The sequence below is a fragment of the Sphingomonas sp. GM_Shp_1 genome, assembly GCF_026540895.1.
Lineage (GTDB): Bacteria > Pseudomonadota > Alphaproteobacteria > Sphingomonadales > Sphingomonadaceae > Sphingomonas.
In genome coordinates, this window is sequence record NZ_JALNUR010000004.1 from 1 (window position 1) to 113,950 (window position 113,950).

The window sequence follows — 113,950 nt, forward strand, 5'->3', positions numbered from 1 at the left end:
CACTGGTCAGAGCGGTGGCGGTGGCGAGGATCGCGAAGGTCTTCAACATGAAAGTCATACTCCCGTTCTTCTGGCGGCGGAGCGGGATCGCATCGCGCCGCATGGTGAAGGGCAGACCGGCGATGCGTGAGCGAAACGACCGGTCTGCGGGGGGTAACGCACTTAATCCAGTTTCGGCACCAAAACGCCGTTGACGATGTGGATGACCCCGTTCGCCTGGGCCAGATCGCCCGCCTCGATATAGCTTTTGTTGCCGCCCGCATCGGTCAGGGTGATGACCGACTGGGTCATGGTGACGGTCAGGGGCTCGCCCTGCACGGTCATGATCGTCGCGGTGCCGCCGCCCGCCGCGATCCGCCGCTGCAACTCGGCGACGCCGACCGTCCCGGGCAGCATATGGAAGCGAAGCAGCCGGACGAGCGAATCGCGATTGGCGGGTTGCAGCAACTGCTCCTGCACGCCGGGGGCGAGGCGTCCGAACGCCTCGTTGGACGGTGCGAACAGCGTATAGGGTCCCGGTCCCGCCAGCGTGGTCGCCAGACCCGACGCACGGACTGCGGCGACCAGCGAGGATAGCGAGGGCGTGGCGGCGGCATTGTCCAGGATCGTCCGGGTCGGCGCCATCGCCTGATCCGGCATCATCGGCGCTTCGGCGGGTGCGGGCGCCGCGGTCGAGGGGGTGGCGGGCGCGGCCTTCTGGTCTGCGCCTCGTCCGCAGGCCCCAAGCCCGATCAGGGCGACGAGCGGCAGCGCGGCCCGCAGGCGTCGTGCGGTAAGGGTCATGGGACACATCTCCTGAAGCAATGGGGTCGGGAGCAAAGACGCGTGCGATACGCTCCGGTTGCGGATGGGTGGGCGACGGGCGATCAGGCAGCCTCGCCCAGGACCTGCGCCAACAGGCGGAAATCCTTCTCGCGTGGGCTGGCCCGCCGCCAGACGAGCGCGATCTTGCGCATGGCGTTCTCCGCATCCAGCGGGCGGGCGGTGATGTTGGTATTCTCCAAAATCCCCGCACGCAGCGCCATTTCGGGCAGCATCGTCATGCCCAGCCCGTTATCGACCATCTGCACGATGGTGTGGAGCGACGTGCCCAGCATCGTCGCCTCCGCCCGCAATTCGGGCCGGTTGCAAGCGGCCAGGGCATGATCCTTCAGGCAATGCCCGTCCTCCAGCAGCAGCAGTCGGGCCTCGTCGATCGCAGAGGCGGGAAACGCGGCGGGCGGGGACCGGTCCTCGTCGGTCGGGAAGGCGACGAACAGCCGGTCGTCGAACAGCGGCTCCGCCGTCACTTCGCCGCAAGCGAAGGGCAGAGCGAGCAGCACGCAATCGGTGCGCCCGTTGTGGAGGCGCTCGCAGGCCGGGCCGCTCGGCTCCTCGCGCAGGAACAGCTTCAGATCGGGATAGTCGCGGCGCAGGCGCGGCAGGATGCGGGGCAGCATGAAGGGCGCGATGGTCGGGATGACCGACATGCGCATCTCCCCCGACAACGGCCGCCCGGCGGCGCGCGCCATGTCGCCCAGCTCGTCCGCCTCGCGCAGCACGCGTCGCGCCTTGTCGGCGATCCGCTCGCCCAGCGGCGTGAAGCGCACGACGCGCCGGGTCCGCTCGACCAGCGTCACGCCGATCAGCGTCTCCAACTCGCGCAGGCCCGCCGACAGGGTCGATTGCGTGACGAAGCACGCATCGGCCGCCCGTCCGAAATGGCCGTGGTCCTGCAAGGCCACCAGATATTGCAGCTGTTTCAACGTAGGTAGATAGGTCGCGGCCATTGATCGTCTCAGTCGATTGCGATTTGACAAATAGCTTGTTGGATCGAACGCGCCAGTCCCCATATCCGTCGCTGCAACGAATACAGGCGGCCCACCGCCGATCGTGCGAGAGGATGGCTGAAGCCGAATTTTTGGGAAGAAATGGAGGCTATTGCCATGTTGACCGTTGGAGACAAGCTCCCCGCATTCACCGTCCCCGTCCAGCAGGGCACCAACGCGCTGCCCGCCGGCGAGACGATCAGCGACACCTCCTATGAGGGCAAGTGGAAGGTCCTGTTCTACTGGCCGAAGGACTTCACCTTCGTGTGCCCGACCGAGATCGTCGGCTATGCGCAGCTGAAGGACGATTTCGCCGATCGTGACGCCGTGCTGATCGGCGCGTCGACCGACACCGCGCATGTCCACCTGGCATGGCGCAAGTCGGACCCGGATCTGGCCGCGGCCGATTTCCCCTGGATCGCGGACAATGGCCGCGTCCTGGCCGACGCGCTGGGCATCGTCGACAAGAATGAGCATGTCGCCTACCGCGCGACCTTCATCATCGACCCCGACAATGTCATCCAGCACGTCACGATCAACGGCCTGAACGTCGGTCGCAACCCGCAGGAAACCCTGCGTGTTCTCGACGCGCTGCAGACCGACGAGCTGTGCCCGTGCAACTGGAACAAGGGTGACGACGTCCTCCAGCTCGCGGCCGAGTAATCCTGTCGTCCGGGGGCGGTAGCGTCCCCGGACCCCATATTCCCGACGCCCCGGCGAGGGTTGCCGATCCGCAATGGTCGGCGGCCCGGACTGGGGCGTCGTTTATCCGGAGCATATCCCATGTCGCTCAAGGAATTTGCCGGGCAGTTGCCCGACTTCGCCAAGGACATTCGGCTGAATGTCGGATCGCTGCTCAACGAGACGGTGCTGAACGATCAGCGCAAATATGGCCTGCTGCTCGCCTGCGCGCACGGCACCGGCCACAAGCCGCTGGTCGAGGCCGCCGAGGCCGAATGCGCGCCCAAGCTTTCGCCCGAGGCCGCCAATGCGGCGCGCGCGGCGGCGGCGGTGATGGCGATGAACAACGTCTATTACCGCTTCACCCACCTGGCCGGGAACCAAGAATATCGCAACATGCCGGCCAAGCTGCGCATGAACGTGATCGGCGCGCCCGGGATCGACAAGATCGACTTCGAGTTGTTCAGCCTCGCGGTCTCGGCGATCAACGGCTGCGGGATGTGCATCGACGCGCATGAGGCGGTGCTGAAGAAGGCGGGTGCCTCGGCGGAGATCATCCAGACCGCCGTCCGTATCGCTGCAGTGATGCAGGCGGTGGCGACCGTCCACTCGGCCATCGCCTAAAACTCCTCCCCGGTACGGGGAGGGGGACCGCCGCGAAGCGGTGGTGGAGGGGGTTTCCCGCCGGATACCCCCTCCGTCAGGCCCATGGCCTGCCGAGAATTTACCCGGCAATCGCCTGATACAATCCCCAGAAGCTGGTCAGCGTCAGGATGATGCCCACCAGCGTCAGCAGAATGCGCGGCGGCACCCGCTTGGCGAGCATCGCCCCGAATGGCGCGGCGAAGATACCGCCGATCAGCAGGCCGACCGTCGCCATGGTGAACGCGCCCCAGCCGAGCTGGCTGATGAAGGTCGCCGAGATGGTCGCGGTCAGGAAGAACTCCGCCGTGTTGACCGTCCCGATGGTGGTTCGCGGCGCGGCCCCCTGCGCCAGCAGGTTGGAGGTCACGACCGGACCCCAGCCTCCGCCACCCGCCGCGTCGAGGAAACCGCCCAGAAAGCCCAGCGGCTCGACGACTTTCGGCTCCCGCGTATGCGCCTTGTGCCGCCAGGCGCGGATCAGCAGGTAGAGGCCGATGGCGGTCAGATAGGCGAGGACGAACGGCTTCACCACTGCCGCGTCGATATTCGACAGGACATAGGCGCCCAGCGCCCCGCCGATCACGCCTGGGATCATCAGGCGCAAGAACAGCCGCCAGTTGACGTTGCGATGGACCGCATGGCTGATCCCCGAGACCGCCGTGGTGAAGGTCTCGACGCTATGCACGCCTGCGGACGCGGCGGCGGGCGGCACGCCCAGGCTGATGAGCAGGGTGTTCGAGATCACGCCGAACGCCATGCCCAGAGCGCCATCGACCACCTGCGCGGCAAAGCCGACCGCCACGAAGGGCAGGATATGGATCAGCTCGGTACTGGTCGGGTCCATCATGTCTCCTTGGGTCGTCCGGCCAGGGCCATGCCGTGTCGGCACCAACGCTGCAACAAAGATAGAGTTTGTCGCGCGGGCCCGCTTTGTCCCGCTATCTGGATTTCGAGGACCTCCGTGCTTAAATGCACCTATCGCATCTGGGGACATGCTCATGCCGAGCCGTTTGGCCGCTTATCTCGATTCGATCCGGGCCCGCGACCCCGCGCCGCATTCGCGGGCGGAGATATTGCTGTATCCGGGCGTCTGGGCCCTGGCCGGTCACCGGATCGCGCATCGCCTCTATCGTGCGCGTGCCTTTTTCCTGGCGCGGCTGGTCAATCACTTCACCCGCTTCCTGACCGCGATCGACATCCATCCGGGTGCCGAGATCGGGCGTAATTTCTTCATCGACCATGGCTTTGTCGTGATCGGCGAGACGGCGGTGATCGGTGACGACGTCACCATCTATCAATGCGTGACGCTGGGCGGGACCAGCCCGGACAATGGCGTGGCGGGCAAGCGTCACCCGACGCTGATGGACGGGGCGATCATCGGTTCGGGCGCGCAGGTGCTGGGCCCGATCACCGTCGGCCCACGCGCTCGGGTCGGGGCCAATGCGGTGGTGACCCGCGACGTGCCCGAGGGCGCGGTGATGGTCGGCATCCCGGCGCGCCCGACAGTGGTGGAGGGCGGTGCCGCGCCCGAACGGCGTTTCGTCCCCTATGGCACGCCCTGTTCGGATGTGTTCGATCCGCAGACGCAGAAGATCGAGTTGCTGCGATGCGAGCTCGACACGATGCGGCGGCGGCTGGACGCGGTGTTGGCCGAGCAGGAAGAGAAGCGCGACCGCGCCTGATGGGGGTCCTGCCGTTTCCCAAGTCTCCGGGGCAGGTCGGGTTCGAGCGGACCGAACTCAACCGCATCCTGGACCTGTATGGCCGGATGGTGGCGGCGGGGCATTGGCGCGATTATGCGATGGATCTGGGGCGGGACGCGGCGATTTTCTCCGCTTTTCGCCGAACCGCCGAGCGGCCCGAATACCGGATCGAGAAGCGCCCCGCCTTGCGCAACCGCCAAGGCATGTGGGCGCTGATCGGCGAGGGGGGTGCGGTCCTCAAGCGCGGGCATGAATTGGGCCCGGTGCTGGCGCCAGTCGAACGCCGCCTGATGAAGCTGGTGGAGGAATAAGAAAAGCGCCGGTCCCCTGGGGAACCGGCGCTTTTTCTACAGCCGGGTGAAGGGCCGCTTACTTGCCGCCACGCTGGCGGCACTGGTCATACTGACCCTTTTTGCAGATCGGGTAGCTCTTGAGGGGAGCCGGGGCCGGATAGGCCTGCGACGGGCTCGGAGCCTGTTGGAACACGACTGGCGCGCCCGGGGGCGGGGCCGATGCCATCGGCGGCTGGGCGGGCTGATAGCCGCCGGCGGTCATCGTCGCGGCGGACGCGGCGGCATTGGCCTGGGTATCGCCGGTCATGGTGTCGGTCGAGGCACCCGCCTGCATCCCGGCCTGGGCCGTGGTGTCCGTGGTCCCGGTCTGGGCCCCCGCTTGGGCGGTGGTGTCGGTCTGGGTCGTGGTCTGAGCCACGGCGGGCATGGCCATCAGCGCGGTGGCGGCCAGAAAAACGAGCTTCATGCGAATCTCCTGTTCAGAAGCGCAAGTGCGTTAGCGCGTGGGCAGAACGTCCCATGCCGCACTTGGCTCCCTCGTTTCGCTTGCGACCCGATCCTGACGCTTTTTTCAGCCTCCCGCGTCGAGCGAATAGCCCGCCGAGCGCACGGTGCGGATGATGTCGGGCCGGTCGCCGATATTGATCGCCTTGCGCAACCGGCGGATATGCACGTCGACCGTCCGGCTCTCGATATCGGAGTCGTGGCCCCAGACCGCGTCGAGCAGCCGCTCGCGCGAGAAGACCCAGCCTGGATGTTCGAGGAAATGCTTGAGGAGACGGAACTCCGTCGGCCCGAGCGAGACGACTTCGCCCGCCCGGCGGACCTTGTGGCCGACCGTGTCCATCTCGATATCGGCATAGGTCAGCGCCTCGCCCGCCAGCGCAGGGCGGACACGGCGCAGCACCGCGCCGACGCGCGCGACCAGTTCGCGCGGCGAGAAGGGCTTGGTGACATAGTCGTCCGCGCCCGTCTCCAACCCGCGTACCCGGTCCTCTTCCTCGCCGCGCGCGGTCAGCATGATGATCGGGACGTTCGCCGTCTCGGGCGAGCGGCGCAGGCGGCGGCAGACCTCGATCCCCGAAATCCCCTCGACCATCCAATCGAGCAGGACGATGTCCGGCGTGCTCTCGCGCGCCAGCAGCAGCGCCTCCTCGCCGTCGGGCGTATGATTGACCTCGAAATCCTCGCGCTTGAAATGGAAGACGAGCAGTTCCGCGAGCGCGGCGTCGTCCTCGACCAGCAACATCTTTACGCGTGCCATGGTGCCTGTTCCCTCAAGAAGGCCAAGTGCCGCCGCGGTCCCGCTCACCCATCTGGGTGCCGGTGGCGGCGAAATAGACCATCTCCGCGACGTTGGTCGCATGGTCCCCAATCCGTTCGAGATTCTTGGCGATGAACAGCAGGTGCGCGACCTGTCCGATCGTCTTGGGATTCTCGACCATATGGGTGACGAGCGTGCGGAAGATGGAATCGTAGAAATCGTCCAGCGCATTGTCGCTGTCGCGGACCCGCACCGCCGCCTCGGCATCACGCGCGGCGAAGGCGTCGAGCACGTCATGCACCATCGCCGATGCGATCCGCGCCATGGCAGGCAGGATCGAGATCGGTTCGATCCGGTCCTCGCTCTCGATCATCGGCACGCGCTTGGCGATGTTCTTGGCATAGTCGCCGATCCGCTCGACGACGCTGGCGATCTTCAGCGCGGCGACGACCTCGCGCAGATCGTTGGCCATGGGCGCGCGCAGGGCGATGGTGCGTACGGCCAGCCGCTCGACCTCGGCCTCGATCAGGTCGATCGCCTTGTCGTCGTCGCGAACCTTGCGCGCGAGTTCCAAGTCGGAGCGTTGCAGCGCCTTGATCGCGTTGGCGATCGCCTCCTCGGCCAATCCGCCCATCTGGCTGATCAGCGCGCGCAACCGGCCGATATCGTTGTCGAAGGCTTTTACGGTGTGGTCCATGATCCTCGTCCTCAGCCGTACCGGCCGGTAATATAGTCCTTCGTCCGCTCTTCCCTGGGGTTGGTGAAGATGTCAGACGTCTTTCCGTACTCGACCAAAGTGCCGAGGTGGAAAAAGGCGGTACGCTGGGAGACGCGGGCTGCCTGTTGCATGTTGTGGGTGACGATCGCGATGGCGTAGCGGCCGCGAAGGTCGTGGATCAGCTCCTCGATCCGCGCGGTGGCGATCGGGTCGAGCGCGCTGCACGGCTCGTCCATCAGGATGACTTCGGGGTCGACGGCGATGGCGCGCGCGATGCACAGCCGCTGCTGCTGGCCGCCCGACAGCGCGGTGCCGCTTTCCGATAGCCGATCCTTGACCTCGTTCCACAGCCCGGCGCGGTTGAGCGAACGCTCGACGATCGCGTCTAGCTCAGTCCGCGACGACGCCAGGCCATGAATGCGCGGGCCATAGGCGACGTTTTCGTAGATCGACTTGGGGAAGGGGTTCGGCTTCTGGAACACCATGCCGACGCGGGCGCGAAGCTGCACCACGTCCATCTCGGGCGCATAGATGTCCTCCCCGTCCAGCCGGATGTCCCCCGACACCTTGGCCGACGGGATGGTGTCGTTCATCCGGTTGAGTGTGCGCAGGAAGGTCGACTTGCCGCAGCCTGAGGGGCCGATGAACGCGATCACATGATCCATGTCGACATCGATCGAGATGTCGTGGATCGCCTGCTTGGCGCCATAGGACACGCTGACGTTGCGCGCGCTTATCTTGGGGGTGCTCACCAGCGTGTCTCGAACCGATTGCGGAGGTAGATGGCCAGCCCGTTCATCGCGAGCAGGAAGACGAGAAGGACGATGATCGCGGCCGAGGTCTTTTCGATGAAGCCCCGGTCCACTTGGTCCGACCAAAGGAAGATTTGCACCGGCAGCACGGTCGCCGGATCGGTCAGCCCGCGCGGCGGTGCTGCGATGAAGGCGCGCATGCCGATCATGAGGAGCGGCGCGGTTTCGCCCAGCGCGCGGGCCATGCCGATGATCGTGCCGGTCAATATGCCGGGCAGGGCCAGCGGCAGCACATGGTGAAAGATCACCTGCACCCGCGACGCGCCGACCGCCAGCGCGGCGTCGCGGATCGAGGGCGGCACCGCCTTGATCGCGTTGCGCCCGGCGATGACGATCACCGGCATGGTCATCAGCGCCAGGGTCAGGCCGCCGACCAAGGGGGCCGACCGGGGAAGCCCGAAGCTCCCCAGGAACACCGCCAGCCCCAGCAGGCCGAAGATGATCGAGGGCACCGCCGCCAGATTGTTGATCGACACCTCGATCATGTCGGTCCAGCGGTTCTTCGGCGCATACTCCTCGAGGTATAGCGCGGCCAGAACACCGATGGGGAAGGCCAGCGCCAGCGTGACCAGCATGGTCAGCAGCGACCCCTTGGCCGCGCCCCATATACCGACCCGCGTCGGGTCGGTCGCATCGGCGTCGCGCAGGAAGCCGATATTCCATCCGGTCGACACCAGCCCGCGCGCGCGCAACCGGGCGACGACCCGCTCGGCCTCCGGCGTACCCTCACCCTTGGCGGCGACGTCATAGACGCTGGCGACGGGCAGGCTGAAATCACTGGTTCGACGGAGGAGCGAAGGGTCGGCCTTCACCGCATCGCGGACCACGATCCACGCGCCGGGCGACAGCAGGTCGACCCCGTCCGGCCCGAAGGCGTTGGTCGCCGCGCGGTCGACCGCGTCCTCCAGCCCCGCACCCGCCAGTGCCAGATCGGCCCCGCGCCCCTTCAGCCGGACGGGCTCGATGGGAAGCTCCGCCGCCGCCAGATCGATCGGCAAGGTGACGCGCGTCTCGGTGAAGCCGCGAAAGCCCTGGGCGATCATCGTAATGAGGAGGAACGCCAGGAACGCCGCCGACAGCGCGACCGCCGCCGCGCCCATCCGGCGGAACCGGCGCTCGGCGGCATAGCGGCGACGCAAGCGCCGCGCCATCGCCGGGCTGCCCCAGCGGTCTGTGGACGAGGGCGGCCTATTCATAGCTTTCCCGATACCGCTTCACCACGCTCAGTGCGACGATGTTGAGGAGCAGGGTGATGACGAACAGCGTCAGGCCCAGTGCGAAGGCGGCAAGCGTCTTGGGGCTGTCGAACTCCGCCTCGCCGGTCAGCAGGTCGACGATCTGGCGCGTGACGGTGGTCGTGCTGGCGAAGGGGTTCGCGGTCAGCGTGGCGACGCCGCTCGCCGCCATGACGACGATCATCGTCTCGCCGATCGCGCGGCTGACCGCGAGCAGGACACCGCCGACGACGCCGGGCAGGGCGGCGGGCAGCATGACGCGGGTGATCGTCTCGGACGGGGTCGCGCCCATCGCCAGGCTGCCGTCGCGCATCGAACTGGGGACTGCGGCCAGGCTGTCATCGGCCATGGACGAGACGAAGGGGATGATCATCACCCCCATGACCAGCCCGGCGGCCAGCGCGCTTTCGGACGAGGCCCAGTCGATGCCGATCGCGACCGCGAATTGCCGCACGGCGGGGGCGACGGTCAACGCGGCGAAATAGCCATAGACGACGGTCGGGATGCCCGCGAGCACCTCCAGCACAGGCTTCATGATTCGGCGCACGCGCGGCGCGGCATATTGGGTCAGATAGATGGCGCTCATCAGGCCGAAGGGGATGGCGACCGCCATGGCGATCACCGCGCCGATGAAGAAGGTCCCCCAGAACAACGGCACCGCCCCCAGCGACGCGCCGGGATCGCGCGGGTCGATGACCTGCGGGCTCCAATGGGTGCCGAACAGGAAGTCGGTGATCGGCACGACCGAGAAGAAGCGTCCGGCCTCGTACAATAGGGAAGCCACGATTCCGGCGGTGGTCAGGATCGCGATGAGTGAAGCGGCGAGGAGGAGGCCCAGCACCACCCGCTCGATCCGGGTGCGCGCCGAGAAACCGGGCTTCACCTGCAGATAGGCATAGGCCCCCCCGGCCAGCGCCAGCAGCAGGACGATCGCGGTGGCGATCCAGTCGATCCGCGTCTGCGCCCGGTCATAGGCGGGGGCGAGCGTCCTCGACAGCGCGTGGAAGGCGCCATGCGCACGCCCCGCCGCCAGCGCGCGCGCCTCGGACAGGATCGCCGCCCGCTCGAAACCCGGCGCGGGCAGTTGCGCGGCGGCGGGGACGTGCAGCACCATGTCGGTGACGAGCGCGGGCGAGGTCGCCGACCAGATGGCGAGGAAGATCATCGGCGGCACCGTGGTCCACAGTGCGACATACCAGCCGTGATGATGGGGCAGCGAACTGACCCGCGCGCTGGACCGCCGCCGAAAGCCGAGCGCGCGCATCCGCGTCGAGGCCCAGGCGATGATGCCCAGCCCCAGGATCAGGATGAGGAGGATCACGCCGCTCATGACGGCAGATGTGCCGGATCGAGCGGAATTTCCCTGGTGATGATCGTGCGGGCCTGCGCCTGGACCGCAGCGGGCGACGCGATCAGGCCGCGCCGCGTCAGGGGGCCGTTCGCGCCCCAATTCGCGGCATAGAGCGTCAGGAAGCGCCGCAAGCCCGGAATGGCGTCGAGATGCGCCTTCTTCACATAGATATAGAGCGGGCGAGACCCCGGATAACGATCGGCGGCGATCGCGTCATAGGTCGGTGCGACCCCGTCGATGGTGACGCCGTTCACCGTCTGGCGGTTCTCCTCCAGATAGGAATAGCCGAACACGCCCAGCGCATCCGGATTGGCCTGGAGCTTCTGGACGATCAGATTGTCGTTCTCGCCCGCGTCGATATAGGCGCCGTCATCGCGGACGCGCGTGCAGAGCAGATGGTGCGCCAGCGGATCGCGCTCGGCCAGCGCCCGCGCCTGCGGCTCGACCGCGTCGCATCCGCGCATCAGGATCAGTTCGGCCAGGGCGTCGCGGGTGCCGCTGGTCGCCGGTGGGCCATAGACCTGGATCGGAATGGCGGGCAGCGCCGGGTTCACGTCGCGCCAGGTCCGTGCGCGATTGGGCTTGCCGCCCGGATGCGCGCCGATCGCGCGATAAATGTCGGCGGTGGTCAGCGCCATGCGCGGCCCGCGCTTCGACTCGGCGAAGGCGATGCCGTCGATCCCGATGGGGATTTCCAGCACCTCCCCCGCGCCATGCGCCGCGCAGTCGCGATATTCGCCCGCCTTCATCCGGCGCGAGGCGTTCTCGATGTCCGGATGTCCCGCCCCGATCCCGGCGCAGAACAATTTCATGCCAGCACCCGTGCCGGTCGACTCGATGACCGGCGCCTTGGCCTCGGGATCGGCGGCGACGAAGCGCTCGGCGATGATGGTGGTGAAGGGATAGACGGTCGAGGACCCGACCGCCGTGATCTGCTCGCGCACGCCCGCGCCGCCGCCATTGGCCTGATCGTGACAGGCCGCCAGCGCGAACATCGCGGCGAGAAGGCAGGGCAGGCGCATCGAAATCCTCAGGCCACCGGAACGGGTGCGAACTGGCCGCTGCCACGTTCACCATACCCCCGTGTGACATTTCTATTGCGCTTTTGTGACAGCGTCCTCGGAAACCCCTTTCGCGGCGGTCTTCGCGATGGGGAGGCGCACGGAAATGGTCGTGCCCACGCCGACCTCGCTGGCGATTTCCAGCCGACCGCGATGGCGCTCGACGATATGCTTGACGATCGCCAGGCCCAGGCCGGTGCCGCCGATACTGCGGCTGCGTCCCGAATCGACGCGGTAGAAGCGCTCGGTCAGGCGGGGCAGGTGATTGGCGGCGATCCCTTCGCCCTGATCGGCGACGGTCAGCCGCAGCTTGATATCGTCCTGTTCCAGCGTCACGCGGACCGGCGTGTCGGCGCGACCATATTTCATCGCATTGCCGATCAGGTTGTGGAGCATCTGCGACAATTGCGCCCGGTCGCCCACGACCGGCGGCAGATCCTCTCCGAGGTCGCACACGATATCCGCCGCGCGGGGCGAGCCGGAGTCCAGAAATTCCTCGTGAACATCCTCGACCAGATCGACCAGATCGACCGGCTGGGCGGGCTGGCGGTATTTGTCCGCCTCGATCCGGCTGAGCGAGATCAGGTCCTCGACCAGCCGCTGCATCCGCCGGGCCTCGTCGAACATCACCTTCAGGAAACGGGCGCGAATTTCGGGGTCGTCGCCCGCTTCGTCGCCCAGCGTCTCGATGAAACCGAGAATGGAGGCCAGCGGCGTGCGCAGCTCGTGGCTGGCATTGGCGACGAAATCGACGCGCATCCGCTCGGCGGCGTCATGCGCGGTCTGGTCGATCAGATGGACGATACGCTGACCCCCGGTCGTATCCGCGACCCGCATTTCCCAGCGTTGTTCCAGCGAGCCCAGTCCGACCAGCGAGATCGGCTGACCCGGCTCGGTCACGCCGCCCTGGGCCAGCAGGCGATCGGCGGCGGCGGGGTGGCGGATTGCGATGCGGGCATCCTCCCCGACGATATGCGCGCCCAGCAAGGCGCGGGCGGACCGGTTGGCGAGGACGACCTGTCCCTTCTCGATCAGCAGCACCGGCTCGACGATCGCGTCCAGCGCTTCCTCCAGCAGAGGCGACAGCGGTCCCCGCCCGTCCTCGGGCGAGGCTTGCTCCTCATCCTTGTGCGGCACGCCTTCGCTCGCCACGAGAGCAGCCGCGATGCCGCCGACCAGGGTGATGATCGCCGGGGCGGGGCCGCTGGTCATGAACACCACGATCGCGGCGACGACGATGACGACGATGGCCCATAAGGTGCGAATGCCGAATCCCATGGCATGCCGATGTAGCGGGCGGCGTGCGGCCTGTCTTCCTCCCAGCTTGGGTCAGCCTCCGTTCGCGTGGGTGCTTGTCGGGCGGGCGCGAATATGGAACACCGCGCCGTCATGGATGACATGACCCCATCCCCCGAAAATCCGGCCCCCGACAATGGGGTGGAGCCCGTCGCCGGCACGTCGCCCGTCACCAGCCGGCGGATGCTGATGCTCGGTGCCGTCGGGGCGAGCGCGGTGGTCGCGATCCGCCCGGCGCTGGCGCAGACGGCGGGATCGGTGCTGAACTGCCAGATCCCCGTGCCCGATCCGGGGCGCGCGGGCAGCTATATCGCGCTCGACGGAACGACGGTCCCGGCGCGTACCCTGGGCGCCTTCGCGCCGCCGAGCCGCCCCTATACGGGCGAGGAGGTTCGTCAGGCGCTGCAAGGCGGGATGCTGCCCAACTCGAATTTCCTCAGCAACCGGGCCTATCTCAACTATATTCGGCGATTGCAGCGCGGGCAGGGCGGCTTCACCTGCTATGCCTCGTTGCAGATGCCGGGCAATTGAGGCCATGAGCGGCCCGCGCTACCGCGCGGCGGCGGCGGAATTGCTGATCGTCGAGCCGCTCGATCTGTTCACCGCCGTCTTCCATCGGCCCTCGGGCATGACGCATCTGCTGACCGAACCCGCGCCACAGATATTGGAGGTGCTCGCCGGGGAGACTCTGACCGCCGAGGCGCTGCTGGCCCGGCTGTCGCAGGATTACGAACTGGGCGACGCGGCGGGTGAGGGGGCCGCGATGTTGCAAGCCCGGCTGGAGGAATTGGAAGCGGCGGGGCTGATCGACGCGCGGTGAGGCATCATGTCACCTTGCGGGTCGGGCCGGTCGGCTTTCGGATCGGGTCGGACTGGCGCGATCCCATCGACGCGGTGACGGCGCTCTATCGCGATTATCCGCGCGCCGACTTCGCCGATTACACGGTTCGTCTGGAGGCGGCGTCGCCCATGCGTCGCTGGTTTCGGCCATCCATCCATATCGCGGGCGATTACCGCCTACCCGAAGCGGCACCTCTTCCGCTGGCGCAAGGGCTGTTGGCGGCGGAACTGGGGATGAACCTTCAGATGGCGCTGGGTCATCGCCGTCATCTGCTGCTGCACGCGGCGGTGGTCGCGCGGGACGACCGGGCGATGCTGATGAGCGGCATTTCGGGTGCGGGCAAGTCGACGCTGTCGCTGCTGCTGGCCCGGCGCGGCTGGCGCTTCCTGGGCGACGAATTTGCGCTGATCGACCCGCTGACGGGGCTGGCCTGTCCCTTTCCGCGCCCCATCAGCCTGAAGAATGAAAGCCTGTCGGTCATCCCGCCGGACAGCCACACCGGCCCTTTGCTCACCGGCACGCCCAAGGGCGATATCCGCCATGTCGCCCCCGACGCGCCGGCGATCGCCGCGATGGATCGTCCGGCGCGACCGGCGCTGCTGGTCTTTCCTCGCTTCGGCTTTCCCTCCGCCAGCCGGGTGCTGCCCCCAGCCGAAGCCTTTGTCCGCCTGACCCAGGCGTCGACGAACTATGTCGCGATGGGCGAGGCGGGGTTTCGCGCGCTCACCCGTTTGCGCAGCCAGGTGCCCGCCGTCGCGCTCGACTATCCGGACGGTGCGGCGGGTGTAGCGGCGGTGGAGGCGTTGTGGGACGCGCTGTGACGCCGGTCGAGCGGCTGGTGGGGCTGCTTCGCGAGCCGACCGGGGCGGTGGCTCTGTCACTGACCGAATGGACCGATGTGCTGACCGTGGCGCGCGCGGAGCTGCTGTTGGGAACGCTCGCCCACCGTGTCGACGGATTGGCACTGCCAGCACCGGTGGCACGGGTTCTGGCCGATGCGCGTGCCGAGGCGGAGGAGACACGCCGCGCGGCGCTATGGGAAGCGAACCGGGTGGCGCGGGCGCTGACGCCGCTGGGGATTCCCACCATTCTATTGAAGGGCACCGCGTTCGTCGCGGCGGGACTGGCGGCGGGACGGGGGCGGTCGATCGGCGACTGCGATATCCTGGTCCCGCGCGCGACCTTGCCCGAGGCAGAGGCGCTGTTGGCGCAGGCCGGCTGGGAATGGGTGAAGGCCGATCCCTATGACGATCATTATTATCGGGAGTGGATGCACGAACTCCCGCCGCTGATCCACCGCGAGCGGGACCGGATGCTCGATGTTCACCATACCATCCTGCCGCCGACCGCACCGCCCAAGCCGGATGCGGCGGCGCTGATCGCCCGGGCCGAAAAGCTGGACGGTGGGCTGGCCGTGCTGTCGCATGCCGACATGATCGTCCACGCCGCCGCGCATCTGTTCGCGGATGGCGATCTGACCGGCGGGCTTCGCAACCTATGGGATATCCACGCCCTGATCGAGGAGCGCGGATGCGACAGCGTCGAAAGCCAGGCGGCGCGCCATGATCTTGCGGACGCCGTTGCCCGCGCCCTGCGCCTGGCCCATGCCATCTATGCCACGCCGGTACCGCCCGCCTATCGGCGATCGACCGTGATCGACCATCTCTATCGCCGTCGGATGCTGGCGCGGGACGGTTGGGGGCGGGGGCGGCACCCGGTGACACGGGGCGCCTTCTATCTTCGCTCCCATGCCATCCGAATGCCGCTGCCGCTGCTCGCCCGACATTTGTGGATCAAATGGCGGAAGGGGAAAGCCGCGCCAGCGTCGGAATGAGATCGCCATAGCCGTCGATGATCGCATCGCCCCCCAGCGTCTCGACGGGCTGGCTCAGAAAGCCGAAGGAACAGGCGATCACTGGCAGCCCGGCGGCCTTGGCGGCCTGCACGTCGAAGATCGAATCGCCGACAAAGGCCGCCGTCCCGCCCCCGCATCGCTCGACCAGCGCCTGGATCGGCACCGGCGAGGGTTTGGCGACCCCCAGCGTGTCGCCGCCGATGATCGCCGCGAACCGATCGGTCAGCCCCAGTGCATCGAGGATAGCGCGGGCGAAATGCTCCAGCTTGTTGGTCATGATCCCCATGGTCACGCCGCGCGCCGCCAGTTGGTCGAGCGCGGCCAGCGCACCGGGAAAGGGCGCGGTGTGGATGGCGAGATGGCCTTCATAATAGTCGAGCAACCGGCGATGCAGCAGGTCCAGCGTCTCCGGATCATAGCCCCCCGTGGCGTCGAGCCCATGGCGAAGCATCGCCCGTGCGCCGCCGCCGATCATCGGCTTCACCGCCTCGACGCTCAGCAGCGGCCGTCCGATCGACGCCAGCGCATGGTTGACCGCCGCCGCCAGATCGCCGCTGGTATCCAGCAGCGTGCCGTCCAGGTCGAAGCCGACGATGGAAAAGGGAAAACCGTCCGGTGAATTCGCGTCCATGATCCTATCCGTCGCCGTTCTGTGACTGGCCTTGGCCGGAAAAGCATGGCAGGCGCAACCATCATGACAAGACCGGTCGCTGCCATCATTCTCGCCGCGGGCAAGGGCACCCGCATGAAGTCGGACCTGCACAAGGTCCTCCACCCGATCGCCGGGCGGCCGATGCTGCTCCACCTGATCGACAGCGTGGACCAGTTGTCGCCCGAGCGGGTCGTCGTCGTGACCGGCGCGGGGCGCGAACAGGTGGAGGCGGCGGTCGCGCCACTGGGGATCGCGACCGCGCTCCAGGCCGAGCAGCTTGGTACCGCGCATGCCGTCGCGCAGGCGCGCGAGGCGCTGGCGGGCTTCGATGGCGATGTGCTGATCCTCTATGGCGATGTGCCGCTGGTCGAGGTCGCGACGATGCGGCGGATGATCGATCGGCTGCGGGAAGAGGATCGGCCGGCGGCGGTCGTGCTCGCCTTCCGTCCCGCCGATCCCGCCGCTTATGGCCGGGTGGTGGCCGACGATAGCGGACGGCTCGACCGGATCGTGGAGTATAAGGACGCGAACGCCGAAGAGCGTGCGATAACCCTCTGTAATTCCGGGCTGATGGCGGTCCATTCCGCGGATCTGTTCGGCCTGCTCGACCGGGTGGGCAACGACAATGCGGCGGGCGAATATTATCTGCCCGACGTCATCGCGCTGGCGGCGGCGGACGGGCGTCACTCGGCGGTCATCGAAACCGATGCGGGCGAGGTGGCGGGCGTCAACAGCCGTGGCGAACTCGCGCAGGTCGAGGGCGAGTGGCAGCGCCGCGCCCGCGCCCGTGCCATGGCGGAGGGGGCGACGCTGATCGCGCCGGAGACGGTGTGGTTCTCGCACGACACCCGCATCGGCCGCGACGTGGTGGTCGAGCCCCATGTCGTGTTCGGCCCCGGCGTCCAGGTCGCCGATGGGGTGACGATCCATGCCTTCAGCCATTTGGAGGGCGCGACCGTCGCGACGGGCGCGGATATCGGTCCCTATGCCCGCCTGCGCCCCGGCGCGGATGTGCGAGAGGGGGCGCGGGTCGGCAATTTCGTCGAGATGAAGAAGGCGGTGCTCGGGCCCGGCGCCAAGGCGAACCACCTGACCTATCTGGGCGACGCCGAGGTCGGCGCGGGTGCCAATATCGGCGCGGGCACGATCACCTGCAATTATGACGGCTTCCTGAAATATCGCACGGAAATCGGGGAGGGGGCGTTCATCGGCTCCAACTCCGCGCTCGTCGCGCCGGTCAAGGTCGGTGCGGGCGCGATCGTCGGCGCGGGCTCGGTCGTCACCAGCGATGTCGAGGCGGACGCCCTGGCCCTTGTCCGGGCCGAGCGTCGGAGCAAGCCCGGCTGGGCGAAGCGGTTTCGAGAGATGATGATGGCCAAGAAGGCCGCGAAAAAGGCTGGGGAGTAAGCGTATGTGCGGTATCGTGGGAATCCTCGGCGGTGAGGATGTGGCCGAGCGGCTGCTCGACGGTCTGCGTCGCCTGGAATATCGCGGCTATGACAGCGCGGGCATCGCGACGATCGATCGTGGCGGGATCGATCGTCGGCGCGCCTCGGGCAAGCTGATCAACCTGGCCAAGGAACTGGCGGCGCATCCGCTGCCCGGCTCGATCGGCATCGCGCATACCCGCTGGGCGACGCATGGTGGCCCGACCACCAACAACGCTCACCCGCATGCCACCGATCATGTCGCGGTCGTCCACAACGGCATCATCGAGAACTTCAAGGCGCTGCGCGACGAACTCATCGGGCGGGGCCGGGTGTTCACCAGCGAGACCGATACCGAAGTCGTCGCGCATCTGGTCAGCGAGAGGGTCGAACAGGGGCTGGACCCCGTCGCCGCAGTCCGGGAAGTGCTCCCCCGCCTGCACGGCGCCTTCGCGCTCGCCATCCTGTTCCGCGACCAGCCCGACCTGCTGATCGGCGCGCGGCTCGGCTCACCGCTGGTCGTCGGGTATGGCGATGACGAGACCTATCTGGGGTCGGACGCGCTGGCGCTGGCCCCGCTGACCCAGCGTATCGCCTATCTGGACGAAGGCGACTGGGTCGTCTGCACCCGCGAGGGCGCGCAGGTCTATGATCGTGACAACAACCCTGTCGATCGGCCCGTCACCCTGTCGGGCGTCACCGGCGCGCTGATCGACAAGGGCAATCACCGCCACTTCATGCAGAAGGAAATCTACGAGCAGCCGATCGTCGTCGCCCAGACGCTGCGCTCGTATCTCCATCGGCTGGAGGGCAGGATCGCCTTGCCCATTCCCGACTTCGACCTGTCGGGGATCAAGCGCGTCACCATCGTCGCCTGCGGCACCAGCTTCTATGCGGGCATGGTCGCCAAATATTGGTTCGAGCAGTTTGCGCGGGTGCCCGTCGACCTCGATGTCGCGTCCGAGTTCCGCTACCGCGCGCCGGTGATGGAGCCGGGCGGGCTGATGATCGTCATCAGCCAGTCGGGGGAAACCGCCGACACGCTGGCCGCGCTGCGCCACGCCAAGTCCGAGGGGCAGACGATCGCGGCTGTGGTCAATGTGCCCACCAGCTCGATGGCGCGAGAGGCCGACCTGCTGCTCCCCACCCATGCCGGGCCGGAGATCGGCGTCGCCTCGACCAAGGCCTTCACCTGCCAGTTGAGCGTGCTGGCCGCGCTCGCCGCCAATCTCGCCAAGGCCAAGGGGCGGCTGTCGGCCGATGAGGAGAAGCAGATCGTCCGCCATCTGGCGGAGGCCCCCGCCGCGATCAATGGCGCGCTCGCCTATGACGAGGCGATCGAGGGCATGGCGGGTGCCATCGCGGGCGCGCGCGACGTCCTGTATCTGGGGCGCGGAACCGATTACCCGCTGGCCCTGGAAGGCGCGCTGAAGCTGAAGGAGATCAGCTATATCCATGCCGAGGGCTATGCCGCCGGCGAGATGAAGCATGGCCCCATCGCCCTGATCGACGAATCCGTGCCGGTCATCGTCATCGCCCCTTCCGGCCCCCTGTTCGAAAAGACCGTGTCGAACATGCAGGAGGTTCAGGCGCGCGGTGGCCGGGTTGTGCTCATTTCGGACTATGACGGGATCGAGGCGGCGGGCGAGGGCTGTATCGCGACGATCACCATGCCGAAGGTACATCCCCTGATCGCCCCGATCGTCTATGCGGTGCCGGTCCAGCTGCTCGCCTATCATGTCGCGGTGGCGAAGGGCACCGATGTCGACCAGCCGCGCAACCTGGCGAAGAGCGTGACGGTCGAATAACTGCCCGTTTACGTCAGATTAAGCATGATCGGTTACCATTAGTCCCCGTGTCGAGTGACGAGGGACTGATGGTAACCGAATGCGCATTCTGATCGTCGACGACGAACCAGCGGTTCACGACAGCTACGCCTTCTGCTTTTCGGGCGGGGGCGGCGTTCCGGCGGAAACCCGCGACGCGCTGGACGCGATGGCGACGGACCTGTTCGGCGCGCCCGATCATGACGATGCACAGGCCGACGACGAGGCCTCCGTCACGTTCGAGCCGCTTCATTGTCATCAGGGGCTGGAAGCCGTCGCGGCGGTCGAGCAGGCGGTGGCGGAGGATCGCCCCTTCGCGGTCGCCTTCATCGACATCCGCATGCCGCCGGGCATCGACGGGCGGGAGACGGCACGGCGGATCCGAGCACTCGATCCCGACATTCATCTGGTGATCGTCACCGGCTATTCCGATTTCTCCCCGGTCGAGATCAGCAAGGTGGCCGGGCCCGCCGACAAAATCTTCTACATCCCCAAGCCCTTCGAGGTCGCCGAGATATCGCAGATGGCGCTGGCCTTGTCCCGCCGCTGGCACATCGATCGCGAACTGGCGGCCGCGCGGGGACTGTTGGCCGCGCAGGTCGCGGCGCTGGAGGAAAAGAGCGCCGAGCTGGAAGCCAATGAAAGCCGCGCCATGCATATCGCGATGCACGACGCGCTGACCGATGCCCCGAACCGCGTCGCCTTTCTGCGTGCCTTGACCGAGCGCGGCCGGCAGGCGCGCAATTTCGCCACCGCGATGCTCGATCTCGACCGGTTCAAGATGGTCAACGACACGCTCGGTCACCTCGCCGGGGACGAACTGATCCGCGAGGTCTTCGCCGCGATCCAGCATGCGGTGCCGTCGGGCACGATGGTCGCCCGGCTGGGCGGCGACGAATTCGGGCTGTTCTTCGATGCGGCGGATGAGGCGGAGGCGATCGCAGCCTGCGAACGGATCGTGGCGGCCTGTGCGACCAGCTTCAACATCCTGGGCCATGCCGTGCGCTGCGGTGCGTCCTGCGGTCTGGTGATGAGCGGCGCGCGGGGGGACCGCGATCCGACCGATCTGGTGCGGCAGGCGGACATGGCGTTGAACGATGCGAAGCGCTCCGGGCGGGGCGTGGTGCGGGTGTTCGACACACATATGGACGAGAGCATCCGCATCCGCCGCGAGATCGAGGCGGGGCTGACCCAGGCGATCGCGCGCGACGAGCTCAGCCTGTCCTTTCAGCCGATCGTCGGACGCGGGGCGCTGGACGTCGTCGGGTTCGAGGCGCTGGTCCGGTGGAACACGCCGGACCACGGCACGGTCAGCCCGGCGATCTTCATCCCGATCGCCGAGGAAAGCCATTTGATCCACGATCTGGGCGACTGGGTCCTCGACCATGCGCTGGCGGAGTTGCGCCACTGGCCGGGGCAATATGTCTCGGTGAATTTCAGTCCGATCCAGTTCCGCCGCTCGCACTTCGTCGGCCATATCATGGACAGCGTCCGGCGTGCGGGCGTCGATCCGGGACGGGTGCAGATCGAGATCACCGAAACCGCAATCTTCGACGATGCCGAGCGCGCCTCCAAGACCCTCTGCGAACTGCGCAGCCTGGGCTTTCGCATCGCCCTCGACGATTTCGGGACCGGCTATTCCAGCCTGTACAATATCCGCAAATTCGCGCTCGACTGTCTGAAGATCGACCGCAGTTTCATCGACGGGATGGGGCGCGAGCGGGAGTCGGCGGCGATCGTCCATTCGATCATCCATCTGGGCCGCGCGCTGGGACTGGGCGTGGTCGCCGAAGGCGTCGAGACCGAGGCGCAGGCCCAGGCGCTGCGCGTCGCGGGGGCGAGCCATTTGCAGGGCTTTCTCTTCTCTCGTCCGGTTCCGGCGGAGGAGGCACGCGTGCTGGCGGCCCAACAATGGCTGACCTTTTCGTCGGGCACCGGGGGCGAGGCCATGGTCGAAGGCGCGCTGAGCTGATCCGGATGGATCATGTGCGGCGATGGCTGGGCGCGAGGGTCCGGCCGCGATCGCTGCGCGATACCATGGTGTCGGTCCTGACCCTGGCCGGGATCGGTGGCGCGGTGGCGCTGACGGCGATGCTCGCCTTCGTCATCTCGCCCGGATTCGCCGAGCTGGAAGAGCGGGCGACGGTTGGATATCGCAACCGGTTGCGAGCCGTCCTCGCCGAATTTCCCGAGACGATGAAAGGGATTGCGCGCGAGCATGCCCAAAGCGCGGCGTCGGATCGCGCGCGCGATTCCTGGGCCTGGTCGGTCTTTGCGGTCGATGCGGTCGCCTATCGGCCGGTATCCGCGAAAGACTGGACGGTGCGTCCCGGGACAGGAGCGGACGAGCACGGCCAAGCTGGCACGGCGGTCGGGCTGGCGGAGGCACTGAACCGGATCGACCTTGCCCGAACGGGATCGAGAGCGGGCTTCTATCTGCCGGTTGGAGGGCAGGTGATGGCCGTTGGACTGGCAGCGGTCATGGGCAGGAATGGCCGGACCATCGGCCATGTCGCGATGGCGCGGCGATTGACCGCCGCGCATCTCTCGGGCGTGCTCGGCCGGGCGACGCGGATAGACCGACCGGCAATGGCCGGGACCGATATCGTCCGACCTCACGCACGCGTCATCGAGATCGCCTCGCCGATCCGCAGCGCAGACGGGCGGCCTATCGCGACGGCGACCCTGCGGGTTTCGCGCGAGGTCGTGCTCCTTGGGCGCCGGGTGTTGCTGCTGGCGGTGGCGGGATCGATCCTGTTGCTGGTCTTCATGCTGCTGATGCTGCGACGGGCACTGGGATCGCTCGTCCTCGCCCCGCTTGGGCGGGTGGAGCGGCATATGCGGCGCGTCCAGGCATCGGGCGCGCTCCTGCCCTTCGAGGATGGCGGGCGGGGCGATGACGAGTTCGGAGCGCTCGGCCGCAGCTTCAACGCGATGCTCAGCCAGTTGAAGGATTTGCGCGAACAGAATGAAATCCAGAGCTTCGCGCTCGGGCGATCCGAAAGCGCGGTCGCGGTGCTTCACAATGTCCGCAACGCGCTGGCCCCGCTCGGCACCATATTGAGCGTAGGGCTGGCACCGGAGGATCGGGGTGACCGGATCTTGATGGCCAGGGCGCTGGCCGAACTGGCGCGGGACGATATCGCGCCGGAACGGCGGGCGAAGCTGGTGTCCTTCATCCGAACGGCGCTGGACGCCGAGTCCATGGCGCGAGACTCCGTTCGCGGGCAGTTGGAGTTGGGGCGCGACGCGATGCGCCAGACGCTGGAAATCATCGGCGCGCAACAGGCGCGGGCCCATGAGCGGCCCGGACGGGAGCGCTGCGACATCACCGACATCATCGCGCGCAACGCGACGATCGCCCGCTATGCCCAGTCGGTGTCGATCGGCTTCACCTTTCCGGCCCATTCCGCCTATGTCCTGGCCAATCGGGTGATCCTGAGCCAGGTGATCGGCAATCTGCTGTCCAACGCGGTCGAGGCGATCGTGGCGACCGGGCGGGGCCATGGCTCGATCCTGGTCGAGATACTGCCCCCCGTCGATGGGCGGATCGCGACTCGGATCATCGATGACGGCGAGGGGTTCGAGCCGGGCATGGTGACGCAGCTTTTCCTGCCCGGATTCTCGACCCGTACCGACAAGTCGGGCGGCCTCGGCCTGCATTGGTGCGCCAATTCCATGGCGGCGATGGGCGGCGCGCTGGAGCTTCGCAGCGCCGGGCGCGGCACGGGGGCGGTGGCGATCCTGACGCTCGACCTGGATGGACGCGACCGGGAAAAGACCGGGCTGGCCGCCTGATTAAAGAGGCAGTTCGGGTTGGATCGGCGGCGTCGTGTCGTCCTCCTCCCTATGATGAAGCCCCGACAGGGTCAGCCCGAGAAGCCGGACGCCGCCCGCTACCGGCAATTGCTGATCCAGCAATTCGCGACCCATGGCGGCGAAGAGCGCACGGTCCATGATCGGCTGTCCCGGCGAGCGGGCGCGGGTGATGGTGCGGAAATCGCTATGCCGGAGCTTCAGCGTGACGGTCCGCCCCGCGGCGCCGCTCCGCTCGATCCGGGTCCAGGCGGCGTCCACCACCCGGTCGAGCGCGGCGTGAAGGGCGTCGCGGTCGCTCAGATCGTTCTCGAACGTCCGCTCCGCTCCGACCGATTTGGCGATGCGATGGGCACGGACGGGGCGATGATCGATCCCGCGCGCGGCGCCGAACAGATAATCGGCATAGCTGCCGAAATGGCGTTGCAGGAATTCCAGCGGCCTGTCGCGCAGGTCCTGGCCGGTCAGTATGCCCAGGGCCTCCATCTTGCGCGCCGTGACCGGCCCGACCCCGTGGAAGCGTTTGACCGGCAGCCCCGCGACGAAGGACTCGCCATGCGATGGCGGGATGACGCAGATGCCGTTCGGCTTGTTCTGGTCCGAGGCGAGCTTGGCGATGAACTTGTTGTAGCTGACCCCCGCTGATGCGGTCAGCCCGGTTTCGGCCAGGATCGCGGCGCGGATCGCATTGGCGATTGCCGTTGCCGAGCCCAGTCCGGCGCGATCCTCGGTCACGTCCAGATAGGCCTCGTCCAGCGATAGCGGCTCGATCCATTCGGTATAGCGCGCGAAGATCGCCCGGATCTGGCCGGAGACCTCTCGATAGACCTCGAACCGGGGCGGCACGAACACCAATTCCGGGCACCGCCGCAACGCCGTGACCGAGGGCATGGCGGAGCGCACGCCAAAGGCCCGCGCCTCGTAACTCGCCGCCGCGACCACGCCCCGCGCCCGCGATCCGCCCACCGCCACGGGCCTGCCCCGTAGTGCCGGATCGTCACGCTGTTCGACCGAGGCATAGAAGGCGTCCATGTCGACATGGATGATCTTGCGTCCGTGCCCGATCGCCGGCGGATCGGTGTCGGGGGAATGAGATGGCACCGGGGAGCCCATATCGTCCTGCTGCTCGCCTCCTGCGCGCCGGGAAACGAAACAGGAACAATGCGTATAGGTCAAGACCCCGAACAGGGCCAATAGGTTAAATTCATTGCGGACGGCGGCAACAGGGTTAACGTCCTTTCAACTTGTCATATGTCAAAAAAAGACCCGGACTATCCCCTTGAACCCCGTTCGATCTTTCGGTGCCGCCGCCCTGCTTCTCCTGGCCCTTCTGCCATCGCTGGCGGGCGCGGTCGGAGCGGATCCGTGGGAAAAGTGGCAATGGGCCGCCTTCACGCGGCTGGGCGGCGATACCGGGCTTCCGCACATCACGGCGACCGCGATCGCGCGTGCGGCGGACGGCACGATGTGGATCGGCACGCGTGGCGGGCTGGTCCGCTATGACGGCCAGCGGGTACGCAATTTTAAGCAGCGCTTGTCCGATCCCTATTCGCTGCCGGACAATTATGTCCGCTCGCTCCTCGCGCTTCCCGACGGCAGTATGCTGGTCGGGACCAATGTCGGGGGGACGGCGCGATATGACCCGCACACCGGTCGGTTCATCCGCCTGAAGGCGATGCGGGGACGGATCGGCAGCCGAGTCTACGGCTTTACGCCGGACGGGCAGGGGGGCGCCTATCTGAGTTCGGATGGCGGCGCGCATCATTATGTCCGGGGTGCCGATGCCATCGACCCGATGGCAGACCAGACGATCCATGCGGCGGACGGTCGTCCGCTGGGGTCCTTTTCCATCCTTCGCGATCCGGATGGGACCCTATGGGTCGGATGCGAGGAGGGCCTGTGGGTCCGCCGCCGCGCTACGGGCCGTTTCACGCTGGTCGAACTGGGCGGCGATCACGGCCGCAGCGACGTCTGGTCGATCCTGCGCGATCGAGAGGGGCGGCTGTGGATCGGGACGGGTGCGGACGGGCTTTACCTAGCGAACGGGCAGGAGCCGTTTCACGCGGTATCCGGTCTGGATGGCGCGTCCGCGCTGATCGGCCACCGGACCATTCGGGCGCTGATACAGGATGCGCGGGGGCGGATATGGTTGGGCACCGACGGGCTGGGGATCGTCCTCATCGACCCCGCGCGCGGCTTTGCGGCTTGGCCGATCCGTCATCTGGCGGCCAATCCGCTGTCGTTGGTGGGGGATACGGTCCGCGCGCTGGCGCTGGACGGAGCGGGCGGGATCTGGGCCGCGACCGAATTGGGTGCCGCGCGCACGTCGGGGCCGGGCGGCGGGGTCCTGCGCATCGGATCGGCGATGCCCGATCCGCGCATGTCGCTGTCGGACGACAATGTTCGCGGGATCATGGTCGATCGCCGGGAACGGATCTGGCTGGGGCTGAGCAAGGGCGCGGTCGACCGGCTCGACCGCGCGGCGGGGCAGGTGCGCCGGGTCAATCTGGAAGGCCGCCACGCCGGTCAGGATATCAAGGCGCTGCTGGAATCGGATGACGGGACGATCCTGGTCGGCGCGCGCGGCGTGGTGGCGATCGATCCCGAGAGCCTGAGGCAACGCCCCGTCACGGTGTCGGGGTTGGGCGACCTGCCCGTCATCTCGCTGGCGGAGACGCCGGACGCCCTCCTGATCGGCACCTACAAGGGGCTGTTCGTCCGCCGTCGTGCCGATGGCGCGGTTCGGCATTTCCAGCACGACATTGTCGACCCCCACAGCCTGCCGAACAACGAAGTGATCAACATCGTCGTCCAGCCGGATGGGACGGCACTGGTCGCGACGCCGGGGGGCATCGGTCGGCTCGACCTGCGGACCGGGCGCTTCACCAATTTCGCGAGCCGGGCGGGGGACTCGAACAGCCTGCCGCAGGATTATGCGGGCTCGATCGTCCCGTCCGGTCGCGACATCTGGGTCGGGACCTATGGCGGCGTGGGATATGGCCAGGCAGCGCCCGGCGGCTGGCGGTTCCGGGCGATCGCCGAGGCGCAGGGTCTGGCGGGGGACAATGTCGCCTCTCTCGTCATGGATAACCGCCATCGCTTGTGGGCCGCGAGCACCGGTGGGATTTCGCTGATCGATCCGACCGGCGGCCGGGTCCGCGTGATGAGCCGTCGCGACGGCCTGACCATGAGTGCCTTCAACCAGCGGGCCGCGGCGCGCACGGCGGACGGGTCGCTGCTGTTCGGATCGCCCGAGGGATTGCTGGTGCTCCAGCCCGATCTTTTGCTGGAGCAGAAGGCCCATGCCGATACCGCGCAACTGATCGTCGGCGGGGCCGAGGTAGACGGGCGTCCGCTGCCGGTCGATCCGGTCTCGTCGGATTTCACCCTGCGTTTGAACGGCGACGAGCGGACGGTGCGCATCGGCTTCGCGCTGACCGATTATGCCGCGCCGGAGGAAATCCGATACGGCTATCGCCTGCACGGGTTCGACCGGCAATGGATGAACGTGCCCTCCGGTACCCCCGCCAGCGCGACCTACACCAATCTGCCCGCCGGCCGTTATGATCTGGAGTTGCGGGCGTCTGTGCCGGGCTTGAACGCGCGGACCGTGACCCGTCGCATCCGTGTGATCGTGAAGCCCGAATGGTATGAGGCCTGGCCCGCGCGCGCCGGGCTTGCCCTTCTGGTGATCCTGTCGCTGGGCGTGGTCATCTGGTTCGTGACCGCCGTGATCCGACGCCGGGCCCGCATGCTGGAGACGATGGTCGAGGAGCGGACCGGCGCGCTGCGTGCGGCCAACGCGCAACTCGACCGGCTGGCGAGCACCGATCCGCTGACCGGGCTGGCCAACCGGCGAACCCTGATGACCGCGATCGATGCCGAGCGGGAGCGTGCGGTTCGGGAGGGCGGCGACTTCGCCTTCGCGCTGCTCGACCTCGACCATTTCAAGCGGATCAACGACGAATATGGACATGGTGCGGGGGACGAGGTGCTGATCGAGATCGCGACCCGCCTGCGTCACGGCGTTCGGAGCGCGGACCGCATCGCGCGTTATGGCGGAGAGGAGATCGCGATCCTCTTCCCCGCCGCCTCGCTCGACGCGGCGGCGGCGATTGTCGAGCGGTTGCGCAGGGACGTGGCGGAGCGGCCCGTCAGGGTCGACGATCGCGCGATCCCCGTCACCTTCAGCGCGGGCGTGGCGCAGTGGCGGAACGGCGAGGATGTCGAGACGATGATCCGCCGCGCCGACCACGCGCTCTACCGTGCCAAGGGCGAGGGTCGCGATCGGGTAGGACAGGCGTCATGATGGCGCGGGAACCGGGCGCGGGGGTCGGCGATTGCATGAGGGTGATGGATAACGACCTCTTCCCGTCAGAGCGAACCGTCACCGGTCGTCTGCTTCGCCGCCACGGCGCCTTCATCCTGCAATGTGATGGCGGCGGGGAACTGGAACTGCGATTGCCGCGTGTGCCGGTCGATCATGTCGGCAAACCGGTTTGCATCGTCGGACGGATGCTGGCTCCCGGCTTGATGGAGGCGGAAGGAGTGCGCGGTGCCTGACCGGACCGGGGCCAATGCACCTTCGCCCACTTCCTCCCCGGAAGGGGAGGAATGAAGCCCTTCCGCTCGAATATCGATCGGTTCTAGGGCCGATCGACATTCACTCTATTCCTCCCCTGGAAGGGGAGGTGGCAGGCCGAAGGCCTGACGGAGGGGTGTCCCGGTTGGCGAGGTAGGTAAAACTCACGGCTGGCTACACCCCTCCACCATGCTTCGCATGGTCCCCCTCCCCTTGCAGGGGAGGAATAAGGATCGTGCAGTGGTCCTAGTGTGCGGCCTTGCGGGGGATCAGGTGGAGCACGCCCACGATCATCCCGCCGACGATCAAGCCGACGATCGCCGACCCGATCGCGCCGACGACCCAGGCGACAGCCGATCCGGCGACGGGCACGCCCTCGCCGACATGGTGCGCCGTGTTGTGGATCAGGTGGGGAAGGGTGGTGAAGCCGAACTCCTCCATGCCATGCACGATGATCCCGCCGCCGACCCAGACCATCGCGGCGGTGCCGACGACCGCCAGCACGCGAAGCACCACCGGCATCGCCTTGACCAGTCCGCGACCGATCGACTGCGCGGCGGGGCTCTGCCGCTGTGCCAGGTGAAGGCCGATATCGTCCATCTTCACGATCGCGGCGACCAGGCCGTAGACGCCGACCGTGATCGCGATCCCGACCAAGGCCAGCGCGATCGCCTGCGTCCCGATCGACAGGTCGGGCAGTTCTGACAGCGCGATCGCCATGATCTCCGCCGACAGGATCAGGTCGGTGCGGATCGCACCAGAGACTTGGCGATCCTCCAGCGTCTTGGCATCGACGGTGGCGGCCTCTTCGGCTTCGGCATGGTCGCCCATCAGGCTTTCGAAGATCTTCTCGCTCGCCTCGAAGCACAGGAATGCGCCACCCGCCATCAGGATCGGGGTGATCGCCCATGGCGCGAAGGCGCTGAGCAGCAAGGCGGCGGGCAGCAGGAACAGCAGCTTGTTGCGCAGCGACCCGAGCGCGATCTTGCCGATGATCGGCAATTCCCGCTGGGGCGCCAGCCCGACGACATAGCGCGGCGTGACGGCGGTATCGTCGATGACGACGCCCGCCGCCTTGGCACCGGCGCGCGCGGAGGCACCCGCCACGTCGTCCAGCGATGCCGCCGCCAGCTTGGCGATCGCCGCCACGTCGTCCAGCAATGCGACCAGACCCCCTGCCATCGATCCTTTACTCCCTATCGATCCTTTCGCCCTGCCTAGAGGCGGATGCGGGGCGATGCACGGAAAAATGACGTGGGCGTCATGTCATCCACGCGGTGTCCCGCCAGCATTCGGTCAGGTGCGCGATCAATGCGGGCACGGCGGCGGGCGTGCCCGCATTCGCATGCAGTGCCCATAAGGCCACCGACGCCGCGCCCTCGTGCCGGGGAAGGACTCGGACCAGCCGCCCATCGGCCAAGGCATCGGACACGTCCCACAAGGACCGCAGCGCGATCCCGGCCCCCGCCAGCGCCAGTTCGCGCACGACTTCGCTGGAGTTCGTCTCGATCCAGCTTTCCCCCGTCACGGTCACGCCCGCCAACCGCCAAGGGAGTTGTCCGGAGGCGGCGAGCAGCCGATGCGCGGCCAGATCCTCGATGGTTTCGGGCGCTCCGGCGCGGTCCAGATAGGTTGGGCTGGCGCACAGGATGCGGCGGTTGACGGTCAACCGGTGCGTCGCGACCCCAGTGGGCGGCGTCGCGGTGATACGAAAGGCGATGTCGATCCCCCCGCCGATCACGTCGACGAAATCATCGGTCAGGTCGATCCGCAACCGCACGGCGGGATGTCGCTCCAGGAACGCGGGCAGATAGGGGGCGATCCAGAGGCGACCGAAGGAGGTCGGCGCTGTGACATGAAGCGGCCCCGCCGGTTCGGATGCGGCCTGCGCCATGCGATCCTGCGCGGCGCGAAGCCCGGCGATCAGGGGCGCGACCTCGGCATGGAAGGCGGCTCCGCTCTGCGTCAGCGCCAGCCGGCGTGTCGTGCGGTGGAGCAGGCGGACTCCAAACCGCGCCTCAAGTCGTGCGATCCGCTTCGATACCATGGCGGGCGACAGCCGCCAGACCCGTGCCGCCGCCGCAAGGCTGCCCTCACGCACCACATCCACGAACAGCGCGATGTCCGGGTCCATTCGTTCCTCCTGCGATCGACAGCGCTTCGATTATGCCGACTACCGGGAGGAATGGCGACACCCTATCATGACCCCATCGCAACGGAGTTGGCACATGGTTGAGGAAAGCAGCATGATCGATCGCCACGGCCTGTCCGTCGCTCCCGCGCTCGTCCGGTTTCTGGAAGAGCGTGCGCTGCCGGGGAGCGGCGTCGATCCGCAACGCTTCTGGACCGGGCTTGCCGATATCCTGAACCGTTTCGCGCCGGAAAATGCCGCGCTTTTGCATCGCCGGGACGCGTTGCAGGCGAAGATCGATGACTGGTACCGCCAGGGCGGCTCGGTCGATGGCGCAGAACAGCGGCGCTTCCTGAGCGAGATCGGCTATCTCGCGCCCGAACCCGAACCTTTCGCCATTTCACCGGAGGGTGTCGATGAGGAGGTCGCCAGCTTGGCGGGGCCACAACTCGTCGTGCCGATGCTGAACGCCCGTTTTCTGCTCAATGCGGCCAATGCGCGGTGGGGCAGCCTATACGATGCCCTCTATGGCACGGACGCCCTTGCGCCACCCTCGGATGCGGCGGGCTATGACCCGGAACGCGGCGCGGCCGTCATCGGCTGGGCGCGCGCCTTTCTGGACGAGGCGCTTCCGATCGAGGGCGGATGGGACAGCGTGACCGACTTGGAGACGGCGACCGCCCGGCTTCGCGACCCCACCCAATATCGGGGTCGCGGCGAGAAGGGTTGGCTGTTCCGCCATCATGGTCTGCATATCGAGATCATCGTAGACCCGTCGCATCCCATCGGTCACACCGATCTGGCGGGGATCGCCGATATCGTGCTGGAGTCCGCACTGACCACCATTTGCGATCTGGAGGATTCGGTCGCGGCGGTCGATGCGGCGGACAAGGTCGCTGGCTATGCCAACTGGCTCGGGCTGATCGACGGCAGCCTGACCGCACAAGTCGACAAGGGCGGCCGGATGCTGACCCGAACGCTGAACGCCGATCGGTCCTATCGGGCGCCCGACGGATCGTCCTTCACGCTGCCGGGGCGAAGCCTATTGTTCGTCCGCAATGTCGGTCACCTGATGACGACCCCCGCCATCCGCCTGCCGGACGGCAGCGAGGCGCCGGAGGGGATCATCGACGCCGTCGTCACCAGCCTGATCGCGATGCGCGACGGCCTGAACGGAGAGCGTCGGCGCAACGGTCGCTTCGGTTCGATCTATATCGTGAAGCCCAAGATGCACGGACCGGACGAGACCGCCTTCGCCGACCGGCTGTTCGACGCGGTCGAGGACATGCTGGGCCTGGCGCGGCATCGGATCAAGATCGGCGTGATGGACGAGGAGCGCCGGACCTCGGCCAACCTCGCGGCCTGTATCCATGCCGTGCGGCACCGGATCGTCTTCATCAACACGGGCTTTCTCGACCGGACCGGGGATGAGATCCACACCGCGATGCACGCCGGGCCGATGCTCCGCAAGGGTGCGATGAAGGAGACGCCGTGGATCGCGGCCTATGAGGATCGCAATGTCCAGGTCGGGCTGGGGTGCGGCTTTGCGGGGCGGGCGCAGATCGGCAAGGGCATGTGGGCCGCGCCCGACCGGATGGCGGACATGCTGGCGCAGAAGATCGCGCATCCACGCTCGGGGGCGACCACCGCATGGGTGCCGTCCCCCACCGCCGCGACGCTGCATGCGACCCATTACCACCGCGTCGACGTCGCCGCTCGCCAGGCCGAGCGCGCGAACGAGCCCGTGGCGGCGCTCGAACGCCTGCTGACCCCGCCGGTCGCGGTCCAGCCGGACTGGACGGCGGAGGAAATCGCCGGCGAACTGGACAATAATACCCAAGGGCTGCTCGGCTATGTCGTCCGCTGGATCGATCAGGGGGTGGGCTGTTCCAAGGTGCCCGACCTGCACGATATCGGCCTGATGGAAGACCGGGCGACATTGCGCATCTCGTCCCAGCATATCGCCAACTGGCTGCTTCACGCTATCGTGAGCGCCGAGCAGGTGGAGGCGGCACTGCGGCGCATGGCGTCGAAGGTCGATGCCCAGAACCGGGGCGATCCGGCCTATCGCCCGATGACCGGGTCGGGCCGCGAAGGGCTGGCCCTGCAGGCGGCCCGCGCGCTGATCTTCGAGGGGATCGCGCAACCCAATGGCTATACCGAGCCGCTGCTCCACCTTTATCGTCGGCGCGCCAAACAGCAGGAGAATGGCTGAATGCCGCTTTATGCCATGGGCGAGCATCGCCCGGTCGTTCATCCCTCCGCCTGGATCGCCCCGTCCGCCGATGTCGTCGGACAGGCGATCCTGGAGGAACAGGTCAGCCTGTGGTTCGGTGCGGTGCTGCGCGCCGATAACGGCCCGATCCGCGTCGGGGCGCGCAGCAATGTGCAGGACGGGGCGGTGCTTCATTCCGATCCCGGCAGCCCGCTGACCATCGGGGCGGACTGCACCATCGGGCATAAGGCGATCCTGCATGGCTGTACCGTCGAGGACGGATGCCTGATCGGCATGGGCGCGACGATCCTGAACGATGCGGTGATCGGTGCCGGATCGCTGGTGGGGGCGGGGGCGCTGGTGACCGAGGGGAAGGTGTTTCCGCCTGACAGCCTGATCGTCGGCGCGCCCGCCCGCGCCGTCCGCGCGCTGGAGCCGGAGCAGGTCGCCAGGCTGCGCCTGTCCGCCGAGGGCTATGCGGCGCGCGCGGCACGATATGCCACGCATTTGCAGCGTCTTGACGGGGATCAGGCCGATGCGGTCGTTGACGTGGGCGGCACACCTGCCTAGCCAAGCTGGGTGACACCGCCCACCATCCTGATCGTCGAGGACGATCCCGCCCTCCGTACCCTGACCGCCCGTGCGCTTCAGGAAAATGGTTTCGCCGTGAAGCTGGCCAATGCCGCGCCCGAAATGTGGCAGGCGCTGGAGGTCGGGCAGATCGACCTGATCCTGCTCGACATCATGTTGCCCGGCACCAGCGGGATCGATCTGTGTCGCCAGATCCGCCAGAAGAACGCGGTCCCGATCATCTTCATCAGCGCCAAGGGCAGCGAGGTCGACCGGGTCGTCGGGCTGGAACTGGGCGCGGACGATTACCTCGCCAAGCCGTTCGGCACGCGCGAGCTGGTGGCGCGGATCCGCGCCGTGCTGCGTCGCGGCGGGCTGGAGAACGCGCCGGGCGAACGGGAAGCGGGCATATTGGGTTTCGACGGCTGGACCGCCAATCTGCCGCGTCGCGAGCTGATGTCGCCATCGGGTGCGCAGGTGGAGTTGACCGGCGCGGAGTTCGATCTGCTCGTCGCCTTTCTCGACAATGCGCAGCGGGTCGTCGCGCGTGAGCGCCTGATCGAGTTGTCGCGGGCGCGGATCGGCGACAGCTCGGACCGCAGCATCGACGTGCTGGTCAGCCGCCTGCGCCGCAAATTGTCGGGGGCCGGGGGCGCCGCGCCGATCGTCACCGTGCGCGGCGTCGGCTATATGCTGAACGTGCCGGTGGAACGGCGGTGATCCGCCCCTCGGTCGGCCTGCTCGGCCGGATCGTCGCGATCCTGCTGCTGGCGGTGACGATCGAGTTCGCGGTCTCCACCTATCTCTACGAGCGGGCCAGCCATGTCTCGGTCCGCGATGACGAGGCGCGGCGGCTGGCCGAGCATCTGATCGTCGCGCGCCGCGTCCTGAACGAGCGGCCCGCCTTCGAGCGGCCCGAGGTGGCGGAGGAACTGACCACCGACCGGTATATCGTCAGCTGGTCCTCGGTGGCACCACCCCGACCCACCATCGCGCCCGCGATGGACAGCATGCGTCGCCAGATCGTCGATTGGGAGCCTTCGCTGGCGGCGACGGACATTCATCTTCGGCTGACCTCGCCGGGGCGGACTTCAGTGGTGTCGGGGGATTTGCGGCTGGACGACGGGTCGCTCTTGAGCTTCCGGATGCGCGAAGGGGTCCGGACGCTCGACCTGGCCTTCGGGCGCGTGCTGCTCGCGTTGATCCCGGCGATCGCGCTGATGCTGCTGAGCGGTGCGCTGATCGGGCGCATCCTGCATCCGCTGAGGACACTCGCCCGCGCCGCCGATACGTTGGGACGCGGGCAGGGCGGCGGAAAGGGGGCCGCGTTGCTCGTCCCCGAACGCGGGCCGGGCGAGGTGCGCCATGTGACCCGCGCCTTCAACCGGATGCAGGCGCGGATCGGTCGCTTGATAGACGAGCGGACGCGGGCGCTGGCGGCGGTCGGCCACGACCTGCGCACTCCGCTCGCCCGGCTCAGGCTGCGCGCCGATGCCATTCGCGACGATGACGTGCGCGAGGCGATCGGCAGGGATATCGAGGAGATGGAGGCGATGGTCTCCTCCCTCATGGCGTTTCTGGGGGGCGAGGGCGATGCCGAGCAACCCGAACTGACCGACCTGGCGATCCTGTGCGCCAATCTGGCCGACGATGCCACCGATCACGGTCGCGACGTCCGCTATGTCGGGCCGGACCATTTCGATTGCCGCCTGCGCCGCTTCGGCATGAAGCGCGCGCTTACCAATCTGGTCGAGAATGCGCTGCATTACGGCGAACATGCGATCATCACGCTGCGGACCGATCCGGGCGACGATGTGCGTATCCGGGTCGAGGATGACGGGCCGGGTATCCCGGAGGAATCACTGGAGCTGGTGCTGGAGCCGTTCGTCCGGCTGGATACCGCGCGGCGGCGCGATACGGTGGGTTTCGGCCTGGGCCTGTCGATCGTCGCGCGGGTGGTCGCGGCGGAAGGCGGCGTGCTGACCCTGGCCAACCGCGCGGAAGGCGGGCTTTGCGCTGAAATTCGCCTTCCGCATTGTCGGACATGATTTGTCACGTTTTCGCTGCACGACAGCAAAACTCAAAGCGTATTTACTGATCGAAGAGGTAGGATGCCGCCGCGACCCAGCGTCGGATCATCCTGCTCGCCGAATTGGTGTGCGTTCGTGCTCTCCCTTGGGGAGAGCCATCCGGACACTGGGGTTTGGACATCACTCGGGAGATAGCCGATGACGATGGAGTTCGATTTGACCGCACTGGAATTGCAGGGTGCTCTGCTGGTGTTGGCGGTGATCATCACCTTCGCCGCTATCGAGGGCTGGAAGGCCCGTTAACCGACACACGGTTTCGCAAGGGTTCCTCTGCCGCCCCCCTCCGGCATGAGCCCGACCGAAAAGGGGTAGGCGGCCCGGATCAAGCCCGGGTCGCCTGCTCCATAATTTCCAGCTGACCACGGATCGCGGCGATCAGCCGATCCGCGGTATAGGGCTTGGTCAGCAGCGCGGCGTTCATGTCCGCCGCCTCCGCCGCCATACCGCCATCCCCCGTCGCGAAGACGACCGACAGGGTTGGACGAAGCTGCCGTGAGCGCTTGGCGAGTTCGATACCCGACTCGCCCGGCAGGTTCAGGTCGGTGACCAGCACGTCGATCTGCGCGGTTTGCAGCGCCGTCATCGCCTCTTCCGCCGTCACCGCATGGACCACGACGAAGCCCGCTTCCTGCAATGTTTCCGCGGTATTGGCGCGGATCAGATCGTCATCCTCCACCAGCAGGATCGTCCGCCCGTCATGCAGCGGTCGCGGCGTCGGTTCCTCCGTCGCCTTGGCATCCCGCGCGACCGCATCCTGTGCCGTACCCTGTAGGGCCATGCGCCGCTGCCGCTGATTGGCGAGCACATGGCGGAATTTCCGCGCCAGCGCCTCACGGGTATAGGGCTTGGACAGAAGCTCGACGCCCTTGTCGAGCCGCCCGCCATGGACGATCGAATTCTCGGTATAGCCCGAGGTGAACAGGACCGCGATATCGGGCAGCCGCTCGCGCGCCTTGCGGGCGAGTTCGGGGCTTTTCAGCGTGCCGGGCATGACGACATCGGTGAACAGGATGTCGATCGGAATGCCGCTCTCGATGACGTTGAGCGCGCTTTGCGCATCCACCGCCTTCAGCACGCGGTAACCCAGGTCCGACAGCAACTCGACCACGGTCCCGCGCACCTCGGCATCGTCCTCGACCACCAGCACCGTTTCGGAGCCGCCGGTGATTGGCCCGGTATCGACCGCGACCTCGACATCCTCGGTCTCCATCGCACGGGGCAGATAGAGCTTGATCGTCGTGCCATGGCCGATCTCGGAATAGATCTTCACATGGCCGCCCGACTGTTTGACGAAGCCATAGACCATCGACAGCCCCAGGCCCGATCCCTTGCCTTCGCTCTTGGTCGAGAAGAAGGGCTCGAAGACCTTCTGGATGATCTCCTCCGACATGCCGCTGCCGGTGTCGGACACGGCCAGCATCACATATTGGCCCGGCGTCACCTCGTCATGGGTGCGCGCGTATTCGTCGTCGAGATGGGCGTTGCTCAACTCGATGGTCAGCTTGCCCTGGCCATTCATCGCGTCGCGCGCGTTGATCGCGAGGTTCAGCAGCGCATTCTCGATCTGATTGGGATCGATGAAGGTGTTCCACAGACCGCCGCCGACGATCGTCTCGATCTCCACGCCCTCGCCGATCGCACGGCGGAGCATGTCGTCCATGCCCTGCACGAAGCGGGTGACGTTGACGACCTTGGGCTCCAGCGCCTGCCGCCGTCCGAAGGCGAGCAGCTGCGCCGCCAGCTTCGACCCGCGCGAGACGCCCGCCATGGCATTGGCGACGCGCTGTTCGGCGCGGTCGTTGCCCGCCACGTCCTTGCCCAGCAACTGGAGATTGCCCGACACGACCTGAAGCAAGTTGTTGAAATCGTGGGCGACGCCGCCGGTCAGCTTGCCGATCGTCTCCATCTTCTGCGCCTGGGCGAGCTTCATCTCGGCCTGACGGCGCTCGGTGATCTCTTCGATGACGCGGCTTTCCAGCGTCTCGTTGAGCTGGCGGAGTTGTGCCTCGGCGCGTTCGCGGTGATGGACCTGGCGCGCCAGCACATTCGCCTGATCGCGCAGGGCGTGCTCGGCGGCGCGCTGTTCGGTGATGTCGGTATGAACCCCGACCCACTCGATCAGTTCGCCGTCGGCGCCGATGATGGGCAGGGCACGGATGGCATAGGTGCGCCAGACGCCGTCGTGACGGCGGACGCGATGTTCGTGGATGAACTGGCCCTTGGCGGCGACCGCCTCGTTCCAGGCGGCGACGGTGGCGGCGGCATCGTCGGGATGCACCGCGTTCGCCCAGCCGAAGCCCTGATACTCCTCCGGCGTCTGGCCGGTGATCGCCGCCCAGCCGGGCTGCTCGCCGATCATCCGGCCATCCGCGCTGTTGGTCCACAGCACGCCGTGCACCGCGTCCATCGCGGCGCGGAAGCGGCGATTGCTCCGCTCGATCGCGTCGGCATGGCGCATCCGCTCATCGACGTCGAACACCAGGATATGGAAGCCGACCACGCTGCCATCTGCGTCGCGCCGGGGGAGATAGCGGGTTTCCGCCCGGCGACGGCTGCCGTCCCGGTGGTGGATATGGACATCGGCCACCACCTCTTCGCCCGCCAGCGCACGCTCGATCAGGGGCAGGCGCTCGGCATAATCCTCTTCGGTCAGGACATCGCTGATCCGGGTCCCGATCATCGCGTGGGGATCGACCCCCAGGAAATCGCGGTAATAGTCGTTGGCGAAGCGATAGCACTGATCCCGGTCGACGAAGGCGACCAGCATCGGCAGCGAATCGGTGATGACCCGCAACTCCGCCTCGCTCTCGGCCAGGCGGCGCTCCGCCGCGACCCGCCCGGTATTCTCGACGACGGTGCACATCACGCCGCCGACCGAATTTCGCTCGACGTAGACCGGGGTGTAATAAAGGTCGAACACCACCTCTTCCTGGACGCCCGCACGCGTGACGATCAGGGTCTGGTCCCGATAAGCGACGTCCTCACCCTGAAAGCCGCGGTCCAGAATGGACTGGTTCCAGTCCCAGATTTCTGGCCAGACGTCCGGCACCAGCCCGCCAAAGGCCGCGGGATGGCGCGGGCCGACGATCGCGCGATACGCGTCGTTGTAGATCATGACATGGGCATCGCCCCACATCAGAACCTTGGCGATCGGCGAATGGACGATGTTGGCGACGGTGGTTCGCAACTCGCCCGGCCAGCCGCAGATCGGGCCGAGCGGCGTCGCCGACCAGTCATGGTCGCGCACTCGCTGCCCACATTCGCCGCCGCCGATCAGCCAGCCCTTGGGGTCGACGGGGCCGCTTTCCATGCGCAGCCGCTCGATCGCGGCGCGCAGCAGGGCCTGCTCATCGGGAAAGTCGCCCGCATCCAGGGCCTGGGCAACATATCGGTCGAGCTGCGGCGGGAGCGACAGCATGCGCGACAGGGGAGTGGTCATGGGTTCGGGCATGAAAAAGCTACATCCGCAAGTCAATCGGCAGGAGCATCATTCACGTTGATCTCCATCAGCTTTCCGCCGACACGTCATGATGGCTCCGCCGGCGGCTGGGGATGATGGGGCTCCAGGATCAGGGTCGAGCCCTCGACGCGCCAACTCTTCAGGCGGGACAGGAAGTTCATGCCCAGCACATCGGTCTCGCCGAATGCCGCCGACACGACGACGGGGACATTGTCCGCCCGGATCGTACCGATGCGCAGCGACTGGACACGTGCCGTCTGCGCTCTGATCATTCCGTTCGCGGTGTTCAGCACCACCGGAAAGACCGGCGCGGCGGGACGGATCCCCGCCGCATGGGCGGTGTCGGTCGAAAGCGCGGTCAGGGTCGCGCCGCTATCGACCAGCATCCGACGGGTGACGCCGTCGATCGTCACCCGTGCCCAGAAATGCCCGTCGGGTGCCATGCGGATGCGCACCGTGTCGCCGACGACGCTTTGATCCTGGAGATTCAGGATCTGCATCGCGCGCTGGATATAGGGATCGAACTGCTCGCGCTGTTGCAGCACGACGAACAACAGCCCTGCCAGCAACACCCAGCTGACCAGACTGATCGCCACCCGTAAGATCGGCACCCGCCGTGCCAGAATACCGGCGGCGACGACCGCAATGACGATGATGACCAGGGGCAGGGGAACGCCCGGATTGGCAAACATGAAGGCCGAAGTCCTCGATCGACCCGAAGATCGGGCCGCAAAGACCATCCCCTAACCCGGCGGATGTGTACAGTAGCTGACCGGCGGTCAATCAGCCCTGATCGGGCATTCCGACTTCCGAAGCGGTAAAGCGCCGACCGCCATACCAGCGACGGAAACTACCATCTGGCTGACGGAAATAACGGGCGCCGTCATGGCGAACAGGAGCGCCCAGCGAACGATAGGCCGCCCAAATGCCATAGACCATGGCGACAACCGCCAGGACCTTGATCCACTCCATCGACTCGCCCTTTTCTTGTTATGACGGGAGGCTGTGTCGAAATAGGGCCAAGATCAAGGAAATTAGTTTGTGCACTGCGGTCGGACATCGCGCTTATCTATGCTGCGATGCGGCACTTTCGTTCGGAAAGGGACGGCTGAGCCAGGGCGAATGCCTCTCACCATAGCGTCGTTCCCGGTCCGCCGCCTGCGAAATGCCGATGCGGGGGCCGCTGACCATATCGCGCTGCCCGGACGCTTGGGTCAGAAGGAAAGGCGGCGACGTCAGCGACACGCCGTCGAGATCGCGGTCGATCGCCAGGGCGGAGCATAGCCGCCCCGGTCCCGCGCAAAGCAGCCGGGGCGCAATCCGCGCACCCCGCCGCGCCTGCATCGCGTCCATGCCCTGACGCGGTTCGATCGCACGGATCAGCACGGCGCTGCCCGGTGTGCCACAGACGATGTTCAGGCAGTGGTGAAGGCCGTAGATGCGATAGACATAGGCATGCCCTGGTGGGCCGAACATCGTCGCGTTGCGAGCGGTCCGACCGATGAAGCTGTGCGAGGCGGGGTCGGCCATGTCATAGGCCTCGGTCTCCACGATCGGGCCGCCGACTCCCCCGACCGTCAACGTGACCCCGATCAGCGCGCGCGCCACCTCATCGACGTCACGCGCATAGAAATCCGGGGGCAGTTCGTCCATCGTCAGGCCGGACGCAATTGATACCAGACCGGCGCGTCGTTCAGCAACTCCGCCAGACGCCGAGTTCCCTCGGGCAGCGCGACCTCTGTATCGCGCCAGTCGATCCGGCCATCCGCGTCCATCAAGGCCGCCAACCGCAGGCCGAAGACGCAGAGCAGGCTGGTACCGCCCTGCCGCCGCTCGAAGGCGATCGCCCGGTCACGTCCATGTCCGGTGATCGACAGCGGATGATAGGAGCCAGTCGTGAACAGGTCGGGATCGGCCCGGCGCAGGCGAAGCAGGTCGGCGATCAGCGCCTGCTTGGCAGCGCCCCCGCTTTCCAGCGCCAATTCGCGCGCGGCATAGTCGACGGGACGACGATTGTCGGGATCGACCAGGCTCAGATCGGCGAACTCGGTGCCCTGATAGCAATCGGGAATGCCGGGCATCGTGTAGCGCAAGGCGACCTGCACCAGGCTATTGGCCTGCGCCGCCGGTGCGATATCGGCCAGCAATCGCGTCATCCCGTCGCGAAATTCCGCCCCGGCCTCCTCGTCGATCAGCGCTTTGGCCAGCGCGTTGCACCGGGCTTCATAGTCGCTGTCGGGCGCTTCCCAGGACGAACGAAGCTTCGCCTCGCGCAGCGACTTTTCCTGCCATGCGGCGATACGCTCGGCGAAGTCGGCCGTGTCGTCGGGCTCGGGCCAGGCACCGACCAGCGTCTGGATCAGCATATACCAGTCCGCCGGGTCGACACCCTCGGACAGCGCCATGGTCTGTCGCTCCCAGAGCTTGACCTGCTCGCGCCATCGGTCGGGTATCGCGCTGAGCACCGCGAGCCGCGCGCGGACATCCTCACCGCGCTTGTGGTCGTGCGTCGCCGTGGTCAGCATGGCATGAGGAAAGCGCTCGGCCCGACCCGCCATGCGTTCGTGAAACGCGGCGACGGACAGGCTCAACCGGCCCGCATCGAAGCCGACATCGTTGCGCGAGAGCAGGATGGCATGGCGATAAAAGGCCGTGTCCTCGACCGCCTTCGCCGCGATGGGGGCGGACAATTGCTGAAAGCGCCGCACCGCTTCGCCCAAAAGGATTTCGTCGCCCGGTCCTTCGCCGGAAAGCCAGTCCAGTATCCGGTCCACGACGAAAGCTTCTCCGGGCGGCACGAAGCGGGCGACCCGCTGGCGCACTCCGGCACGGATCGGTTCGTCGGTTGCGGGGGCGTCGGGGCCATAGGTGCGATAGACGGGAAAGACCCAGAGCAGACGCTCGATCGCGCGCCGCAGCATCGCGTTGGTGATCGCCCCTTCGAGGTCCGGCGCCGAGGCGAGGAGCTTTGCGAAGGCGGCAACGCACTGTTCCAACTGCCCCGCGAACTGCCATGACAACAGGTCCTGGCGGGCCTGCAATTCCTCCGGCGCGAATTCCACCGAACGAGCGCTCAACTGGGCCCATAGCTCGCCCAGCGGACGGGTCCCCTCAGGCGCGTGGAGAAGCGCGGCAACCTCTTCCATGAAGTCATAGCCGCTGGTGCCGTCGACGCCCCAGTCGCTGCCCATCGCTTCATCGGCGGCGAGGATCTTCTCCACCACGATATAGGCGCGGTTGCCGTCATCGCGGGCGATGGCGTCGAAACGCGCGCGGAGCTTGCGGCAATAGCCGATGGGATCGGTCAGCCCGTCGACATGGTCGATCCGCACGCCGTCTATCAGCCCTTCCTCATACAGGCGGAAATACAGCGCATGCGTTTCCTCGAAGACCGCATCGTCCTCGACGCGCAGCCCGGCGAGATCGTTGATGGTGAAGAAGCGCCGCCAGTTCAGCTCGTCGTTGGACACGCGCCATGACGCAAGGCGGTAATGCTGCCGGTCGAGCAATTCGGGCAGGGCGATGGTCTCGGCCGCGTCCTGATCCTCGTCGCGGATCGGCAGGCGGTGTTCGCCATAAGCGACGACCTCCGCACGTCCCTCCCGGCGCTCGACGGCGATCTGGCCGTCCGCGATCACCTTGGTCAGCGGCTCGCCCAGGATCGGCAGGACCAGCTTGCGCGACCAGTCGATGTCGAAGAAGCGCGCATGGCGGCTGGCCTGGCCATGGGTCAGCACATCGTTCCACCAGCGATTGCCGCCGCCCGCCACGCCCATATGGTTGGGGACGATATCGATGATGACGCCCATGCCGTGCCGACGCGCCGCTTCGGCCAGGCTGCGGAATGCCGCTTCGCCGCCCAGTTCGGGGTTGATCCGGGTCGGGTCGATCACGTCATAGCCATGCATCGATCCCGCCGCCGCCGTGGTGATCGGCGAGGCATAGACATGGCTGATCCCCAGCCGGTCGAGATAGGGGATCAGTGTCTCTGCCTCGGCAAAGGGGAAGCCCTTGTGAAACTGAAAGCGGTATGTGGCGCGCGGGGTCATGGGCGCAGTCCTTTTGAGCGAGAGGCCGGTCAGCGGGCGTTGAGGATCGCGATCCGACGCGACACGGCGGGATCGCGGAGAGCGGAGGCCAGTTCACTTGGCAGGCGGCGGCGCCAATTGGGATGCTCGTCCGTGGTGCCGGGCAGATTGGGTTGCTCGTCCAGGCCCAACAGGTCCTCGATCGGAACGATGGCGAGCGGGCAGGGCGTCGAAGCCACGCCGCGCACGGCTGCCTCCACGACCGGAACGGGGTCCATCGGTTCGGGTTCGCCCTTGCCGAGGCTCTGCCAAAGCGCCGTCCGTTCCTCCGCACGGGTCTGGCGATCCTCGGGCGCGACGGGATGCCCGGCGATTTGCGCGCGCCATTCCAGATCGCGCCCCTGCCACCATCCCGCGACGGTCGGGATGTCGTGCGTCGCGGTCATCGCGATTGCCTGTTCGTTCCAGCGGTCGGGCGGCGTGAAGGCGCCATCCTCGTCCCGCTCGAACGGCAGGACGCGCATCCCCAGCATCCCGGCGTCCGCCATCACATCGCGAAAGCCCGGAGGTACGGTGCCGAGATCCTCGCCGATCACGATCGCCCCGCGCCCGTCATTGGCCCGGTGCGCCTCGATCTTCAGGATGCGCAGCATGTCGGCGAAGGGCATTGCCAGATAGGCGCCCTGATCGGCGGGGGCGCCATCCGGCACCACCCACAGGCGGCACAGCCCCAGCGCGTGATCGATCCGCACCCCGCCCGCATGGGCGAAGACGGCACGAAGCGTCTGGATGAACGGAGCGAAACCCTGTCGGCGCAGCGCGAAGGGGGAGAGGGCGGTGATCCCCCAATTCTGTCCGTTCGGGCCCAGCGGGTCGGGCGGCGCGCCGATCGACAGGCCGGTCAGCAGATCCTGCGGTCGGCTCCAGCCATCGGCCCCGTTGCCCGCCACGCCGATGGCGAGGTCGGCGATCAGGCCGATCGCCATGCCGCTCGCCCGCGCAGCATCCGAAGCGGCCTGCAACGCACGGTCGGCATGCCACTGTGCGAAGGCATGGAAGCGGATCGCGTCCTGATGCTCGGCGGCAAACCGTGCAACCGCGCCGCTGGCGGGATCATGATAGGCGCTCGGCCAATCGGGCCATCCGGCGGCGCGGTCCCGCTGGTGGAAATAGGCGTGGAGCGCGTCATAGCGGGCCTGGGCCTCAAGCCTTTCTCCGGCCCGCTCGCGCCAGTCGGCGAACGCCTGCTGCTCGACTTCGGGAAGCCGGTCATAGGTCAGCCGCAAATCCCGCATCCGATCGGGCGCGGCGCTGGCCCAGTCGATCAGTTCATCCTCCTGAACCACCGGCTCCCCCGCCGGGGCGAGCCAGATGTTGCGGAACAGGCGGCTGGAAGGGGCATAGGGGCTGAAGCGGGTTGCGTCCGCCGGGAACAGCGCATGGACCGGACTGATCGCCAGCGCGGCCGCTCCGGCCTGTCTCAAGGCCGAGGCGGCGGTGGCGAGGCTGGCGAAATCGCCATAAGCACCGCCGCCTTCGCGCAAGGACGGTATCTGAACCGCGCTGCCCCAATGGCGCCCGGCTGGCGGCGCTGGGCATCGCGGCGGGGCAATGGCGAGCGTCACCTGCCGCCCTTCCTGCTCCAGCCGATGATAGCCCGATAGGGTCTGGGCAGGCAGGCGAACGTCCTCGCCGTCCCCGGTCAAGGTGACCGACAGAGTTTCGCCGGTTTCCAGCGTCAGTCGCGCGGGGCGAGCCGTCCAGCCATGGGGAAGGATCAGTGGCTGCCCGACATCCCCGGACAGGAAGGTCGGCTTGCCCGTATTGATATCCAGCCGTTCGAGAATGGCCGTCAGCACTTCGTCGGATACCGTCTGCGTCTTTCCCTTGGCATCCTGCCATTGCAGCGACAGTCCGGCGACTTCGGCGCGGGCGTGGAGATCGCTCATGTCGCGATCCAGGCGGCGAACCGATCGCTCTCACGGTAGATCAGGTTGCCCTCTTCGCCCTCAGGCAGCGTCGGCACATCGCTCAGGTCAATCGCGACGGTCAGCGTCGCACCATCGGCCATCCACCAGCGTGCCTTGACGCCCGCATCGCCCCGCACCTCCGCCGACAGCCCGACCGCGCCCTTCAGGCGGGGGATGATGTGCGTCCGGCGCAGGCTCAGCAACTCGCGATACAGCGCGCGCCATTCCCCGGCGGCGGGGCCGGGCTTGGGGATCGAAGCCTCGAAGGTCGCGGCGGCATTGGGATCGGGAATACGCTTACGCGCTTCCTCGTCGGCGAAGGCGGCGAATTTGGCGAATTCGCGGCGGCGGCCTTCGCGCGCCGCATCGGCCAGCTCATCGTGAAAGTCGGTGAAGAACAGGAAGGGGCTCTCGCTGCCCTCATCCTCACCCATGAACAACAGCGGGATTTGCGGGCCGAGCAGCAGCAACGCGGTCGCGGCGCGCAGCTTGTCGCGACCGGTCAGGTGGATCAGTCGCTCACCCATGGCGCGGTTGCCGACCTGATCGTGATTTTGCAGGAAGGCGACGAAGGCCGCGCTCGGCAGATGGCCGGACGGCTTGCCGCGGGTCGCGCCGTCATGATTGGGCGACCCTTCGCCCTGATAGATGAACCCTTCCTTCAAACAGCGCGCGAGCCGTTCGGCGGGGCGTTCGGCGAAGTCGCCATAATAGGCGCTTGTCTCGCCGGTCAGCAGGACATGCAGGACATTGTGGAAATCATCGTTCCACTGCGCGTCATAGCGGCCCGGCCCCAATCGTTCGGCATCGTTCTTCTCGTTCTCCAGGACGAGATGGACGCAGCGTTCGGGAAGGGCGGCGCGGATTTCGCTCGCCATCCGGTCGAGAAAGCCGTCATTGGCGATGGCATGGACCGCGTCGAAGCGCAGCCCGTCGATCCGATAGTCGCGCAGCCACATCAGGGCATTGTCGACGAAGAACCGGTGCACCGGATCGGCATCCACCGCCACCGCGCCGCCCCAGGGGGTGTCGACCTCGGCATGGAAGAAGGCTCCAGCATAGGCGTTCAGGTAATTCCCGTCCGGGCCGAAATGGTTATACACCACGTCGAGGAAGACGGAGAGCCCCAGGCCATGGGCGGTATCGACCAGCGTCTTCAGTTCCGCCGGCGAGCCATAGGATTCCGCCACGGCATAGGGCAGGACGCCGTCATAGCCCCAGTTGCGGGTCCCCCCGAAGGCGTTGATCGGCATCAGTTCGATCGCGGTGATCCCCGACGCGGCGATCGCGGGGAGCTGCTCGCGGATACCGGCAAAGCCACCCAGCGTGCCCGCATGAACCTCCAGCAGCACGGTCTCTTCCCACGGCCGCCCGCGCCATTCGGTCCCGCTCCAGGCGAAGCCGGGGTCCACCACCACGCTCCAGCCATGGACGCCGCCCGACTGGAGGCGTGAAGCCGGATCGGGCACCGCCAGATCGGCATCCAGCCGAAAGCGGTATCGGCTGCCCGGTCCGGCGGGGGCCTCGGCGGTGAACCAGCCTTCGCCGTCGCGGGTCATCGGCACCGATGGCGCGCCGTCGATCTCCAACGTCACCGCGTCCCGATCCGGCGCCCAGAGGCGGAACCGGGTATCAGCGCCGTCGCGCAACTCGGGGCCCCAATGCGTCATGCCGACACCATGTCCCGCCAGGTGATCAGGACCGCGCTCTGCGGCCCGACCTCATAGCTGTCCTCGATCTCGACCTCGCCCTGTTCGGGCTTGGCGCTGTCGATCAGGACGGTGCGCGAGACATGGGGCGGGGGCAGGGTGAAGGTGATCGGATCGGGCGAGGCATTAAGGAGCAACGATACCGCCTCCACCGCGCCGTCCTCGGTCGCGGCGGCGCGGCGCATCATCAGCGCGCGCCCCTCGGGATTGTCCCAGTCCTCGGCGCTCAACTGCTCGCCGCGCTCGTCCCACCATTCGATATCGTTGATGCCATGACCCGGCGTATCCTGCCCGTACAGGAATTGCGGTGCGCGCAGCACCTGATAGCGGCGGCGCAGGTCGGCCAGCCGCGCGGTGAAGGCGATCATCGCCTCCCCCTCTTCGGACGCGGCGGCCTTCCAATCGAGCCAGCTGATCTCATTGTCCTGGCAATAGGCGTTGTTGTTGCCCTGCTGCGTCCGGCCGAACTCGTCGCCCGCCACGATCATCGGCGTGCCCAGCGAGGCGAAGAGGGTCGTCATCATCGATCGCATCACGCGACCGCGCGCGGCGTTGATGCTCTCGTCCTCGGTCGGCCCTTCCGCGCCCCAGTTGCGCGAGTAATTTTCCGAATGGCCGTCGCGATTGTCTTCCTTGTTCGCCTCGTTATGCCGTTCCTCGTACATGACGGTGTCCGCAAGCGTGAAACCATCATGTGCGGCGAGCATGTTGAGGCTGGCCCAGGGACGTCGCGCCCGCCGGTCGAACAGGTCGCCCGAACCCGACAGACGCGCCGCCAGTTCGCCCCGCTGGCCGGGGTCGCCACGCCAGAATTTGCGCACCGTGTCGCGATATTTGTCGTTCCACTCGGAGAAGCCCGGCGGGAAATTGCCGAGCTGATAGCCGCCGGGGCCCACGTCCCACGGCTCGGTCAGCAGCTTCAGCCGACCGAGCACCGGATCCTGGCGCAGCACGTCGAAAAAGGCCGAACCCGGATCGAAGCCGTCGGCCTCGCGCCCGAGCGTCAGTCCCAGGTCGAAGCGGAAGCCATCCACGCCGAAGCTGGTCGCCCAATAGCGCAGCGAGTCCGCCACCATCTGGATCACCCGCGCCTTGGACAGGTTCAGCGTGTTGCCGGTGCCAGTGTCGTTGATCGTATAGCGCGGCTGATCCTGGACCAGCCGGTAATAGCTGGCATTGTCCAGCCCGCGCCAGGACAGGGTCGGGCCCTTTTCCGATCCCTCGCAGGTATGGTTGTAGACGACGTCGAGGATTACTTCGATCCCAGCCTTGTGCAGCTTGTGCACCGCGCGGCGCAGCTCGTCCTGGGTATCGGTCGCGAAATAGGCCTGTTCGGGCGCGAAGAAACCGAGGGTGTTGTAGCCCCAGTAATTGCGCAGCCCCTTTTCTTGAAGGAACCGGTCCTGGGTAAAGCTGTGGATCGGGAGGAGTTCGATCGCGGTCACGCCGATCCGCTTCAGATGCTTGATCACCGCCGGATGGCCGAGCCCCGCATAGGTGCCGCGCTCGCGCGGGGGGACCAGCTCCATCAGCTTGGTCAGGCCCTTCACATGGGCCTCGTAGATGACGGTTTCCGACCAGGGCGTGTTGGGCTTCACGTCGCGCGACCAGTCGAAATGGTCGTCCACCACCACCGCCTTGGGCATGGCGGCGGCGCTGTCGCGCTTGTCGAAGCTCAGATCCTCTTTCTTGGAGCGGATCTGATAGCCGTGCAGCGCATCGGTCCATTTGATCTCGCCATGCAGCTTGCGCGCATAGGGGTCGAGCAACAGCTTGTTGGGATTGAAGCGATGCCCGGCCTCGGGCTCGTAGGGGCCGTGCGCGCGGTAGCCGTAGAGCAGGCCCGGCCCGACATCGGGCAGATAGCCATGCCATATCTCATCGGTGCATTCGGGCAGCGTATAGCGCTTCAACTCGCGCTTGCCTTGCGGGTCGAATACGCAAAGCTCGATCCGGTCGGCATTGGCCGAGAAGACGGCGAAATTGACGCCCTCACCATCGAAGGTGGCGCCCAGCGGGTGCGGCGAGCCGGGAAGAATCTGGTCGGGCAATGCGGTCAAGGAAGGTCTCCGGCAAAAGTCGAACGACTATGCGACAGGTCAACACGGCAGGATTGCGGGAAACATGGGGGAGTGCCCCGATGGCCGATCAGATCGCCATCGGGGCATCCGGTCAGCCCGTCTTGGTGGCGCGGGGCTTGCGCGCTTTCGGCTTGGCGGCGGGCTCCGCCTCGGCAGAGGGTTCGGATATGGCGGCGGCCTCCGCCTTCTTACGACGCGACGGGGCCGGCTTTTGGGCGGGCTTCGGTGCGTCCTCCGTCACCTCCTCGGGCGTGTCGGACGTTCCGGACGGGGCGGGAGTAAGGTCGCGTTCGGCCATTTCCCAATGCTCGCGATCGCGCCCATGGGGCTCACCTTCGGCCTGCCAGATGCCATAGGCCCGCTGGCGAAGCTGCTCTTCCCGATCTTCCACCGTCATCTCCCTAGCCCGACACACCATGTGTCATCGCGAGCGTAACGATTGATATCGCCGTTCCGCTCCGCCGAAATCGGCTTGATTCCGATCAATTCGAGCCGGTTGGAGATTTGGCCTTGACCGGATCGGGGGCGCTGACCGCCGACAGGGTCTGGCGCTGGCTGGCCGTGTCGATGCGGCGGGTGCGGGTGAAGGGGGGCAGCTCGACGCGCTGGCCGGTCTGCATCGCCTTCACGATCCCCTCGATGACCCGCAGGTCCGACAGGCCTTCTTCCGCATCGGGCTCGGGATCGCGATCGTTCAGGATACAGTCGGAGAAATAGCGCATCTCGCCGCCGAAATGGTCGGTGTGCTTGAACGTCTCATGGCTCTGCTTGTCGCCGATGGTAACGTCGTGCTCGATCGGGGCCTGAAAGCCATAAGCCGGGCTCATATGGATCGAACCCTTCATCCCCGCGACGATCAGGCTGTCGACATTGTTCATCGCATAGCTGACGGTGAAGCTGGCCAGCTTGTCGCCGGGCATGCGCAGCACGACGGCGAAGGTGTCGTCCAGATCGCCCAGCCCGGCGCTCGGCTGGCGCGTGGCGACGGCGCTTTCCACCGCGACCGGCTCGGCACCGAACAGATAGCGGATGGCGTTGATCGGATAGGGGGCCATGTCGAACAGCGGCCCGGCCTCCAGCCCATGCTTGGCGCGGTGATTGTCGGGGTCCAGCTTCTGTCCGAAGCAGGAGGTGAAGGCGACCAGTTCGCCCAGTTCGCCGTTACGGATCTTGTCGATCGCATCCAGCGTGCCGGGTTCGAAATGCAGGCGATAGGCGGTCATCAGCTTCGCCTTCGACCGACGTTCCGCATCCTGGATGGTGCGGGCCTTCTCGACCGAAATCTCCAGCGGCTTTTCGCACAGGACATGGATACCGGCGTCGAGCGCGGGGATGGCGAATTCGGCGTGACGCCAATTGGGCGTCGCCAGATAGATCGCGTCGCAGACATTGGCGGTCAGCAGCTTGTCGAACTCGGCATAGGAATAGACATGCTCGACGCCATATTTCTTGGCGAGCAGGCGGCCCTTCTCGGCGTCGCCGGTGACGATCGCGGTCAGCTCCGAATTGCCGGTGTGGCTGATGCCGGGCATCATCGCCGACTGGGTGATGTCACCCGCACCCACCATGGCGTAGCGAATTTTCTTGGTGCCGAATCCCAGTGCCGATGCCAGGCTCATGCCGATACTCCCAAATGACGGTTCGGGTGCTGCAACGCGCCAATGCCGGGAAGGTCCCACGGAGATTTAACGCGTCTGACGAGTTTCCACGACCTAACCTGCATCATTCCCGACATTTGCGGAGCTTGCGCCGACGTGACCCTGCCCGATCAGCATGCCGATCCGCTCCGCGACGCCGACGGGTTTCTGGATCTCGAAAACTACGCCGCGATGGGGGACGGGCGCAGCGTCGCGCTGAGCGGGGCGGATGGATCGATCGACTGGTGGTGCGTGCCCAATATGGATTCCGCGCCGCTGTTCGACCGGCTTGTCGATGGGGAGCGGGGCGGCCTCTTCTCGATCACACCCGTCGAGCCCTTTACCGTCGAGCGCACCTATCGCCCGAGCAGCAACGTACTGGAGACGATCTTCACGACGGCGAGCGGCCGGGCCAAGCTGGTCGAGTCGATCAACAGCGGCCCTGCCGGACGACTGCCCTGGGCGGAGTTGGCGCGGCGGGTGGAGGGGCTGGACGGTCATGTCCGCTTCGCCATCACCTTGCGCTTCAGCCGCCGCGCCGACACGGTCAGCCCTTATTTCGCGCCCGCCGGCGGCCACAATGTCTTTCATGTCGACCGGGTGCTGGGTGTTTTCCGCCACTGCTCGCATGTGACGATCGATCATGTCGAGGATGGACTGGTGACGGGCACCGCTGCGGTCGGACCGGGCGACCGGGCGCGGATCGCGATCATCGCGGGCGAGGACGAACCGCTGGTCTGCCAGGACATCGAGCAGATCGACAGCCGGATCGACCTGTCCGACTTCGAATGGCGGCAATGGTCGGAGAACCTCACGGTGCCGGAGAAGCACCGCGACCGCATCCTGCGCAATGCGCTGGCGCTCAAGCTGCTGCTCTATTCGCCGACCGGCGCGATCACGGCGGCTGCGACCACCTCGCTGCCCGAGGGGATCGGGGGCGCGAAGAATTACGACTATCGCTACGCCTGGGTCCGTGATGCGGGCTACACGATCAAGGCCTTCCTGCGCATCGGCGCGCATGGCGAGGCCAAGGCCGCCTTCACCTGGCTGCTCAAGCGACTGGGCGAAGGCGATCCGCAGGTCTGCTACACGCTGGAGGGACAACCCGTTCCGCCCGAACGCGAGATCGCGGTGAGCGGCTATCGCCATTCCCGCCCGGTGCGCGTCGGCAATCTGGCGGGCGGCCAGCATCAACACGGCATCTATGGCGATATCTTCGAGACGGCGAGCCGCTTCGTCGCGTGCGGCAACTTCCTCGATACCTCCAGTGCCGAGACGCTGTCGCATCTGGCGGACAGCTGCGCCGATCGCTGGCGGCTGCCGGATGCGGGCATCTGGGAATTGCCCGAGGCGCGCCATTACACCATGTCGAAGATCAGCTGCTGGCAGGCGCTGGCCCGGGCGGTCGAACTGGCCGATGAGGGGCAGATTCCGACGACCTGCCGCGACCGTTGGGCGCGCGAGCGCGACCGGATCGAGCAATGGATCGGCGAGCATTGCTGGTCGGAGAAACGCGGCGCCTATCTGATGCATCCCGACAGCGATGCGCTGGACGCCAGCCTGGCGCTGGCGGTGCGGTTTCGTTTCGACGGGCAGGATCGGCTGGCGCGTACGCTGGATGCGCTGGACCGCGAACTGGCGGAAGGGGCCTTCCATTATCGCTATTCAGGGATGCGGAAGGAGGAAGGCTGCTTCCTTGCCTGCACCTTCTGGATGATCGAGGCGCGGGCGATGCTGGGACAGACGGAGGCGGCGCAAAAGGCGTTCGACGCCGCGACCGAGGCGCTCGATAGCCGGGGATGCGGGCTCTATGCGGAAATGATCGATCCGAAAACCGGCCATTATCTGGGCAACATGCCGCAGGGTTTGACCCATTTGGCGGTTATTCAGGCCGCCGCGACACTGGCCGGCGAAGAACTTTAAGGGGGGGCGGGAATTGCCGGACTATGGTGGCGAACCCGGTCTCGACTTGCTAGCAGCATGACGATGAACGCGCTCCCGCTCGATCCGCAGCTTGCCTTTCTGGAGGGAGGGGGTGAGGCGACCCGCCTGATCCTGGCGCGGGACTGGACCGGCCACCCCCTGGGGCCGCCGCAGGAGTGGCCGGAGGCGTTCCGGGTGGCAATCAGCTTGGTCCTCAATTCCCCGGAATCGATGATCCTGGCCTGGGGCCCGGACCTGCACTTCTTCTTCAACGAAACCTATTTTCCGCTGCTCGGACCGCGCCTGCCCTGGGCGATGGGCGCGCGGTTCGATGAGGTGTGGGCGGACGCGCTGGAACAGGCACGACCGATCATCGACGCGGCGCTCGCCGGGCAGACGCAGCGCTTCGTCGATCTGCCCTGGAAGCTCGACACCGATCGGGGCGAGGCGCACACCTTCTGGACCTTCTCCTATTCGCGCGTGCTGGACGGCATGGGGAAGGTCGCCGGGCTGTTCATCTTCACCAACGAGACGACCGCCCGCGTCCATGCCGATGCCGCCCTGCGCGAAAGCCAGATGCAATTGTCCTACGCCCTGGAGGAACTGCGCGCGCTGAACGTCACGCTGGAGCAGCGGATCGTCGAGCGTACCGCCGAGCGCGACCGGATGTGGGACGTGTCGCCCGACCTGTTGGCGGTGATCGATTTCGATGGCGTCATCCACCGGATCAATCCGGCGTGGCATACCATCCTGGGCTATGATGTCGGCAACCTGATCGGGCGATCGGTCATGACCTTCATCCACCCGGACGACGTCGTCGCGGCCCGCGCGGCCCTGGCGACCTCGCTGACCGAGGCCAGTTCGCGTATCGAATTGCGGATGCGCCACGCCGATGGCCATGACGAATGGATCGCCTGGGTCGGAGCGGCCAGCGCGTACGAAGTCTTCGCGGTGGGCCGCCATATCACCCAACAGAAGATGGCCGAAGAAGCTCTCCGCGCGACGGAGGAACAGCTACGTCAGGCGCAGAAGCTGGAGGCGATCGGGCAACTGACCGGCAGCGTCGCGCACGACTTCAACAATCTGCTGACCGTCATCCGGGGCTCGATCGATCTCATCCGCCGGCCCGAATTCCCGGCAGAGCGTCGTCAGCGCCACATGGACGCGATCGCCGATGCAGCGGACCGCGCCGCCAAGCTGACCGCGCAACTGCTCGCCTTCGCCCGGCGGCAACCGCTGACCCCGGAGATCGTGGACGTCGGCGCCAGCATCACCACCCTGACCGACATGATCACGACGCTGTCGGGCCCCGGCGTCCAACTCGACATCGATCTGCCCGCGACACCCTGCCATGCGCATGTCGACCGCAGCCAGCTCGACACCGCGATCGTCAACATGGCGGTCAATGCCCGCGACGCGATGGCGGGGCAGGGGAGGCTGACCATATCCGTCCGCTCGCAGCAGGACGCGCACGGCAAGCCGCAGGTGCGGATCGCCATCTCCGACACCGGCGAAGGCATTCCGCCCGAGCGGCTGGAGCAGATTTTCGAGCCCTTCTTCACGACCAAGAAACTGGGGGCCGGAACCGGGCTCGGCCTGAGCCAGGTTTTCGGTTTCGCGCGCCAGTCGGGCGGCGATGTCCAGGTGGCGAGCACACCCGGCAAGGGCGCGACCTTCACCCTCCTGCTGCCGCAGATCGAGGGCCAGCCGGTTGCGGACAGTCACGCCGCCTTGCTGGGCGCTCCGTCGCGCGCCGAATGCTGCGTGCTGGTGGTCGAGGACAATGTCGAGGTCGGGCATTTCGCCGTGGAGGCACTACAGACGCTCGGCTGTCGCACGGTGATCGCGACAAATGCCGCCGCAGCGCTGGAAGAGCTGAACCGGGATGCCGAACGCTTTGACCTCGTATTTTCGGATGTGATGATGCCCGGTCAGTCTGGGATCGACTTCGCCCATGACATCAGCCGCCTTCACCCCAGGCTGCGTATCCTTCTGACCAGCGGCTATAGCCAGGTCATCGCCGATGAGGGGAGCCACGGCTTCGCCCTGCTGCGCAAGCCCTACACGCTGGCCGAACTTGCGCAGCAGATCGACCGCCTGTTCGGCGGTTGATCCGGGAGCGACCCGTCAGTCGAGATCGTTCTCGCTGACGACCACCAGCGACTGCTCCATGTCGCGGCCCAGTGCGGTCAGCGCCGCTTCGAGAATGTCGTCCGAGTAGCGTTCGAACATCTCGATCGCATCGCCATCGGGCACATCGCCGCTCAGCGCTTCGAGCAGATCATATTGAACGGCGAACTGATATTCCTCGCCCTCCATCTCGCCCACGAACTCGACCTGGCGATCGGAGACATTGTCCTCCACCGTATCCTTGATGACCGTCAGTGCATCGTCAGCCATGGCGTTCCTTCCCTATTGCCTGCCGTTCGGGACGCGGCAGACGGGTTCCGGTTCCATGACTGCCGTCATTTGACGCGCTGCCAGCGCTGTTCCCGGCATCCCAGCCGACCGAAGAGGCAACCCTCGCCCACCAGGGTGCGCGCGTCGACCTGGGTAATCGTGCCCTCGACCTCGCGACCGATATCCGGGATGAAGACGGTGCCCGCCCAGCGGCCGGGTTCCTCTTCCTCAAAATCGGCGAACAACTGCGTGCCGATCAGGCGATCCGTGCCGCCGCGCGCCGCGTCGGCCTTGGCCTGCTCGCTCGCCCAGACGACGATCCCGCACATGAGTTGCGCATCCCGTCCTCGTCCGCAGGGGGCGAAGCGAACCTGTACGGTCTTGGAGGGGTTGGCCCAGATCCCCGCCGGAACCCGCGCGTCGGCCACGCCCGCCACCATCGCGAACCCCGAACCCGCGACGGCCATCGCGGCCTTGCGCCAGTTGCTCTTCATTCGGCTCAACTCCCGATCTTTGCTGTTCTTTCGGGAATGTAGGGAGCGCAGTGGGCAAAGCAAAACGGCCGGTGGATCGCTCCACCGGCCGCCTCGAAAACAGGACCCAAGGGACTTATCAGGACGCGCGCTTGGCGAGTTCCTTGTTGATCCCCAGCGCGGCCAGCGTGGCGATGGCGCCCGAGAGCAGATAGACGCCGACCGACAGCAGCCCGAAATTGCTCGACAGCAGCAGCGCGGCGAGCGGCGCGAAGCCCGCGCCCAGCAGCCATGCGAGGTCCGAGGTGATCGCCGCGCCCGTATAGCGACGCAGCGGCGAGAAGCCCGAGTTGATGACGCCCGACGACTGGCCGAACGCCAGACCCAGCAGCAGGAAGCCCAGGACGATATAGACCGTCTCGCCCGTGCCGCCCTGATCCAGCAACTGCGGCGCGAAACCGGCATAGGCGGCGATCGCGGCGGCCGACGCGCCGAGCAGGGTGCGACGACCCACGCGGTCGGCGATCTTGCCCGAGGCGAGGATCGCAATCACACCGACGATGCTGCCGATGATCTCGATCATCATGAAGTCCTGCGGCTTTTCACGATTGAACAGCACGACCCAGGACAGCGGGAACACGGTAACGATGTGGAACATCGCGAAGCTGGCGAGCGGAGCGAAGGCGCCGAGCAGCACGGTGCGACCTTCGGTGCGCATCGTCTCGCCGACCGGTGCGGGCTGAAGCTCACGGGTTTCGAACAGGCGCTGGAACTCCGGCGTCGCCACGATGCGAAGACGCGCGAACAATGCCACCACGTTGATCGCGAAGGCGACGAAGAAGGGATAGCGCCAGCCCCAGTCGAGGAAGTCGGCGGTGCTCAGCGTCGTCAGGAAGAAGGCGAACAGGCCGTTGGCGACGAGCAGGCCGAGCGGTGCGCCCAGCTGCGGGATCATCGCATACCAGCCGCGCCGGCGCTCCGGCGCGTTCAGCGACAGGAGCGAGGGGAGGCCATCCCAAGCGCCGCCCAGCGCCAGGCCTTGCATGATGCGGAAGATGCCGAGCAGCACCGCCGCCGACGTCCCGATCTGCTGATAGCCGGGCAAGAAGGCGATCGCCATCGTCGACCCGCCGAGCAGGAACAGCGCGATGGTCAGCTTGACCCCGCGGCCCAGGCTGCGGTCGACCGCCATGAAGATGAAGGTGCCGATCGGGCGCGCGATGAACGCCAGCGAGAACAGCGCGAACGAATAGAGCGTGCCGGTCAGCGCGTCGACATAGGGAAAGATCAGCGACGGGAACACCAGCACCGAGGCGATGGCGTACACGAAGAAGTCGAAGAACTCCGACGTACGTCCGATGATGACGCCGATGGCGATATCGCCCGGCGCGACATGGTGCGGATCGCGGGCATTGACCAATCGCGCGTCCCGCTCAAGGGGCGTCGAGGTCGATGCGGTTAACTCTGCGCTCATCGGCTGCCAGTCCTGACTTCTTCCAAGTTATTGAGGCAGGTCGGTTGCAGTGCAAAAAGACCGCGCATGACCGCCATTCTCCTGTGCCTATGCGCCTTTCGATCGGCCACGGGGATTGGACAAACTGTCCAATGTGCGCACGTGCAGCAAAGGCGTAGCGGCCATGGCATATGTCTCATTCGTCGAGCCTTGCGCGCCTGCGCCCTCTTCGCTGGGCCGCCTTGCCCCTCCTGGCCATGCTGGGGGGATGCGACGCGGTCGTGCTCAACCCTGCCGGTGACGTCGCCGTGCAGCAACGCGATCTGGTGCTGATCGCGACGGCCCTGATGCTGCTCATCATCATTCCGGTGATGGCGCTGACGGTGCTGTTCGCGTGGCGCTATCGCAAGAGCAATACCGAGGCCGAGTATGATCCGGAGTTCGATCACTCGACCATGCTCGAACTGGTGATCTGGTCGGCCCCGCTGCTGATCATCATCTGCCTGGGCGCGGTCACCTGGACCAGCACCCATCTGCTCGACCCGTATCGCCCGATCGAGCGGACCGCACCGGGCCAGCCGATCGCCACGGGCGTCAAGCCGCTCGAGGTGCAGGTCGTCGCGCTCGACTGGAAGTGGCTGTTCATCTATCCCGAGCAGGGTATCGCTACGGTCAACGAACTGGCGCTGCCGGTCGATCGTCCGGTCGAGTTCCGCTTGACCGGAACCTCGGTGATGAACGCCTTCTATATCCCGGCGATGGCGGGCATGATCTACACCATGCCCGGCATGGAGACGAAGCTGCACGCGGTGATGAACCGTGAGGGCACGTTCAAGGGGCTGTCGTCGCACTATAGCGGCGCGGGCTTCTCGGGGATGAACTTCCCCGTCTATGCGCTCCAGTCGAACGGCTTCGACCAGTGGGTCGAGAAGGTTCGCGGCTCGCAGGCCGGTCAGGACAAGGGCAAGGGGCAACTGACCCGCGCGACCTTCCTGACGGTCGAAAAGCCCAGCGAGTATGTGCCCGCCATGTACTTCAACGGCGTGCAGGGCGGCCTGTTCGACCGCGTCGTCAATCGCTGCGTCGCCGAGAACACGCCGTGCATGTCGGACGTGATGATGCACGACCGGATGACCGGTGGCGGCGACCCGCACAAGATGAAGGTCGGTGAGGGCAATCCGCCCGTCAACAATACCGGCCCGATGCATGGCGAGCGGACCAAGGGCGCGCTGGAAAAGTCGCCCGAGGAGATTCAGACCTCTCCGCATCAGAGCAAGGAGCCTGTGCCCTCCAACGGTGCGCAGGAACCGGGCGAGATGAAGAACCGCCGCATGTCCTTCCTTTCCATCCCGCAGACCCCCGGCCCGCAGACCTTCGGTCATGCCGGTGCGGGTCGCGGCTGAGGCACGCCATCATGGACAACATCATAAAGACCATCTTCGGACGGCTATCGATCGAGTCGCTACCGATCCACGAGCCCATCGTCGTCGGCACCTTCCTGGGTGTCGCGGTCGGCGGCATCGCGGTGCTGGCGCTCATCACCAAGTTCAAGCTGTGGGGCTATCTCTGGAAGGAGTGGTTCACCACCGTCGATCACAAGCGCATCGGGATCATGTATATGATCCTGGGCATCGTGATGCTGCTGCGCGGCTTTGCCGACGCCCTCATGATGCGCGGGCAGCAGGCGATCGCGTTCGGCGATAACCAGGGCTTCCTGAACTCGCACCACTATGATCAGGTGTTCACCGCCCACGGCGTCATCATGATCTTCTTCGTGGCGATGCCGATCATCACCGGACTGATGAACTATGTCGTGCCGCTCCAGATCGGCGCGCGCGACGTGTCCTTCCCGTATCTCAATAACTTGAGCTTCTGGATGACCGCGGGCGGCGTCGTGCTGGTCATGGCCTCGCTGTTCATCGGCGAGTTCGCGCGGACCGGCTGGCTGGCCTTCCCGCCCTTGTCGGAACTGGACTTCAGTCCCGATGTCGGTGTCGACTATTATATCTGGGCCTTGCAGGTGGCGGGTGTCGGTACGACCCTGTCGGGCATCAACCTGATCGCGACCATCATCAAGATGCGCGCGCCGGGCATGACCATGATGAAGCTGCCGGTGTTCTGCTGGACCTCGCTGTGCGCGAACGTCCTGATCGTCGCCAGCTTCCCCGTGCTGACCGCCACGCTCGTCCTGCTGTCGCTCGACCGCTATGTCGGCACCAACTTCTTCACGAACAATCTCGGCGGCAACCCGATGATGTACGTGAACCTGATCTGGATCTGGGGCCACCCGGAGGTATACATCCTGATCCTGCCGCTGTTCGGCGTGTTTTCGGAAGTGACCTCGACCTTCTCGGGCAAGCGGCTGTTCGGCTATACCTCGATGGTCTACGCCACGATCGTCATCACGATCCTGTCGTACTTGGTCTGGCTGCACCACTTCTTCACCATGGGTTCGGGCGCCAGCGTCAACTCGTTCTTCGGCATCACCACCATGGTGATTTCGATCCCGACGGGGGCGAAGATCTTCAACTGGCTGTTCACCATGTACAAGGGGCGCATCCGGTTCGAGCTGCCGATGATGTGGACCATCGCGTTCATGCTGACCTTCACCATCGGTGGCATGACCGGCGTTCTGCTGGCCGTACCGCCCGCCGACTTCGTGCTGCATAACTCGCTGTTCCTGATCGCGCACTTCCACAACGTGATCATCGGCGGCGTGCTGTTCGGTGCCTTCGCCGCGATCAACTATTGGTGGCCCAAGGCCTTCGGGTTCAAGCTCAACGAGTTCTGGGGCAAGGTGTCGTTCTGGCTGTGGGTCATCGGCTTCTGGGTCGCCTTCACGCCGCTCTACATCATGGGCCTGATGGGCGTGACGCGTCGCCTCCATCACTTCGACGACCCGTCGCTGCAAATCTACTTCGTCATCGCCCTGCTGGGCGGGTTGATGATCGCGGGCGGTATCGGGGCTTTCCTGGTCCAGATCGGCGTGTCGATCTGGAAGAAGGAAGAACTGCGCGACGTGACCGGCGATCCCTGGGACGGTCGTACGCTGGAATGGGCGACCTCGTCGCCGCCGCCGGACTACAACTTCGCGTTCACGCCGGTCATCCACGAGTTGGACGCTTGGTACGACATGAAGGACAAGAAGGCCGAGGCGCCGATCGAGGGCTATCGCGCGATCCACATGCCCAAGAACACGGGCACCGGCGTCATCATAGCCGGTCTGTCGACCGCCTTCGGCTTCGGGATGATCTGGTACATGTGGTGGCTGGCGGCCATCGCGCTGATCGGTGTCGTCGTCGTCGCCATCTGGCACACGTTCAACTATGACCGCGATTACTACATCCCCGTCGAGGAAGTCGTGGCAACGGAAAGCGAGCGGCGTCGCCTGCTCGGGCAGGGAGCCTGATCCATGTCGACCGACGTTCTGAGCGCCGATCCGGCAAAGAACCCGACCTATTATCTGGTCGAGGACGAGGATCATCATCACGAATCCGGTGGCTCGACCGCCATCGGCTTCTGGATGTACCTGATGAGCGACTGCCTCATCTTCGCCATCCTGTTCGCCACTTACGGCGTGCTGGGCACCAGCTATGCGGGCGGGCCGACCCCGCGGGAGATTTTCGAACTCCCGCTGGTCGCGCTCAACACCTCGATGCTGCTGCTATCGTCGATCACTTATGGCTTCGCCATGATCGCGATGGAGAAGAACCAGAAGTCGAACACGCTGATCTGGCTGGGCATCACCGGCCTGTTCGGCCTCGCCTTCCTGTCGATCGAGCTCTACGAATTCGCCAACCTCATCCATGAGGGCGCGGGTCCGCAGCGTTCGGCCTTCCTGTCGTCCTTCTTCACGCTGGTCGGCACGCACGGCCTGCACGTCACCTTCGGCTCGATCTGGTTGGTCACGCTGATGGTGCAGGTGGGCCGCTTCGGCCTGATCGAGGCGAACAAGCGTCGCCTGATGTGCCTGTCGATGTTCTGGCACTTCCTGGACGTCGTCTGGATCGGCGTCTTCACCTTTGTCTATCTGCTGGGAGTTCTCCGTTGAGCGCTCATCCTCCCCATGGTCATGGCGACCACGCCAATCTGGACCATGATCTCCACGCGCATGGCGATACCCATGGCCATGGCTCGATGAAGGGTTACATGATCGGCTTCGTGCTGTCGGTGATCCTGACGGCCATCCCGTTCTGGGCGGTCATGACCGGCGCGCTGGGCGACACCCAGACGACCGCCTTGGTCATCATGGGCCTGGCCTTCGTCCAGATCGTCGTCCACATGATCTACTTCCTCCACATGAACACCAAGTCGGAGGGTGGCTGGACGATGATGGCGCTGGTGTTTACCGCTGTCCTGGTCGTCATCACGCTGAGCGGATCGATCTGGGTCATGTATCACATGAACACCAACATGATGCCGGACATGGCCGCCCAATTGGGCGGCGGCATGTAATGGCCGATGCTGGCGTCAGCGGAGAGCGGCGCGGCCGCTCGCCGCTGGTGCCGGCGATCCTGACCGCGATCGGCCTGGCCCTGATCGCGGCTTTCCTGTCGCTCGGCGTGTGGCAGTTGCAGCGCCGGGTTTGGAAGCTGGACCTGATCGCCAAGGTCGATGCCCGGCTCCACGCCGCCCCGGTCGCGGCTCCCCCGACCGCCGGTCCCGAGGACGTCTATCGCCGGGTCACCGCGACGGGCACCTTCCGCAACGATCGCGAGACGTTCGTCCAGGCGGTTACCGAGAAGGGACCGGGCTATTGGGTCCTGACGCCGCTGGTCGGACCGCGCTTCACCATCCTAGTCAACCGTGGTTTCGTGCCCGCCGAGCGCCGGGCCGATCATGACCGCCCGACTGGACCGGTCCGCGTCACCGGACTCGTCCGGATCAGCGAGCCGAAAGGGGCGTTCCTCCGCTCGAACGATCCGGTGGCCGATCGCTGGTATTCGCGCGATGTTGAGGCGATCGCGGCGGCCAAGCAATTGGGCCCCGTCGCTCCGTATTTCATCGACGCCGACGCCACGCCCAATCCGGGCGGCTATCCGGTCGGCGGGCTGACGGTCGTCGCCTTCCGCAACAGCCATTTGTCCTATGCGCTGACCTGGTTCGCGCTGGCGATCCTGACCGTCGTCGGGCTGGTCATCCTGTGGAGGCGGGGCCGCGAGTGACCGGCGTCCCGCCTTTCCTGCCGTTCACCATCCGCCCGCGCGAAGCGGATGCGACGGCGGGGACGGCGAATATGCGCCAGTTGATCCACCTTCGCTGGATGGCGGTGGCGGGACAGTTGGTGACGATCCTGTTCGTCAACCGGGTCATGGGCGTTCAGCTTCCCGTGGTGGCCATGATGGGCGTGCTCGGCATGGCGGTGGCGATCAATCTGCTCAGCCATTTCCGCCTGCGCTTCCATCGGATCACCAACACCGAGCTGCTCTTCGCACTGATGTTCGATGTCGGCACGTTGACGCTTCAGCTGTTCCTGGCGGGTGGCGCGACCAACCCGTTCATCTCGCTCTATCTCATCCAGGTGGTGTTGGGCGCGGTCCTGCTGGAGACTTGGTCCGCCTGGGCGCTGGCGGGGATCACCGGCGTCTGCTTCGGCCTGTTGTCGCTCCACCATCGGCCGCTGGCATTTCCGCCATGGCTGTTCGGCGACATCGCCGGGCTGCATACGCTGGGCAATTGGTTGAGCTTCGCGATCGTCGCGGGCCTCCTGATCCTGTTCGTCACCCGCATCAGCCACAATCTCCGCCAGAGCGCGGCGCGGCTGGCCGATCTGCGCGAGCAGGCGTCGGAGGAGGAGCATATCGTCCGCATGGGCCTGCTCGCCTCGGGCGCGGCGCATGAACTGGGCACGCCGCTGGCCAGCCTGTCGGTGATCCTGAGCGATTGGCGGCGGGTGCCCAAGCTTCGCGACGACGCCGAACTCATGGGCGAGATCGCCGAGATGCAGGCCGAGGTCCAGCGCTGCAAGGCCATCGTCACCCGCATCCTTCAGTCCGCCGGAGAGCCGCGCGGTGAGGCGGCGGAGCTGTCCGAGGTCGGGCGCTTCATCGACACGATCGTCGGCGAGTGGCGGCAAAGCCATGCCCAGGTAGCGCTCGATTATCAGCGGACCGACGATGACGCGGCGATCGTGTCCGATCCCGCGATCAAGCAGGCGGTGTGGAACGTGCTCGACAATGCGGCGGAGGCGTCGCCGCACTGGGTCGGGCTGTCGGTCACGCGCGAGGGCGGGGCGGTCGCCGTCCGGGTCACCGATCGGGGGCCGGGCTTCACCACTTCCACCCTGTCGCAGGTCGGCCGTCCGCAGCAATCGACCAAGGGGGAGGGGCACGGCGTCGGCCTGTTCCTGGTCTCCAGCGTAGTGCGCAAGCTGGGCGGACGGGTGGAGGCCGCCAATCGGCCGGAGGGTGGCGCGGTCGTCACCCTGACACTACCTCTGAGCATGATCGGCTTATCGGATCGGGAGGCATGATGGACGAGGAACGGTCCCTGGTAATCGTCGAGGATGACGAGACCTTCGCGCGCACGCTGCAACGCTCCTTCGAGCGGCGGGGCTATCGTGTGTGGGTGGCGCATGGGCCGGATGCGCTGGTCGGGGTCCTGTCGGAGACGACGCCGCGCTATGCGGTGGTCGACCTGAAGCTCGGTCAGGCGTCGGGGCTCGCCTGCGTCCAGACGCTCCATGCGCACGACCCGGAGATGCTGATCGTCGTGCTGACCGGTTTTGCCAGCATCGCGACGGCGGTCGAGGCGATCAAGCTCGGCGCGTGCCATTATCTCGCCAAGCCGTCCAACACCGACGATATCGAAGCCGCCTTCCACAAGGCAGGTGGCGATACGACGACCGCGATCACCGACCGGCCCAGTTCGATCAAGACGCTGGAATGGGAGCGGATCAACGAGACTCTGGCCGAAACCAACTTCAATATTTCCGAAACCGCGCGTCGGCTGGGCATGCACCGCCGGACGCTGGCCCGGAAGCTGGAGAAGCGCCACGTTCCATAGGGCAGGTGGAGGGGTATCGGCTCATCGAGCGGGATACCCCTCCGTCAGGCCTCCGGCCTGCCACCTCCCCTTACAGGGGAGGAATTGAGACAGGTATCAGCGCTTCTTTTCGGCGGCGATCCAGTCGGCGATCTTCTTTTCCAGAACCGGCATGGGCAATGCGCCGGTGTCCAGCACTTCCGCATGGAAGCGACGCGGATCGAACTTCGCGCCCAACTCCGCCTTGGCCTGGGCCTTCAGGCGGCTGATGGTCAACTGCCCGATCTTGTAGGCGAGAGCCTGACCCGGAATGGCGATATAGCGCTCCACCTCGGCGGTCGCGTCGGTTCGCGCCATGGGGGAGTTGGCAAGCATATAGTCGATCGCCTGATCGCGGGTCCAACCCTTGGCGTGAATGCCGGTATCGACCACGAGCCGCATCGCGCGCAACATCTCGTCGTTCAGGCCGCCCATGCGCTGATAGGGGTCGGTCTCCATTCCGAGTTCGGGCCAGAGCGTCTCGGCATAGAGCGCCCAGCCTTCGGCATAGGCGGTGTTGCCGCCGAACCGCATGAAGGCGGGAAGCGCCGCATTTTCCTGCGCCAGGCTGATCTGGAAATGATGCCCCGGTACCGCCTCGTGCAGATAGAGCGTTTCCATCTCCCACATATAGCGCGAGGGGAGATCATAGGTGTTGTAGTAGAATACGCCCGGCCGGGTCCCGTCCGGTGTGCCGCCCTGATAGGAGCCGCCCGCGTCCGTCTTCTCCTTGAAGGCGGGGACGGGCCGGATTTCCAGCGCGGTCTTGGGGATCAGCGAGAATTGCTCGCGGATGCGCGCATCGACGCGCCGTCCGATCGCCTCATAGCCTTCGCGCAGTTGCGCCGCCGATTTGGGCTGAAAACGCGCATCCGTGCGCAGGAAGGTGAAGAATTCGGGCAGGCTGCCCTTGAACCCGACCGCCTGCTTCTGAACCTCCATCGCCTTCAGGATACGTGCGACCTCGGACAGGCCGAGCTGGTGCACGTCTTCCGCCTTGAGCGGCAGGGTCGTGTTCTGCTCGATCAGATAGGAATAGAGCTTATCGCCGCCCGGCATACCGACAAGCCCCACCGAGTCGCGCGCGGCGGGAAGATAGGTATCGGCCAGGAAGCTGCGCATCCGCTTTTCGGCGGGGACGATGACGTCGCGGATCTGGGTCGCATAGGCCGCCTTCAGCCGGGTCTGCTCGGCGGCCGGGATCGTGGCGGGGAAACGCTTGAGCGGTCCGTAAAAGGTGGAGTCCTCCACCGGCACCGCCAGCAGATTGCGGAACTGCGCGATCATGTTGCGCACGACCAGCTTGGGCTGCACGACGCCGCTCTTCATACCCTGCCGAAAGCGTTCGATCGCCTCGTCCAGCAGATGGGCATATTCGAAGTTGCGCTTCAGGTTATTGTCGTAATCCGCCACCGTGTTGAACGGGGCCGCGCCCTGGCCCGAAGCGAATTCGGGATAGAAGGTCTGGATACCGAAGAAATGGTCCATCGGCCGCACGATGGTCAGCGCGACGAGCGACGGATCGAGTCCCTTCAGCGTCGTTTCGGTCTGCTGGTGGAACACGTCATAGGCGATCTGGTTCGTCGGGGTCAGCCTGGCGCGGTCGACCTGGCCGAGGCGCTTCAGATCGCTTTCCGCTGCCGCGCGCTCCGCTGCGATCCAGGCGTCCGAGAAGAAATCGCCGATCCGGTCGGCTTGGCGCATATCGCCCCGGAACAGCCCGTTGATCGGGCTGCGCACCAGACTGGCCTCGTCGCTGTCGTGGAAAAGCTGCTTTAGCCGCGCGTCCTGCTGCCCTTCGCCGGGGAGGGTCGGGGACGGGGGAATGGCCTGTGCGGCTAGTGGCGTGGCGGGGAGGGTAAGCGAAAGGAGCAGGGCGGCGAGGGAAGGGTGGCGCAAGCGTATATCCCGTTCAAAAGCGGACAAGCCATCTTGGTAGAAAGCCCGCCCGTCGCCCGCAAGCCACCGTCCATCGCCGCATGAAGGAAAAGGCGCCTGGCGATCCTATCGGTTCACCGGGCGCCTTTTCGACGTCATCAGATGGCGGTGTCGGTCGGCTTGTTCGTCGCTGCCTTCGCTGCCGCAGAGCCGGCGTTGCTGGCGACCTTGACGACATCGTCGAGGAGCGAGCGGGCACGATCCTTCGCCGCGTCCTTGGTCAGGCCCGCATTCTCCAACTCACGCAGGCCCGTCTCGCGCGCCGCCTGCGTCGCCTGGCGGATCGTCTCGCCTAGCTTCTTGCCGAGCGGGGCGAGCAATTCCTTCTCACGCGCAGATCGCGGCAACATCGCACCCGCGATCACGCCGACCGCCAGGCCGCCGACCAGAATGCCCAGCGGGTTGGCCTCGATGGTCTGGGCGGTCTTGTGCGCCAGTTCACCGGCCTTGTCCTTGGCATCGTGATAAGCCTGCGACGCGGTTTCGCGACCATGATCCAGCTTCTCGCGAAGGCGGTCGGTCTGCTGTTCGTTCTGGGTTTCGGTGGTCATTGCGAACATCCTTCTGGGCTATGTCGCCGATGGTCGCCCATCGGCGGGCCAAATCAGCGCTTGCGCTTGAACAGGCGGGCGATCCGCCGACGATTGAGCAGCAGGCCGAGAACCGCGACGCCGCCGGCGACGGTCGCCGGATTGCTCTTCGCGCAGTCCAGGCTCGACTTGGCGGCGGACAGTCCGGCTTCCTTGGCTTGCGCAGCCAGGGCTTGGGGCTCCAACCGCGCCTGGAGACGCGATACGGTGTGGTTCATCCGCTCACGAGCGGCCGCGGCCCGGACTTCGGCTTCGGCGACGGTCATGCCTTCCCTCCCGACAGGCGGGACTTGCCGACCATCGCCAGGATTCCGGCGACGACCAGCACGAGGCCGACCACGATCAACGTCGCGCCCAAGGGCCCCGTCATAGGGGTCAGCGCGAAGATCAGCCCGACGAGCAGCGCGATCAACGCCGCCAGCGCCAGCACGGCAGCCGCCCCGACAAAGATCGCCGCGCTGCGATAGCGCCCGATCTTGTCCGAGGCGCGCGCCTTGGCCAGATCGATTTCCGCCGTGATATAGGACCGGCCGTCATCGACCAGTTGCGATACCAGCGACGTCAGCGTCTCCGGGTCCGATCTCGTCGCCGACAGGGGAGCGGTGACGCGGGTCACGCGGCCGCGTCGACCGACTGGCGGGTCTCGACGCCCGACTGGACGACGCGCGCCAGCACGAAGCCGAGCGCGGCTGCGATGCCGATCGCGACCGCCGGACTCTTCGTCACGAAGGCGCGGGCATCGTCGATCAGTTCCTCGACATCCTTGTCCTTGATCGCACCCGAGAAGGACGTGACGGTGTCGGCGGCCGAGCGGGCATATTGGCCATATTGGCTGCCCAGCTTCTCGTCGACCTGAACGGCGGCATCGTTCAGGAGCTGTGCCACCTGATCGAGCGCCGACCCGGCCTTGGCCTTGCCGTCGCCGGCGAGCGCATGGATCTTGTCGACCGCCTGCTGCTGAACCTTGGTCGCACCTTCCTTCACCTGCTGCTTGGCGTCGGACAGGGTGTTCGTGCTCTTGGCGGCGTCCTCCGTGCCGAACGCCTCGGGCGCGGCATTGGGGGCCGCAACTTCGGGCGCGACGGCGGTGTTGGTCGCGAAACCGGGAGTGCTACCCTGCGATGGGGGGAAGATATTGTCCGTGTCGGCCATGGGGAATCCTTTCCTCTTTGGCCCGGATGACCGGGCAGTTCGCCTCTTAACCCCGGCGGCGGAACGACGGTTCCATGCTTTCGCGCAATTGCCCTTCGTGCGGTCACACGATAGAGCCCGCCGGGACCTTCAAGGCTGATGTAGGAGCATCGTTACGTGACCGCAATCATCGACATCCACGGGCGCCAGATCCTGGACAGCCGCGGCAATCCCACGGTCGAGGTGGACGTTCTGCTCGAAGACGGCAGCTTTGGCCGCGCGGCCGTGCCCTCGGGCGCGTCGACCGGCGCGCATGAGGCGGTCGAAAAGCGTGACGGCGACAAGAGCCGCTGGATGGGCAAGGGCGTCGAAGCCGCCGTCGAGGCGGTCAATGACGAGATCGCCGACGCCATCATCGGCCTCGACGCCGAGGATCAGGCCGATCTCGACCGCGCGATGATCGAGCTGGACGGTACCGAGAACAAGGGCCGCCTGGGCGCCAACGCGATCCTAGGCGTCAGCCTGGCGGCGGCCAAGGCCGCGGCGGAAGCGCGTGGCCTGCCGCTGTACAAATATGTCGGCGGCGTCTCGGCGCATCTGCTGCCCGTGCCGATGATGAACATCATCAACGGCGGCGAGCATGCCGACAATCCGATCGACTTCCAGGAATTCATGATCATGCCCGTCGGGGCGGACAGCATCATGGAGGCGGTCCGCTGCGGCTCGGAAATCTTCCATACCTTGAAGAAGGCGCTGCACGAAAAGGGCCTGGCGACCGGTGTGGGCGACGAGGGTGGCTTCGCGCCCAACATCGCGTCGACCACCGAAGCGCTCGACTTCATCATGGCCTCGGTCGAGAAGGCCGGGTACAAGCCGGGCGACGACGTGATGATCGCGCTCGACTGCGCCGCGACCGAGTTCTTCAAGGACGGCAAGTATAACATCTCGGGCGAGGGCAAGATTCTGTCGAGCCATGAGATGGCCGAATATCTCGCCGACCTGACCCGCCGCTATCCCATCCTGTCGATCGAGGACGGCATGGCCGAGGACGATTGGGAAGGCTGGAAGGCGCTGACCGACCTGATCGGCGACAAGGTCCAGCTGGTCGGCGACGATCTGTTCGTCACCAACCCCAAGCGCCTGAAGCAGGGCATCGACGGCGGTTATGCCAACTCGCTGCTGGTCAAGGTCAACCAGATCGGCACGCTGACCGAGACGCTGGAGGCCGTGTCGCTGGCGCAGCGCTCGCGCTACACCGCCGTCATGTCGCACCGTTCGGGCGAAACCGAGGATTCGACCATCGCCGATCTGGCGGTCGCCACCAACTGCGGTCAGATCAAGACGGGCAGCCTCGCGCGCTCGGACCGGCTCGCCAAGTACAACCAGCTGATCCGGATCGAGGAAGAGTTGGGCGATGCGGCGCGCTATGCGGGTCGTGACGTGTTGATCCGCGCTTGAAATCGAGGGGCGTCGGTACGACAATGGCCGCTGTGACCAGAAAGTCGACGCCTTTCATGCGGACCATGCGGCGGGCAGCCTTGCCCGCCCTTGGGCTGACCATCGTCGCGTTCTTCGGCGCCTATGCGGTGCTGGGGCGCAACGGTCTGCTGGCTTATGGCGAGTATCAGCGCCAGCTGGTGAAGCGTGAGCAGGATTATGCCGCGCTCGACAAGAAGCGGACGGTGCTGAAGAACCGCGTCGCCCTGCTCGACCCCGACCATGCCAATCCGGACATGGTGGACGAGATGGTGCGCAAGGAACTGAACGTCGCCCATCCGGACGAGGTCATCGTTCCGCTGAAATGAGAAGGGCGGCCCCGCGAGGCCGCCCTTTCCCTATCATCGACCCAGGAAGGTCAGCAGGTCGCTGGTGAGGCGATCGCCATGCGTGACGTTCAGGCCGTGCGGCGCGCCGTCATACTCCACAAGCTGCGAATGGGCGATGCCCGCCGCCGCCGCGCGACCCGCCGGGTCGATCGGCACGGTCTGGTCGCCGGTGCCGTGGACGATCAGGGTCGGCACGCGGAAGGCGGGCAGGTCCGGGCGGAAGTCGGTCTGGCTGAACGCCTCCGCACACGCCAAAGTGGGCTTGAGCCCCGCCTGCATCGCGACATTGGTCGCCCAGTCGAGCACCTCGTCGCTGACCGGGCTGGTGATATAGCCGACGCCGAAGAACTGCTTGAAGAAGGTGTGGCGCAGGAAATGCGCGCGGTCGTCGCGCAGCCCCTGGCCGATCTGGTCGAAGACCGACTGGTCGGTGCCCTGGGGATTGTCGTCCGTCTTGGGCATATAGGGCACGACCGAGGCGATCAGCCCGGCGGCGATCACGCCCTTGCCGTCATGGCGGCTCATATAGCGCGCAACCTCGCCGCCACCCATCGAGAAGCCGATGACCGCCGCATCCTCGGCGCCCGTCGCCTCCAGCACATCGGCCAGATCGTCCGACAGCGTATCATAGTCATAGCCCGACCAAGGCTGGCCGGAACGCCCGAAGCCGCGGCGGTCATAGGCGATGGCGCGGAAGCCCGCCTCGGCGAGCGCCATCATCTGGGCATCCCACATGTCGGCGGATAGCGGCCAGCCATGGAGCAGGACGACGGGGCGACCTTCGCCCCAATCCTTGACATAGATATCGGTACCGTCGCGCGTCTTCACATATGGCATCGTCTGCTCCTGAGCATTCGTGCGGGAAAGGTGCAGCGTGAACGGACCGCCCGATAAGCCGTTCCGTCCGGGCGGTGGCAGCACATGTCGATCGAATCGCTTCGATTTTCGTGGTTCTTCGCGGCGCAGAGGCCGCCATGACGATAAAGCTGCCGTAACGCATTGCCAGTGTCGCGTGATGAAGTCACATTCCCGCCCATCGGAGCACAGGACGGAGCGTAACGGATGCAGGGATGGCGGTGGATGCTGGCGGGATCGATGTTCGCCAGCCAGATTGCGACGGGAGCGGCGATGGCGCAGACGAACCAGATGACCGAGAATGATCCCTATATCTGGCTGGAGGACAAGGACGGCGCCAAGGCCCTGTCCTGGGTGGAGGCGGAGAATGCCAAGACCCTGCCGCGGCTTCAGAACGATCCGCGCTATCAGACCTTCTATGGCGAGGCATTGGCCATCGCCTCGGCCAAGGATCGCATTCCAATGCCGGGCCAGATGTATGGGCGGATCGTCAATTTCTGGCGCGATGCCGACCATCCGCAGGGCCTATGGCGGTGGACGACCGAGGCCGACTATGCCTCGCCCGATCCGAAATGGACGACGCTGCTGGACCTCGACGCGCTGAGCAAGGCGGAGGGCAAGAAATGGGTGTGGAAGGGCGTCAACTGCCTCAGCCCCGAGGAGCGTCTTTGCCTGGTTGCGCTGTCCGAGGGCGGTGAGGACGCGATCGAATATCGCGAATTCGACATGCAGACCGGGCAGTTCGTACCGAAGGGCTTCCGCCTGTCGACCTCGAAGCAGGGCGCGGCGTGGCTGGACAAGGACACGCTGCTGGTCAGCCGCGACTGGGGGCAGGGGACGCTGACCAAGTCCAGCTATCCCTTCGTCGTGAAGATGGTGAAGCGTGGCGCGCCGCTGTCGCAGGCGACCGAGATTTTCCGGGGCGCGCCCTCGGACGAGCTCGGCACCTATGCCAGCGTGTTGACCGATGCGAAGGGCAACCGCGCCGTGGTGATCGAGCGACGGCAGACCTTCTTCGGCGGCGACAAGCTGTTCTGGACGCCGACGGGCGGCGCGAAGCCCATCGCCATGCCCGCGCGCGCCTTTCCGTCCGGCATGGTCGATGGGCGCGTGATCTTCCAGACCAGCGACCCCTGGGGCGAGCATCCGGCGGGCTCGGTCGTATGGGCGCCGCTGTCCGAACTGGAAGCGGGCCGGATCGCGCCGCGCGCGCTGTTCACACCGACCGATCGGCAGGCGGTGGAAGGGGTGTCGACCACCAGGGACCGGGTGGTCGTGACCTATATCGACAATGTCCGGGGCCGCGCGAGCGTGTTCTCGCCACAGGGCGCGGCGTGGTCGTCGACGGCGGTTCCGGTGCCGGATAATATGGCGGTCGATGTCGTCAGCACCAGCGACCGTTCGGACGTCGTCTATCTTGCGACGGCGGGTTTCACGACGCCGACCGTGCTGTCGCGTTTCGATGCGGGCCGCGCTGCCGCGCCGCAAGTGCTGAAGACGCTGCCCGCGCGTTTCGATGCGGCCGGCACGACGGTTCATCAATATGAGGCGACCTCCACCGACGGGACGAAGATCCCGTATTTCGTCGTCCTGCCCAAGGGCACGAAGCTGGACGGCACCACGCCGACGCTGATGACCGCCTATGGCGGGTTCGAGATCGCCCGGCTGCCGACCTATCTCGGTGCGACCGGCAAGATCTGGATCGAGCGGGGCGGGGCGTTCGTGCTCGCCAATATCCGGGGCGGCGGCGAATTCGGGCCGAAATGGCATGACGCGGGTCGCAAGACCAAGCGCCAGATCATCTATGACGATTTCGCCTCGGTCGCGAAGGACCTGTTCGCGCGGAAGATCACCAGTGCGCAGAAGCTGGGCATCTATGGCGGGTCGAATGGCGGGCTGCTGATGGGTGTCGAGCTGACCCAGCATCCCGAATTGTGGAAGGCGGTGACCATCCAGGTGCCGTTGCTCGACATGGTCCGTTACCAGAAGATCGCGGCGGGCGATTCGTGGAAGGACGAATATGGCTCGATCGACGTGCCGGAAGAGGCCGCGTTTCTTCGCAAGATTTCGCCCTATGCCAATATCCGCAAAGGCGTCGCCTATCCCGAGCCCTATATCTGGACGACGACGAAGGACGACCGCGTCGGACCGCAGCATGCGCGCAAGTTCGCCGCGCGGCTGGCGGAATATGGCATCCCCTATCTCTTCTACGAAGACACGGCGGGCGGCCATTCGGGCGATGCCGATATCGCGCAAGGGGCGCGGCTGAACGCGCAGCAGATGGTCTATTTCGCGCAGAAGCTGATGGATACGCCCAAGCGTTGAGGTCGGAAGGCCGGGCGGGTAGCGCCGCTCGGTCGCTTCCCGTATGACGTATGCGGCAATAATCTTCTTGCTGCGTTGCGGCAGGATGGGCAAATGCAGGGCATGACCGATATGACGACGACCGAGCGCCGTCCGGCTGAGCCGGCGGCTGGCGCTCCCGCCATCATCTTCGAAGCGATCGTCAAGATGCAGGCGGTGTCTGCCATGTACAATCGCGGCGAGGTGGTGCTGGCGCCTCACGTGATCTTCACCCGCCACGACGAGCTTTATGTCGATGCGACGACGATCGAGCGCGATGGCAAGCCGCCGCGCGAGGAGAAGATGGGGACGTTCAAGCTGGCTGGGCTGGGTTCGCTGCGCCTGACACCGCGTCGCTTCACTGTGAGTTCTCTGTTCGAGCGCGACGCGGACAAATATCAGAATGCCGCTCTTATGATGGTCGAGCCTGGCTGACCTTGAGCAGAACGGTGCCGCGCCCCTCGATAATGGAGCGCGGCGCCGATATCGTCAGCGACAGCGGACTTGGTTCTGGTCGATCGAGCGACCGGCCAGCGCGCCGCCCGCAGCACCGAGCAGCGTCGCGATCGTGCTGCTGCGACCACCTACCAGATTGCCGAGGATACCACCGGCCGCACCGCCGATGATCAGGCCGGTCGTTCCGTCCGAGCGGCGGCAATAATAGCGGCCATCGGTCCCGGCATAGACCCGGTCCTGCGGCTGGAGCACGCGCTCGCGATATTGCGGGCCGTCGCGATAGTCGCCGACCGGATCGTAATAGGGCTCGCCATTGCCGTCATAGCCATCGGCGGGACGCGGCGGGGCGACGCGATACCCGCCGGGGCCACCGGGCGGTGGCGGAGCGGGACGATAGTCGCCATCGTCATATCCGCCCCGGTCGCGCCGGGACTGATACAGATCCACCTCCTGCCGATAGATTTGATATTCCCGGTCGAACCGCGCCTGCGCCGCGCGGAACCGCGCATCGTCGGCGCCGGATTGCGCGGTGGCGGGAACGGCCGTGACGACGACGGCGGTCGAGATTGCTGCGATGGCCAGACGACGAAAGCCCATCGATCCTATCCTCCATGCCCGGACAATCGGGCCATGCGACCGATACGGACACGAATTGATATGGTTCCTGAACGGCGTCGCGCCCGCATCACCCCTTGTTGACGAAACTGTCCATCACCCGCTTGCGACCCGCCTGTTCGAAGTCGATCTCCAGCTTGTTGCCCTCGATCGCCGCGATCTGACCATAGCCGAATTTCTGGTGGAACACCCGTTCTCCCAGGCTCAGGTCATCGCGCCCCTTCTGGCCCAGGCCCACGGACGGCGCGCGCGACTCGACCACGCGGGCGGGGCGGCCCTGGAGTCCGTTCTGGCTGGTCGCCGCACGCTGCCATCCCGGCCCGCGCCCTGTGCCGCGCCCGATATCGGCAAAGGGGTCGGCATGTTCGGACCAGTTGGCGCGCCACAGGCTTTCGCCGCCGGTCATGCTCGTCTCGCTGTCGATATGTTCGGGCGGAAGTTCGCCGACGAAGCGGCTGGGCAGGCTGGAGGTCCACTGACCATAGATGCGGCGATTGGCGGCGTGGAGGATCACCGCTTTGCGCCGCGCCCGCGTGATGGCGACATAGGCCAGCCGGCGTTCCTCCTCCAGGCTGCGCGTACCGCCCTCATCGATCGCGCGCTGCGAGGGGAACAGCCCTTCCTCCCATCCGGCGAGGAACACCGTGTCGAACTCCAGCCCCTTGGCGGCGTGGATCGTCATGATGGTCACCTCGGGTTCGCGTTGGTCGCCATCGCGGTCCATCACCAGCGAGACATGCTCTAGGAACGCGCCGAGCGACTCGTAATCCTCCATCGCGCGGACGAGTTCGGACAGGTTCTCCAGCCGCCCGGCGGCCTCGGCCGACTTCTCGTTCTGGTACATGGCGGTATAGCCGCTTTCGTCCAGCATCTGCCGCGCCAGTTCGGGATGGGCGAGGTCGCGCGCCATGTCGCGCCAGCGGGCGATGTCGCCGATCAGATTGCCCAGGCTCCGCCGCGCCTGAGGGGTCAATTCGTCGGTATCGAGGATGCGCGCCGACGCGATGGTCAGCGGCAACCCCTCCGCCCGCGCCAATTGGTGGATCTTCGCCAGTGCCTTGTCGCCCAGCCCCCGCTTGGGGACGTTGACGATCCGCTCGAACGCCAGATCGTCCGATGGCTGGTTGACGATGCGCAGATAGGCGAGCGCATCGCGGATTTCGGCGCGCTCGTAGAAGCGGAAGCCGCCGACGATCCTATAGGGCAAGCCGATCGCGATGAACCGGTCCTCGAACTCGCGGGTCTGGTGCGAGGCGCGGACGAGAATCGCGATATCACCGTAAGAGGTGCCGGAACGCTTCGCCGCCTCGATCTCCTCGCCGACGCGCCGCGCTTCCTCGGGACCGTCCCAGACGCCGAGCACACGTACCTTCTCGCCGACGTCGAGTTCGGTCCACAGCGTCTTGCCCAACCGCCCGCCATTATGGGCGATCACCCCTGACGCCGCGCCCAGGATATGCGGGGTCGAGCGGTAATTCTGCTCCAGCCGGATGACCTTAGCGCCGGGAAAGTCCCGCTCGAACCGCAGGATATTCTCCACCTGCGCGCCGCGCCACGAGTAGATGGACTGGTCGTCATCGCCGACGCAGGCGATGTTCTTGCGCGCCTGGGCCAGCAATCGCAGCCAGAGATACTGGACGCTGTTGGTGTCCTGATACTCGTCCACCATGATGTAGCGGAAGCGCTGCTGATAATGCTCCAGCACGTCGCGATGCGTCTTCAATATGGTGAGCATATGGAGCAGCAGGTCGCCGAAGTCGCAGGCGTTCACGCTGCGCAACCGGTCCTGATACTGCCGGTAGAGATCGGCCCCCTGTCCGTTGGCGTAGCGTTCGGCCTCGCCCGCGTCGATGTCGCCGGGGACCAGCCCCTTGTTCTTCCACTCGTCAATCAGACCTCCCAGCGCGCGCGCCGGAAAACGCTTCTCATCGATATCGGCCGCGATGATCAGCTGCTTGAGCAGCCGAAGCTGATCGTCGGTGTCGAGAATGGTGAAATTGGATTGCAGCCCGACCAGTTCGGCATGACGGCGCAGCATCTTGGCACCGATGGCGTGGAAGGTGCCGAGCCATGGCATCCCCTCCACCGCATCGCCGACCAGCCGCCCGACACGCTCGCGCATTTCCCGGGCGGCCTTGTTGGTAAAGGTCACAGACAGGATCTCCGACGGCCAGGCCTTGCGCGTATAGAGCAGATGCGCCAGCCGCGCGGTCAGCGCCGCGGTCTTGCCGGTCCCCGCGCCCGCCAGCACCAGCACGGGGCCGTCGGTGGTCAGCACCGCCTCCCGCTGGGCCGGGTTGAGCGTCCGCAGATAGGGATAATCGGCCAGCGACGCGGCGGGATCGGAAGAAGCAACGGTCATCGCGAACAGTTAGGGAACGTTTGCAGCTGGGGCAACCACGGGCTGCATCTGTTTCGCGCGGCCCCGGGTGCAATCGTCATCATGCCGTCGCACACCCGACGCGAAAGCGACACGCATCCCGCCTAGAGGCGCTGCGTGCCGACGAGGACCGGGGCGCTTCAGATGCGCTCACGGACCCGTGACGGGCATGACCCGATGCAGGAGCTGAAACCGATGAAGAATCTCTGTGCGGTCGCCTTGGCGGCCCTTCTTTTCGCGCCCTCCGTCCAGGCAGCGGAGCGCCAGACCGTCACCGCCTCTATCCCTCATGCCGATCTCGATCTGCGCCGGGCGGATCACCGTACGATGCTGGACGCGCGTATCCGTCATGCCGCGACCCTCGCCTGCGGGCCGATGACCACCGACCTGGCCGTCAACGCCGACGTGGCGCGGTGCCGCAAGGAAATGCGTGCCGATGCCGCGATCAAGGTCACCGCGCTGACGACGCAGGCCCCGGTCGCGCTCGCCAGCAATCAATAGGATCATGAGAAACCGACGACCGGGCGACGCGTCGTCTCGCCTGGTCGTGTTTCTTTGCGGGACAGACCGAAATCGATAGCGGTCGCCGTCATCAAAGTGTCACTTCGGGGGCGCAACGCAGTATCGTCATGACAAGTTTTGCGCTCGCCGGTGGCCAATCCGAATCCCGCGCTCGCGGACCGCGCCTCGATGCCGGGCTCCATCCCATGGGGCGGTGGATATTCGCCGGGCTGCTGGTCGGCGGCCTCGGCTATGCTGGCTATAGCATCCTGGTCGACACCGCCCGGGTCGGCGAGCCGATGGCGATCGGCGTCTTCGCCTTTCTCGGCCTAGCGCTGCTGATCGCGCTGGGGTTCGAGTTCGTGAACGGGTTTCACGACACCGCCAACGCCGTGGCGACCGTGATCTATACCCATTCCATGCCCGCGCCGTTGGCCGTCGTCTGGTCGGGCTTCTTCAATTTCCTCGGGGTCCTCTTCTCGACCGGGGCGGTCGCCTATTCGATCATCACGCTGTTGCCGATCGACCTGATGCTCCATGTCGGATCGGGGGCGGGCTTCGCGATGATCTTCGCGCTGTTGCTGGCGGCGGTGCTGTGGAACTTGGCGACATGGGCGGTCGGCCTGCCCAATTCGTCCAGCCATGCGCTGATCGGATCGATCCTGGGCGTAGGTCTCGCCAACCAGCTATTGTCCGATATTCCCGGCACGTCGGGCGTGGACATGGCTCAGGTGCAGAAGGTGCTGTCGGCCCTGTTGTTCAGCCCGTTGATCGGCTTCGCGGGTGCGCTGCTGCTGTTGCTGGTGATGAAGCGTTTCCTGCGCAACGACCGGCTGTATCGCGAGCCGGAGGGGAACGCCCCGCCGCCGCGCGGCATCCGGGCGCTGCTGATCTTCACCTGCACGGCGGTCAGCTTCGCGCATGGCGGCAATGACGGGCAGAAGGGCATGGGGCTCATCATGCTGATCCTCATCGGCTGCGCGCCGACCGCCTATGCGTTGAACCGCACCTTGCCGGAGAGCGCCATGCCCGCCTTCGTGCGGAGTGCACAGGTCGCCTCGGCCGCCTATGCCGCGCATGGCGCGGGCGGGACTCCCTCCATCGACCGAGCGCGTGAAGCCGTCGTCGCCGGTGTCCGCGCCAAGACCGTCGACAAGCCCGAGGTCTATACCGGCCTTGCGGTCCTCTCGCGCGATATCGGCGATCGGATCGGCAATTATGGTGCGCTGAGCCGCGTGCCCGCCGCCGCCGTGCCCAATCTGCGCAACGACATGTACCTCGTCCTCGATACCACGCGGATGATCACCAAGAGCGAAGGCGCCAAGAGCCGCTTCACCGCAACCGAGATCGAGTCGCTCGACGGCTATGCCAAGGAACTGGAGCGCGGCACTCGCTACATCCCGCTCTGGGTGAAGGTGACGGTCGCGCTGGCGCTGGGCCTGGGCACGATGGTGGGATGGAAGCGGATCGTGGTCACGGTCGGCGAACGGATCGGCAAGACCCATCTGACCTATGGCATGGGAGCCGCCGCCGAACTGACGACCGCGGCGACCATCCTGATGGCCGAGTTCATGGGGCGCCCCGTCTCTACCACCCATATCCTGACCTCGGGCGTCGCGGGCGCCTCGGTGGCGAACGGCGCGGGGCTTCAGGTGCGGACGATCCGCAACATGGTGCTCGCCTGGGTCCTGACGCTGCCCGCCGCGATGCTGCTGTCGGGCCTGCTATACTGGATGATGCTGGGGTTGGCGGGCGTGCTGAGCCGTTAAATCGGCCATGACCCCCGCGATCCGGGCGATTTTGACCGGATAGGTCTTTACGGAACCGTTCCGCTTCTGCACGGGCGATGCATGACCCAAGCATCGCCCCCGTCGCACCGTCATATCCTGCTGGCCAGCCTGACCGGTACGGCAGTCGAATTCTATGATTTCTATATCTATGCGACGGCGGCGGCGCTGGTCTTCGGCCCGCTATTCTTTCCGGCGTCGTCCGCAACGGCGCAGTTGCTGCTGTCCTATGCCAGTTTCGGCCTGGCCTTCGTCGCGCGTCCGGTCGGCGCCATCGCCTTCGGTCATTTCGGCGATCGGGTAGGCCGCAAGTCGACCCTGGTGGTCAGCCTGATGCTGATGGGCGGATCGACGGTCGCGATCGCCTTTCTGCCCACCTATGCGCAGGCCGGATGGGTCGCGCCTTTGCTGCTCTGCATGGCGCGGCTGGGGCAGGGGCTCGGCCTGGGCGGAGAATGGGGCGGCGCGGCGCTGCTCGCCGTCGAGAATGCGCCGCCGGGTCGCCGCAACACCTGGGGCATGTTCCCGCCGCTGGGTGCGCCGGTGGGGTTCATCCTGGCGAACGGTTTCTTTCTGCTGCTCGGACTGATCCTGACCGATGCGCAGTTCCGCGCCTGGGGCTGGCGCCTGCCGTTTCTCGCAAGCGCGGTCCTCGTGATCTTGGGGCTATGGGTCCGGCTTCGCCTGACCGAAACGCCCGATTTCGCCGAGGCCAAGCGGACCGAGGCCCTGCCCCGCATACCCTTCGCCACGCTGGTGCAGGATCATGGCCGCGCGCTGCTGGCGGGGACGGGGGGCGTGGTCGCGTGCTTCGCGATCTTCTATCTCGCGACCGCCTTTGCGCTCGGCTACGGCACGACCGTGCTGGGCTATCCACGCGAAGGATTTCTGGGGGTTCAGCTCGTCGCGATCCTGTTCCTGGCGCTTGGTGTCATCATCTCCAGCGTGATGGCCGATCGACGCGGCGCGCCGATGATGCTGGCGCTGGGTTTCGCCGGTTGCGTGCTCGTCGGGCTGGTCATGGGGCCGATGCTGGGTGCGGGGTCCCTGGCCGTCGTGTTCGTCTGGCTGGCGCTGGCGCTGTTCGTCATGGGCTTCGCTTATGGGCCGCTCGGCGGATGGCTGCCCGCCCTGTTCCCGGCGGGGGTGCGCTATACCGGCGTGTCGATGACGTTCAATCTGGGCGGCATCATCGGCGGCGCGCTGGCGCCCATCGCCGCGCAGGCGCTGACCGAGCGGGGCGGGCTGAACTTCGTCGGCGGTTATCTGGTCGCCGCCGGTCTGCTCAGCCTCGCCGGGCTCGCCCTGATGCGCGGAAAGACGGTTCAGGCCTGACGCAGCAGGGTCAGCCGCGCCTTGCCATGGACGCGTGAGGCATCGACGGTGAAGCCCGCGACCTCGATTTCCTCCTGCTTGGCGGTCTCGATGCTGACCCAGGTGCCCACGCCGACCCAACCGAGCCGCGCCAGCTTGTCGAGCGCCACGCTGCCCGCGCCGGTGCCATAGGGCGGGTCCATCAGGATCAGGTCGAGCGGCTGGCGCGCGGGGCCCAGCGCCATGACGGAGGCGGCGCGAACGTCGCCCTTGGCGCCCAGCTTGTCGAGATTGGCGCGGAGGGCATCCAGCGCGCCGCGATCCTGCTCGACGAACAGGCACGAACCGGCCCCGCGCGACAGCGCCTCGATCCCCAGCGCGCCCGAGCCCGCGAAGAAATCGCCGACCGCCAGCCCATCGAAATCACCCAGCCGCGCGGTCAGCATGGAGAATAGCGCTTCCCGCGTCCGATCGGCGGTCGGTCGGGTCACGTCGCCCTTGGGTGCGACCAGCGGGCGGCCCCGCCACTGTCCGGCAATGACCCGCATCAGCGACCTCCTCGCGGACGACCGCCGGGGCCGCCGGTCGGTCGGTTGTTGCTCCGCCCGTCACGCGCGGGGCGACCCGGCCGCGCCGAAGGGGACGCGCCGCCGCGATCCGGCCGATCGCCCCGCTCCGGGCGCTGGTCGGTCGTACGCTTGGCGAAGGGCTTGCCCCGGTCGCCACCGGCGGGACGCCCGGCTGGACGCTCCCCGCCGCGCTCATTGGCCGTGAACCGGTCCTGCCGCGGGGATGGCGGTCCCTTGCCGCGCACAGGACGCTCGCCGCGCTGCGGGCGGTCGTCGGAGGGGCGGGTGGCGAAAGGCTTGCCGCGCTCGCCACCACGGTCATTGGGCGTGAACCGCTCTTGCCGCGCCGACGGCGATCCGGTGCCGCGCGCTGGCCGCTCGCCTCGCTCTTCACGAACCCCGGCTCCCCGGTTGACGAAAGGCTTGCCCCGATCTCCTTGGGCGGGCCGCCCGGTCGGACGCTCACCACGGCGTTCCTTGGGGGCAAACCGGCTGTCACGGGTGGAAGGGGTTCCGGCGGCACGCACGGGACGCTCTCCGGGCGCGCTTGCGGGCCGAGGCGTTCGATCCCGGCGCTCCGTATCATCACGCTCCGGGCGCGCGCGCGGCGGGGCCGTCCGGCTCGGCGGCGCTCGAAAACCGGCGCGCGGCGTGGGACGAACGGCATCGGCGGGAATGCCGCCCTCCAGCGTCCTGCGAAACTCGACGATCGCCGATCCCTTCACCTCGCCAATCTCACCAACCGGCAAGTCTTCAAGGACGAAGGGGCCATAACGCAGACGGATCAACCGGCTGACCTGCAGGCCCAGATGTTCGAGGACGCGGCGGACTTCGCGGTTCTTGCCCTCGCGCAGCGTCATCTCGATCCAGACATTGGCGCCCGTCCGCCGCTCCAGATTGGCGTCGATCTGGCCATAGCGGATGCCGTCGATCTCGATGCCGTGGATCAGCTCCTCAAGCTGCGCCTGGCTCACCTCGCCATAGGCGCGGGCGCGATAGGTTCGCTCGACGCCGGTCGCGGGCAGTTCCAACTGGCGCTTGAACCCGCCGTCGGTGGTCAGCAGCAGCAACCCTTCGGTGTTCACGTCCAGCCGTCCGACGGGCACCAGCCGGGGCAATCCTGCGGGAAGCCGGTCATAGATGGTCGGCCGCCCCATCGGGTCGCGTTCGGTCACGAGAAGCCCGGTCGGCTTGTTGAACAGGAACAGCCGGGTCGGCTCCGGTGCGGCGACGGGATCGCCGTCCACCGTGACGCCGTCGAGCGAGGAGAGCAGGGTCGCTGGCGTGTCGATGACCGTGCCGTTCAGGGCGATCCGCCCCTCGGCGATCATCCGCTCGACCTCTCGACGCGATGCGACACCGGCCCGGGCCAGCAGCTTGGCGATACGTTGATCTGATGTCATGATCGACGCTGATACATAGGGTATGGGCCAAAGGAAATTAATTGCGTCGTTTCGGCTGGACAAAGCGTTACGGCGAGGAGTGGGGCAAGAAAGACGGGCCGATAGAGGGATGAAATTCTTCGGGCGAAAAAAGCGGCAGCTGGTCAAGCTGCTCGTGGTCGAGGACGAACCGCTGGTCGCGTTCGATACCGAGCATGTGCTGGTCGATGCCGATTATGAGATCGTCGCCACAGTCGATCAGGTCAGCAAGGCCGTCACCCTGATCGAGGGGGGCGCCGCCATCGACCTGGTGCTCGCGGATGTCCGGCTGGCGGACGGCAGCGGTGTCGACGTCGCCAGAGCGGCACACGCCCGTGACATCCCCGTCCTCTTCCTCACCGGCACGCCACCCGACGGGGTGGAAGATTTGGCCGAGGGCATCCTGATGAAGCCCTATGGCTCGCGCGAACTGCTCGGCGCCATCGCTGCGATCGAGGAGCGGCGGACCGGCAAATCGCCCGGCCGTCTGCCCGCCGGATTTCGCCTGTTCGCCCGCGCCTGATCGACGCCCCGTTGCCGGGCGCGACCAAGCCCTCTACGGTCCGCGCTTTGTGATAGGGCGGATCGGTTTCATATGGCAAGTGCGCGGTGGCTGGATGGAGTACGGCCCTATGTCGAGGCGGCCCCGCTGGCCTCTCTGGCGCTGGGCATATCCTCCGCCTTCCCGCTGACGATGATCAACGCGACCCTGTCGAGCCGACTGGCGGAGGCGGGGATCGAAAAGAAGAGCGTCACGGCCTTCGCGCTCGTCATCCTCGCCTATAACTTCAAATTCCTCTGGGCCTGGATCGTGGAGGGGGTGAAGATCCCCGTTCTTCACCGGCTCGGCCAGCGGGTATCCTGGCTGCTGGTGGTCGCTGGCCTGGTATGTCTGGCGGCGGTCGGGCTGGGGTTGACCGACCCGCGCGTGTCCCTGGCGCAAACCGCGATGGCGGCGATCGCGCTGGGGGTTGCGGGCGCGACCTTCGACATCGTCATAGACGCCTATCGGATCGAGCTTCTCGAACCGCGCCAATTGGGCGTGGGCGCGGGCATGGGCCAATATGGCTGGCGGATCGGTTCGGCGCTGGTCGCGTCACTGTCGCTGGTCGTGGCGACGCGCGCGGGATGGAGCGTGGCCTATCTGGTAAGCTGCGCCTTCGCACTACCCGCCGTCCTGACCGCCCTGTTGATGGGCGAGCCCGCGCGGCATAGCGAAATCACCGCGAAGCGCCCGACCGAAGGCATCGTGCGCGCCGTCGTCGGGCCCTTTGCCGAGTTCTTCCGCCGACAGGGCGCGGCGATCATCCTGGCCTTCATCTTGGTCCACAAGATCGGCGATACGCTTGCCAATCTCACCTTCCGATTGCTGTTCAACGATCTGGGATTCAGCAAGGACGAGATCGCGCTTTACGATGTCGGCGTCGGCTTCTGGGCCTTGCTGGTCGGCGTGTTCGTCGGCGGTCTGCTCTATGCGCGACTGGGCATGAAGCGGTCGGTGCTGATCAGTCTGGTCCTGATGGCGGTGTCGAACCTGTCCTTTGCGGGGCTCGCCGCGCTAGGCCATTCCAACTGGGGCATGGCGGGCGCGATCGGGTTCGAGAATTTCTCCAGCGGCATCGGCGGCGTGACCGTGGTCGCCTATTTCTCCGCGCTGACCGACCTGCGCTTCACCGCCGCGCAATATGCGCTGATCTCGGCGGCGGCGAGCATCGTGGGGCGGATACTCAGCGGGACGACGGCAGGGGCGCTGGTCGAGCGGTTCGGCTATGTCGATTTCTACCTGCTGACCACCGTTGTCGCGGTGCCGGGCGTCGTCCTGTTCTGGTGGATGGCCCGCTCCGGATTGATCGACCGTTCGATCGGCAGCGCGGGCGTCGAGGGGGAAGGCGACGCCCGTCGCGGGGAGCCGGTCAGAAGCTGATCGGCCGCCCCTCGTCGGCAAAGGCCGCGCTGACCGCCGCCGCGCTCGCCAGCACGCCGTCGACCCGCCGGACGCCGAGCAGGTCGGTCATCAGGAAGCGGGCCTTTTCCGGCGCGGTTTCCATCTGCGCCAGGATGGTGATCAGCGCCGCCTCCGCCGCCGTCATCCGCGCGCAGCAGCACGGTGCGATCGCGATCTGGCCCGTGGCATGCGCCGCTAGGTCGGCCATCAGCGTCCGCATTAGGAGCAGCGGTCGCCGGAAATCCTGTCCGAACACGGTGAACAGAGTATGCGCGGCCCGCGCATCGGAGAGCCCATGCGCGCCCATCCTGCGGACCGCGAACAGCGCGATCCGCGCATAGGGGCAGGCCGGAAGCATATGGGGAAGCGTGGTGGCAAGGGTGGTGGTTTCGGCCATCGGCTGGGACTCCGTGATTACGAGACCCATGCTAATTGCTCGCTATTGATAGTCAATCGCAAATACGATGATTGGTGACGATCGTTCGTCGCATCAATCCGGCACCTCGTCGTTCAGGGCAAGGACCTGTCCGGCAAGGTATAGCGAACCCGCGATCAACACACGGACAGGCCGGCTGAAACGATCGGCGATGATCGCCAGCGCCTCCCTCGGATCGCCAGCCGCGATGGCGTCGATCCCCATCGCACGAGCCTGTGCGGCGAGATCTTCCGGCGCGTGGGTGGCGTGATCGGGGACGGGGACGGTCACGACAACATCCACCATCGCGCCGAGCTTCTGGAGAACCGGCCCGGCTTCCTTGTTCGCGAGCATGCCCAATACCAGCGCGCTGGGGCCCTGCGATCGCCAGCCCGTCATCGCGCGGGCCACCGGTGTCGCCGCCGAGGGATTATGCGCGCCGTCGAGCCAACATTCGCTGCCCTCCGGCAGATGGGCGGTGAGCGGGCCGGGGCGCAGCTTCTGCATCCGGGCGGGCCAGCGCGCATGCGTCGCGGCGGTTCGCAAGGCGTCTTCGGGGACGGACACCGCCTGCTGATGCCGGATCATCGCCACCGCCAAAGCGAGATTCCGAGATTGGTGGCCGCCGGTCAGTGCGGGACGCGGCAATGCCAGCTCGGAGCGCCCGTCACGATACTCGACCGATCGGCCGCGTGTCTGGCTGAACCAGTCACGACCCCGCGCGACCACCCGCGCCCCCGCGCTCGCCGCCACCATCGCGATCGCCTCCTGCAAGGCGCGGGGATAATCCATCGTGACGAGTGGCGTGCCTGGCTTCGCGATCCCAGCCTTTTCCCGTGCGATGCCGGTCAGGCTCCGCCCCAGAAATGCCTCGTGATCGACACCAAGCGCGGCGATACCGCAGACGGCGGGCGGGGGTAGCACGTTGGTCGCGTCCAGACGTCCCCCCAATCCCACCTCGATGATCGCCGCCGCGGCCGGCGTGCGCGCGAAGGACAGGAAGGCCGCCGCCGTGGTTACCTCGAAGAAACTGGCGCCGATTCCTTCCGCATGACCCAGTACCTCCTCCAGAATGGCGGCAAGCGCGTCATCGCCGATCAGCGCGCCGTTGATGCGGATACGCTCATTGAAGCGGACGAGGTGCGGGCTGGAATAGACATGGACGGTCTGCCCCGACGCTTCGATTGCCGCGCGCAGAAAGGCGCAGGTCGATCCTTTGCCATTGGTCCCGGCGACGTGGAACACCGGGGGCAGATGATGATGCGGGTCGCCGAGCCGGGCGAGCAATGTCGTGATCCGATCCAGCCCCAATATGTCCGCGCCTGGCGACAGCGACCATAAGCGATCGAGTTGCGCCTGGACGGCGGGGTGGTCGGAACGGGCATGGTCGGGCATCGGCCGGTCTCTTGGCAAATGATATGCAAAGAGGCGGACCTCCCGGCCCGCCCCTTAAAGCTGTATGCGATGAAAAGCGACGGATCAGGCCGCCTGGCGCGACGCCGTCAGATAGCCGATGACCGTCGCCAGACGCTCGCGCAGATCGCGGCGATGGACGACCATGTCGAGCATCCCGTGGTCGAGATAATATTCCGAGGTCTGGAAATCGTCAGGCAGCTTTTCGCGAATCGTGTTCTCGATCACCCGGCGACCGGTGAAAGCCAAAGTCGCCTTGGGCTCGGCGATCTGCACATCGCCCAGCATCGCATAGGCCGCCATCACGCCGCCCGAGGTCGGGTCGGTCAGGACGACGATATAGGGCAGGTCGGCATCGTGCAGCATCTGGATCGCGACCGTGGTGCGCGGCATTTGCATCAGGCTGAGAATGCCTTCCTGCATGCGCGCGCCGCCCGAGGCGGTGAAGATGACATAGGGGCATTGGTCGGCGATCGCCGCCTCGACGCCGCGCACGAATGCCTCGCCGACCGCCAGGCCCATCGATCCGCCCATGAAGGCGAAGTCCTGGACCCCGACCACGACCTTGTGGCCCAGGATCGTGCCGCGCGCGTTGATCAGCGCGTCCGTCTCGGCGGCGCTGACGCGCGCGGCCTTCAGACGATCGGCATAGCGCTTCGAGTCGCGGAACTTGAGCGGGTCCTCCGGCACCTTGGCGGCGGGCAGTTCGCTGCAACTGCCTTCGTCCAGCAGATGGCGGAAACGCACCTTGGGCCCGATGCGATCATGATGGTCGCACTTCGGGCAGACGTTCAGATTGTCTTCCAACTCCTTGGTGAAGACCATCTGCCCGCATCCCTTGCACTTGTGCCAGAGATTGTCGGGCGTCTCCTTCTTGACGACGAAGGGGATGACGTTGCGGACGCTGTTGAGCCAGCTCATGCGAGTTCCTTGCGCGCGTCGGCCAGTGCCGACGACAGAGTTTCAATATAGGCGCGGACCGGCGCGGGCGCAGCGGCACCATGCTCGCCGACCAGATCGACGATCGCCGAGCCGACCACGACGCCGTCGGCCACGCGACCGATCGCCGCCGCCTGTTCGGGGGTACGGACGCCGAAGCCGACCGCGACCGGCAGGTGCGTCGCCGCCTTCAACCGCGCGACGGCTTCCTCGATCGAGGATTGCGCGGCCTGTTGCTGCCCCGTGATCCCGGCTACCGAGACATAATAGAGGAAGCCGTCCGCGCCCGTCAAAATCGTCGGCAGGCGCGCGGCGTCGCTGGTCGGGGTGGCGAGGCGGATCGAGGCGACGCCCTCCGCGCGAAGAGCGACGCCCAGTGCATCGTCTTCCTCGGCGGGAACGTCGACGCAGATCACGCCGTCCACGCCCGCCTCCGCGGCGGCCCTGGCGAACCATTCGGGTCCGCGCACCGTCATCGGATTGGCATAGCCCATCAGGACCAGCGGCACCTCCGGGTGGCGCGCACGAAAGGCGGAGGCGATCGACAGCACGTCGGCGGTGCGGGTGCCCGCGCCCAGGCTGCGGATATTCGCCTTCTGGATGGCGGGGCCATCGGCCATCGGATCGGTGAAGGGCATGCCCAGCTCGATCACATCGGCGCCGCCTTCGACCAGCGCGTCGAGGATTGCGGCGGTATCGCCCGGTGTCGGGTCACCCGCCGTGACGAAGGTCACCAGCGCGGCGCGGCCCGCCTGAGCGCAATGCGCGAAACGGTCGGCGATCCGGCTCACATCTTCACTCCCATGGCGTCGGCGACGGTGAAGATGTCCTTGTCGCCCCGACCCGATATGTTGACGAGCGCGATCTGGTCGCGGTCCATAGTCGGCGCGCGCTTGATCAGGCCCGCCAGCGCGTGGCTGCTTTCGAGCGCCGGGATGATCCCCTCGATCTTGCAGCAGAGCTGGAACGCGTCCAGCGCCTCATTGTCGGTAATGCCTTCATAGACGACGCGACCGGTGTCGTTCAGCCAGCTATGCTCGGGCCCGATGCCCGGATAGTCGAGGCCCGCCGAAATCGAATGCGCCTCGGTGATCTGACCGTCCTCGTCCTGCAACAGATAGGTCTTGTTGCCGTGCAGGATGCCGGGCTTGCCGCCGGTCAGGCTGGCGGCATGCTGGGTGGTGGCAAGGCCATGGCCCGCCGCCTCGATCCCCAGCATCGCAACGTCGGGATCGTCGAGGAAGGGATGGAACAGCCCGATGGCGTTCGACCCACCGCCGACCGCCGCGACCAGCAGATCGGGCAGGCGCCCCTCCGCCTTCAGGATCTGCGCCCGCGACTCGGTGCCGATCACCGATTGGAAGTCGCGGACCATCTCCGGATAGGGATGCGGGCCCGCCGCCGTGCCGATGATGTAGAAGGTGTCGTGGACGTTCGCGACCCAGTCGCGCAACGCCTCGTTCATCGCGTCCTTCAGCGTCTGCGCGCCCGAAGTCACTGGGCGAACCTCCGCCCCCAGCAGCTTCATGCGGAACACATTGGGTGCCTGGCGCTCGATATCGCGTGCGCCCATGAAGATGGTGCAGGGCAGGCCGAAGCGCGCTGCCACCGTCGCGGTCGCCACGCCATGCTGGCCTGCGCCCGTCTCGGCGATGATCCGCGTCTTGCCCATCCGCTTGGCGAGCAGGATCTGGCCGATGCAGTTGTTGATCTTGTGCGCGCCGGTGTGGTTCAGCTCCTCGCGCTTGAAATAGACCTTGGGGCCCTTGCCCTCGGGCGCGGTCTCGCGGAGCATCTCGGTCAGGCGCTCGGCGTAGTACATCGGGCTGGGACGACCGACATAATGGGTCATCAGCCCGTCGAACTCGGCCTTGAAGGCCGGATCCACCTGAGCCGCGCGATATTCGCGCTCCAAGTCGAGGATCAGCGGCATCAGCGTCTCGGCGACATAGCGGCCGCCGAATTCACCGAAATGGCCGCGCTCGTCGGGCTGGGCGCGGAAGGAGTTGGGGGCGTTCATCTCGTATTCCTTGGGCGTTGCCGGGGCGTGCCCTGCAAACGATCCTGTCACTGATTTGTCGCAACGGCTTTAAGGAACGCGGCGATCTTGTCCATATCCTTGACGCCCGGCGCGCTCTCAACGCCCGACGAGACATCGACCAGCGGCGCGCCCGTCCGGCGTATGGCTTCGGCGACGTTGCCCGCATCCAGCCCGCCCGACAAAGCCCAGCGCAGGGGGTGGTGAACCCCGTCGAGCAGCCTCCAGTCGAAGCGCAGCCCCATGCCGCCCGGCAGCGAGGCGTCGTCCGGGGTCTTGGCATCGTAGAGGATCAGGGTGGCGGCACCGGCATAGTCGCGGGCCTTGTCGACATCGGCGCGCTGCTTGATCGCGACGGCGGCCCAGACCTCCCGGTCGAACTTCGCGCGGATCGCGGCGACGCGGGCGGGCGCGGTGCGGTGGAGTTGGATCGCGCCCAGTATTCCGGCACGGACGGCGGCTTCGAGCAGTTGGTCGTCGGGATCGACGAAGACCCCGACGCGCTGGACATGATCGGGCACGCGCCCCGCCAGCCCGGCGGCGACGTCGAAGGTCAGATGCCGGGGCGATGCGGGAAAGAAGACGAAGCCGACATGAGTGGCTCCGCCGCCCAACGCCGCGTCGAGGGTCGCGGTCGTCGTCAGTCCGCAGATCTTGGCAGTGGTCGGCATGATCGTTTTCCCGAATGGGAGGAGTCGAGAAACGTCTTGAAGGCCGTTTGGAAACCGGCTCTTTCGCCTATTTCCTAACAAACGCCTACAGCGTGGCGGCGATGGCTCGTGCGGCGGCATCCGGGTCTTCGGCCTGGGTGATCGGGCGACCGATGACGAGGATCGACGCGCCCGCATCAATCGCGGCGCGCGGTGTAACGACGCGCTTCTGATCGCCGACGACGCCATTGGCGGGGCGGACGCCGGGAACCACGAAGAAACCCTTGGGCCACGCCTTGCGCACCGCCGCGACTTCTTCGCCCGAACAGACGATTCCGTCGACGCCCGCTTCCGCCGCCAGATCGGCGAGGCGGCGGACATGATCGGCGGGAGCGCCCGTGACGCCGGTGTCGGACAGGTCGCTGGCATCCAGGCTGGTCAGCATGGTGACGGCGACCACCTTCGTTCCCGTCGGTGCCGCCGCCTTGGCATCCTCCAGCATCGCGCGACCGCCCGCCGCATGGACGGTCAGGATCGCAGGCGCGAGGGGGCCGAGTGACTGCACCGCCTTCGCCACGGTGTTGGGAATGTCGTGCAGCTTCAGGTCGAGGAAGACGGGCAGGCCGATATGCGCCATCTCCCGCACGCCCGTCGCGCCATGCGCACAGAAGAATTCCAGCCCAAGCTTAAGCCCGCCGACATGATGGCGGACCTTCTGCGCCAGTGCCTGGGCACGGGCCAGATCGGGCGTATCGATCGCGACATAGATGCGATTGCTCATGGAAGGTCAGACCGTCGGCTGGATGGGGAGGGGGGCAGGTTCGGTCGGGGCGACATAGGGGCCGGTCTCGGTCGTTGCGGTCGCGGCGGCGAGCGCCCGCTCGCTCGCGTTCAACCGCTGCCGCAACCGCCAGCGGGCCGCATGTTGCCAGATCAGCGTCGGCACCAGTCCCAGCAGAAAGGTCAGGAACAGCAGCAGCGGCAGGTTCACGTCCGCTACCAGTCCGCCAACCAGCCGGATCGGCACGGTCGTCCAGTTCCCCAGCGTGAAGGCCGCGGCCAGAAACGCCAGCAGACACCAGAACAGCATTTTCAGGAACTGCATGCGCTTCTCCGCCTAACCCCTGTCGAGCCGACCCATGAGCGGTCGATCATCGCCTGGCGTCGGGGTCTAGCCGCGTTGTCCCGGCATGACCAGCCTTCAGCCGATCTCACGGCGAAGCGAGGCGATCAGGGGGGCGATCGCGGTCAGGCGGTCCTCCTCCTCGTCCAGGATCGCCAGGAACGCACGCCGCTTGAACGCCGCCACCGCGCCGGGCTTCAGCTTGATGGTCGGGGGCAGGGTGGAGACGGCGATGTCGATCATCCGCTCTGCACCGTGCAGCCGCCCCCAGAGATAGTCGTTCTCGCGATAGCTGCGGCTGAAGAAGGCGCCGAAGGTCAGGAACTGGATACCCTTCAACGTCGCCTCCGCCCCGCCGGAACGGATCGCGGTCGCATCGTCGGGCGCGATCCGGTCGACCTTGATCGGATCGAACTCGTCCAGCCCCTCGCCTTGGAGAAGTGGCAGGGTCGCGACGTCGAAATAGGGAAAGCCCAGATAGGTCAGGAGCAGCGTTCGCCGCGCCGCACGGGGCAGCCCGGCCAAGGCGCCTGCAAGCCGCGTATCCGTCTCTCCGTCGAGCCGGATCAGGTCGAGCCGTTTCTCCAGACGATCCAGTACCACATCGCCCTGATCGCGCGCGGACCGCACCGCCTGGGCCAGGTCGTCGTCCGCGGCTCCGCTCTGCCGCTCCAGATATTCCGCCAGCGATTCGTAGAGGGCGTCGCGGATCGGGGCCAGTTCGGCTTCGCTGTGATCGCCCTCCAACTCGGTCAGGCGGCGGGCGAGCAGCCGCAGCCGACGGATGCGGAAACCCAGGTCGAAGCTGCGCAGAAAGGCCTTGGCCCCGTTGCTCGGGCCGCCGGTGAAAGCGATCGCCTCGCCATCGGCGCTGCGGGCGGCGAGCGTCCGCTCGACCATCACGCGAAGCCGCACGCGTCGTTGCGCTCCGTCCTCGCCGATCGCCTCGGACAGCATCGTCGCGATCGAGTCGATGACGCCCGCGACCTTCAGATGGCCATAGGCGGCATAGCTGAACCCGGCCTTGGCAGCGGCGGCGGCCTGGGCGCGGACCCGCCACGACGCCAGCCGGGTGGCGGTGGGGCGGTCTAGGAAGAAGGTGCGACCGAAAAGCTGCTCGATCTCCTGCTCCACATCTTCGCGGATCGCGGCGAGGATCGCCTGCATCCGGTCAATCCGGCCGGAGCGCGCGGCGATCGCTTCCAGATTGTCGCGGATCGGCTGTTGCCGGGGCAATTCGCTGATCGCGCCGATGATCGTCTGGAAGAAACCGGGATGCCCGCCTCCGCCGGGAAGTCGGAAATGCATGCCGGGGAAGGGGTCGATATAGACGAAGCGGCGGTCGACCTGTCGCCTGGCCGGACGCCTGCCCAGCGCGTCGATGGCGGGGCGGAAGGGGGCGTTGACCAGCACCGATCCGTCGATCAGCACCGCCTTGTCCGCCGCGCCCGCCGCATGATGACGCGGAAGGACGCGGCGGAGAAATTCATCCCGCTCCGGCCAGGACTGTTCGCGCGCCGCCAGCACGCGGTCGAGTTCGGCGACTGTGAAGGGCGGGAAGGCGCCCGGAAAGCTGGAGGTCGCGCGCGCGGCGAAGACCAGTTCGGGAACCGCCGCCAGCTTGCCCTGGCCACGGTCGGTGAAGTCCACGACCATGCGGTGCTCGGTCTCCACCACCTCGCCCGGCGAATGGAGCCGAAGCCGCTGCGGCTGGCCGGTGAAATCGGTGACGGTGACGAACAGGTCGAGCGGCTGACCGGGCGGCAACAGCCTCTTGCCGGCCGGAGCCGCCGCCATCCGGTCGAACGCCTCCAGTAGACGCGCGGTGAAATCATCGGCGGCGAAGGGCGGCTCGAACCAGCGCGAGCGGACGAGGTGGCCCAGCTTGCGCCGCACCTCCTCACGGGTTTCCTCGTCCAGCCCCTCGACCTTCTCGCCGCTGCGCCCGGCCGCCATCCATGCGATCGGGAGTGCCCACATCTTGGAAAAGCGCGAGGTCGGGGCGGCGTCGGGGGCGATCAGCGACTCGATATCCGCCGCTTCCAGCCACAGGTCGGTCAGCGGATCGAGCGACTGGCCGGTGGACAGGGCCTGTCCCAGGAAGATGCCGTTGATCCCGCCGGCGCTCGCCCCCGCGATGATGTCCGCCAGGATGCGGACCCGCACGCCGCCCCGCTCCGCCATTTCGTCGAGCAGGTCGTGGTAGACCGCATCGACCGCCGAAGCGGGCGGATCGCCCTCATGCGAGGCGCGGCTGGCGCGGACGACGTGCCAGATTTCCTTGGTGATGCCGTGCATGTAGACGGCCAGGCTGATCCCGCCATAGCAGACCAGCGCCAGCCGCAGTTCCTTCTCGCGCATCAGCGCGATCCGACCCTAGCCCAGATCGGCAGATGGTCTGACGCCTTTCGTGAGGTCGGGCTGGCGTGAACGCCGCAATCGGCGATGCGGAGGTCGGACGACACCATGATCCGATCGAGCCGTCCGATCGGCCGCCGCGCGTGAAAGCTCGGCCCGGTATCCGCCATGGTGAAGTCGCGGCAGAAATCGCGCAGGCACCCGGCCCCGCGCGTCCATTCGTTCAGGTCGCCCATCATCACGGTTGGATGGCGATGCACGCAACTCGACAGGTGCGACAATATCGCCGCCGCCTGCCGCCGCCGCCACAGCCCCGACAAGTCGAGATGCATGCCCACGACACGAATCACCCCGCCCGTCGTCCGCAAATCCGCCATCACGGCGCCGCGCGGTTCCAGAGAGGGCAGGTGGATCGCCTCATAGTCCAGAACCTGTGTCGACTTGCGAACCAGGATCGTATTGCCATGCCAGCCCAGCGACCGGGCCTTCATGCCATAGACGATGGGCTTCCAGTCGCTGTGATCGTCGAGCAGATGGAGAGGGAGCACGCCTTCGCGATCGCCGAAGCGCCGATCCGCCTCCTGCAAGGCGATGACGTCCGCATCGACCTCGCGCAGTACGTCCATGATACGGTCGGGATTGCGCCTGCGATCGGCGCCGATCCCCTTGCGGATATTATAGCTGGCGACCTTGATCATTCCGCCACTGTAACGCAGCGCCGGGCTTTTGGTGCCCATGGCGAAACGGCGAGACGAGAGGAATATGGTGCCGGATGAGGGGATCGAACCCCCGACCTTCGGTTTACAAAACCGCTGCACTACCGCTGTGCTAATCCGGCGTCGCGGGCTCCATGCTTCAAGAAACGCCGAAGGTCCAGCCCTCCGTTCGCGCGATCAGGGGAGAAAGGCCCGCCGGATGCCAGAGATCATCGCGCCCCGCCATCTTGCGCAGCCAGGCTGAAGTCAGGATCGCATCGGTGCTGTGATCGTCATAGCGTTGCAGCGTCCCATGCGGTTCGCTGCCCAGATGGGTCAGCGCGTCGTCCAGAGCTTCGGCGCTGCGCATCTTGCTTCGTCCGCGCGGGCGCCCGGCGTCCCGGGCGGCGATGGAGGTGTAGATTTCGATCACCAATGCGCCCGCTGGCGGCATGGGATCGAACGGCCAGACCGGTACCCGGCCGTCGAGCCGACGAAGCAAACGCATTCCGGCGAAGCTCGCCTTGGCGACCTGCGACGCGCCGATCGCGTCATAGACGGTCGAGGGCTTCCGTCCGCCATCCGCCGCCACTTCGCAGGCGCGCCAATGGAGGAAGTCGGCCTTCTTTCCATCTGCGGCACCGAAATAGAAATGTCGCCCGCGCCGTGCCTCCAGAAAGCTGCGCGCGCCGAGGTCCGGATCGTCGCAGCTCTGATCGACATGGGCCCAGAGCGCCCGCGCATCGGCGGTCGGGGCATCGCCGGGCAGATGCGCGCCACGGGCGACGAAGGGCGCCGAAAAGCTGAAGTCGAAGCCGATCAGCAACGGCTCTGCCGCGCGTTCCAGCACCCAATCGGCGACGCCCTCCCTCGACCAGGCACGGCCCGGCGGCGCGACGATCTCCGGGGCCGCTTGTCCGACCTCGCACATCGCCATGCGGATGCCGTTATGCGAGGAGCCGTGCGCGCCCGACCAGTCGATCGCGACGAAGCCGGTGAAACGGTCAGCCGCGATCGCCATCCTCCCCGTCCTGATCGCGCAGGGCACGCCGCCGTTCGTCCCACCACGCCATCCGCTCGGCGATGCGCTTCTCCAGCCCACGCCCTGAAGGCGCGTAGAAGTCCTGCGGCGGCAATTCGTCGGGCCAGTAGTTCGCGCCCGAGAAGCCGCCCTCGGCGTCATGGTCATATTGATAGTTGGCGCCATAGCCGATCTGCTTCATCAGCTTTGTCGGCGCGTTCAGGATGTTGGCGGGCGGCATCAGCGACCCGGTTTCCTTGGCGGTCCGCCACGCCTGTTTCTGCGCCTTATACGCCGCGTTCGATTTGGGCGCGGTGGCCAGGTAGAGGCACGCTTGGACGATCGCCAATTCCCCTTCCGGCGAACCGAGAAACTCATAGGCATCCTTGGCCGCCAGACACTGTGTCAGCGCCTGCGGATCGGCCAGCCCGATATCCTCGATGGCGGTCCGGGTCAGGCGGCGCAATACATAGAGCGGCTCCTCGCCAGCCGTCAGCATCCGGGCGAGATAATAGAGCGCGGCCTGCGGGTCCGATCCCCGGATCGATTTGTGAAGCGCGGAGATGAGGTTGTAATGCCCCTCGCGATCCTTGTCATAGACCGCGACCCGCCTTTGCAGGAATGCCGACAGCCCGGCGGCGTCGAGCGGTTCGGGCAGGTCGACGGCGAACAACGTCTCGGCCTGGTTGAGCAGGAACCGACCGTCGCCGTCCGCGCTGGCGATCAGCGCCTCGCGCGCCGCCGGTTGCAGGGGCAGGGGGCGCTCCATCTCCGCCTCCGCGCGCGTCAGCAACTGTTCGAGCGCGGTCTGGCCCAGCCGGTGGAGGATCAGCACCTGCGCCCGGCTGAGCAATGCCGCATTCAGTTCGAAGGACGGGTTCTCGGTGGTCGCGCCGACTAAAGTGACCGTACCATCTTCGACAAAGGGCAGAAACCCATCCTGTTGGGCCCGATTGAAGCGGTGAATCTCGTCCACGAACAACAGCGTCCGCTGGCCCATGCGGGAATGTTCGCGCGCTTCGCCAAAGACCTTCTTCAGGTCCGCCACGCCCGAGAACACCGCCGAGATGGACGCGAAACGCAAGCCGACCGCCGCCGCCAGCAGGCGCGCGATCGTCGTCTTGCCCGTACCCGGCGGCCCCCACAGGATCATCGACGACAGTCGCTGCGCCGCGACCATCCGCCCGATCGCGCCCTCCGGCCCGGTCAGGTGATCCTGCCCCACGACATCGCTCAGTTGCGCAGGGCGCAAGCGATCGGCCAGCGGAGCATCCGCAGGGACGGTGGAGGGAAGGGGGGCGGGCTCCATGCCCGCGAACAGATCGGCCATGAGCGTCATGTAAGGGGTGCGGAGCGCGACGTCACCTTGACGGTTGACGATATATCGCAAAACATCTTGACGCAGCGGCTCTGCGATATATCTTGAATGCATCAATTCATATCGAGGAATCATCATGTTTCGTTTTTCACACGGCGGCGGTCATCGTCGCCATCACGCCGCACGCCATGGTTTCGCGCCGGAAATGGACATCGAGCGCTTGTTCCACTGGGGCGAACGACTCCACGACGGAGAGCATCGTCGCCGGGGCCCCGGCGGGCGTAGCCGGCGAATGTTCGACGGCGGCGAGTTGCGCCTCATCCTGCTGAAGCTCATCGCCGACGAACCGCGCCATGGTTACGACCTGATCCGCGAGATCGAGGCGATGACCGGCGGCGCCTATGCGCCCAGCCCCGGCGTCATCTATCCGACCATCACCCTGCTCGACGAGATGGGTTTTATCGAGGAACAACGCTCGGAAGGGGCCAAGAAGCGTTTCGCGGCCACCGACGCCGGTCGTACGCACCTCTCGGAGAATGCCGAGCAGGTCGAGGCGTTGCTCGCGCGTCTCCAGGCGCTGGGCGAGCACCGGCAGCGCGTCGATGCCGCGCCGATCCGGCGGGCCATGGGTGGGCTGAAAATGGCATTGGGCGAACGCTTCGGCGCGGGCGATGCATCGCAGGCGATGATCCACGACGTCGCCGCCATGATCGACGAACTGGCCCAGAAGGTGGAGCGCCTGAAATGAGCCGGTCCGTCGCACGCGTGCCGACTCTGTCGGCCAGCCGTTACCTCCAGCAACTCGCCAAGCACTGGTCGCACAAGATGGAGGTCGACTTCACGCCGGAGGAAGGCACGATCCTCTTCCCCAACGGATCGAAGCTGGAAATGCGAGCGGATAGCGAGACGCTGGACATCGTCCTGACGGTGCCGGACGGCGAAGACACCGCCCGGATGCGGGAGGTCGTGTCCAGCCACCTCGACCGCTTCGCCTTTCGCGAGGCGCCGCTGACCTTCGATTGGCGCGAGGGGTGACTCAGCCTCGCTCGGCGAACAGCGCGCGATAGGCGTCGAGGACGGCGTCGTTGACCTTGTCCCACCGGTAATCGGCGACGCGGGCGTGCCCCGCCTCGCTGAACCGGCGGCGCAGGGCGGCGTCGGTTGCGATCCACTCCAGCGCGTCGGCATAGCCCGGGATATCGCGCGCCCCGACCAGATAGCCGGTCTCCCCATCCGCGACGAGGTCCATCGCGCCCGTCGCATTGGCGGCCACCACCGGCACGCCCGCCGCCATCGCCTCGGTCGTGACGTTGCCGAACGTCTCGGTGACGCTGGGGTTGAAGAAAATGTCCATCGACGCGACGGCACGGCCCAGATCGTCACCGGTCTGATAGCCCGCGAAGATCGCATCGGGCGTCGCCTTGGCGAACCAGTCCTGTGCGGGCCCCTTGCCGACGACCAGCACCTTGTGCGGCACGCCGCGACGGCGAAGCTCGGCCAGCGCCTCGGCAAAGACGTCGAGGCCCTTTTCCTTGACCAGTCGCCCCAGGAAACCGATCGCCACCTCATCGTCCGCGATCCCCAATGACCGCCGCCATTCCAGGCTGCGGCGCGAGGGTTGGAACCGGTCATGATCGATCCCGCGCGACCAGATGCCCATCGGCGGCGTCACACCCCAACTGCGCAACAGGGCGATCATGCTGGGGCTGGGCGCGACGATCCGGTCGAACCGGTTGTAGAAGCGGGTCAGCAGCCGGATGATCGCCGGCTCCAGAAAGCCCAGGCCATAATAGGCCGGATAGGTTTCGAACCGCGTATGGACGGATGCGATCGAGGCGACGTCCTTTTCCCGCGCCCATCGAACCGCCGCATGGCCTAGAAATTCGGGCGCGGAGACATGGACGATATTGGGGGCGAAGGCCTCCAGATCGGCGCGCACCTTGGCAGGCAGGCCGCGCGCCAGCTTGTAATCGGCGCGAAACGGCATGGGAATGGCGGGCACGTCGACCAGATCGCCGACCGGCGGAAAGGCGGGCGTCGCAGAGGTCGGCGAATAGACACGCACCGCCACACCGCGATCGAGCAGATGCCCGACCAGCCGGTTCAGCGTCTGGTTCGCGCCGTCGCGCGTGTAGTTATAATTGCCGCTGAACAATGCGACGCGAAACGGGTCTGGGGTCATGGAGTCCGCCCCATAGCGGTCACGACCATCAAAAACTATCCCAAGCCGGATCGCGAACGATGTTCCATTTTCGTTCCGGGCTGATTAGATGGAAAGCATGGCCAAGGTTCAAAAGCGCTATGTCTGCCAAGCCTGCGGATCGGTATCGTCCCGTTGGCAGGGGCAATGCCCCGATTGTTCCGAATGGAACACCATGCTGGAAGAGGCCCCGGTTCAGGTCACGCCCTTTGCGGCCAAGCATAATCTTCAGGGCGGGGGCCGGGCGATCCAGCTTGTCGGGCTCGACGCCGACATTCCACTCCCCGACCGGATGGAGACGGGCATTGCCGAACTGGACCGTGCGCTGGGCGGCGGATTCGTCGAAGGGTCGGCGACCCTGATCGGCGGCGATCCGGGTATCGGCAAGTCGACCTTGCTCCTTCAGGCGGCGGCGAAGCTGGCCATGGCGGGGCGGCCGGTCGCCTATGTCTCGGGCGAAGAGGCGGCCGATCAGGTGCGTCTGCGGGCCCGGCGGCTGGGCTTGGGGCAGGCTCCGGTCCGGTTGGCGGCGGCGACGTCGGTTCGTGACATCCTGACCACCCTGTCGATCGGCACGCCGCCCGCCTTGCTCATCATCGACTCGATCCAGACCATGCACTCCGACCTGATCGAGGGCGCGCCGGGGACGGTGAGCCAGGTCCGGGCATCGGGCCAGGAACTGATCCGCTTTGCCAAGGAACGCGGCACCGCCGTGGTGCTGGTCGGCCATGTGACCAAGGACGGATCGATCGCAGGTCCGCGCGTGCTGGAGCATATGGTCGACACCGTCCTCGCCTTCGAGGGCGAGCGCAGCCATCAATATCGTATCCTTCGCGCGATCAAGAACCGCTTCGGCGGCACCGACGAGATCGGCGTCTTCGCGATGCAGACCGAGGGGCTGACCGAGGTCGGCAATCCCTCGTCGCTGTTCCTGACCAGTCGTGAAGAGGGCGTCACCGGGGCAACCGTCTTTCCGGCGCTGGAAGGGACGCGGCCGGTGCTGGTCGAGATCCAGGCGTTGACCGTCCGACTGGCATCCGGGGCGACGCCACGGCGAGCGGTGGTGGGGTGGGACACGGGCCGCCTCGCCATGATCCTGGCGGTGCTGGAGGCGCGGTGCGGGCTGAGCTTTTCCTCGGCGGAAGTCTATCTGAATATCGCGGGCGGATACCGGGTGCAGGACCCCGCTGCCGATCTGGCTGTCGCCGCCGCACTCATTTCGGCGCTGTCGGAGCGACCGGTGCCCGCCGACGCGATCGTCTTCGGCGAGATCGCCCTTTCGGGGGAAGTCCGCTCGGTCGCCCATGGCCCTTTGCGGTTGAAGGAGGCGGGCAAGCTCGGCTTCGAAAAGGCGATGGTACCGCGCGCGATGGCGGGGGACGAAGGCGGCTTGCGGATGACAGGTTTCCGGACATTGGCCGAGTTCGTTGACCATATGCTGGGCCGGGGGTAGCGAAGAGCGCCAGACGCCGCCATGTCCATTCCTCAGCCCTTAGCGGAGATGGCCCGTTTGTAATGCTCGGGATAAGGTACGGGATAGAAAGCATTGACCGCCCTCGATATTCTTGTCCTGATCGCAGTGTTCGGCGCGGCCATTCAAGGTTTTCTGCGTGGCTTTGTGACCGAGGTTCTGGCGCTGTTCGCCTGGGTTGCGATCGTCGCGGCGCTCAAATTATTCCATATCCCGCTGGCGCAGGCGCTGACCGGAGTGGTGGGGACGGTGTCGGGGTCGGCCGTGCTGGCCTTCGCGTTGATCGTCGGCGTCACCTATCTGGGCGGGCGTATGGTCGCGCGTGCGATCGGCAGCCGGACGCGCACGTCCGTCCTGGGCCCGGTGGACCGCGCGCTGGGGTTCGGCTTCGGCGCGCTCAAGGGATTGATCCTGGCCAGCCTCGTCTTCCTGGTGGTCGCTTTGATGATCGACACCGTCAGCGGCGGTCCGGCGCGGCGGCCCGAATGGATGGTGAAGAGCCGCACCTATAAGCTGCTCAATGCCACCAGCGCGGGCATCGCCGACTTCGTCGACCGCCGTCGTCGCGGCTTGCCGGTCTTCGGCGCGCCGGCCCCATCCAACGACAGCGGTACGGCCAATGCCAGCGAGAGCCCATCATGAACGCCCCCCTCTACAATGCCGAGATCCTGCGGCTGACCACCGCCATTCCGCATGATCGGCGCCTGGCCGACCCGATGGCTAGCGTCGAGCGCCGCTCGCCCATTTGCGGGAGCCGGGTCACCGTGGACCTCAATCTGGACGCCGATGGCCGGGTGGCGGAGATCGGCATGCTAGTCAGGGCCTGCGCCTTGGGACAGGCATCGTCGGCGCTGTTGTCCGCAAATGTCATCGGCCGCAGCGTGACCGAGCTGGCAACGGCGCGCGATGCCCTGACCGAATGGCTGGCCGGTACGCGGAGCGAAGTGCCCGACTGGCCCGGTATGGACGTCTTCGCGCCCGCCTTGACCTACAGCGCACGCCATCCCTCCATCCGCCTGGCATTCGAGGCGGCGGCACAGGCCGCTCAGGACGCTGCCCGAGACGCCGTGGCGCAGGGCCCCCGCTGATGCACAGCGAGATTTCGCTGCTGAGGGACGGGGCGATCCTGCTGGGCTTTGGCCTGGCGTTCGTTCTGGTCTTTCGTCGCCTGGGCCTGGGCGCGACGCTGGGCTATCTCGTCGCGGGGGCGGTCGTGGGGCCGCATGTCCTCGGGCTGGTCGGGGACGCCGAGTCCAAGCTGGGCATCGCCGAGATCGGGATCACGCTCCTCCTCTTCATCGTCGGATTGGAGTTGAACCCGGCCCGCTTGTGGCGGATGAAGCATGAGATTTTCGGCCTGGGCCTGCTTCAGGTAACCGCATGCGGCCTGGCGATCACCGGCATCGTGCTGCTCGCCCATTTCTCGATGGAAGCCGCCCTGGCGCTCGGCCTGCCGCTTGCCCTGTCCTCGACGGCGCAGGTCCTGCCGATGCTACAATCCTCCGGGCGGTTGCGCACCCCCTTTGGTGAGCGGGCCTTCTCGATCCTGTTGTTTCAGGACCTGTCGATCGTCCCGCTGATCACGATCGTCGCCGCCATGTCGCGCAATCCGGCGGATCATGCCGGCCCTCCCGGATGGATATTGGCGCTGGAGACAGGGGCGGCGATCATCGGCCTGATCGTCGCGGGTCGCTTCCTGCTCCGCCCGCTGTTCCGGCTGATCGGCAATATGGGCGAGCGGGAGATGTTCGTCTTTGCCGGCCTCTTCACCGTCATCGCCAGCGCCGCGGTCATGGAAATGCTCGGCCTCTCGACCGCGCTGGGGGCGTTCATCGCTGGGGTGATGCTCGCCGACAGTCCGTATCGGCACGAGCTGGAGGCGGATGTCGAGCCGTTCCGATCGATCCTACTCGGTCTGTTCTTCCTCGCGGTCGGGATGATGCTCAATCTGCCTGCGATCATCGAGCGGCCGATCTTCGTCGCGGTCATGGCCCTGGCGCTGATCGCGACGAAAACCTTCGTCATCTTCCTGATCGGCCTGGCCTTCCGGATGAACTGGCGGTCGGCCTTCGCATTGGGCTTGCTGATGAGCCAAGGTGGCGAATTCGGCTTCGTACTGTTCGCGCAGGCGCAGGCGGGATATCTGATCGCGCCCGAGGCAGCGAGCCTGTTCGGGGCGATCATTACCCTTTCGATGGCGACGACCCCGTTCCTGATGGCGGCCACCCGCCGCATTCGCGAAGAACCGGTGATCATGCGCGGCGAAAAGCGCGAGGGCCCGGTGACCGATGGCGCCAACGCCCTGATCGTCGGCTATGGCCGGTTCGGACAGACGGTGGCGCAGATGCTGATCGCCAGCGACATTCCCGTCACCCTGATCGACCGCGATATCGAGATGATCGACATCGCCGCCGAGTTCGGGGCTAAGGTCTATTATGGCGACGGCACCCGGTTGGACCTGCTGCGACAGGCTGGGGCGGCAGAGGCCGAGTTGATCCTCTTCTGCCTCGACGAGGATCAGATCACGCTGGAGCTTCTGGAAAGCGTCCATGCGGCGTTCCCCAACGCTTCGCTGTTCGTGCGCGCCTATGATCGCCGCGCCGTCCTGCGGCTGAAGGGCGGGCCCGCCTCCTATGTGGTTCGCGAGGTTCTCGAGTCAGCGGTCAAGATGGCACGCCTGGCCATGGGCAGCCTGAAGATCGATCGTGCCGAGATCGATCGGGTCGAAACCATGTACCGAGCCCGCGACAAGGAACGGCTGGCGGCGCAGGCCGCGTCGGGCGACCTTCGGGCGGCCAACGACCGGATCATCACGCAGGACGAACGAAAGGTGTGATCATGGCGTTACTGGGTATCCTGGCGGGCTTGTCGGGCGCGATCGCCATCGCGGCGGGGGCGTTCGGCGCACACCGGGCCGAAGGGGTCGCGGTCGAGTGGCTGCGGACCGGCGGTCAGTATCAGCTGATCCACGCGGTCGCCGCCCTCGTCGCCCTTCGCATGGAGGCGCGGGGTGTCGCATGGGCTTTCGTCATCGGCGGCGGGATTTTTGCGGGCACGCTCTACGCCATGGCGTTCGGTGCGCCGCGCTGGCTGGGCGCAGTGACGCCCATCGGCGGGACGATCCTGATCCTGGGCTGGCTGTGGCTGGCCTGGACTTTGCGCGGCTGAGCGGGTCGGGCTTCACCTGCACGAAGCGATGTTCTAGGGACCGGGCATGGCCGATCCATTCTATATCACCACCGCGATCCACTATCCCAATGGCCGTCCGCATATCGGCCATGCCTATGAAATGGTCGCAGCGGATGTCATCGCGCGCTTCCAGCGCCAGGCAGGGCGCGACGTGCTGTTCCAGACGGGCACCGACGAGCATGGCCTGAAAATGGCCCAGGCGGCACGCGCGCGCGGCATTTCCACTCGCGAGTTCGCAGACGAAATGTCCAGTCATTTCCACGTGATGGCCGATCGTCTTGATATCAGCTATGATCGTTTCATCCGGACGGTCGACGCCGATCATTATGCCGCCAGCCAAGCCATTTGGAAGGCGATGCAGGACAAGGGCGACCTGTATCTCGACCGCTATGAGGGCTGGTATTCGGTCCGTGACGAGGCCTTTTACGACGAAGCCGAACTGACCACCGGAGAGGGCGGCACCAAGCTGTCGCCGCAGGGGACGCCGGTCGAGTGGACGGCGGAGGAGACCTGGTTTTTCCGTTTGTCGAAATACCAGCAGCCGCTGCTCGACCTCTACCGCGACAATCCCGATTTCATCCGCCCGGAAAGCCGCCGGAACGAGGTGATGCGCTTCGTCGAGGGTGGTCTGTCCGACCTGTCCGTATCGCGCACCAGCTTCGACTGGGGGGTGCCGGTGCCCGACAGCCCCGGCCATGTCATGTATGTCTGGGTCGACGCGCTGACCAACTATCTGACCGGCACGGGCTATCCCGACAAGGACAGCGAATTGGCGCGTTTCTGGCCCGCCAATCTGCACTTGATCGGAAAGGATATCGTCCGCTTCCACACCGTCTATTGGCCCGCATTCCTGATGTCGGCGGACCTGCCTCTGCCGCAGTCGGTGTTTGGCCATGGCTTCCTGCTCCACCGGGGCGAGAAGATGTCCAAGTCGGTCGGCAATGTCGTCGATCCGATGGGGCTGGCGGATGCCTTCGGTGTCGATGCGCTGCGCTATTTCTTCCTGCGCGAGGTCAGCTTCGGGCAGGACGGTTCCTATTCCGCCGAAGCGATCGTGACGCGGGTCAATGCCGAACTGGCCAACAGCTTCGGCAATCTCGCCCAGCGGACCTTGTCGTTCATTGCCAAGAATTTGAACGGCGAACTTCCCGAGCCGGGTCGCGACGATCCCGCCGATGCGGTCCTGATCGAGGAGGTCGTGGTCGCCTGTGCCGGGTTGAAGACCGCGTTCGACGACTTGATGCTGAGCCAGGGGATCGAGGCGTGGATGCGCGGCGTCTATGCCTGCAACCAGTATATCGACGTGCAGGCGCCATGGTCGCTGCGCAAGACCGATCCGGAGCGGATGCATGCCGTGCTGGGGACGTTGGTCCGCGCCATCCGGATGCTCGCCATCGCCATTTTGCCGGTCACGCCACGTGGGGCAGGGCTGGTGCTCGACACGCTGGGGGCCGAGGAGCGCGATCACGCGGCGATCGACGATGACGGCTGGTATGCCCGCCGCGCATCCAGCGGCATTGCCCTGTCGCCGCCGACCCCGGCCTTTCCCCGCCTCGAAATCCCGGCCGAGGCCGACGCCTGATGCTCGCCGACAGCCACTGCCACCTCAATTACAAGGGGCTGGTCGAGGATCAGGCGGCGATCCTGACCCGCGCGCGGGATCGTGGGGTCACCGCGATGCTCAACATCTCGACCCGGGAGAGCGAATGGGATGCGGTAATCGCCACGGCCGAGCGCGAACCCGATGTATGGGCGACGATCGGCATCCATCCGCATGAGGCCGACGCCCATGCCCATGTCGATACCGCGAAACTGGTCGAGCGCGCCGCGCATCCGCGCGTCGTCGGCATCGGCGAGAGCGGACTGGACTATTATTACGACCACAGCGATCGCGAACGGCAACAGGCGAGCTTTCGCGCGCATATTGCCGCCTGTCGCGAGACCGGTCTGCCGCTGGTCGTACACACGCGCGATGCGGAGGACGATACTGCCGCAATCCTGGCCGAAGAAATGGGGAAGGGGGCCTATCCCGGCGTCATCCACTGTTTCACCGCCAGCGGAGATTTCGCCGATAAGGCTTTGGCGTTAGGCTTTTATATATCCATTTCGGGTATCGTGACCTTCAAGAACGCCAAGGATTTGCAGGCCACCGCCGCGCGCCTGCCGCTCGACCGATTGCTCGTCGAAACCGATGCGCCGTTCCTGGCCCCCGTTCCGCATCGGGGAAAGACGGGGGAGCCGTCCTTCGTCGCGGATACCGCAGCGTTCCTCGCGGATCTGCGGGGTGAGCCATTGGACGTTCTGACCCGGGCCACGGCGGAAAACTTCCATCGTCTGTTCACGAAGACCGCGGCGTGAAGATCCGCATTCTGGGTTGCGGCACCTCCTCCGGCGTCCCCCGGATCGGCAATGACTGGGGGGCATGCGATCCGGCCGAGCCCCGCAATCGCCGTATGCGGTGCTCGGCGCTGATCGAGCATGACGGAACGCGCATCCTGATCGACACGGGCCCCGATATGCGCGAGCAGTTGCTTGCGGCGGAGATCGGCACGGTGGACGCGATCATCTGGACGCATGACCACGCCGATCATTGCCACGGCATCGACGACGTCCGGCAGATCTACCATGCGCTGGGGCATCCGGTTGCCGGTTACGCACGCCCCGCGACGGCAGAGGCTTTGCAACGTCGCTTCGGCTATGTGTTTCAGGGAAAGACGGGCTATCCGCCGACCGCCACCATGACGGTGCTGGAGGACGATATCCTGATCGGGTCGATCCGTGTCCGGTCGTTGGATCAGCCGCATGGCCGGATATTCTCTGCGGGCCTGCGCTTCGACTGTGATGGCAAGAGCATTGGTTATGCTACTGATTTTCATCAATTAACAGAACAGATGGCCAATCTTTATCGTCATGTCGATCTATGGGTCGTGGATGCACTACGACGCCATCCGCATCCCGCGCATGCCGATCTTCCGACAGTTCTCGAATGGATCGACGAACTCGAACCGAGACAGAGCGCGTTGATCCATATGGATCAGTCGATGGACTATGCCACATTGTGCCGGGAACTGCCGCCCGGTGTTTGTCCGGCCTATGACGGGTTGGAGCTGATACCGTGAGCATGGATCGGGTCATGGACTTCCTATACTATGGCCTGATCCTTCTGCTGCCGCTGAGCGCCTTGGCGGCTCGGCGCATTCCGACCGGCCAGACGCTACGTATGGCGTTGATGTGGATTGGTATCTTCGGCGTCGCCTTTCTGGTTGTCGCACAGCGTGACCGGCTGAGTAGCCTTCTGCCGGGCCGTGGCGCGCCGGAGGGCGTGGTGCGCATCGCGGTCGCGGAGGACGGGCATTTCTGGGCGGACGTGCGGATCAACGGTGTCCAACGACGTATGCTGATCGATAGCGGTGCCACGACGACCGCCTTGTCGCAGGCGACGGCCAAGGCCGCCGGATTAGATCTCGGTGAAAGTCCGTTCGCTACGATGGTCGAAACCGCGAATGGCAGGGTCACCGCCGATCATGCGACGATCCGTCATCTTGCGATCGGGCCCATCGAATTGAACGACGTCGGCGCGATCGTATCGCCCAGCTTCGGCAATCAGGACGTCATCGGAATGAATGTGCTGCGACGGCTGCGGTCGTGGAGGGTGGAACAAGGCGTGCTCATCCTGAACGAGTCCAAGTGACTTAGTTTTACATAATATATATTATCAAACTTGAGGAGTAAGATCCGGTGGATCGCCTGTTGACCATCATGAAGCGCCTGCGGGACCCCCAAACGGGTTGCGAATGGGACGTTGCCCAGAGCTTCGGGAGCATCGCGCCCTATACGATCGAGGAAGCGCATGAAGTCGCGGACGCGATTGCGCGCGGCGACATGGCGGACCTGAAGGACGAACTCGGCGATCTGCTACTGCAGGTCGTCTTCCATGCCCAGATCGCCGCCGACCTGGGCCATTTCTCCTTCCCGGATGTCGTGACGGCGATCAGCGATAAGATGGAGCGCCGCCATCCGCACATCTTCGGCGACGTTGCCGAGGGCGGCCATCACCTTTGGGAGCAGATCAAGGCCGAAGAGCGACGCGCCAAGGCGGCGAGCGGTACGCTCGACGGTGTGGCGCTCGGCTTGCCTGCGCTCATGCGGGCCGAGAAGCTGCAAAACCGCGCGGCCAGGGTTGGCTTCGACTGGCCCGATCCACAAGGCGCGCGCGCCAAGATCGACGAGGAATTACAGGAGATCGCCGAAGCGACGCCGGAGACGCTCGAAGAGGAATTTGGCGATCTGCTGTTCGCTGTCGTCAACTGGGCGCGCCATCATGGCATCGACGCCGAGGTGGGGTTGCGCAAGGGCAACCTCAAGTTCGAGCGTCGCTTTCGCGCGATGGAGCAGGAAGCCGGCGAAGGCTTCGCGGCGCTGGACTTGGAAGCCAAGGAAGCCCTTTGGCAGAAGGTCAAACGCCGCGACGGGTGAACCGGTCATAATCGGGCGGGGATAGGCGCACCTCATAAACCGCCTGCTCGCCCTCGATCGCCTGATCGAGCACCTCGCCATGGGCATGCAGCCATGCGGCCCCCGCCCCGTCGCCCGCGTCGAGCGTCAAGCGGTAGCGGCGGTGGCCGGAGGTCAGCGCCTGCGCCACCTGCTCGATCAGGTCATCGATGCCGTCCCCCGTCATCGCCGATACCGCGACGATGTTGGAACGCCGATCGGCTTCCGCGAGAAGGTCGTGGCGCAGATCGCCTTCGACCAAATCCATCTTGTTCCACGCCTCGAAGCGCGGCGTTTCCGGATCGACGCCGATCTCGGTCAGCACCGCTTCGACATCCGCGCGCTGGGCTTCGCTATCGGGATGCGCGATATCGCGGACATGGATGAGCAGGTCGGCGGACACCACCTCTTCCAGCGTCGCCTTGAATGCCGCGACGAGCTGCGTCGGCAGATCGGAGACGAAGCCCACCGTGTCCGACAGGATCGCCTTGTCGATCCCAGGCAATTGGATCTGTCGCAACGTCGGGTCGAGCGTGGCGAACAGCAAATCCTTCGCCATGACATCGGCACCCGTCAACCGATTGAAAAGCGTCGATTTCCCGGCGTTGGTATAGCCGACCAAGGCAATGATCGGCCAAGGCGCGCGCTGACGCCGATCACGGTGGAGGCCCCGCGTCCGGCTGACCTGATCCAGTTCGCGACGCAGGCGCGCCATGCGGTCGCGGATCATCCGCCGGTCGGCCTCGATCTGCGTTTCGCCGGGGCCGCCCAGAAAGCCGAAGCCACCGCGCTGACGCTCAAGGTGGGTCCAGCTACGCACCAGTCGACCCGCCTGATAATCCAGATGCGCCAGTTCAACCTGCAACCGCCCCTCGGCGGTCGCGGCACGCTCGCCGAAAATCTCAAGGATCAGGCCGGTACGGTCGATGACCTTGGCCTCCAGCGCGGTTTCCAGATTGCGCTGCTGGACGGGCGTGAGCGCTCCGTCGAACACGACGAGCTGCGCCTCCTCCATCCGCACCTGCTGGGCGACCTGTTCGACCTGACCGCTGCCGATCAGGGTCGCGGGCTTGGGGGCCCGGACTCGCAGCGCGATACGCTCGACCACATCCAGGCCGATTGCCATCGCGAGCCCCGCGGTCTCGTCCAGACGCGCATCGGCGTCCCGCGCCGCATCCCCCTGATCCGGCAGGACGATGACGGTGCGGGCACCCCGCGTGAATTCACCGCGATCGCGATCGAAACCGGTGCTCAATCCTCGGCCGATCCCGCCTGCTCTTCGGCCAGGTTCAGCGGCCGGGCGGGCTGAATGGTCGATACGGCGTGCTTATAGACGAGCTGCGCCATGCCCTCACGCTGGAGCAGCATGCAGAACAGGTCGAAGCCCGCAATCTGCCCCTGAAGCATCACGCCGTTGATCAGGAACATGGTGACGGGGTCTTCGGACTTGCGCACCGCGTTGAGGAAGATTTCCTGCAACAGCGGGTTCTTGCGCTGCTGTTCGTTCACGCCGTCGACGATCGCGGCCACGTCCAGCGGGCCGGACGGCATGATGGTGGAGATGGCATGCTTGTAGATCAGCTGCGACTGTCCATCCCTGCGCAAGAGCACCGAGAAATTGTCGAACCAGGTCACGATGCCCTGGAGTTTCACCCCCTTGACGAGGAACATGGTAACGGGCGCCTTGGAACGGCGCAGCGCATTCAGAAAGAGGTCCTGAAGCGAACCTGTTTTGTCGGCCATGGTCGAGCCCTTGTTCTTGGCGGGTCCGTGCCCGCGAATAGCGCCGTTTCCCGGCGTCGGAACCGCGCCCGTGTGCCGAGCGCGGCCAATATCTATGGTTTCGAGGGGCATTCGTCCAGAGGCGACGGCATGACTATTGCGTCACTCGTCGCGCGTCTCGCTGATCCCCAGCAGCTTCAGCTTGCGGTGGAGCGCGGACCGTTCCATCCCGATAAAGCTGGCGGTGCGGGAGATATTGCCCGAAAAACGCCGGATCTGGACGCGCAGATACTCGCGCTCCCAGCTCTCGCGCGCCTCGCGCAAGGGAGCCCCCATGATGGCGGTGGCGCCCCCGCCTCCCATATCGGCCCCCTCGCCCAGCACTTCGGCGGGAAGCAGGTCCAGATCGATCCGGCCGACCCGGTCGCCCGGCGCCAGGATGATGGTCCGCTCGACGACGTTGCGAAGCTGGCGGACATTGCCGGGCCAGTCATAGGATTGCATCGCGACCATCGCATCGGGCGCGATCTCGGGCGTGCGGACGCGGCGTTCGGTGGCGTAATGCGCCATGAAATGCTCAACCAGCGGCGGGATGTCTTCCCGCCGCTCGGACAGCGACGGGATGGTCACCGGCACGACGTTGAGGCGATAATAAAGGTCCTCGCGGAACCGGCCCTCGGCGATCTCCTGCGTCAGGTCGCGCGCCGTGGCGGACACGACGCGGACATCGACCTTCACCACCCGCGTACCGCCGACGCGCGTGAAGCTCTGGTCGGTCAACACGCGCAGGATACGCGCCTGGGTCGCGATCGGCATGTCGGCGATCTCGTCCAGGAACAAGGTGCCGCCATGCGCCTGTTCGAGCAGCCCGGTGCGGACGAGGTCACCCCCCTCCTCCACCCCGAACAATTCCTCATCGACGCGCTCGGGCGTCATGCGCGCCGCGCTGACGACCACGAAAGGCGCGCTCGACCGGTTGCTCCAGCCGTGGAGCAGCCGCGCCGCGACTTCCTTGCCGACGCCCGCCGCGCCCATGATCAGCACGCGGCTGCCGGTCGCGGCGACGCGCTTCAGGGTGGCGCGGATGCCGTTGATCGCGCTGGACGAACCGGTGAGATCGGTTTCCCGCCCGGCACTGGCGCGCAGCGATGCGTTCTCGCGCCGCAGCCGCTCAGTCTCGGTCGCGCGACCGACCATCAGCAACAGGCGTTCGGCCTCGAACGGCTTCTCGATGAAGTCCGCGGCCCCTTTCCGGATTGCCGCCACCGCCGTGTCGAGGTTGCCGTGGCCCGAGATCACCAGCACGGGGATCGAGGGATCGCGCCGCTTGATCTCATCGAGCAGTTCCAGACCGTCGAGCTTCGAGCCCTGCAACCAGACGTCGAGCAGCACCAGCGACGGTCGCCGCACCGCCACCGCCTCCAACGCGGCATCGCTGTCGGCGGCGACGCGGGCGTCATAGCCCTCATCCTCCAGCACGCCGGCGACCAGTTCGCGGATATCGAGTTCGTCGTCGACGACGAGAATGTCCAAAGCCATGATTCTTTACGTCCGAGTACGAGTCAAAGCGGTGAGCTGGCCCTCCCCAGCCAGTTCGGGTTCGGCGCCACCCTGATCCAGCGCCGCCAGGGCGCCGGCATCGAACATCATCGAAACGATGGTGCCGCCGGTAGGATTGTCGGAAAAGCCGATCGTGCCGGCATGTTCCGCAATGATCTTGTTGACGATGGCGAGGCCCAGACCGGTGCCGCGCGCGCGCGTCGTCATATAGGGCTCGATGATCCGATCGCGCTCGGGCGGCAGGCCCACGCCGTTGTCGGCGACCGTTATCGTCACCATGCCCCCCTGCTGTCCGACGGTCAGCATGACATGGCCGCCCTTCATCCCCTCCGGCCGCGCCTCGATCGCCTCCACCGCATTCTTCACGATGTTGGTCAGCGCCTGGCTCATCTGCCGCCGGTCGCAGACCATCATCGGCGCGGGCTCGTCCTGCTCCATCTCGAACCGGATTTCGGGATGGGCGACTTCGTGGAGGAACATCGCCTGGGCGCAGATGTCCGCGATCGCTTCCTCGCGGAAGACCGGCTTGGGCATACGCGCGAAGGAGGAGAATTCGTCCACCATCCGGCGGAGATCGCCGACCTGGCGGACGATCGTCTCGGTCAGGCGGCCAAAGGTTTCGTCCTGCGGATCGATGACCTTGCCATAGCGGCGCTGGAGACGCTCCGCCGCGAGCTGGATGGGGGTCAGCGGGTTCTTGATCTCATGCGCGATGCGCCGGGCGACATCCGACCAGGCGGCCCGGCGCTGATCGAGCAATTGCTGCGTGATGTCGTCGAAGGTCAGGATCGGCCCGTCCGCCGTCTGCGCGATCCGCACCGCCAGGGTCCGCATGTCGCCGTGCAGCGCAACCTGCACGGTCGCCTCGCGCCGCCCCTGGTCGAGCAGCGCGTCCAGTTCGGGGGCCACCTCGATCAGGCGGTGGCCGATCAGTCCGCCCGGCTCCACGCCGAGCAGCATGTCGGCGGAGTTGTTGGCGATCCGGACCTGGCGATCGGCGCCGATCGCGACGACGCCGGCCGAGACCCCGGCCATCACCGCTTCGATCAGCGCGCGGCGATTGTCGAGCTGGGCGTTGGCCGTGACCAGTTCGGTATTCTGCTGTTCGAGCTGGCCGGTCATCTGGTTGAACGCGTTGGCCAGCGTGCCGACCTCGTCACGGGTGCGGGGATCGGGTACGCGGGCGGTCAGATCGCCGCCCGCGATGCGCCGGGCCGCATCGACCAGCTCACCCACCGGACGCACCAGCCGATCGGCCACCGCCAGGGCGATCCACACCGCGATCCCGACGATCAGCAGGGCGACGAAGAACAAGGCGATGTTGAACTTCAGTTGGAGTGACCGGGCCCGGCCCTGCAAAGCGCGGTAGCCCTCCACCACGTCCTCGGCCGCGAAATGCTGCTTGCTGAGGAACGCGGCGTTCACGCTGGTCCCGACGTAAAGCATGATCCCGCTGCTGTCCGGCAGAGGTGTGACGACCCAGACACGTTGTTCGTTGATGCCGACTTCCGGCCGGTTCGACCGGCTGGCCTGACCCATCATCTCCGGCGTCACCAGTTCCCGGAAGCTCGCATCGGTCGGCTGATTGAAAAAGTCGTAGAATTTGAAGCCCTGTTTGGGATCATAGGAGAAGAGCACCGCCTCCTCCATGTCGCGCACGATCGTCTGCTGGACCAGATAATCGTGGAAATCGCGCCGGTTCTCGCGCAGCACCGGGAGGTTGCGGCCAAGGTCCTGCGACATGGCGCGCCCAGCGAAAACCCAGCGGTTGATGATCTGCTGCTGCGACTGGCGGGCGATGTCCATCGCGTCGCTGAAGGCCTTGCGCGCGCGGTCCGAAATCCAGAATTCGGCCGAGGACTGGAACATCACCGACGCCGTCACGACGGTCAGCAGGATCGGTACGCTGGCGGTGAGCGAGAAGATCGCCACCAGTCGTACATGGAGCCGCCCGCCCCCGCCGACCGCGGACTCGGCCGCGCGCCGCATGGCGACCCGCCGCCCGAGCAGCATCAGCAACAATATGCCCGGCACCAGATTGAGCGCCAGCAAACCGGCGATGACCGGCGGCGCGATCAGGCCCTGCGCATCATGCCGCTGTTCGATGAACCAATAGGTCCCGGCGGCGATGGCGATGGCGCCGATGACGATCGCCACCTCCACCGCCGGTGTCACCGCCAAGCGGGATCGCGGCGGTTCGGTAGGACCGGCAGGCTTCAGGGACGCCAACATCGTTGCAATCGTACAACGTGAAGCGTGACCTGCAAGCCACAATTCGTAAAAATTTCGTTAGTCAGTCCGCCGGCTCGTCATCGCCGCTGACAGGAATGCGAAGCGTGTCGAGGCGTTTGCGCAGGGTATTACGATTGATCCCCATCGCGCGGGCGGTTCGCAACTGATTGCCGCCGTGTCGCGCCAGCATCGCCTCGATCAACGGGCGTTCGACCTCGCCGATGATACGGTCGTAAAGCGAGCCGTCGTCCAGCGACGCGGGGCGCTCCACGGCAAGCCGCGCGAGATAGCTGCGGACCGCAGCCGCCAGATCGCCGCCATGTGTATCGTCCGGACCGTGAGAAGACTGACGCGCTTCGCCCATCATGGCGCGGATCGCCTCCGCATCGATCACCTCGTCGCGTGCCAAAACGGCGAGGCGACGCATCATATTTTCCAGTTCGCGCACATTGCCTGGCCAGTCATGCGCCACGAGCACATCGACCGCCTGACTGTCGATCCGCCGCCTCGGCAGACCTTGCAGCGCGGCGTTCTCCAGGAAATGGCGGGCGAGCAAGGGGATATCCTGTCGCCGCTCGCGCAGCGCGGGGAGTGCGATGGGGACGACATTCAGGCGATAGAACAGGTCTTCGCGAAACTGGCCGGAGACGACCTGTTGGCCAAGATCGCGGTTCGTCGCCGCGACGATGCGGACATCGGTACGGATCGTCCGCGCGCCGCCCACAGTGGTGAACTCGCCCGACTGGAGGACCCGCAGCAACCGGGTCTGCGCCTCCATCGGCATGTCGCCGATCTCGTCGAGGAACAGGGTGCCGCCAGCGGCCTGCTCGAAGCGGCCCGCATTGCGCTGGGCCGCGCCGGTGAACGCGCCGCGTTCATGGCCGAACAACTCGGCCTCGATCAATTCGCGCGGGATCGCCGCCATGTTGATCGCCAGGAACGGGGCCGCGCGGCGCGGGCCCAGATCATGGATCGCCCGCGCGACCAGTTCCTTGCCGGTCCCCGACTCGCCGGAGATCAGCACGGTGAGATCGGTCGCGACCACGCGCGCGATGATGCGATACACGCTCTGCATCGCCTGCGAGCGACCGATCAGCGGAAGCGCGCGATCGTCGTCCGGCAAGGCGTCCTCGACCAGCACCCCCCGCCGCGCCAGCGCCCCCGCCACCGCATTGGTCAGCGCGTCGAGGTCGAAGGGCTTGGGCAGATATTCGTACGCACCCACCTCCGCCGCGCGCACCGCCGTGGTCAGGGTATTCTGCGCTGATAGGATGATGATGGGCAGGGTCGGAAAACGCTGGGCGACGCTTCGGATATGGTCGATGCCGTCGCCATCGGGCAGGATGACGTCCGTCACCAATATGTCCGGCGCGCCGCCCGCCAGCATCTTGTCGAGCCGGGCCAGCGTCTCGACCGTCGTGACTTCGTGCCCCGCGCGGCGCAGCGCCTGCCCGACCACGGTGCGGATCGCGGCGTCGTCATCGACGACCAGGACATGGCTCATGCGGCGGCCCTGGGCAGCAACAGACGCAGGACGGTCATTTCGGGCGAGCCCTCTCTTGTATATTGAATGATGCCGCTCATGTCGCGGACCAGCTTGTCGACCAGCGCGAGGCCGAGCCCCTGCCCCTCGCGGCGGCTGGAGACGAAGGGGTCGAACATGTGATCCGCGATGTCCGGAGGCGCGCCCGGGCCATTGTCGATCACGCAGATTTCAATGGGCAGAGGCAGGCGGGTCCGTCCATCGTCCGTGCTGACCGACATGCCGTGACGATAGGCGGTCGTCAGGATGATCCGGGGGTTGCGCACGGACCGAACCGCCTCGCGCGCATTCTTCAACAGGTTGATGACGATCTGAAGCAAGGCGTCGCGATTGATCCGCGCGGGCGGCAACGATGGGTCGAACCGTTCCTCGATCTGGATACCCCGCGCGAAGCCCGCCAGCGCCACCCCGCGCGCATGGGCGAGCAGCGGATAGATATTCTCCGATGCCAGCGGCAAGGGCCGGGTATCGCTGAAATCCTGCATCCGATCGATGAGCGCGGCGATCCGGTCCACCTCGGTGGTGATCAGCGTGGTCAACTCGCCACCGTTGAGGAGTTGCGCGGCGCCGCGGATGCCGGACAGCGGGTTCTTGATCTCGTGCGCGAGCATCGCGGCGGCACCGATGGCGGCCCGCGCTCCGGCGCTGCGTTCCGAGGCGTGGGCCAGACGGCGCGATTGCCCCGCGCTGTGCAGCGTGATCGCTCGCCAGCCCGTATGATCGGGAATCTGCGCTTCGACGAAATCTACCCGGATCTTGTGACCGCGTGGTGTCGCGATGACCGTGTCGTACACGGCGAAGCCATGTCCGTCGCGACTGCGCGGCGCATCCGGCGGGGGCAGGATCGCGGCCAGCGGCTGTCCGATCAT

Annotated in this window: 105 protein-coding genes and 1 tRNA gene (1 of these 106 cut by a window edge); 48 read left to right on the forward strand and 58 right to left on the reverse strand. The window is 66.3% G+C overall.

Annotation, left to right across the window (positions count from 1 at the left end):
* Positions 1-162 precede the first annotated feature (162 nt).
* Both OXQ33_RS03400 and OXQ33_RS03405 read right to left on the reverse strand, forming a co-directional pair.
* Complete coding sequence (locus tag OXQ33_RS03400) at positions 163-783, reverse strand: fasciclin domain-containing protein (RefSeq protein ID WP_267433285.1); 621 nt, start codon at positions 781-783, stop codon at positions 163-165.
* An 83-nt stretch (positions 784-866) separates the two neighbouring features.
* On the reverse strand, positions 867-1,769 hold the full coding sequence (locus OXQ33_RS03405; protein WP_267433286.1) for a hydrogen peroxide-inducible genes activator: 903 nt from the start codon (positions 1,767-1,769) through the stop codon (positions 867-869).
* 156 nt (positions 1,770-1,925) lie between these two features.
* Here OXQ33_RS03405 and OXQ33_RS03410 point away from each other — a divergent pair, with 156 nt between their 5' ends.
* Together OXQ33_RS03410 and OXQ33_RS03415 are read left to right on the forward strand one after the other, a co-directional pair.
* Positions 1,926-2,471 carry a peroxiredoxin gene (locus tag OXQ33_RS03410; protein ID WP_007403328.1) on the forward strand — a complete coding sequence of 182 codons (546 nt, stop codon included), beginning with the start codon at positions 1,926-1,928 and terminating at the stop codon, positions 2,469-2,471.
* A gap of 120 nt (positions 2,472-2,591) precedes the next feature.
* Entirely contained in the window at positions 2,592-3,113 is a 522-nt protein-coding gene (locus tag OXQ33_RS03415; protein WP_267433287.1) for a carboxymuconolactone decarboxylase family protein, read from the forward strand.
* Between the two features lie 100 nt (positions 3,114-3,213).
* Here OXQ33_RS03415 and OXQ33_RS03420 read toward each other — a convergent pair whose 3' ends face one another.
* Entirely contained in the window at positions 3,214-3,978 is a 765-nt protein-coding gene (locus OXQ33_RS03420; RefSeq protein ID WP_267433458.1) for a sulfite exporter TauE/SafE family protein, read from the reverse strand.
* A 154-nt stretch (positions 3,979-4,132) separates the two neighbouring features.
* Between OXQ33_RS03420 and epsC the strand changes: the two genes are divergently transcribed.
* Positions 4,133-4,816: a serine O-acetyltransferase EpsC gene (gene epsC / locus OXQ33_RS03425; RefSeq protein ID WP_267433288.1), complete on the forward strand. Its 684-nt coding sequence runs from the start codon at positions 4,133-4,135 to the stop codon at positions 4,814-4,816.
* Entirely contained in the window at positions 4,816-5,148 is a 333-nt protein-coding gene (locus OXQ33_RS03430; protein ID WP_267433289.1) for a DUF2794 domain-containing protein, read from the forward strand. Before epsC ends, OXQ33_RS03430 begins: the two co-directional genes overlap by 1 nt.
* A 58-nt stretch (positions 5,149-5,206) precedes the next feature.
* Here OXQ33_RS03430 and OXQ33_RS03435 read toward each other — a convergent pair whose 3' ends face one another.
* The 8 genes from OXQ33_RS03435 to OXQ33_RS03470 all read right to left on the reverse strand — a co-directional run bounded on the left by OXQ33_RS03435 (position 5,207) and on the right by OXQ33_RS03470 (position 12,849).
* Positions 5,207-5,596 carry a hypothetical protein gene (locus OXQ33_RS03435; RefSeq protein WP_267433290.1) on the reverse strand — a complete coding sequence of 130 codons (390 nt, stop codon included), beginning with the start codon at positions 5,594-5,596 and terminating at the stop codon, positions 5,207-5,209.
* A gap of 105 nt (positions 5,597-5,701) precedes the next feature.
* Positions 5,702-6,394, reverse strand: coding sequence for a phosphate regulon transcriptional regulator PhoB (phoB, locus tag OXQ33_RS03440; protein WP_267433291.1), 693 nt, complete (start codon positions 6,392-6,394; stop codon positions 5,702-5,704).
* 13 nt (positions 6,395-6,407) lie between these two features.
* Positions 6,408-7,091: a phosphate signaling complex protein PhoU gene (phoU, locus tag OXQ33_RS03445; RefSeq protein ID WP_267433292.1), complete on the reverse strand. Its 684-nt coding sequence runs from the start codon at positions 7,089-7,091 to the stop codon at positions 6,408-6,410.
* 11 nt (positions 7,092-7,102) lie between these two features.
* Positions 7,103-7,867 carry a phosphate ABC transporter ATP-binding protein PstB gene (gene pstB, locus OXQ33_RS03450; RefSeq protein WP_267433459.1) on the reverse strand — a complete coding sequence of 255 codons (765 nt, stop codon included), beginning with the start codon at positions 7,865-7,867 and terminating at the stop codon, positions 7,103-7,105.
* The gene (pstA, locus tag OXQ33_RS03455; protein ID WP_267433293.1) at positions 7,861-9,075 is read right to left on the reverse strand and encodes a phosphate ABC transporter permease PstA; all 1,215 of its coding nucleotides are present in this window, start codon (positions 9,073-9,075) and stop codon (positions 7,861-7,863) included. The genes pstB and pstA overlap by 7 nt, the downstream gene beginning before the upstream one ends.
* A gap of 37 nt (positions 9,076-9,112) precedes the next feature.
* The gene (gene pstC, locus OXQ33_RS03460) at positions 9,113-10,489 is read right to left on the reverse strand and encodes a phosphate ABC transporter permease subunit PstC (RefSeq protein ID WP_267433294.1); all 1,377 of its coding nucleotides are present in this window, start codon (positions 10,487-10,489) and stop codon (positions 9,113-9,115) included.
* Positions 10,486-11,532 (reverse strand): substrate-binding domain-containing protein, encoded by a 1,047-nt coding sequence (locus tag OXQ33_RS03465; RefSeq protein ID WP_267433295.1) that lies wholly within the window; start codon positions 11,530-11,532, stop codon positions 10,486-10,488. Before OXQ33_RS03465 ends, pstC begins: the two co-directional genes overlap by 4 nt.
* Before the next feature lie 72 nt (positions 11,533-11,604).
* Positions 11,605-12,849, reverse strand: a complete 1,245-nt coding sequence (locus OXQ33_RS03470; RefSeq protein WP_267433296.1) for an ATP-binding protein — start codon at positions 12,847-12,849, stop codon at positions 11,605-11,607.
* A gap of 111 nt (positions 12,850-12,960) precedes the next feature.
* On the opposite strand from OXQ33_RS03470, the gene OXQ33_RS03475 reads away from it, so the two are divergent.
* From OXQ33_RS03475 to OXQ33_RS03490, 4 genes are read left to right on the forward strand one after another with little or no spacing between them, the layout of a single operon-like run.
* Positions 12,961-13,398 carry a hypothetical protein gene (locus OXQ33_RS03475; RefSeq protein ID WP_267433297.1) on the forward strand — a complete coding sequence of 146 codons (438 nt, stop codon included), beginning with the start codon at positions 12,961-12,963 and terminating at the stop codon, positions 13,396-13,398.
* Positions 13,399-13,402: 4 nt separating this feature from the next.
* Positions 13,403-13,687: an HPr-rel-A system PqqD family peptide chaperone gene (locus OXQ33_RS03480; protein WP_267433298.1), complete on the forward strand. Its 285-nt coding sequence runs from the start codon at positions 13,403-13,405 to the stop codon at positions 13,685-13,687.
* Positions 13,684-14,529, forward strand: a complete 846-nt coding sequence (locus tag OXQ33_RS03485; protein WP_267433299.1) for an HprK-related kinase A — start codon at positions 13,684-13,686, stop codon at positions 14,527-14,529. The genes OXQ33_RS03480 and OXQ33_RS03485 overlap by 4 nt, the downstream gene beginning before the upstream one ends.
* The gene (locus OXQ33_RS03490; RefSeq protein ID WP_267433300.1) at positions 14,514-15,542 is read left to right on the forward strand and encodes a nucleotidyltransferase family protein; all 1,029 of its coding nucleotides are present in this window, start codon (positions 14,514-14,516) and stop codon (positions 15,540-15,542) included. Before OXQ33_RS03485 ends, OXQ33_RS03490 begins: the two co-directional genes overlap by 16 nt.
* On the opposite strand, the gene OXQ33_RS03495 is transcribed toward OXQ33_RS03490, so the two are convergent.
* Positions 15,502-16,194 carry an HAD-IA family hydrolase gene (locus OXQ33_RS03495; protein ID WP_267433301.1) on the reverse strand — a complete coding sequence of 231 codons (693 nt, stop codon included), beginning with the start codon at positions 16,192-16,194 and terminating at the stop codon, positions 15,502-15,504. The two genes, OXQ33_RS03490 and OXQ33_RS03495, sit on opposite strands and share 41 nt — an antisense overlap.
* Positions 16,195-16,254: 60 nt before the next feature.
* Between OXQ33_RS03495 and glmU the strand changes: the two genes are divergently transcribed.
* From glmU to OXQ33_RS17490, 4 genes are all read left to right on the forward strand, one after another.
* The gene (glmU, locus tag OXQ33_RS03500; protein ID WP_267433460.1) at positions 16,255-17,622 is read left to right on the forward strand and encodes a bifunctional UDP-N-acetylglucosamine diphosphorylase/glucosamine-1-phosphate N-acetyltransferase GlmU; all 1,368 of its coding nucleotides are present in this window, start codon (positions 16,255-16,257) and stop codon (positions 17,620-17,622) included.
* 4 nt (positions 17,623-17,626) lie between these two features.
* On the forward strand, positions 17,627-19,450 hold the full coding sequence (gene glmS / locus OXQ33_RS03505) for a glutamine--fructose-6-phosphate transaminase (isomerizing) (protein WP_267433302.1): 1,824 nt from the start codon (positions 17,627-17,629) through the stop codon (positions 19,448-19,450).
* A 79-nt stretch (positions 19,451-19,529) separates the two neighbouring features.
* Positions 19,530-21,440 carry an EAL domain-containing protein gene (locus tag OXQ33_RS03510; protein ID WP_267433303.1) on the forward strand — a complete coding sequence of 637 codons (1,911 nt, stop codon included), beginning with the start codon at positions 19,530-19,532 and terminating at the stop codon, positions 21,438-21,440.
* 14 nt (positions 21,441-21,454) lie between these two features.
* On the forward strand, positions 21,455-23,266 hold the full coding sequence (locus OXQ33_RS17490) for a sensor histidine kinase (protein ID WP_267433304.1): 1,812 nt from the start codon (positions 21,455-21,457) through the stop codon (positions 23,264-23,266).
* Here the strand turns inward: OXQ33_RS17490 and dinB are convergent, their stop codons facing one another.
* The gene (dinB, locus tag OXQ33_RS03520) at positions 23,267-24,385 is read right to left on the reverse strand and encodes a DNA polymerase IV (protein ID WP_267433305.1); all 1,119 of its coding nucleotides are present in this window, start codon (positions 24,383-24,385) and stop codon (positions 23,267-23,269) included.
* A 178-nt stretch (positions 24,386-24,563) separates the two neighbouring features.
* Between dinB and OXQ33_RS03525 the strand changes: the two genes are divergently transcribed.
* Positions 24,564-27,593, forward strand: a complete 3,030-nt coding sequence (locus OXQ33_RS03525; RefSeq protein ID WP_267433306.1) for a ligand-binding sensor domain-containing diguanylate cyclase — start codon at positions 24,564-24,566, stop codon at positions 27,591-27,593.
* Between the two features lie 44 nt (positions 27,594-27,637).
* Positions 27,638-27,847, forward strand: a complete 210-nt coding sequence (locus OXQ33_RS03530) for a DUF5818 domain-containing protein (RefSeq protein WP_267433307.1) — start codon at positions 27,638-27,640, stop codon at positions 27,845-27,847.
* 265 nt (positions 27,848-28,112) lie between these two features.
* Here OXQ33_RS03530 and OXQ33_RS03535 read toward each other — a convergent pair whose 3' ends face one another.
* Positions 28,113-29,048: a DUF808 domain-containing protein gene (locus OXQ33_RS03535; protein ID WP_267433308.1), complete on the reverse strand. Its 936-nt coding sequence runs from the start codon at positions 29,046-29,048 to the stop codon at positions 28,113-28,115.
* Between the two features lie 79 nt (positions 29,049-29,127).
* Positions 29,128-30,000, reverse strand: coding sequence for a LysR family transcriptional regulator (locus OXQ33_RS03540; RefSeq protein ID WP_267433309.1), 873 nt, complete (start codon positions 29,998-30,000; stop codon positions 29,128-29,130).
* A 112-nt stretch (positions 30,001-30,112) separates the two neighbouring features.
* On the opposite strand from OXQ33_RS03540, the gene OXQ33_RS03545 reads away from it, so the two are divergent.
* From OXQ33_RS03545 to OXQ33_RS03560, 4 genes are read left to right on the forward strand one after another with little or no spacing between them, the layout of a single operon-like run.
* On the forward strand, positions 30,113-32,212 hold the full coding sequence (locus tag OXQ33_RS03545) for a malate synthase G (RefSeq protein WP_267433310.1): 2,100 nt from the start codon (positions 30,113-30,115) through the stop codon (positions 32,210-32,212).
* The gene (locus OXQ33_RS03550; RefSeq protein ID WP_267433311.1) at positions 32,213-32,782 is read left to right on the forward strand and encodes a gamma carbonic anhydrase family protein; all 570 of its coding nucleotides are present in this window, start codon (positions 32,213-32,215) and stop codon (positions 32,780-32,782) included.
* A gap of 9 nt (positions 32,783-32,791) precedes the next feature.
* Positions 32,792-33,502: a response regulator transcription factor gene (locus tag OXQ33_RS03555; protein WP_267433312.1), complete on the forward strand. Its 711-nt coding sequence runs from the start codon at positions 32,792-32,794 to the stop codon at positions 33,500-33,502.
* Complete coding sequence (locus OXQ33_RS03560) at positions 33,499-34,830, forward strand: ATP-binding protein (RefSeq protein ID WP_267433313.1); 1,332 nt, start codon at positions 33,499-33,501, stop codon at positions 34,828-34,830. The genes OXQ33_RS03555 and OXQ33_RS03560 overlap by 4 nt, the downstream gene beginning before the upstream one ends.
* 364 nt (positions 34,831-35,194) lie before the next feature.
* Here OXQ33_RS03560 and OXQ33_RS03565 read toward each other — a convergent pair whose 3' ends face one another.
* The 10 genes from OXQ33_RS03565 to OXQ33_RS03610 form a co-directional block, all read right to left on the reverse strand.
* Positions 35,195-38,311 (reverse strand): PAS domain-containing protein, encoded by a 3,117-nt coding sequence (locus OXQ33_RS03565; protein WP_267433314.1) that lies wholly within the window; start codon positions 38,309-38,311, stop codon positions 35,195-35,197.
* An 86-nt stretch (positions 38,312-38,397) separates the two neighbouring features.
* A complete protein-coding gene (locus OXQ33_RS03570) occupies positions 38,398-39,024 on the reverse strand; it encodes a TIGR02281 family clan AA aspartic protease (RefSeq protein WP_267433315.1) in 627 nt (208 codons plus the stop codon).
* 91 nt (positions 39,025-39,115) lie between these two features.
* Positions 39,116-39,304 (reverse strand): hypothetical protein, encoded by a 189-nt coding sequence (locus tag OXQ33_RS03575; protein ID WP_267433316.1) that lies wholly within the window; start codon positions 39,302-39,304, stop codon positions 39,116-39,118.
* Between the two features lie 93 nt (positions 39,305-39,397).
* Positions 39,398-39,985, reverse strand: a complete 588-nt coding sequence (locus OXQ33_RS03580) for a DNA-3-methyladenine glycosylase (protein WP_267433317.1) — start codon at positions 39,983-39,985, stop codon at positions 39,398-39,400.
* 2 nt (positions 39,986-39,987) lie between these two features.
* Positions 39,988-42,381, reverse strand: a complete 2,394-nt coding sequence (treY, locus tag OXQ33_RS03585) for a malto-oligosyltrehalose synthase (RefSeq protein WP_267433318.1) — start codon at positions 42,379-42,381, stop codon at positions 39,988-39,990.
* Between the two features lie 29 nt (positions 42,382-42,410).
* Positions 42,411-44,309 (reverse strand): 4-alpha-glucanotransferase, encoded by a 1,899-nt coding sequence (gene malQ, locus OXQ33_RS03590; protein WP_267433319.1) that lies wholly within the window; start codon positions 44,307-44,309, stop codon positions 42,411-42,413.
* Positions 44,306-46,000, reverse strand: coding sequence for a malto-oligosyltrehalose trehalohydrolase (gene treZ, locus OXQ33_RS03595; protein WP_267433320.1), 1,695 nt, complete (start codon positions 45,998-46,000; stop codon positions 44,306-44,308). The genes malQ and treZ overlap by 4 nt, the downstream gene beginning before the upstream one ends.
* Entirely contained in the window at positions 45,997-48,099 is a 2,103-nt protein-coding gene (glgX, locus tag OXQ33_RS03600) for a glycogen debranching protein GlgX (RefSeq protein ID WP_267433321.1), read from the reverse strand. Before glgX ends, treZ begins: the two co-directional genes overlap by 4 nt.
* A 112-nt stretch (positions 48,100-48,211) precedes the next feature.
* Positions 48,212-48,511, reverse strand: a complete 300-nt coding sequence (locus OXQ33_RS03605; RefSeq protein ID WP_267433322.1) for a DUF2934 domain-containing protein — start codon at positions 48,509-48,511, stop codon at positions 48,212-48,214.
* A gap of 91 nt (positions 48,512-48,602) precedes the next feature.
* Positions 48,603-49,739, reverse strand: a complete 1,137-nt coding sequence (locus tag OXQ33_RS03610) for a Gfo/Idh/MocA family oxidoreductase (RefSeq protein ID WP_267433323.1) — start codon at positions 49,737-49,739, stop codon at positions 48,603-48,605.
* A 135-nt stretch (positions 49,740-49,874) separates the two neighbouring features.
* Between OXQ33_RS03610 and OXQ33_RS03615 the strand changes: the two genes are divergently transcribed.
* Together OXQ33_RS03615 and OXQ33_RS03620 are read left to right on the forward strand one after the other, a co-directional pair.
* On the forward strand, positions 49,875-51,680 hold the full coding sequence (locus OXQ33_RS03615) for a glycoside hydrolase family 15 protein (RefSeq protein WP_267433324.1): 1,806 nt from the start codon (positions 49,875-49,877) through the stop codon (positions 51,678-51,680).
* A gap of 63 nt (positions 51,681-51,743) precedes the next feature.
* Positions 51,744-53,792 carry an ATP-binding protein gene (locus OXQ33_RS03620; RefSeq protein WP_267433325.1) on the forward strand — a complete coding sequence of 683 codons (2,049 nt, stop codon included), beginning with the start codon at positions 51,744-51,746 and terminating at the stop codon, positions 53,790-53,792.
* Between the two features lie 15 nt (positions 53,793-53,807).
* Here OXQ33_RS03620 and OXQ33_RS03625 read toward each other — a convergent pair whose 3' ends face one another.
* The 3 genes from OXQ33_RS03625 to OXQ33_RS03635 form a co-directional block, all read right to left on the reverse strand.
* On the reverse strand, positions 53,808-54,080 hold the full coding sequence (locus OXQ33_RS03625; RefSeq protein ID WP_267433326.1) for a DUF1488 family protein: 273 nt from the start codon (positions 54,078-54,080) through the stop codon (positions 53,808-53,810).
* A 65-nt stretch (positions 54,081-54,145) separates the two neighbouring features.
* Positions 54,146-54,574, reverse strand: a complete 429-nt coding sequence (locus OXQ33_RS03630; RefSeq protein ID WP_267433327.1) for a DUF2147 domain-containing protein — start codon at positions 54,572-54,574, stop codon at positions 54,146-54,148.
* A gap of 118 nt (positions 54,575-54,692) precedes the next feature.
* Positions 54,693-56,027, reverse strand: a complete 1,335-nt coding sequence (locus tag OXQ33_RS03635) for an MFS transporter (protein ID WP_267433328.1) — start codon at positions 56,025-56,027, stop codon at positions 54,693-54,695.
* A gap of 170 nt (positions 56,028-56,197) precedes the next feature.
* Here OXQ33_RS03635 and cyoA point away from each other — a divergent pair, with 170 nt between their 5' ends.
* From cyoA to OXQ33_RS03670, 7 genes are read left to right on the forward strand one after another with little or no spacing between them, the layout of a single operon-like run.
* A complete protein-coding gene (cyoA, locus tag OXQ33_RS03640; protein WP_267433329.1) occupies positions 56,198-57,409 on the forward strand; it encodes a ubiquinol oxidase subunit II in 1,212 nt (403 codons plus the stop codon).
* A gap of 11 nt (positions 57,410-57,420) precedes the next feature.
* Positions 57,421-59,415, forward strand: coding sequence for a cytochrome o ubiquinol oxidase subunit I (gene cyoB / locus OXQ33_RS03645; protein ID WP_267433330.1), 1,995 nt, complete (start codon positions 57,421-57,423; stop codon positions 59,413-59,415).
* Between the two features lie 3 nt (positions 59,416-59,418).
* Positions 59,419-60,057, forward strand: coding sequence for a cytochrome o ubiquinol oxidase subunit III (gene cyoC, locus OXQ33_RS03650; protein WP_007403230.1), 639 nt, complete (start codon positions 59,419-59,421; stop codon positions 60,055-60,057).
* A 38-nt stretch (positions 60,058-60,095) separates the two neighbouring features.
* The gene (gene cyoD / locus OXQ33_RS03655; RefSeq protein ID WP_267433461.1) at positions 60,096-60,461 is read left to right on the forward strand and encodes a cytochrome o ubiquinol oxidase subunit IV; all 366 of its coding nucleotides are present in this window, start codon (positions 60,096-60,098) and stop codon (positions 60,459-60,461) included.
* Positions 60,461-61,171 carry an SURF1 family protein gene (locus OXQ33_RS03660; RefSeq protein WP_267433331.1) on the forward strand — a complete coding sequence of 237 codons (711 nt, stop codon included), beginning with the start codon at positions 60,461-60,463 and terminating at the stop codon, positions 61,169-61,171. The genes cyoD and OXQ33_RS03660 overlap by 1 nt, the downstream gene beginning before the upstream one ends.
* A complete protein-coding gene (locus OXQ33_RS03665; protein WP_267433332.1) occupies positions 61,168-62,478 on the forward strand; it encodes an ATP-binding protein in 1,311 nt (436 codons plus the stop codon). Before OXQ33_RS03660 ends, OXQ33_RS03665 begins: the two co-directional genes overlap by 4 nt.
* Positions 62,478-63,011: a response regulator transcription factor gene (locus tag OXQ33_RS03670; RefSeq protein WP_267433462.1), complete on the forward strand. Its 534-nt coding sequence runs from the start codon at positions 62,478-62,480 to the stop codon at positions 63,009-63,011. Before OXQ33_RS03665 ends, OXQ33_RS03670 begins: the two co-directional genes overlap by 1 nt.
* A 96-nt stretch (positions 63,012-63,107) precedes the next feature.
* Here the strand turns inward: OXQ33_RS03670 and OXQ33_RS03675 are convergent, their stop codons facing one another.
* The 5 genes from OXQ33_RS03675 to OXQ33_RS03695 all read right to left on the reverse strand — a co-directional run bounded on the left by OXQ33_RS03675 (position 63,108) and on the right by OXQ33_RS03695 (position 66,709).
* The gene (locus tag OXQ33_RS03675) at positions 63,108-64,928 is read right to left on the reverse strand and encodes a DUF885 domain-containing protein (protein WP_267433333.1); all 1,821 of its coding nucleotides are present in this window, start codon (positions 64,926-64,928) and stop codon (positions 63,108-63,110) included.
* 137 nt (positions 64,929-65,065) lie between these two features.
* Positions 65,066-65,518: a hypothetical protein gene (locus tag OXQ33_RS03680; protein ID WP_267433334.1), complete on the reverse strand. Its 453-nt coding sequence runs from the start codon at positions 65,516-65,518 to the stop codon at positions 65,066-65,068.
* Between the two features lie 53 nt (positions 65,519-65,571).
* Positions 65,572-65,823 carry a DUF3618 domain-containing protein gene (locus OXQ33_RS03685; protein WP_267433335.1) on the reverse strand — a complete coding sequence of 84 codons (252 nt, stop codon included), beginning with the start codon at positions 65,821-65,823 and terminating at the stop codon, positions 65,572-65,574.
* Positions 65,820-66,173, reverse strand: a complete 354-nt coding sequence (locus tag OXQ33_RS03690) for a phage holin family protein (protein WP_267433336.1) — start codon at positions 66,171-66,173, stop codon at positions 65,820-65,822. The genes OXQ33_RS03685 and OXQ33_RS03690 overlap by 4 nt, the downstream gene beginning before the upstream one ends.
* Positions 66,170-66,709, reverse strand: coding sequence for a hypothetical protein (locus OXQ33_RS03695; RefSeq protein WP_267433337.1), 540 nt, complete (start codon positions 66,707-66,709; stop codon positions 66,170-66,172). Before OXQ33_RS03695 ends, OXQ33_RS03690 begins: the two co-directional genes overlap by 4 nt.
* Positions 66,710-66,865: 156 nt before the next feature.
* Here OXQ33_RS03695 and eno point away from each other — a divergent pair, with 156 nt between their 5' ends.
* Positions 66,866-68,146, forward strand: coding sequence for a phosphopyruvate hydratase (gene eno / locus OXQ33_RS03700; protein WP_267433338.1), 1,281 nt, complete (start codon positions 66,866-66,868; stop codon positions 68,144-68,146).
* 56 nt (positions 68,147-68,202) lie between these two features.
* On the forward strand, positions 68,203-68,493 hold the full coding sequence (locus OXQ33_RS03705; protein ID WP_267433339.1) for a septum formation initiator family protein: 291 nt from the start codon (positions 68,203-68,205) through the stop codon (positions 68,491-68,493).
* 33 nt (positions 68,494-68,526) lie between these two features.
* Here OXQ33_RS03705 and OXQ33_RS03710 read toward each other — a convergent pair whose 3' ends face one another.
* A complete protein-coding gene (locus tag OXQ33_RS03710) occupies positions 68,527-69,351 on the reverse strand; it encodes an alpha/beta hydrolase (protein ID WP_267433340.1) in 825 nt (274 codons plus the stop codon).
* A 225-nt stretch (positions 69,352-69,576) separates the two neighbouring features.
* On the opposite strand from OXQ33_RS03710, the gene OXQ33_RS03715 reads away from it, so the two are divergent.
* The gene (locus OXQ33_RS03715; RefSeq protein WP_267433341.1) at positions 69,577-71,694 is read left to right on the forward strand and encodes a prolyl oligopeptidase family serine peptidase; all 2,118 of its coding nucleotides are present in this window, start codon (positions 69,577-69,579) and stop codon (positions 71,692-71,694) included.
* Between the two features lie 111 nt (positions 71,695-71,805).
* Positions 71,806-72,147 (forward strand): hypothetical protein, encoded by a 342-nt coding sequence (locus OXQ33_RS03720; RefSeq protein WP_267433463.1) that lies wholly within the window; start codon positions 71,806-71,808, stop codon positions 72,145-72,147.
* A 54-nt stretch (positions 72,148-72,201) separates the two neighbouring features.
* On the opposite strand, the gene OXQ33_RS03725 is transcribed toward OXQ33_RS03720, so the two are convergent.
* Positions 72,202-72,765, reverse strand: a complete 564-nt coding sequence (locus tag OXQ33_RS03725) for a glycine zipper 2TM domain-containing protein (RefSeq protein WP_267433342.1) — start codon at positions 72,763-72,765, stop codon at positions 72,202-72,204.
* An 88-nt stretch (positions 72,766-72,853) separates the two neighbouring features.
* Complete coding sequence (locus tag OXQ33_RS03730; RefSeq protein ID WP_267433343.1) at positions 72,854-75,145, reverse strand: UvrD-helicase domain-containing protein; 2,292 nt, start codon at positions 75,143-75,145, stop codon at positions 72,854-72,856.
* A gap of 162 nt (positions 75,146-75,307) precedes the next feature.
* On the opposite strand from OXQ33_RS03730, the gene OXQ33_RS03735 reads away from it, so the two are divergent.
* From OXQ33_RS03735 to OXQ33_RS03745, 3 genes are all read left to right on the forward strand, one after another.
* Positions 75,308-75,664, forward strand: a complete 357-nt coding sequence (locus tag OXQ33_RS03735) for a UrcA family protein (protein WP_267433344.1) — start codon at positions 75,308-75,310, stop codon at positions 75,662-75,664.
* A gap of 206 nt (positions 75,665-75,870) precedes the next feature.
* Positions 75,871-77,433, forward strand: coding sequence for an inorganic phosphate transporter (locus OXQ33_RS03740; protein WP_267433345.1), 1,563 nt, complete (start codon positions 75,871-75,873; stop codon positions 77,431-77,433).
* A gap of 81 nt (positions 77,434-77,514) precedes the next feature.
* Entirely contained in the window at positions 77,515-78,786 is a 1,272-nt protein-coding gene (locus OXQ33_RS03745; protein ID WP_267433346.1) for an MFS transporter, read from the forward strand.
* On the opposite strand, the gene rsmD is transcribed toward OXQ33_RS03745, so the two are convergent.
* Positions 78,777-79,313: a 16S rRNA (guanine(966)-N(2))-methyltransferase RsmD gene (gene rsmD, locus OXQ33_RS03750; RefSeq protein ID WP_267433347.1), complete on the reverse strand. Its 537-nt coding sequence runs from the start codon at positions 79,311-79,313 to the stop codon at positions 78,777-78,779. The genes OXQ33_RS03745 and rsmD overlap by 10 nt on opposite strands.
* Positions 79,313-80,737: a pseudouridine synthase gene (locus tag OXQ33_RS03755; RefSeq protein WP_267433348.1), complete on the reverse strand. Its 1,425-nt coding sequence runs from the start codon at positions 80,735-80,737 to the stop codon at positions 79,313-79,315. The genes rsmD and OXQ33_RS03755 overlap by 1 nt, the downstream gene beginning before the upstream one ends.
* Positions 80,738-80,846: 109 nt before the next feature.
* On the opposite strand from OXQ33_RS03755, the gene OXQ33_RS03760 reads away from it, so the two are divergent.
* A complete protein-coding gene (locus tag OXQ33_RS03760; RefSeq protein WP_267433349.1) occupies positions 80,847-81,278 on the forward strand; it encodes a response regulator in 432 nt (143 codons plus the stop codon).
* Between the two features lie 72 nt (positions 81,279-81,350).
* Positions 81,351-82,679, forward strand: a complete 1,329-nt coding sequence (locus OXQ33_RS03765) for an MFS transporter (protein ID WP_267433350.1) — start codon at positions 81,351-81,353, stop codon at positions 82,677-82,679.
* On the opposite strand, the gene OXQ33_RS03770 is transcribed toward OXQ33_RS03765, so the two are convergent.
* The 13 genes from OXQ33_RS03770 to OXQ33_RS03830 form a co-directional block, all read right to left on the reverse strand.
* Positions 82,669-83,097: a DUF6628 family protein gene (locus tag OXQ33_RS03770; protein ID WP_267433351.1), complete on the reverse strand. Its 429-nt coding sequence runs from the start codon at positions 83,095-83,097 to the stop codon at positions 82,669-82,671. The two genes, OXQ33_RS03765 and OXQ33_RS03770, sit on opposite strands and share 11 nt — an antisense overlap.
* A gap of 93 nt (positions 83,098-83,190) precedes the next feature.
* Positions 83,191-84,510 (reverse strand): folylpolyglutamate synthase/dihydrofolate synthase family protein, encoded by a 1,320-nt coding sequence (locus OXQ33_RS03775; protein ID WP_267433352.1) that lies wholly within the window; start codon positions 84,508-84,510, stop codon positions 83,191-83,193.
* A gap of 84 nt (positions 84,511-84,594) precedes the next feature.
* Positions 84,595-85,449 (reverse strand): acetyl-CoA carboxylase, carboxyltransferase subunit beta, encoded by an 855-nt coding sequence (gene accD / locus OXQ33_RS03780; RefSeq protein WP_267433353.1) that lies wholly within the window; start codon positions 85,447-85,449, stop codon positions 84,595-84,597.
* Complete coding sequence (gene trpA, locus OXQ33_RS03785; protein WP_267433354.1) at positions 85,446-86,258, reverse strand: tryptophan synthase subunit alpha; 813 nt, start codon at positions 86,256-86,258, stop codon at positions 85,446-85,448. The genes accD and trpA overlap by 4 nt, the downstream gene beginning before the upstream one ends.
* Positions 86,255-87,487: a tryptophan synthase subunit beta gene (gene trpB, locus OXQ33_RS03790; RefSeq protein WP_267433355.1), complete on the reverse strand. Its 1,233-nt coding sequence runs from the start codon at positions 87,485-87,487 to the stop codon at positions 86,255-86,257. The genes trpA and trpB overlap by 4 nt, the downstream gene beginning before the upstream one ends.
* A gap of 47 nt (positions 87,488-87,534) precedes the next feature.
* On the reverse strand, positions 87,535-88,176 hold the full coding sequence (locus OXQ33_RS03795) for a phosphoribosylanthranilate isomerase (protein ID WP_267433356.1): 642 nt from the start codon (positions 88,174-88,176) through the stop codon (positions 87,535-87,537).
* A gap of 85 nt (positions 88,177-88,261) precedes the next feature.
* Positions 88,262-88,936 carry an orotidine-5'-phosphate decarboxylase gene (gene pyrF, locus OXQ33_RS03800; RefSeq protein WP_267433357.1) on the reverse strand — a complete coding sequence of 225 codons (675 nt, stop codon included), beginning with the start codon at positions 88,934-88,936 and terminating at the stop codon, positions 88,262-88,264.
* Between the two features lie 6 nt (positions 88,937-88,942).
* The gene (locus OXQ33_RS03805; RefSeq protein WP_267433358.1) at positions 88,943-89,260 is read right to left on the reverse strand and encodes a hypothetical protein; all 318 of its coding nucleotides are present in this window, start codon (positions 89,258-89,260) and stop codon (positions 88,943-88,945) included.
* Positions 89,261-89,356: 96 nt separating this feature from the next.
* The gene (locus OXQ33_RS03810; protein WP_267433359.1) at positions 89,357-91,639 is read right to left on the reverse strand and encodes a patatin-like protein; all 2,283 of its coding nucleotides are present in this window, start codon (positions 91,637-91,639) and stop codon (positions 89,357-89,359) included.
* Positions 91,639-92,334, reverse strand: a complete 696-nt coding sequence (locus tag OXQ33_RS03815) for an endonuclease/exonuclease/phosphatase family protein (protein ID WP_267433464.1) — start codon at positions 92,332-92,334, stop codon at positions 91,639-91,641. The genes OXQ33_RS03810 and OXQ33_RS03815 overlap by 1 nt, the downstream gene beginning before the upstream one ends.
* A gap of 65 nt (positions 92,335-92,399) precedes the next feature.
* Positions 92,400-92,474, reverse strand: a tRNA-Thr gene (locus OXQ33_RS03820).
* A gap of 17 nt (positions 92,475-92,491) precedes the next feature.
* Positions 92,492-93,352 (reverse strand): hypothetical protein, encoded by an 861-nt coding sequence (locus OXQ33_RS03825; protein ID WP_267433360.1) that lies wholly within the window; start codon positions 93,350-93,352, stop codon positions 92,492-92,494.
* Positions 93,336-94,682, reverse strand: a complete 1,347-nt coding sequence (locus tag OXQ33_RS03830) for a replication-associated recombination protein A (RefSeq protein WP_267433361.1) — start codon at positions 94,680-94,682, stop codon at positions 93,336-93,338. Before OXQ33_RS03830 ends, OXQ33_RS03825 begins: the two co-directional genes overlap by 17 nt.
* Positions 94,683-94,806: 124 nt before the next feature.
* On the opposite strand from OXQ33_RS03830, the gene OXQ33_RS03835 reads away from it, so the two are divergent.
* Together OXQ33_RS03835 and OXQ33_RS03840 are read left to right on the forward strand one after the other, a co-directional pair.
* Entirely contained in the window at positions 94,807-95,418 is a 612-nt protein-coding gene (locus tag OXQ33_RS03835) for a PadR family transcriptional regulator (protein ID WP_267433362.1), read from the forward strand.
* A complete protein-coding gene (locus OXQ33_RS03840; protein WP_267433363.1) occupies positions 95,415-95,705 on the forward strand; it encodes a DUF2218 domain-containing protein in 291 nt (96 codons plus the stop codon). Before OXQ33_RS03835 ends, OXQ33_RS03840 begins: the two co-directional genes overlap by 4 nt.
* Position 95,706: 1 nt before the next feature.
* Here the strand turns inward: OXQ33_RS03840 and OXQ33_RS03845 are convergent, their stop codons facing one another.
* Positions 95,707-96,852 carry a glycosyltransferase family 1 protein gene (locus tag OXQ33_RS03845; protein WP_267433364.1) on the reverse strand — a complete coding sequence of 382 codons (1,146 nt, stop codon included), beginning with the start codon at positions 96,850-96,852 and terminating at the stop codon, positions 95,707-95,709.
* A gap of 97 nt (positions 96,853-96,949) precedes the next feature.
* Between OXQ33_RS03845 and radA the strand changes: the two genes are divergently transcribed.
* The 10 genes from radA (at position 96,950) to mazG (ending at position 106,006) form a co-directional block, all read left to right on the forward strand.
* The gene (radA, locus tag OXQ33_RS03850) at positions 96,950-98,323 is read left to right on the forward strand and encodes a DNA repair protein RadA (protein ID WP_267433365.1); all 1,374 of its coding nucleotides are present in this window, start codon (positions 96,950-96,952) and stop codon (positions 98,321-98,323) included.
* 93 nt (positions 98,324-98,416) lie between these two features.
* Complete coding sequence (locus tag OXQ33_RS03855) at positions 98,417-98,983, forward strand: CvpA family protein (RefSeq protein WP_267433366.1); 567 nt, start codon at positions 98,417-98,419, stop codon at positions 98,981-98,983.
* The gene (locus tag OXQ33_RS03860; protein WP_267433367.1) at positions 98,980-99,429 is read left to right on the forward strand and encodes an iron-sulfur cluster assembly scaffold protein; all 450 of its coding nucleotides are present in this window, start codon (positions 98,980-98,982) and stop codon (positions 99,427-99,429) included. The genes OXQ33_RS03855 and OXQ33_RS03860 overlap by 4 nt, the downstream gene beginning before the upstream one ends.
* Positions 99,429-101,177 carry a cation:proton antiporter gene (locus OXQ33_RS03865; protein WP_267433368.1) on the forward strand — a complete coding sequence of 583 codons (1,749 nt, stop codon included), beginning with the start codon at positions 99,429-99,431 and terminating at the stop codon, positions 101,175-101,177. Before OXQ33_RS03860 ends, OXQ33_RS03865 begins: the two co-directional genes overlap by 1 nt.
* Before the next feature lie 2 nt (positions 101,178-101,179).
* A complete protein-coding gene (locus OXQ33_RS03870) occupies positions 101,180-101,509 on the forward strand; it encodes a DUF423 domain-containing protein (protein ID WP_267433369.1) in 330 nt (109 codons plus the stop codon).
* 46 nt (positions 101,510-101,555) lie between these two features.
* Positions 101,556-103,112, forward strand: coding sequence for a methionine--tRNA ligase (metG, locus tag OXQ33_RS03875; RefSeq protein WP_267433370.1), 1,557 nt, complete (start codon positions 101,556-101,558; stop codon positions 103,110-103,112).
* Entirely contained in the window at positions 103,112-103,888 is a 777-nt protein-coding gene (locus OXQ33_RS03880) for a TatD family hydrolase (protein ID WP_267433371.1), read from the forward strand. Before metG ends, OXQ33_RS03880 begins: the two co-directional genes overlap by 1 nt.
* The gene (locus tag OXQ33_RS03885) at positions 103,885-104,649 is read left to right on the forward strand and encodes an MBL fold metallo-hydrolase (protein ID WP_267433372.1); all 765 of its coding nucleotides are present in this window, start codon (positions 103,885-103,887) and stop codon (positions 104,647-104,649) included. Before OXQ33_RS03880 ends, OXQ33_RS03885 begins: the two co-directional genes overlap by 4 nt.
* A gap of 2 nt (positions 104,650-104,651) precedes the next feature.
* Positions 104,652-105,221: a TIGR02281 family clan AA aspartic protease gene (locus tag OXQ33_RS03890; RefSeq protein ID WP_267433465.1), complete on the forward strand. Its 570-nt coding sequence runs from the start codon at positions 104,652-104,654 to the stop codon at positions 105,219-105,221.
* 68 nt (positions 105,222-105,289) lie between these two features.
* A complete protein-coding gene (gene mazG / locus OXQ33_RS03895; RefSeq protein ID WP_267433466.1) occupies positions 105,290-106,006 on the forward strand; it encodes a nucleoside triphosphate pyrophosphohydrolase in 717 nt (238 codons plus the stop codon).
* On the opposite strand, the gene hflX is transcribed toward mazG, so the two are convergent.
* The 6 genes from hflX to OXQ33_RS03925 all read right to left on the reverse strand — a co-directional run.
* Positions 105,987-107,279, reverse strand: coding sequence for a GTPase HflX (gene hflX, locus OXQ33_RS03900; RefSeq protein WP_267433373.1), 1,293 nt, complete (start codon positions 107,277-107,279; stop codon positions 105,987-105,989). The genes mazG and hflX overlap by 20 nt on opposite strands.
* Complete coding sequence (hfq, locus tag OXQ33_RS03905) at positions 107,276-107,878, reverse strand: RNA chaperone Hfq (RefSeq protein WP_267433374.1); 603 nt, start codon at positions 107,876-107,878, stop codon at positions 107,276-107,278. Before hfq ends, hflX begins: the two co-directional genes overlap by 4 nt.
* A 30-nt stretch (positions 107,879-107,908) precedes the next feature.
* Positions 107,909-109,285: a sigma-54 dependent transcriptional regulator gene (locus tag OXQ33_RS03910; RefSeq protein ID WP_267433375.1), complete on the reverse strand. Its 1,377-nt coding sequence runs from the start codon at positions 109,283-109,285 to the stop codon at positions 107,909-107,911.
* A gap of 6 nt (positions 109,286-109,291) precedes the next feature.
* Positions 109,292-111,538, reverse strand: coding sequence for an ATP-binding protein (locus OXQ33_RS03915; protein WP_267433376.1), 2,247 nt, complete (start codon positions 111,536-111,538; stop codon positions 109,292-109,294).
* A gap of 61 nt (positions 111,539-111,599) precedes the next feature.
* On the reverse strand, positions 111,600-113,042 hold the full coding sequence (gene ntrC / locus OXQ33_RS03920; protein WP_267433377.1) for a nitrogen regulation protein NR(I): 1,443 nt from the start codon (positions 113,040-113,042) through the stop codon (positions 111,600-111,602).
* Positions 113,039-113,950: the 3' portion of an ATP-binding protein gene (locus tag OXQ33_RS03925; protein ID WP_267433378.1), read on the reverse strand. 156 nt of this gene lie beyond the right edge of the window; only the last 912 of its 1,068 coding nucleotides appear in the window; its start codon lies off the right edge, out of view; it ends in the stop codon at positions 113,039-113,041. The genes ntrC and OXQ33_RS03925 overlap by 4 nt, the downstream gene beginning before the upstream one ends.

What these genes read in the sequence shown, in the direction of transcription:
- OXQ33_RS03400 (WP_267433285.1), bottom strand. Translation starts at nt 783, where the DNA reads ATGACCCTTACCGCACGACGCCTGCGGGCCGCGCTGCCGCTCGTCGCC.
- OXQ33_RS03405 (WP_267433286.1), bottom strand. Translation starts at nt 1,769, where the DNA reads ATGGCCGCGACCTATCTACCTACGTTGAAACAGCTGCAATATCTGGTG.
- OXQ33_RS03410 (WP_007403328.1), top strand. Translation starts at nt 1,926, where the DNA reads ATGTTGACCGTTGGAGACAAGCTCCCCGCATTCACCGTCCCCGTCCAG.
- OXQ33_RS03415 (WP_267433287.1), top strand. Translation starts at nt 2,592, where the DNA reads ATGTCGCTCAAGGAATTTGCCGGGCAGTTGCCCGACTTCGCCAAGGAC.
- OXQ33_RS03420 (WP_267433458.1), bottom strand. Translation starts at nt 3,978, where the DNA reads ATGGACCCGACCAGTACCGAGCTGATCCATATCCTGCCCTTCGTGGCG.
- epsC (WP_267433288.1), top strand. Translation starts at nt 4,133, where the DNA reads ATGCCGAGCCGTTTGGCCGCTTATCTCGATTCGATCCGGGCCCGCGAC.
- OXQ33_RS03430 (WP_267433289.1), top strand. Translation starts at nt 4,816, where the DNA reads ATGGGGGTCCTGCCGTTTCCCAAGTCTCCGGGGCAGGTCGGGTTCGAG.
- OXQ33_RS03435 (WP_267433290.1), bottom strand. Translation starts at nt 5,596, where the DNA reads ATGAAGCTCGTTTTTCTGGCCGCCACCGCGCTGATGGCCATGCCCGCC.
- phoB (WP_267433291.1), bottom strand. Translation starts at nt 6,394, where the DNA reads ATGGCACGCGTAAAGATGTTGCTGGTCGAGGACGACGCCGCGCTCGCG.
- phoU (WP_267433292.1), bottom strand. Translation starts at nt 7,091, where the DNA reads ATGGACCACACCGTAAAAGCCTTCGACAACGATATCGGCCGGTTGCGC.
- pstA (WP_267433293.1), bottom strand. Translation starts at nt 9,075, where the DNA reads ATGGCGCGGCGCTTGCGTCGCCGCTATGCCGCCGAGCGCCGGTTCCGC.
- pstC (WP_267433294.1), bottom strand. Translation starts at nt 10,489, where the DNA reads ATGAGCGGCGTGATCCTCCTCATCCTGATCCTGGGGCTGGGCATCATC.
- OXQ33_RS03465 (WP_267433295.1), bottom strand. Translation starts at nt 11,532, where the DNA reads ATGCGCCTGCCCTGCCTTCTCGCCGCGATGTTCGCGCTGGCGGCCTGT.
- OXQ33_RS03470 (WP_267433296.1), bottom strand. Translation starts at nt 12,849, where the DNA reads ATGGGATTCGGCATTCGCACCTTATGGGCCATCGTCGTCATCGTCGTC.
- OXQ33_RS03475 (WP_267433297.1), top strand. Translation starts at nt 12,961, where the DNA reads ATGGATGACATGACCCCATCCCCCGAAAATCCGGCCCCCGACAATGGG.
- OXQ33_RS03480 (WP_267433298.1), top strand. Translation starts at nt 13,403, where the DNA reads ATGAGCGGCCCGCGCTACCGCGCGGCGGCGGCGGAATTGCTGATCGTC.
- OXQ33_RS03495 (WP_267433301.1), bottom strand. Translation starts at nt 16,194, where the DNA reads ATGGACGCGAATTCACCGGACGGTTTTCCCTTTTCCATCGTCGGCTTC.
- glmS (WP_267433302.1), top strand. Translation starts at nt 17,627, where the DNA reads ATGTGCGGTATCGTGGGAATCCTCGGCGGTGAGGATGTGGCCGAGCGG.
- OXQ33_RS03510 (WP_267433303.1), top strand. Translation starts at nt 19,530, where the DNA reads ATGCGCATTCTGATCGTCGACGACGAACCAGCGGTTCACGACAGCTAC.
- OXQ33_RS03530 (WP_267433307.1), top strand. Translation starts at nt 27,638, where the DNA reads ATGGATAACGACCTCTTCCCGTCAGAGCGAACCGTCACCGGTCGTCTG.
- OXQ33_RS03535 (WP_267433308.1), bottom strand. Translation starts at nt 29,048, where the DNA reads ATGGCAGGGGGTCTGGTCGCATTGCTGGACGACGTGGCGGCGATCGCC.
- OXQ33_RS03540 (WP_267433309.1), bottom strand. Translation starts at nt 30,000, where the DNA reads ATGGACCCGGACATCGCGCTGTTCGTGGATGTGGTGCGTGAGGGCAGC.
- OXQ33_RS03545 (WP_267433310.1), top strand. Translation starts at nt 30,113, where the DNA reads ATGATCGATCGCCACGGCCTGTCCGTCGCTCCCGCGCTCGTCCGGTTT.
- OXQ33_RS03550 (WP_267433311.1), top strand. Translation starts at nt 32,213, where the DNA reads ATGCCGCTTTATGCCATGGGCGAGCATCGCCCGGTCGTTCATCCCTCC.
- OXQ33_RS03565 (WP_267433314.1), bottom strand. Translation starts at nt 38,311, where the DNA reads ATGACCACTCCCCTGTCGCGCATGCTGTCGCTCCCGCCGCAGCTCGAC.
- OXQ33_RS03570 (WP_267433315.1), bottom strand. Translation starts at nt 39,024, where the DNA reads ATGTTTGCCAATCCGGGCGTTCCCCTGCCCCTGGTCATCATCGTCATT.
- OXQ33_RS03575 (WP_267433316.1), bottom strand. Translation starts at nt 39,304, where the DNA reads ATGGAGTGGATCAAGGTCCTGGCGGTTGTCGCCATGGTCTATGGCATT.
- OXQ33_RS03580 (WP_267433317.1), bottom strand. Translation starts at nt 39,985, where the DNA reads ATGGACGAACTGCCCCCGGATTTCTATGCGCGTGACGTCGATGAGGTG.
- treY (WP_267433318.1), bottom strand. Translation starts at nt 42,381, where the DNA reads ATGACCCCGCGCGCCACATACCGCTTTCAGTTTCACAAGGGCTTCCCC.
- malQ (WP_267433319.1), bottom strand. Translation starts at nt 44,309, where the DNA reads ATGAGCGATCTCCACGCCCGCGCCGAAGTCGCCGGACTGTCGCTGCAA.
- treZ (WP_267433320.1), bottom strand. Translation starts at nt 46,000, where the DNA reads ATGACGCATTGGGGCCCCGAGTTGCGCGACGGCGCTGATACCCGGTTC.
- OXQ33_RS03610 (WP_267433323.1), bottom strand. Translation starts at nt 49,739, where the DNA reads ATGAGCCTGGCATCGGCACTGGGATTCGGCACCAAGAAAATTCGCTAC.
- OXQ33_RS03620 (WP_267433325.1), top strand. Translation starts at nt 51,744, where the DNA reads ATGAACGCGCTCCCGCTCGATCCGCAGCTTGCCTTTCTGGAGGGAGGG.
- OXQ33_RS03625 (WP_267433326.1), bottom strand. Translation starts at nt 54,080, where the DNA reads ATGGCTGACGATGCACTGACGGTCATCAAGGATACGGTGGAGGACAAT.
- OXQ33_RS03630 (WP_267433327.1), bottom strand. Translation starts at nt 54,574, where the DNA reads ATGAAGAGCAACTGGCGCAAGGCCGCGATGGCCGTCGCGGGTTCGGGG.
- OXQ33_RS03635 (WP_267433328.1), bottom strand. Translation starts at nt 56,027, where the DNA reads ATGAGCGCAGAGTTAACCGCATCGACCTCGACGCCCCTTGAGCGGGAC.
- cyoA (WP_267433329.1), top strand. Translation starts at nt 56,198, where the DNA reads ATGTCTCATTCGTCGAGCCTTGCGCGCCTGCGCCCTCTTCGCTGGGCC.
- cyoB (WP_267433330.1), top strand. Translation starts at nt 57,421, where the DNA reads ATGGACAACATCATAAAGACCATCTTCGGACGGCTATCGATCGAGTCG.
- cyoC (WP_007403230.1), top strand. Translation starts at nt 59,419, where the DNA reads ATGTCGACCGACGTTCTGAGCGCCGATCCGGCAAAGAACCCGACCTAT.
- OXQ33_RS03660 (WP_267433331.1), top strand. Translation starts at nt 60,461, where the DNA reads ATGGCCGATGCTGGCGTCAGCGGAGAGCGGCGCGGCCGCTCGCCGCTG.
- OXQ33_RS03670 (WP_267433462.1), top strand. Translation starts at nt 62,478, where the DNA reads ATGGACGAGGAACGGTCCCTGGTAATCGTCGAGGATGACGAGACCTTC.
- OXQ33_RS03680 (WP_267433334.1), bottom strand. Translation starts at nt 65,518, where the DNA reads ATGACCACCGAAACCCAGAACGAACAGCAGACCGACCGCCTTCGCGAG.
- OXQ33_RS03685 (WP_267433335.1), bottom strand. Translation starts at nt 65,823, where the DNA reads ATGACCGTCGCCGAAGCCGAAGTCCGGGCCGCGGCCGCTCGTGAGCGG.
- OXQ33_RS03695 (WP_267433337.1), bottom strand. Translation starts at nt 66,709, where the DNA reads ATGGCCGACACGGACAATATCTTCCCCCCATCGCAGGGTAGCACTCCC.
- OXQ33_RS03705 (WP_267433339.1), top strand. Translation starts at nt 68,203, where the DNA reads ATGCGGACCATGCGGCGGGCAGCCTTGCCCGCCCTTGGGCTGACCATC.
- OXQ33_RS03710 (WP_267433340.1), bottom strand. Translation starts at nt 69,351, where the DNA reads ATGCCATATGTGAAGACGCGCGACGGTACCGATATCTATGTCAAGGAT.
- OXQ33_RS03715 (WP_267433341.1), top strand. Translation starts at nt 69,577, where the DNA reads ATGCAGGGATGGCGGTGGATGCTGGCGGGATCGATGTTCGCCAGCCAG.
- OXQ33_RS03720 (WP_267433463.1), top strand. Translation starts at nt 71,806, where the DNA reads ATGACGACGACCGAGCGCCGTCCGGCTGAGCCGGCGGCTGGCGCTCCC.
- OXQ33_RS03725 (WP_267433342.1), bottom strand. Translation starts at nt 72,765, where the DNA reads ATGGGCTTTCGTCGTCTGGCCATCGCAGCAATCTCGACCGCCGTCGTC.
- OXQ33_RS03730 (WP_267433343.1), bottom strand. Translation starts at nt 75,145, where the DNA reads ATGACCGTTGCTTCTTCCGATCCCGCCGCGTCGCTGGCCGATTATCCC.
- OXQ33_RS03735 (WP_267433344.1), top strand. Translation starts at nt 75,308, where the DNA reads ATGCGCTCACGGACCCGTGACGGGCATGACCCGATGCAGGAGCTGAAA.
- OXQ33_RS03740 (WP_267433345.1), top strand. Translation starts at nt 75,871, where the DNA reads ATGGGGCGGTGGATATTCGCCGGGCTGCTGGTCGGCGGCCTCGGCTAT.
- OXQ33_RS03745 (WP_267433346.1), top strand. Translation starts at nt 77,515, where the DNA reads ATGACCCAAGCATCGCCCCCGTCGCACCGTCATATCCTGCTGGCCAGC.
- rsmD (WP_267433347.1), bottom strand. Translation starts at nt 79,313, where the DNA reads ATGCGGGTCATTGCCGGACAGTGGCGGGGCCGCCCGCTGGTCGCACCC.
- OXQ33_RS03755 (WP_267433348.1), bottom strand. Translation starts at nt 80,737, where the DNA reads ATGACATCAGATCAACGTATCGCCAAGCTGCTGGCCCGGGCCGGTGTC.
- OXQ33_RS03760 (WP_267433349.1), top strand. Translation starts at nt 80,847, where the DNA reads ATGAAATTCTTCGGGCGAAAAAAGCGGCAGCTGGTCAAGCTGCTCGTG.
- OXQ33_RS03765 (WP_267433350.1), top strand. Translation starts at nt 81,351, where the DNA reads ATGGCAAGTGCGCGGTGGCTGGATGGAGTACGGCCCTATGTCGAGGCG.
- OXQ33_RS03770 (WP_267433351.1), bottom strand. Translation starts at nt 83,097, where the DNA reads ATGGCCGAAACCACCACCCTTGCCACCACGCTTCCCCATATGCTTCCG.
- OXQ33_RS03775 (WP_267433352.1), bottom strand. Translation starts at nt 84,510, where the DNA reads ATGCCCGACCATGCCCGTTCCGACCACCCCGCCGTCCAGGCGCAACTC.
- accD (WP_267433353.1), bottom strand. Translation starts at nt 85,449, where the DNA reads ATGAGCTGGCTCAACAGCGTCCGCAACGTCATCCCCTTCGTCGTCAAG.
- trpB (WP_267433355.1), bottom strand. Translation starts at nt 87,487, where the DNA reads ATGAACGCCCCCAACTCCTTCCGCGCCCAGCCCGACGAGCGCGGCCAT.
- OXQ33_RS03795 (WP_267433356.1), bottom strand. Translation starts at nt 88,176, where the DNA reads ATGCCGACCACTGCCAAGATCTGCGGACTGACGACGACCGCGACCCTC.
- pyrF (WP_267433357.1), bottom strand. Translation starts at nt 88,936, where the DNA reads ATGAGCAATCGCATCTATGTCGCGATCGATACGCCCGATCTGGCCCGT.
- OXQ33_RS03805 (WP_267433358.1), bottom strand. Translation starts at nt 89,260, where the DNA reads ATGCAGTTCCTGAAAATGCTGTTCTGGTGTCTGCTGGCGTTTCTGGCC.
- OXQ33_RS03810 (WP_267433359.1), bottom strand. Translation starts at nt 91,639, where the DNA reads ATGCGCGAGAAGGAACTGCGGCTGGCGCTGGTCTGCTATGGCGGGATC.
- OXQ33_RS03815 (WP_267433464.1), bottom strand. Translation starts at nt 92,334, where the DNA reads ATGATCAAGGTCGCCAGCTATAATATCCGCAAGGGGATCGGCGCCGAT.
- OXQ33_RS03825 (WP_267433360.1), bottom strand. Translation starts at nt 93,352, where the DNA reads ATGGCGATCGCGGCTGACCGTTTCACCGGCTTCGTCGCGATCGACTGG.
- OXQ33_RS03830 (WP_267433361.1), bottom strand. Translation starts at nt 94,682, where the DNA reads ATGGCCGATCTGTTCGCGGGCATGGAGCCCGCCCCCCTTCCCTCCACC.
- OXQ33_RS03835 (WP_267433362.1), top strand. Translation starts at nt 94,807, where the DNA reads ATGTTTCGTTTTTCACACGGCGGCGGTCATCGTCGCCATCACGCCGCA.
- OXQ33_RS03840 (WP_267433363.1), top strand. Translation starts at nt 95,415, where the DNA reads ATGAGCCGGTCCGTCGCACGCGTGCCGACTCTGTCGGCCAGCCGTTAC.
- OXQ33_RS03845 (WP_267433364.1), bottom strand. Translation starts at nt 96,852, where the DNA reads ATGACCCCAGACCCGTTTCGCGTCGCATTGTTCAGCGGCAATTATAAC.
- radA (WP_267433365.1), top strand. Translation starts at nt 96,950, where the DNA reads ATGGCCAAGGTTCAAAAGCGCTATGTCTGCCAAGCCTGCGGATCGGTA.
- OXQ33_RS03860 (WP_267433367.1), top strand. Translation starts at nt 98,980, where the DNA reads ATGAACGCCCCCCTCTACAATGCCGAGATCCTGCGGCTGACCACCGCC.
- OXQ33_RS03865 (WP_267433368.1), top strand. Translation starts at nt 99,429, where the DNA reads ATGCACAGCGAGATTTCGCTGCTGAGGGACGGGGCGATCCTGCTGGGC.
- OXQ33_RS03870 (WP_267433369.1), top strand. Translation starts at nt 101,180, where the DNA reads ATGGCGTTACTGGGTATCCTGGCGGGCTTGTCGGGCGCGATCGCCATC.
- metG (WP_267433370.1), top strand. Translation starts at nt 101,556, where the DNA reads ATGGCCGATCCATTCTATATCACCACCGCGATCCACTATCCCAATGGC.
- OXQ33_RS03880 (WP_267433371.1), top strand. Translation starts at nt 103,112, where the DNA reads ATGCTCGCCGACAGCCACTGCCACCTCAATTACAAGGGGCTGGTCGAG.
- OXQ33_RS03890 (WP_267433465.1), top strand. Translation starts at nt 104,652, where the DNA reads ATGGATCGGGTCATGGACTTCCTATACTATGGCCTGATCCTTCTGCTG.
- mazG (WP_267433466.1), top strand. Translation starts at nt 105,290, where the DNA reads ATGAAGCGCCTGCGGGACCCCCAAACGGGTTGCGAATGGGACGTTGCC.
- hfq (WP_267433374.1), bottom strand. Translation starts at nt 107,878, where the DNA reads ATGCCCCTCGAAACCATAGATATTGGCCGCGCTCGGCACACGGGCGCG.
- OXQ33_RS03910 (WP_267433375.1), bottom strand. Translation starts at nt 109,285, where the DNA reads ATGGCTTTGGACATTCTCGTCGTCGACGACGAACTCGATATCCGCGAA.
- OXQ33_RS03915 (WP_267433376.1), bottom strand. Translation starts at nt 111,538, where the DNA reads ATGTTGGCGTCCCTGAAGCCTGCCGGTCCTACCGAACCGCCGCGATCC.
- ntrC (WP_267433377.1), bottom strand. Translation starts at nt 113,042, where the DNA reads ATGAGCCATGTCCTGGTCGTCGATGACGACGCCGCGATCCGCACCGTG.